The organism is Mycobacterium deserti, from assembly GCF_025345615.1.
In the GTDB taxonomy this organism is placed as follows: domain Bacteria; phylum Actinomycetota; class Actinomycetes; order Mycobacteriales; family Mycobacteriaceae; genus Mycobacterium; species Mycobacterium deserti.
The window spans coordinates 1-114,829 of sequence record NZ_JAODWD010000002.1; the positions used below are offsets into that span (position 1 = coordinate 1).

Here is a 114,829-nt window from a genome sequence, read left to right on the forward strand (position 1 = left end):
CCTCGGCGGCGCCGGATGGATGCTCGACCTCATCGCCGGACTGCACCCCGACGGCATGCGCGTCATCGGACCACCTGACCGCTACCGAGTGAAGGCCAACTGGAAGACGGCATCGGAAAACTTCACCGGCGACGTGTACCACGTTCCGAACCTTCACGGCAGCGTGCAGGAAATCGGGTTGGCGGCCGGTCTGGACTACGTGTGTGAGTTCGGCCGCAAGTACGAGTTCGAAAACGGGCACGGGTTCCTTGGTTTGGCGTGGACTTCAATGATCGACCCGAGTTTCGATTTCTGGGGCTATCCACCCGAATTCAAAGAGAAGTTCGACCTCTCCTGGCTCGACGAAACCCAACTACACGTCGTCGCCAATGACGGTCCCATCGTCGGGACCATCTTCCCCAACCTCAGCTTCATCCGATTCCCTACCCCCGATCCCACCGGCAAGATGTCGGTCTTCACTTCGTTTCGGCAGTGGCAGCCCATCGGGCCCACCGAGATGGAGGTGTGGAGTTGGCAGTTCGCCTGGAAATTCCAGAGCGACGAATCTGCGATGCAGGACTTGGTGATCGGTCAGAGTCAGTTCGGCTCCGCGGGAATCGTGGAGGAGGACGACACCGTGGCATGGGAGGGGGCCGCGCGGGCCGGGGCCAGCCCGTGGGCACGTCAGGCGGGGATGCGGTTTCACCTCCAGCAGGCCAACAACTCCTCGGTCGACCAATCCCCCGACCCCACCTGGGAGGGACCCGGTCTGCGACGTCTCACCGGGTACGGCGAGAAGGTCCAGCTGAACTATTACCGGCACTACCTGCGCGTCATGCAGGCCAACGCAGGTCCTGAGTAGGAGCGTGCACATGTCTGAAAAACTGCGTGTCGCCGTCGACATGTCCAAGTGCCAGACCTACGGCCTGTGTGTTGCGATCCACCCCGGGATCTTCGACATCCCCGAGGGCAATGGGCGCGTTGTCGTTTCCCGCGAAATCGTCGATTCAGACGACCGCGCCAGTATCGAGGAAGCGATGTGGGCGTGCCCTGCGCAGGCGATCACGCTGCAACCCGTGGTCGACGAATGACACGGCGACAGTGATCCGAACCTGTGTTCTACCAACGGCTCTCAACTAGTAAGGACAGACGTGCAAATGCTCGACGGCGACGTGGTCCTCATCACTGGTGGCGGTTCGGGTTTGGGACTCGGCATTGCACGTCATTTCATCAGCGAAGGCGCCCAGGTCGCGATACTCGAAATCGACGAACAGAAGCTGGTCACCCTCCAAGCGGAGTTCGGTGACAACGTGTTGCTGGTTCGCGGGGACGTCACCAACACCGACGACTTGCTCGCATGCCGTGCAGCCACAGTCGAACGCTGGGGCCGGCTCAACGCTCTCATCGGCTCCCAAGGCATCTTCGATGGCAACATACCGCTGCGGGAGATCGCGATTGATCGGGTCTCTTCGTTGTTCGATGAACTGTTTCACGTCAACGTGCTCGGCTACATCCTGGCATGCAGAGTGTTTCTGGATCTGCTCGAAGAGTCGGCGGGCTCGATCGTGCTGACGTCGTCGGTGGCCGCCTACGCCGCCGATGGCGGTGGCCTTATGTACACCGCAACCAAGGGAGCTGTGGTCAGCGCGGTGCGCCAACTCGCGATGGAATTCGCCCCGCGGGTTCGCGTGAACGGGGTGGCTCCTGGCGCCTTCACCGACAGCGAACTGCGTGGTCCACAGTCACTGGGACTGGAGAACCACAAGCAGTCCGACATTCCCAAGGAAGCGTTTGCCGCGACGTTCCAGAACCTGACCCTCATGGATTCCGTGCCCACACCGATGGAGTACGCGCCGATCTACGCGTACCTCGCCTCGCGACACAACACCGTCACGACCGGTCAGACGATGCTGCTGGAACAGGGCGCGCTGAACCGGCCCACCCTCAGCAGTCCCCAAGGGGGCGGTGGAATCGGCGTCTGACCGCAGCGCAACCGTACATGTAGTCGCCGAACAACACTCACCACATTGCTTGTGCGCCAACACAATAAAGTCCGATCACATAGCCCGAACTGAGAAAGCGAAAGCAGGTACCCATGACCGCCACCGAGACATCGACAGGGCCGGAGAGCCAGACCCTTGAGGGCGCAAAGGATTGGCTGCGTCGCCACCTGCAGATGCGTCGTTACCCCATGAACTTCGAAGACGAGCAGGCCGCCGCACAAACCATCGAAGATCTAGCAGGTATCGACCCGGACAGTTGGAGCCAAGCCTGGCTCGCGACAGCGTCGAGATTCGCCGCCAGAGCCGAGGCCGCCGAGGCCGGCGGCGATCTGAAGGGGGCGCGCGACGCTTGGTGGCAGGCATACCAATTCGCCTTTCTAGGCCGCTATCCAGTGCCCGATCACCCAGCGAAGCAGGTTGCCTACGAGAAGACCCGCGAGTACTTCCAAAAAGCGGGAGCGCTGGCCGAGCCGCCCGTTGAGCGCGTCGAGGTGCCCTTCTCCGCACGCACCGGTGAAGGCGACAAGGTGGCCTTCTATGTGGTTCGTCCTGCCGGTGTGGAGAACCCGCCGGTGCTCGTGTATTGGGCGGGTATCGACGGGTGGAAGGAAGAGTCGCTAATCGGGTCAGAGCGCTACTGGCGACGCGGTATCGCCACCATTCACACTGACATGCCTGGCGTTGGTGAGGCCCCCGTGCTGGCCGGCACCGATGCGGAGCGGATGTGGGATCCGGTCTTCGACTGGATTGCCGACAGCGACCTCGACGAGCAACGAGTCGCGGTCATGGGTGGATCTTTCGGCGGCTACTGGGCCACCAAGCTCGCGCACACCCATCGTGACCGTCTAAAGGCGGCAGTGAACTGGGGCGGCGGTATCCATCTCACGTTCCAGCCTTCATGGCAGGAGCAGTCGCGCAACGCATCGTCGTATCTGATGGATTTGATGGGAGCGCGGGCACGGATTTTCGGTGGCTCGACCTTCGAGGACTATGTTGCACACTGCCCCCAGCTGTCATTGCTGGATCAGGGAGTGTTGGACATGCCGTGCTGTCCGCTACTGATGGTGAACGGGAAGGACGATCTCCAAAACGCGTCCGCAGACATCACTTTGGCGTTGGAGTACGGCGACCCCAAAACTGCGCGACTCTACCCCGGCGGCCATATGGGAGGCGACATGAAGACGATCCGCGATGTGATCGCGGTGTGGCTGCGTGAGCACCTATTGGGTTCGTCGGCCGGAAGGGATTAAAATGTCAAGTCATCTCATCACCCATCTCCGCCACGTCGACATCGCGATGCCGGATTTGACGCAGCAGCTCGTGTTCTATCGAGATCTGTGGGGGCTGACAGAGGTCGCCAACGATTCCGGCGTTCACTTTCTTGCCGCGGAGGGGTCACCGGAGCAGTACATCGTGCGTTTGCGTCGTGATGACCTCAAGCGACTGGACCTGGTCGCATTCGGTGCCGCATCGATGGCCGACGTTGATGAACTTGCGGCTCAACTGGTCAAGGCCGACGTCGCGCTTGTACACGCGCCACGCGCGCTGGACACTCCCGGCGGTGGCTACGGGCTGCGCTTCTTCGACATCGACGGCCGGGTTGTGGAGGTGTCCTCGGATGTGGCGGTGCGCAAACACCGCAAAATCGAAGAGCGCGAATCGATCCCGGTGCGCCTATCTCATTTTGTGGTGAACTCCCCTAACCCGGAGGCCACCGTGGCTTGGTACGAGCAGCACTTGGGCTTTCGGCTGACCGATACAATGGCGCTGCCCCACATGGGCGGGTTCATGTGGTTCTTGCGCTGCAACAACTTCCATCACAGCCTGGCGATCGCGCGGGGTCCTCACGTGGCCAACCATCACGTGTCTTTCGAAATGAGGGGCATCGATGAGTACATGCGGGGCACGGGCCGCCTACTGCGAGCTGGGGTGGAAAAGCTGTGGGGCCCCGGTCGGCACAAGGCCGGTGACAACACCTTCAGTTACTTCCTCGATCGCGCTGGCAACACCGTAGAGTACACCACCGAACTCGAAATGATCGATGAGGACACTTGGCATCCGACTGTGTTCGATGCCACAGAGCCCGACGTTTCCGACCAGTGGGGCACGGCGAACGCGATGAACGAATACGTCGCGTCCAAGTCGCATAACGATCCCGATAAGGGTGTCTTCGTCGCACCGCCCATTTAGGCCCTGGAAGTCTGCAAACCGAACTGATCCAAGTGCGCGCAGAAATGTTGGCCCATGCGACAGGTGACTGACGCGGAGCGCCGGGTTCGTCTGGGGGTGCGGCATAGCCTTGCCCCATCCGCCCGCGTCGACTCCGCCGACGCCGCAGCGGCAGCGGTGGTTGCCCTGCACGCCACCGAGGCTGCCAGCGTCTATCTCTCATGTTGGGCACGGATGAAATCGGTGTGTGTCGCTGACATCGATCGGGCGCTGTACGAAGACCGCAGCCTCATCAAGCAATTGGCGATGCGTCGTACACTGTTCGCGTTTCCGCGAGACCTGCTGCCTGCAGTCTGGTCAAGCGCGTCTGCTCGGGTCGCCGACATCGAGCGCACTCGAATCATCAGAGGTGTCGAGAGGGCCGGCCTCGCCGCCGACGGGCAGGCTTGGCTGCAGCGCGCTCGAACCGATGTGCTCGCGGCGCTGGCCGACATCCCCTCCGGTCGAACCGCTCAGGAGATACGTCAAGCGGTGCCGCGCATCGATGTGCCCGTTGCGCTCGTCGCCGGTTCGACACGGGCTGCGACCGCGGTACTGACCCAGCTGGGAGCGGCCGGTGAGATCGTCAGAGGCGCCAACGTGGGTCATTGGCGTACCTCGCGGCCCCTACTGACACTGATGCACCATTGGATCGTCGACCTCGGGGAGCCGACTTCAGCCGAAGAAGGCTATCGCGAACTCGTGCGCCGCTGGTTGTACCGCTTCGGTCCGGGGACCGTGGAAGACATGGTCTGGTGGTTGGGCTCAACCAAAGCGACCGTGCGCAAGGCTCTAATAGCTTTGGAGGCGGTCGAAGTCGCCCTGTGCGGTGGCTCAATTGGATGGCTGCTGCCCGACGATCTAGACAAGCTCGATGATCCCGGTACTTGGGTGGCATTGCTGCCGGTTCTCGATCCCACCGTGATGGGCTGGCGTCACCGCGAATTCTATCTGGGGCCACACCGGAGCCAATTGTTCGACACTCGCGGTAATGCGGGAGCGACCGCCTGGGTCGATGGTCGTGTGGTCGGCGGATGGGTGCAGGATGAGTCCGGCGAAGTGCACGTGCGACTGCTGGAGCCGGTTGCTCGCCGCGCGCAACGTGCGCTCGGCGCCGAGGCGGCCCGGCTGACCAGCTGGCTTGCCGGCGTGCGAATCGGGGCGAACGTCCAGGCACCGGTAGCCACCGAACCTTCGATCAGACAACAACACCCGGGGAAGCAGTGATGCCCACTCGCACACAGGGTCAGTGCGGCAGATTACTGCGATCGATCTGGCTGCATGGCTATATCACGAAGCTACGGTCCCCTCAGTAGCGCTACCGGCTTGGTGCCGGGCTCGTCCATCGCAGACGAAACGCTTGCATCGCATCGCGAGAATTGAGTCATCAAGGTCGCGGACGCACCGTGTCCGCCTCGGTCCCCTGCCGTCGGTCTGGCGTCCAAACAGGCTGACATGTACCGACGGGAAACTGGAACGTCGAGCACTTCGCATGCAAATGGTGCGCGACACTCGATTCGAATCTCGTGCTAGATCCGGGAATACCACGAAATCGGCCGCACTGCCGATAGCTGGGCCCCGGAGGGTCCTCGCGCCATCGGTTCCAACTCACCGCTCTGTGGTCACCCACTCAAAGAGGCTGTAGCCATCGTTCGCCGTTTAGCGGTCTAAAGACGATTCTGCCTCGAGCAAAACGCGCCGCGAATGGCGGGGTTGATGACCACAGTAACCATGGGGGCCCAGAACGCCTGATCAGGCCCCTCTCACTTTCGGAGCTCGGACACGGCCGACGGTGTACACCGAATCGCTGAGGGTAATCGTCGAGGTGTTGTAAACCGCCCTGCTCGCTACAAGTTGCCGCACGCCACGGTGGTTAATGCAGCAGCTGCTGCGTAACGCCTGCGCTCAGCTGCTCAAGCGTCAACTTCGTTGATCGCGTTGATAAGCCGACACATGTCTTCGAACGCGAGACGACTTCTCACATTGCACGGGCCACAGACGATAGAGGGTCGCGCCTCTGGTGGATAACAGTTAGTACCCCGGTACTCGATCCTGTTACTCAGGTCGAGCTTTGTGCGTTACAGGAAGACCAGCTAGCGTGCAAAATAGGCTGGCACCCGCCACGCCGTAACTGAAGCGATGGAGAGTCGATTGGCAACTATCAACCGCGGGCGGCAAGCGGTGACTCTGGTGGTCATCTTGCTTGTCGACCCAGACCTAATCGACGAGAAGATCGCCCATGTCATCGAGCTCGGGCGCCAACACTCCAAGGAGCCCGGGTTCGTGTCGTGCGCCATCCATCGGAGTGCAGACAACAGCAAGATCCTGGAATACATCCAGTGGGAGACAATGGAGCACCTCAATGCGATGCGGAAAACGTTCGTCAACGAGAGTCCACAACCACCCGACTTCGCTTTCAGCATCGAGGGAACGTTTTATGAGGTCGCCGCGGTCATCCATCCGGCGCCTGAAGAATCCTGACGCATGCCATGAGATCGAATAAACGACGACACTTCTGGGCAAGTATATCGGCGGGCGGACTAGGCTCGTGGCAGCGATGAGCCCGAAGTTGCTCGCCGACAACACTACTGAGGCGTTGACCAACTTGTCCTAGATTCGCTCCGGCCGTTCGGTATGGATATGGGCACGAAACGGATCCGCGTTAGGACGCCTAGACCCCTGTCGCGGTTGTTAGCGAGATAGTGATCGGAAGCCACATCGGCTGAAGGGTTGATCCTTGCTACAACACGGCTTTTCAGTAACATAGATCGTGCATATGCCTTAGCCGGCGCGCTACCGCCCGCGGCTACGCCAGGTGTACCGGTCGCTAGATTCCTGTCGGCAGTCGACGCGCGGAATGGCTTTGTTAATGCCGTGTCGATCGCCGCGCACCACGGTTCGCGGCGACCTTCCGCCTAGTTCTCAAGATGAGCGCTTCGCAAGAAGATCGAGGTGCACCGCGCACCGAAGTCACCAACTACCAGCGACCGCAAATGCCAGCACTCGCATGCGGAACGCCGTGTAGTCATCCCCTAGAGCGCATCATCAAATACCGATGTCTTGAGCGTCTGCAGTAAAGCGTCCAGATCACTTCAGCGGCAACCTTCTCAACGAGATGTGGATAATGCCACCCTGCCTTCCGGATTCAGTCATCATGGCGAGAGATACTTCACTCGACAAGGTCCTATGCAGATAATCGGCCGTCTCCCAGACGGCCACGTTGGTCATTACTCGACTCGAATCGGCGCCGCGATAGGGGCCGGGGCCGAAGTAAACCAGTGCCGCACGCCGAAGGTTACGACATACTTTCATTCCCCGACTCGGAATCGGATTCGGAGTCGCTCGTTTCGGGCTAGCTGCCGTGTATGGGAATACGCCGCTGATGCCTCAGAGGCGCTGCGCCGTTACATGAACGACTCGTATTCGTCTGGATGAGTCAGGCGGCATGGTGGACACTCACAGAGGGTTACGTGCCGTGGCATACGGCCTGAGCTCGGCGACGTGACGGCCATCGGGGGTGAACGTCACCAGTCGGCGCCACAGCTGCCGCACGCGGTTGTCATTCCAGAGAGCTTCGACAGGGTCGATGCGGAAGAAGTCCTGGTGATGTGCGGTGCCTTTCAAGAAGTTGTCAAACATCGAGGTGCCCTGAGCCCAAAGGAATTGCTCTCTACTGACCTCGACTGCCCGATGGATCTCTTCCGGATCGGTCACCTTGGTGGCGATGCCGTCGACTTGAATCGATCGGGCTTGTAGGCGCTCGGAGAAACCACCGGGCGGCAGGTACGCAATGGTGTAGCTGACACGGGGGTCGCGCGCCATGGCGGCGTACTTGCGGGTATAGCCGAATGTCGCTGTGTATACGGTGAGGCCGTCAGCGGCGAAGTGCATCATTGAAACGCTGGGTGCTCCTTTTGAGTCCAGCACGGCAAGGGCACCGATTTCTTCTGTCCGGAGTAATTCAGCAATCGCTTCTTCGACATCATGGAGCGTTGGTTCCGGTTGCGGCATGTGTCCCTCCTGAATTACGGGTCGTAATGGACGTTGAGGCGGCGGGCTCGTACGTCGGCTCGCGGCGCTTGCCTTCGAGGGCTGAGCCCGACGTTGCCGAGACTCTATGACAGTTGGTGGATACCGCGACGATAAAATCCAATGACCTGATGGTCAACAAGATAGTCCTGTCTAACAGGACTGCTCTCTGCGCTTCATTGACGCAAACTCACGAATATGAGCAGAGTCGGACCGCACGGGCTCGAAAGAATCGGCGCAGCGGTCCCCCGTATTACCGTCGGATCGAGAGACCGTGTCCCGTACGTGGGAGACGCGTGGTGGCATCGGTGTCCCGCACCACGCACGGGCCAAGGGACCTATAACGCGGCAGCGCTGATGTTGTCGTTCGCCGACTCGAGGCGCATCTCAGCCTGGGCGCCGATCGATGCACGTAGGTCCAAATGCAAAGCCATCTATGCACAAGCGTTTTCACTCCCCCTGAATCGTCGCGCAACGGCGCGTTGAAGGTTGCGGGTGTACTTGGCTGTGAGATGCCGGCCTAAAACTGTCGTCGGCCGAGCCCTTCTGTCGAGCGGTCGGCGTAAGTATCGTCACATCCCTGCAGAAGCGGATTGTGGCCCACCACAATTCCTGATATACAGGTATAGATTCCTGCTAAACAGTTATCTATGCTGACGTGAACAACGCTGTCCATCACCGTAGGCAAACTGTGCATTTCGGACGCACATCGATGACAGCCAGTCTCGGCGGCGTTCGGTGCCAACGATTGGCAGCGAAGGCGGAAGACTTCAGGTGGGGCTTCATACGGTGTCCAATTGCCCTCGCCGGCCTGGTGATCGACTCATCCATCTATGACAACATCCCCGATTGAAAGGTAGTCAGTGGTAGAAATCATCAATGTCGACTCGGACACCGACTTCTTCGCGCAACTTGACGATGACGGCGGTCCGGTCACACTCGTCAACACGTTTGTCGTGCCTGAAGGTAAGTACGACCAAATGGTCGAGGCATGGCGACTCGACTCAGAGGTAATGAAGGCCGCAAAGGGCTTCATATCAGCCCAGCTATATCGGGGTATCCATGGTAGCCGGGTCGTGACCAATGTTGCTGTTTGGGAATCCGCCGAAGACCTACGTAACGCCATCAATAGCGAAGGCTTTATCGCGGTGCTATCGAAATATCCCGAAGGCACCGTAGCTTACCCGCACTTACTGCGGAGGGTGGCCGTCCCAGGCGTCTGTACCAGTACCTCATAAGCACAAGGCCATGAGTCAGGCAACGATGACGTCGCGTTGCGTCCGGCGGTCCCGGTAACCCCAGGCGTTCCAACGTCTGACATCGACGTCGGCGGCCGAGGCAACGAATACGGGCGCTTTCGTCGCGGAGCTGGGATAGCCGTTCTCGGTCGCGGCCGGCGGCGAGCCGCGCTGCACCAGCATCTTGCCGATTCTGACGGCCATCGAGGCGGCGCTACCCGATGCGCCGATCACCAAGAAAGACTGTCCCCGTGAAAGACTCACCCGTGCATGCAGTGCCGCCCGAGCGGGCCGACGACGCCGGGTTCATGGTGGCCGCGGCGCCCGCGGGGTCCGCCCCGGGCGCCGGGATCGCGGTTCGGGGATCGATGGCGATCGGTTTGGCGAACGTGCCGCTCGGCAAGGCGACGACCACGAGGCGGTGGTCTGGACAGCGCACCACGGTGTCAGTGCCCGCGCCCAATTGGGGGCTACTTGGCACTCATGTAGACCATGAGGGCAGCAACCCCGCGCGTCACGGGCGGCTCACCGACGCCGAGCACGTCAAACGATTTCCCGCCCGTCTTCGGTGACCGGAGCATGAAAGGTGGCGCAGCGGGGCGGTTCGCCGAAACGACTCGACGACCGCAGCAGGCATACCGGACACGAAACCCACTAACGAACGGTTGTATCCAAAAAAGCAACACCTATGCGGCCGTAGAGCAGATTCTGTCCTATAGGCGCTGCGGCTTGCAAAAGGGATTATCTGCTATGGGCCACACCGCGGCGATGGGTTGCCCGCTAGCACTGCGGCGAGGATTATTCGCGGCTCGCCTGCCGCCGGTCCACTGCTAGCCGCGATAGGCGGAACGCTGCCGACAGACTATGGTGCAGAAAAATTGAGAGTTGACGACAATGGCGCTCTCGGCTGGTCGCGTCGTCATGAGAGGCGCTTACCGCAGTCATCGAAATGCGGCTCGAGCTGCGAGCCCGTACCCGCGACGTAGTTGTTCCCGCCATGATGGACAGTGTCCGAATCGAGGGGATGACATCGACGAGGACTGCCCCACAATACGCCTCTGCGGCCAGGGCGCATCGACACGTTGCGTAGCGGTGGTTGTCCAGGTGGCTTTTCTTGGAAGTCAGCACTCATCAAACGCGACATCACATCAGCAGCACAGGAACCGCAAGCACCCGCCGGGTGATGGAGCTGTCGAACTTCTGCCAACGTGCGCCAGGGGCCAGTCGCATGTCGGGGAAGCGGTCCATCAAGGCGCCGATGGCGCACTCCGCTTCCAAACGCGCTATCGGAGCACCGAGACAGCTGTGAATCCCCCGACCGAAAGCCAAGTGTCGCATGTTGTCTGGTCGGCCTAGGCGGAAACGCTGCGAGTCAGCAGTCCAGATCTTTTCGTCGTGGTTTGCCGACTGGATGTTGAGATACACCTTCATGCCGGCGCCGATGGGACAGCCAGCAACGGTCGTGTCTTGCGTAACAGTCCGAATCATAAATTGAGCCGGCGAATCCAGGCGCAGCGATTCCTCAATCGCCCCGGGCAGTAAGCGCCGATCAGCGACGACGGCCTGCCATTGATCGCGATTCGCCAGCAAGCGATACAAGCAATTGGCGATGAGGCTTCGCGTGGTGTCGGTGGCGGCGAGGGTGAGCTGCAATACGTGGGCGGCCACTTCGAAGACCGACAATTCCGGTTCGTCGTCCTCGTGAAAGCACAGATTGTCCAGTACGTCAGACCGCCGATGATCTGGAGCCGCGCGCCGCTGTTCCACCAAGTGAGTCACGTACCCCATCAGCTGACCAAACTCAGGCAGGTCGATGGGGTTGTTGGGAACGTGGGCGACCAGTGCGTCGGACCACTCCTGCACACGAGCCCAGTCGGACTCGGGGATGCCGATAAACGCCAAAAGAACCGCGGCCGGGACCAAATGAGCATATTGGGAGTACAACTCGGCGCTGCCGTGGCCCGGTAGGAGATTTACGTAGCGGGCAACGATTTGTTCGACTTGCGGCCGCAGCTGGCGTAGCCGTCGTGGAGCGAAGTTCTTCATAAGTCGTCGCCGGAGGACCGTGTGTTCCGGCGGATCGATGGTGTTGATGACCCCGAGCTGGGCCTCTGGCGGAACGTCACCGATGAGGAAGTTACCGCGACTGGAGAACCTCGCGTGATCTAGGAGAATGGCACGGACGTACTCGTCGGTGTTAACCGTGTAGAGCGTATCGCTCGCCTTGCCCACCGGACACCCCGCCCGGGACGCGTGCATGTGCTTATCCGGGTGGGCCACATGCAACGGGTTCAACGGGTTGAAGTAGCTGACTTCGGTCACATCCGCAGCCTAACCATTATTTCAATAATTGGAACACATGTCCTGCAATGCAGGACGCAGACTCCGCTGGGCGGACCTCGGAGTGCATCTAAACACGTCCGGCGGGAACCGGGCAGAGCGTAGCCACTACCGTCTCGAAAGCCCAGCAGTTCGACCTCGGTCGCCAACTCCCGCGTCAACGGTTGGCGGGTCCATACCCCCAATCGGCCTGCGGCAGGCTCGCCCGCCGCGCCGCACCCATTGGTGTTGGGAAGTCGCCGTGAACGTCTCAATTTACAGGCAATGACATGCGGGAAAGACAAAATTCCTGGATATCAGGACATGCAAGTCGTGGTGGCGCCTGCCCGGAAGCGCTGCGTTACATGAGCTTCATCCAGCGTGCGCACTATGGTGGCGAGATTGGATGCGTCATCTTCCTGACAAGCACGCCGCCTGTCCTATATCGTAGGACACAGCACCTACGCTGGCGATTGCCGCCGGCATTCGTTTTGGAGAGTGAATCGTGGATCTGCACGTCAAGGACGCATCTCGCATGCCGAGCCCCACGCGGCCATCGGCTTCGGGGTATAGGGACCGCAACGCAACCGCCGACCGCGCACTCGACATCTTGCTTCTATTCACGCCGGACAAGTTGTTGTGGACCGGTGCCGAGATCGCCGACCACATCGGTGTCGCTCGCTCGACCGGCTATCGGTATCTACAAAGCCTCACCAACGCGGGCTTCGTCGAAGAGGCCTCCGGAAAATTTCAGTTGGGCCCGCGCATTTTCCAGTTGGCCCGACTCGCCAGGACCGGAACCCACCTCTCTGACATCGCTCTGCCGACAATGCGCGGTCTGGCGGCGCGGGTCAATGAGTCCGTGCTACTAACCCGGCGTTCGGGTCGCTTCGTGGTGTGCCTCGATCTAGTGGAGGCTGTTCCTACGGTGCGACTGTCCTACGAGCGTGGCCATGTTCTCCCCATCAACGCCGGTGCCGCCGCGGAGGTTTTGCTGGCGTGGGCGGGGCCCGACGATGCAGCGGCCATTCTCAACGCCGCCCCGTTGGAACGCTTCACCCACAAGACGCTGGTTGATCCGGCTCGCCTCCAAGCACGATTCGCCCGCATTCGCAGTCAGGGTGTCGCGATTTCCCAAGGAGAACTCGATGAGCAGGTTCTCGGAGTGGCAGCACCGATTCGCGACATCAAGGGCAGCGTCGTGGCCGCGGTCAGCATCGCCGCGCTGGCATCGCGCGTGCAGCCCGGTCAACTCAAATCGGTGGCAGCGGCAGTCAAATCCGCAGCGGCCAATATCTCCGACCGGCTCTCCGTCGCAGCCAAACCGTGAAAATCCGATACGTACGGTGGTGCGGGTCAACGCGGCTTGCCATCGCGGACGGGATCTCGTGTGGGTCAAGCTCGGTGTAGACCGCGACCGATTTGCCGATTGCTCATGTGATCGGGGGGACCAGTCGGTCTGGACAAGGCATTTCTGCTTGCCTACCCGGCATCCTCATCCTCAGCGTCGTACTCGAACAACGAACCCGCCGAATGGACCTGCCGCGCGCGCAGGTCATCAATCCTCGGTCCCTCGAGATCTACCGTGTGATGGGCTTGGCATCGAGGAAAAGCAGCAACGTTTCCTTCGACAAGGTCCTCGCCGTATGCGCACACCCGTTGCTATTCGTCGTCGCAGTCGCAACGCGCAGCTCGTCGAGATACCCGTGGGTGAAGGCGCCGGTGAGTGCACCGCGGGTCGCTTCGATCGCCTGCTGGCGTCTATCGCCGGCGGCGTCGAACACGTGCCGTCCGGTCAGGATCAGTTGTTGAAGCAGTGCGTCGGGACGGTCGGCCAGATGCGGCCCGGCTCGCCTAGCGTTGTCAAGTGCCTGCTTGATCTCGGCTGTCTCGGTGATCGCGTGACTCGGGCGAGCGCACGTTCAACTTGACGTCTAACTCTTCTTCGGTCGCACGCCTTACTGCGCATTGATGGGTACGTCAGCCACTGCAAGTGTTTTGAGCAGCCGCGGATATCACGCTAATCGGTTCGCGCAAAACGTTTTCGGGATCATAGGATCATCGCTGAAGTTGCCCCGCCATCTACCAGCATGTCGGCGCCGGTCATAAATGCCGACAGGTCGCTTGCGAGGAATAGAATCGCGTTTGCGATATGGTCCGGCGCGCCGACCATCCTCAGAGGCGTGCGGGCGATGATTTGGTTGCGGAAGGCATCCTCGGAAAGGAAGTCGCGCGTCATGCCGGTCAGGATCATTCCGGGACTCACCGAGTTGACGCGAATGCCGAGAGGTCCCAGCTCGCCGGCGAGCTGACGTGTCAGGGCGAGCACGGCTCCCTTCGCGGCGGTGTAGGCTGGGAACCCGGCCCCAACGTGTCCCATCATCGACGATATCTGAATCACACTGCCAGGAGCGGTCATTCGAGGCGCTGCAGTTTTCAGCACGTTGAAGTATCCGGTCAGGTTGACATCAACCAAGCGATCCCAGTCGTCGAAACTGGTAGCCGACAGAGACTCTGCCGCCATCTTTCCGGCCGCGTTGACGACGATGTTGAACGTACTCGTGGCCAAGACCTGGTCGACGGCACTGCGGTCGCACACGTCGAGGGCCGCAGTAGTGACCTCCGCGCCCACTTCATTGCGAGCCAACTCTTGCGTCGCCGATAGCCCATCAGTATTGATATCGAGCGCGAGAACCGACGCACCCGCACGTGCGAGGGTTAAGGCCGCTGCCTGCCCGATACCAGACCCGGCGCCGGTTACCAACGCATGCCGCCCTTCAAGGTTGATCAGCTTAATGAGGGAATCATGCATTGCCTAAACCTTCCTAAGTTCGACTGCGTACTTAACGTCTTCGCTCATAGATCAAATGTCTGTGTTTTCACGGCTGCTCGTCTTCTGCAGATGTTCGTCGCGATTCGCCTCTGCCAACAGCGACCCTTGTCCTGCTTGCAAGCCCCGGTCATCCGCCGGATTGCAGGCAGACGTTGCGTACACGGAAGTCACGCTCGGCGTACGATTCTCGACTCACGAGGGTTGCCGTTGTGTCGATGCCTGCGGTGTATGGGACCGTTGCAAGTGATTGTCAAAGGATCGGAGTCAAGATCGGCGTATGTAGCGGCGATTCCGCCGACCGCTTCTACGAGCACCCGAAGGTGCGCTCCTTAACGTCGGAAAGCCCGCCCGTTTCGATCTCATCTTCGACTGTCGCATGACCGAGCTCGGTCGGTTTCGTTGGAGCCGCGCCGAAAAGTTCAGTGCCACTGGAGACCACTGCATCATTCTTGGTCTAATCATCTTTCGTCGCGCCGCGCCAACCGTGAACTCACAACCCAAACTCTGACCATCCTCGTTGTGCCTGTCGACCATCGTCACCCTTCCATAGACGCTAGCTACAAATCCACACACGGCACAACCTCCAGTTGTCGATGGAGTGCATCGATAACATCAATGGACACACTGAATTACGGCCCCGTACTGGTTGTTGAGCGCACCGGCCCACGTGAACTACTCGCGGTCGACCATGACGTGTGGTGCGAGCGATCCTCCAGGTTCAGCATGCGGCCCCCCGGCAAGCGTCGGACTTCGGCGAAGCGGTTGAGTGCCAGCGCCCGCATGATCGAAAACCCCGCACGGTATGAGCGAACGCAGGCTGAGGCGCCCGCGCCCGAGGCGGCGACGACCGCCGAAATCTCGCCCAGCGCGGAATAGCACTACCCGATGGCCTGGTTGTCGCGGACATGACCAAACCAGATCTTGGCTATTACGGCGTGTTCGGGCGCGGGGCGACACCGCAGCAAGCTAAGGAGATCGAGGCGCTGGGCTACGGCGCGCTGTGGGTGGGCGGTTCACCGCCGGCCGACCTGGCCTGGGTGGAACCGATCTTGGAGGCGACCACGACGCTGCAGGTCGCCACCGGCATCGTCAACATCTGGACCGCGGCGGCGGGTCGGGTCGCCGATTCGTTCCACCGCATCGAGGCGGCCTACCCGGGGCGGTTCCTCCTAGGCATTGGAGTCGGGCACCCGGAAGTGCACCAGGAGTACCTCAAACCGCTCGACGGGCTGACCGAGTACCTCGACGCCCTAGACGTCCAGGGGGTCCCTGTTGATCGTCGGGTGGTGGCCGCGCTGGGCCCGAAGATTCTAACGCTCTCCGCACAGCGTGCGGCCGGTGCGCATCCCTATCTCACGACGCCGGAGCACACGGCGCGCGCTCGAGAGATCATTGGCCCGGGCGCCTTCTTGGCACCTGAGCACAAGGTGGTCCTCACCACCGACGCGCAGCACGCCCGTGAGGTCGGCCGAAAGGCGCTCGAGCTCTTAATGAACGGGGTGAATTACGTCAACAACTGGAAACGTTCAGGCTTCAGCGATGAAGACGTTGCCAAACCCGGTAGTGACCCGTCTGGTAGATGCGGTGGTGGCCTACGGCACGCCCGATGCGATCGCCGCACGGTTTGCCCAGCACTTGGCGGCCGGCGCCGATCACGTGCCGGCGCAGGTACTGACCAAACCCGACGAGCTCGTGCCCGCGCTGGCCGAACTGGCCGGACCGTTAGGCCTGCAGTAGCTATACTGGAACGAGGCATGCCCCATTAATATAAAGGTCTCGACAGGTGACGTGAATTCGGCGAGGTGAACACGGTGCGCCGCCGCGGCCCGGATCTGTTGGTGTCCTTAGCCACCCTCATGGTCAAAGCGCCATAGTTTGCCGCAGCGCTGGACGCGAAGAGTTGGGCGCGAAGTCAGTCATGTCCAGCGTCCGCAGCTAGCGGCGCATCAGCCCATAGGCGTATCCGGTTTGGAACACGGTCGAGTCGCGCAGAGCCGTCAGCCAGCGCTTGGGTCCTGTCCGGCGCGCCCCATCGACGAAGTCGTCTATGGTAACGACCTTTCGCTACACCTCGCCTTGGTGAATGGCGTCGCCGCTGGGGACGGCGTCGTCGGTGATGTGTTGCGGGTTTACTCGAAGCAATTTTGTAGACGCACTTCGCTGAATTGCTTCTTACAGAACGTAACTCAGTGATATCAGGTGTCACTGACATAGCCACCGAACATTGAGATCGCGTTGCTGGACCGTAACGTCGACAACGGATCGGCGTCTCGTCCGATCTAAGGACGGCCATGAAATCGATCAAGATCTACTGGACGCCAGCGCCACGGCTGATCGTTGGTGAACTCATCGAATCGAGACACGAGCCCGCACCGTGCCTTGACAGTGTCCGCCGCGAGGCCTCGAGCCAGCATCTAAGCCTGCCAGCCGCCCACCATCGCAGCGAAGACCATCTCATCGGCGCGCAGCAGCGAAACATCCTCGAGACGCGGAACCCGCGCAGGTGGTGCTCCCGCAAACCACACGCCGCCTACTTGGGCGTGGCCGTCGTCGCTGATGGTCCCTGGCGCTCCGGAATCTCCGACGCCGCGCAAGGGTTATGTGTCGCAATGGAAGACCACTGTTATCCGGCTCAGGATTGAGGTCCCGGCCAACACGTGTCTGATCGTCCATTGGCGGCACGGCATCGGTGCGTTGATGTCGTATAAACGTGGTGAGCAGAGCCAGCTCGGTGGTCAGCATCTTCCTCATGGCGGCCGGCGCCTGGTTGGTGTGCTCAATCTCCACGACTCACTCCTTGTCCGCTGCAATCACTCCGACGGTGTGACGCGTGACCGGCGGCGGCTGTGCTGACCCATAAGCATGTCGGCCCATCTTGGCGGTGCTGTTACCGTTGCCGACTGTGGTGGGAGATCACCGCGTGGCATTCTCGCGCCCTCATACCTTGCCGGCCGGGGCAATCACGCCAACCTCGTCAACTCCATTCGCCGCGAAGGCGACACCTCGGTCCCACGGTCGACCTTCTGCGGGCGCCGGAGTGAGCACCGCGATGTGTTTCTCAGTGGTATCGCCGGCGTTGTACTGACGATGTGGGACGCCGGCGGGGAGTACAACGAGCGTATCGGGGCCAACGACGTGAGTCTCAAGCGCCACCTCTACGGTCAGTTGACCTTCCAAAACCAGATAGTACTGGTCGAACTCATGGATGTGGCAATCCGGCCCACCATTGCCGGGATCCACCTCGGCGTAGTACACGACGGCGTTGGTCGAGCCGGTGCTGCGGTCCGCGAGCGCTTGCGTCCGGAACCCCGGCATCGGCTCGGTGGTCGCCGACTGGTCCACCGGGCGAACGTATCCGGCGCATTTCGCCCGATCTTCTGCCGGCACACTGTCCATCGAGTCAACGAAGAACACAATCTGATCGGTCGGAAGAGGCGCGGGAACGATCATCTCGAAATGAGTTTCTAAGTCGGTAGTGGCGTTCCAATTGCAGTGCGGCAAGCCAGCCGGGATGAAGACCAGCGTTGGGGCGTCGATCACGTGCACCTCGTTGCCAAGTCGAACGGTCATGCCGCCACGCATCAGGCAGTAGACCTGGTCGGAGCGGTGGTAATGCAGGTGCGGCCCGCAGCCGCCCGCCTTGATGTGGCTGGCGATCATGACCGCGTCCTCGAGGTGGGCCAGAAACTGCGCCTCGTAGCCGGGGAAGCCGGTATCGAAGTTCTTGGTCGGGTCGAACGGACGGATGAATTCCATGTTGATCTGTTCCTTCCTGCGCTAGGGTGTATTTCCTGTAGGTCTCAGAATGAGTCGGCCTGAAGTCACAAAGGATTTAGCTTTTGCGCCACATTCAGACCGAGTTAGCGACATCGTGGTCTCGTTGCCTCATATGCACCAGCAGCGCGTCTGTCGTCCGATCAATATGGTCCTGCAATGACTTGGCGGCGATATCGACGTCGCGTCCACGGCCTGCTCTGCGAGCTGGCGATGCTCGCAGGCGACGTCGAGGGTCGGGTCGTTGGTGAACGAGTGCCACCATGGTCTGCGAATTCGGGAGCGCTCCCGCATTGCGGCCGCGGCGGCTTGGAGGCGCTGTTCTCGCTTCCTGCCAGCTGAGTGGCGTTGAAGTGGCGAGCACTTCGGCGCATTCTCTTGTGTCACCGTGTTCGTCGAACGCCGATATGGCGGGTCAGGCGGTGGGGGCAACGACGTCGGTTCCCCAGCACGGGTCCCCATTTTCGATCGATTCGCGCACTGCGGCCGTTTCCACGAACCCGCGCTCGTGCCAACGCGGTTAAGTCTTCGATCGATGGCGGCAATATGTTGAACCCTTGCTGTGGATTGGCCTTCAGCAACCGGTGCTCGGAGAGCCTTCCTGCGACCTTGCGCATCACAGGCTGGCTGACATTGAACTTTTTGCTGTATGGCTCCAGATTGAGCTTGGATGCGGCTGGCGGACGGCCCGACACGATCTCCTCGCGGATCGCATCTAACACAGTTTCGGTGCACGTCCGTTGAGACGAGTCAGCACCGCGCATCTGCGGAGAATAGCCGCGTATCTCGCAATCGACCGACATTGTCCTGAATATCGAAATGTTCTTGCTCTGGCGTCGGCGACGAGCTAGAACTCTATGATCTGGCGCGCCTCATGCAAAGCACCCCCGATCTGCCTTTATGCGCAAACCCACTCTCGCGCAATAGATGTCAAGTTCGCCGGGTGCACAACGACACCACGTTCCGACGGCGGCAGTATGTTGGATCCCCATGATCCTGGGGGCTTCGCCTGAATCCAGGCCGAGTAGCCCGACAGAAGCCCGGTACATGCGACGGGTGAAAGATCTAGGGTCCAACAACTGTTGTAGTGAGCCGGGCGCGTGCGAAATCGACGTACCAGTCGATGAGCTCGGGGTTATCAGTGGCGCCAGGGTCGAGCGCCGACATCGGATCGGCACCCTGCATGAGGCGTTTCATCGGCACCTCCAGCTTCTTGCCGGTACGGGTGTGTGGAATTCCCGGCGCTTGGATCACCGTATCGGGCACGTGACGCGGCGAGGCGTAGGTCCGGATCGCTTCGGCGATGCGCCCACGGAGCGCGTCGTCAAGGTGGGCTTCGGCATCCAAGACCACAAACAGGGGCATCCAGTAATCCCCGTTAGCCCCTTCGACCCCCAGAACCAGCGCTTCCCGAACTTCGGGCAGCTGTTCGACGATGTCGTAGATGTCTGCGCTGCCCATTCGCACGCCGTTCCGGTTCAAGGTCGAGTCGGATCTGCCGTGCATGATCACGCCACCGTGGTCGGTAATGGTGATCCAATCCCCTTGACGCCAGACGCCAGGAAACATCGAGAAGTACGTCTCGCGATATCGGGATCCATCGCTGTCGCCCCACAAACCAACTGGCATAGACGGCATCGGCCGTGTGACCACCAACTCGCCGACCTCGCCGACAAGCGGGCGGCCGCTGTCATCGTAGGCGTCGACGGCAACCCCCAGACAGGGCGCCGAGATCTCACCGGCCCGAGTCGGCAGCGTCGGTGCGCTGCCGACGAATCCAGTTACGACGTCGGTGCCGCCGCTCACCGCCGCCAGCCGCACCGTCGGCCCGACTTCCGAGGCCGCCCACCTCGCGACGTCAGCTGCCAGCGTCGAGCCGGTAACCCCGACGCACTTAAGGCCCTCGAGAGAACGGCCATTTCGCAATGCGATTCGTTGTCGTTGGCATAGCTGAAGGTAACCGGGGCTGACCCCGAGTACCGTGACAGCCAGCCGGTCGGCTATATCCCATAGCGCCGCGGTATGGGGAAAAACAGGACTTCCGTCATAGCAGACGATCTGCGCGCCGACCAGCAAGCCGCTGACCACTGTATTCCACAACATCCAGCTGGGCGTGGTGAACCAGAAGAACGTGTCGGCGGCCCCGAGGTCGAAGTGCAGCCCTTGCGACTTGAGCTGCTCGAGCAGTACACCGCCATGTCCATGAACGATGCCCTTGGGCACTCCGGTGCTCCCGGACGAAAAGACCACCCACAGTGGGTGATCGAACGCGACCGGAAGCGGCTCCATCGGCGGGTCACCATCGGTGGCATGCGCCCATGTCATCGCGTCCGTCACTTCACTGCCGATATGGTTGACAGCGATGGTCAAACGCACACTAGGCATCGATGCTGCCAGCTGTGTCACCGCAGACGCCCTGTCCTGCACAGCACCGTTGAAGCGATACCCGTCGGCACCGATTAATGCCGCGGGCTCCAATTGTCCCAGGCGCGCCAGCGCGGCCGGCACTGCGTAATCCTGACCACAACACGCCCAGATGGCCCCGATGCTTGCGGCAGCCAGGAATGCGACGGCGGCTTCAGGAATGTTGGGCAAATAGCCAACGACCACATCTCCTTGACCAACGCCGTTGTTGCGCAGAGTGTTCGCGAGTGCAGCGACCTGCCTGCGTAGTTCACGTCTGGTGAGAATGACAGCCTGTCCGCCGTCTTCGGCGGCACCCACAATCGCGACGTCGTTACTGTGACCGTGGCGCAGCGCATATTCCGCATAGTTGAGGAGCGCCCCGGGATACCATGTCGCCCCAGGCATTTTAGCGGCGGCCAATACCGGTATGGGCTCGCTGACACTGCCGACCGCGAAGAAATCCCACACCGCTTGCCAGAACGCTTCAATATTGTCGACCGACCAGCGATGGAGATCGCCGTAGCTACGGAGCTGCAACCGGTGGCGAGTCTCCACGAACTGCGTGAACCGCCAGATTCGCGAACGCTCAACTGAATTGAGATCTGGCTCCCAGATGATGTCTGTCATTGATTGAAGTCCTGCCTTGCGAGTCCTGACCGAGGCGACGACCGGTGGTGGACCGCGTCGAAGATAATTGCTGCGGGTAGGTGCGAGCCTCATCGACGTGCCGGCGCGCAGTATCGGTGACACTTACCGCGCGGGAATGGTCGCTATCGAAGTGCTAGGGGTTGGCCACGGCCAGTGCCCATCATTGCTGGAGCGAGCCCGGCGGACTGCACCCTGATCAAAGCCTCATCGGTATGCAATTGGGGAACCACAATCTTCCGCACCACCATCACCGCGGCGCCCTTGCGTGCGCGAGCGGCGAGAAGCTCAGTCATCAGCGCCTCTCTCCGGGGTGACACGAGGTCGACAATCGTTGCGCAGCCGCTCGATCTCCAACGGCGAGATGACTTGCCCCTTCTTGCATCCCGGTGCGACCTGCGGGAGCGGACGGCGTGATGCTAAGCGGATATGCGCGCTCGGCTCGGCATGGATACTGGCGAACGCCACGCCAACCGGAATCCGGACAAAGTCGCCGGGTTCGAGTGTGAGCGCTCCGCGTTGCGTGACCAACGTGCGTTGCCCGCTGATCTGATACTGCACTTCATCGGCATCCAGGTGTCTGATGTAATGCCGGCCGTCGTCGTCCGGCTGGTGGCAGTGGCCCAGCACCACGTCATCACCGCGGTAGAGCCAAGTGGTGCCCGTTGATTGGCGATCACCCCGCACAACCTCCAGACGCGCGGTCTCGTTATCCACCTGTTCGAGCAGCTGTCTTTCATCGACCGGGCTGATCGACACCGGTGGATGGCCAGGGCCACCAAGACAGTCAGTCGTGAACTCCAGCTTGGGAGCCTGCTCCCAGCCAGGAAAGGGAGGAATGCGGGGTTCTGATGTTCTCAGCACAGGAGGAAGTAGCTGCACCGGGGCAGGAATGTAGAACAGAAGATGGCTTTCCTGACGGCCGTAATTGTCATGCGCGACGCCGCGCGGGATCAGCGAGTAGTCACCGGGTTCCAGTTCTACTGTGCCCAACTCCGTCATCAGAGTGCGGAAGCCGGCGATCTGGTAAGACAATTCGTCGACGTCGGCGTTGCGATGGTAGAACGGCTGCCGAAAGTCCATCTGCTGCCACTCCAGTCGCAGATACTCTCCTTCATAGACGCCCACGGGCGGAGCGAACTCCTTAGGTTGGAAGGCTATATCGAAGTGGACGACGTCCAGTGGCTGACCGGCCCCACCGTACGGTGGGGCGTCGTCGGTGAGGCCCAGCAGCAGCTCTTCGGTCCGCGTTAACACGTGGCTCGCCGTGCCGAACGGGAAAACATCTTGCGCCTCAAGCACAGTCGTCAGGACAGATCACCTCCGGGATCAATAGGCTCATGTGACGAATGCGGCGCGGATGCCGTCGAGTAGGAGCGCCGCCGCCGAATCTTGAATCGGGCGCACCTGCAGGGCCGCCACTGGGCAGGCCTCGGCACCGGCTCGCGCGTCGCCGACCATTTGATGCTCGACGGGTTTGGCGAGCACCCGCGCGAAGCCCTCGGCGTCTACCTCGTAGATGTCGGTTGCCACCTGCGCGCACAGTCCGTGACCTCCAGGTGCGAACAGGTCGACGCCGGACTCGAACCACCGTTGGCTCGATGTCGTCGTTGTCACTTGGCTCCCAAGACGGGTTGTGGTGCTCGATTCCGACGTGACGGCGATCACCGCTCCGTCAATCAGAACGGTACATCAGAGTCCTGATTAATACAATGGGACGCCTACTTTTCAGGACTATGTGAGCGATCCTCGCACAGGGCTTGCGCATGCGTCAACGCGCAAAGCAGACATCACCCATGGCATCCGCGGCGACACAGTGCCAATCGTGGCCAATAGGGTGTCAGCTAACCCGCAATTGGCCGCTGTGATTCGGGCGCTCTCGCGCAGACGCGGGGGCACCTACGCAAGCGCCGATGTCGAAGGTGAAGCGTGAAGCGTGCGTGGCTCGTAGACCTCGGAGCCTGAGGCTAGCCCGCTTCGCGTGGCGGTCAGAGGCCGGCTTGCCCGATGTGCTCAGAGATTTCGTCGGCCGCCGCTTTAACGGCTAGTTTTATCCGCTTGTGCTGTGTGCGCGGGATACGTGAGTCCAGTGCAGCGACACTCACGGCGGCTATCACGTCGTCCTTCGCGTTGCGGATAGGAGCGGCGATTCCGAGGACTTGCTCGTCAAGTTCGCCCTGGGAGACGGCGATGCCGTCCTTCCGAATCTGCGCCAGTCGCTCCTGCAGCTGCCGGGGGTTAGTCAATGTCTTAGCCGTGAAACGCTCCAGCGGTGCGCTGGCCAGCACGGCTTCTACCTCCGCGGTCGGTGCCCAGGCCAACAAAACTTCGGCGGCCGCGCCCGCATTGATCGGCAGCACGTGACCGCGCTCATACGACAGGCGCACGGTGTGGGTTACCTCGACCAGATCCAGACAGACCACATGGCGGCCCGAGCGCCGGGTTAACAAAACAGTTTCGTTAACCGATGCCGCGAGCGAGTTCATAGCCGGCAGGGCGATGTCCGACAGGCTTGTGCCTGCGCGCGCCAAACGGGCGAGTTCGAAAAGACGCGGCCCCAAGCGAAATCCGCCCGTGGTCTCCTCGATGAACCCAGTTGAGGCGAGGCTCTGCAGATAGCGGTATCCGGTCGAGCGTGCCACGCCAATGTGGTCAGCGATCTCCGCACCAGTCCAAACGAGCTTGTCGTCGCTGAACAGCAGTAGAATGTCTAATGCCCGGTCTGCGGTCGAATTGCGCTCTCGGTACCCCGAGCGCGGCGGTGCTTTGCGTCCTGGCATGCAGGACATCCTAACTGCCCCGAGAATTGGCGACATCTTGGGCTGGCCGACCTGTTGGGCTCAATCTGACCTGACGCGCAGCAGACCCACTTACAGGTAGATGAGCTCGGCGAGTTTGGTGGCGGTTTCGGTGTTGGGTGCGGCGTGGTAGAGCTGCACGTGTTGGCCATCTGAGTCCGGGATGGGGAACCTGGTTCGGTGTAGGAGGAGTTCACCGACTCTTGGGTGTTGCATGTGGCTGGTGCCTGCTCGACGGTAGCCGACATCGCCCTGCGCCCAGAGTGCTTGGAATTTCTCGCTTGCGGCGCAGAGTTCCTTGACGAGGCTGTCGAGTCGCGGGTCCGGAGTGTGCCCGCCCGCTATCTGGCGAAGTCCGGCGACGACACCAGCGGCGGCGGCGGCGTAGTCGATGTGTAGTCGGCGTTCAGCGGGGTCGAGAAACAGTTGTTTCAGCAGATTTCGGCCGGGAGTGAAGTTTGGTGAGAGCGCGCGAGCGGACTGATTAGATGCAAGGCAGTCGAGGCATCGTCCGGCGACGAATGCCGGGACGTTTAGCTCGTCGATAAGAGTGGCGATGTGATCGCTGACGCGCTCCACACCCGAGTACACGCGGCGATCGTCGCGGGCGAGTTCGTGCAGGTGGGCGGCGGCGAGGACGTCCATACGTAGCACACGCGCTAGGGCGTCGAGGACTTGTGGAGACGGGTGCGTGGTGCGTCCCTGTTCGATGCGCAAGTAGTAATCGGCGCTAATGCCCGCCAGCGCCGCCAGCTCCTCTCGGCGTAGCCCCTCGACTCGTCGGCGTCGCCCCGCCACCAGGCCGACATCTTCGGGCCGGACTTGTCCGCGGCGCAGCCGAAGATACTCACCGAGCGCGTTTTCGCTGGTCACCGTGCAAGGATAGCGAAAGGTGGGTTTGCTAATACCCAGGGTTACTTAAGCCTACCCAGATCATCACGCGCACTTGAACACTCGATGGTGTACGCGCACCGCACTGAGTTGCGCACCGATCAAGGAGGTTCAACGATGAGTGTTTCGGTGGCGATATTGTGCAGGTCGTAACGCATGAGCGCCCGGGGCGTGACCGCCCCAGGTGGGAAAAGATCGCTCGCTGCTATTACCCCCAGTCGCCGGTGCGGTCGATGTGGTTCACCGGCACTGTTCGCGCCGTGGCGGAGGCGACGCAAGGGATGGCTGCCGTGGACACGATCCCGCTGATCGCGACCGCTCGGCGAGGATGGCGACAAGTTAACGAATGCTCGCCTGCTACGTCGATACTCGTCGGTACGACGTCAACGCGAACGTGTCGGGTGATCATCTTCCGGAGACGGCCGATGAGGTGGTCACCGAAGCGATTGACTGGCTAAAGAGTTGAGCAAGATCATGCGCACCATCACCCGTGAAGAGCGCCTCATCTCCCAAGCCTTCCTGGAACTGGCTGGCGTCAATCTGGGACCGCAGGTCGCAGTTCTCCTGTCCGCAGCGGCGGTCACCGACTTGGGCGAGCAACGCCCGCCCAACATTGACCCCGCGGGAATCGACGTACACGTTCCTAAGCCGCGTACTGCCGGCTACCTACACCCTGATCACCAGACGGTAATCGAATCGCGATTACGTCGCGGGCCAACGACCAAGCCGCCGATGCGTCCGCTGCCCGCCCCGCTCGGTTCGGCGCATTCGCGGCGCTGCCGCTGAGTGATGCAGCTGCAGTACATGAACTCCGCTGTGCCGTCGCGGGCCTCGGGTGCAAGGGTGCGCGGGCTAACGGCCGGGAAAACGGACGCTTCCTCGACGATCCGGCGTTGTTCCCCACCTGGCGTCCGCAACGACGCGTGGGTCACCGCCGGCGGAGTGTTCACCTGCGGGCCGCTCGCCCCGCCGACGGCGTTCTCGATATCGACCGCCTGTTCTCCGTCGACAGCCGCGCTGAGAGCCCCGACGAGCTGGCAACTCAGCCACCACAACGCCGAGACGCTGTGCATCTGACTCCCGTCCCAAACTGCACCGTCACCACCCGTGAAAAGGAAATCGACTCATGACAACAACTTTAATCACCGGCGCCAACAAAGGACTGGGCTACGAGACCGCCCGCCAACTGATCGCCGCAGGCCACACCGTCTACATCGGCTGCCGAAACCAGCAACGAGGACAGGACGCCGCCCAGCGACTTGGCGCCCGACTTGTGATGCTCGACGTGACCGACGACAACTCAGTGGCCGCCGCCGCGCAAAGCATTGCCGACGACGGCGGACTGGACGTTTTGGTCAACAATGCCGGTGTGGAGGGGCGCCGTGAAAACAACTCGATTGTCGATGCCGCAACAGTCACTGCCGACATGATGCGAGAAGTGTTCAATACCAATGTCTTCGGCCTTGTATGCGTCACACACGCTTTCCTGCCAATGCTGCAGAAGTCGAGCGCGCCGGTGATCGTGAACGTCAGTAGCAGCCTCGGCTCAGTGAGCCTCGCTAATTCACCGGGCAGCCCCACATATCACTATGCCGGCGTCGCCTACCCCGCCTCGAAGTCGGCGGTCAACATGATCACCGTCCAATTCTCGAAGCAGTTCCCCGCCATGCGGATCAATGCCGTAGAACCCGGATACACCAACACCGACCTCAACGGTCGCACCGGCACCCAAACCGTCGAAGAAGGCGCCCGCATCATTGTCGACATGGCCCAGGTGTCACCAGACGGCCCCACCGGTGGCTACTACTCCGCGCACGGAACCATCCCCTGGTGACGCGGGATCGGCGACAGCGAGCACAACATGGAAGCCGTGGTCATTAGATCGGGAACAGTGGGTAGCGCTGTTGCGCGAGCCCTCACCGAACACGGACACCAGGTCGTCACGGTCGGCCGCGACACTGGCAACCACCGCGCGGCCTGCGCGATGTCCAATCCTTTCAACGACCTCGACAGTGACGAGGAAGCTCGCTAGTGACGGCGACACTAAATCATCGTCGCAAAGACTGGCTTGGGTATGAACCGCCCGCGAGCTGGTCTCGGACGGCCACGATGTCGACGTCGGTGCGCGTGACATAGTTCGAGTCCGACGCGCCTCGGACCAACTCGCGACACGTATCAGCCACCTCGACGCTGCCAACCTTGGATCCGTGGCTGCGGCCGCCGCGGTAATGGCCGCTGTCGGAGCTCTCGACGTGCATCGCGGAGTCGTCAGCTGACGGTCGATTCCTGACGGTAGCCGGAGGTCACCGCCGATTCAGGGCGAGCAGCTTCTGAGACGAACCTGATTGGTGCGTCCGCGTCACGCATGCCCTTCATCCGCTGCATTGGAATCGGCCGCGCTTGTAACCGTCAACGTAAGCCTTCCAATTCGCGGTCTGGGACTGCTCCCCCGTATTTTTGATCGGCGGCGGACGACGAGATGAACGCGCCCGCCTCCGAGAAGACCAGGGCAACGGGCACACTCGCAGATCCCCATCTTCGACGGTGGCTCGTACTTGACGCTTGTCCCGCACCCCGGCGGGGTGACCGCCGTGATTGACGAGGACATCGCCTCGGTGCACCGACGCCCGATCCTGACCACGACACCATGGGGCTCGTGGCGAACCGCGAGAAGAGGACGCCCCGCAGCTCGGTAGCGCGAGCACACCGGGGAAAGTCATCGATCCGTTGGTGACGGTCGGCTGATCGGTGGTGGACCTCCGATGGCTGAGTAACGTCGTTGATTGTTGTAGTTCTCAGCCAGGAGGCAAGGTCAGCGCATCGTGCTTCGTTGGGGGTGAGAGACCGCCGGTAGGCCACTCGGTTTGCAGGGGTGCGGTTGTAGCGCAACACGTTTCCGTTCTACGAGGGGCAGTTCGGCGATGACGGCGGCAACGTCAGCCGAACGTCTATAGCTCCAGTGGTTGTCGGTGATGACCCGCTCGGTGGTGATGCCGCGTGCGGTGAAGTAGTCCACGGCGCGGGCCAGAAACGCCCCGCGGGTGGGTCCTTTCTGGTCGGGCAAGTTCTCTGGGAGGCTAGCCGCGAGTGGTCATCGACGAGCGAATGCACGTATTCAAAGTCGAAGCGGGTCTTCTTGCGTTCAGCCGTGTCACCCACTCTGGTGATCGCCGCGCAGGCTGCTGCGGTGCGGCTGCCGCCCGCCGGTCGCGACGCCCTAGTCCGTGGCGCTCGCGATGCACGTGTGATCGAGGACGCCGCCTGTGCCGTCGCTATGTTGCAAGCGGCGACCTCAGCGTAGGTTCGGCGCTAGTCCCCAGCGGTTGGTCCGATGGCGACGCGCGAAACCATGGTGCGAACTCGACTTCGGAGACGGCGTCGATACCGATAGCGTTGAGCGTTCTCTTCGAAGACAAAGTCACGGCCAATAATGTGCAGCACTCAGCGCATTTCGCGCCTAGACCGGACTGCAGTGGCAGACGCGATAACGAGTCCAGAAAGGCTTACCCAGATGAGAACGTCACCGAGCCGGTTGTAGATCGTCCGACTGCCCGTTGCCGGCACGTCGGCGAACATCACGTGACTCTGGGTACCCGACGTATCCTGAGTCGCAAGAACCTGGCCCAAACGATCGAAAGCCGCCGCTTGGCTGTTGTAAGCCGCACGGATGAGCGAATAACCGTTCTCGATTGCCCGAAGCTTCACCCATTTGAGGGTGTGCGATCGACCAAGCTCCGGCCACTCAAGGCCCGGCACCATCATGATGTCCGCATCCACGCGGGCCTGAGTGGGAAAGTCCGCGTCATAGCAAATGACATTGGTGAGGCGGCCAAACGGCGCCTGCGCAACCGGGGCGGGACCATCCGCCGGCGGTACGGGCTCAAGCATGGGCACCGGGTGCCGCTTGTCGTAGGACCAGATCTGACTCCCATCGGGTCCGATGAGGAACGTCGCATTGCGTGCGAAAGGCTCGCCCATCGCGGCGTTGATGTAGATCTTCTCCTGCTGCGCAACGTCGCCGACCTTGGCTACGAATCCCGATGTGTCCGCATCACTCAGGACCGGCGCGGCCGTTTCAGACCAAACCACAACTTTGGCGCCGGCGCGAGCCGCCTCGCGGGTGCTCCGAAGAAGATCATCGACGACCATCGCATAGGCGGCGTGCGCGACGGCGGGAGCGACATGCGCCACCTCGTCTTTGTTAGCGAAGAGCCCCGTCTCGGCGTGCAGGCCGCTCGTCGGATTGACGTACTCACCGGAAGCAGTTAGCCGGCCTTCGATCATCGCGCGGGCGGCACGTTGCACATCGACACTGGGAGTCACCGTCGCCATGCGGACATAGTTGGTAGCCGACGGAGTGAAGGCCAGCCGTAGGCCACCTCCGACCAGCGCCAGCGCTAATACGGTGGCGTAAACCATTGTGACTCTGCGGGTTCCGGGCGTCCTGGGGTTGTCCCAAACCCAGTTCACAGTGGTGGCGAACCATCCGATCAGAAATCCGATGCTGTAAGGCCCTAAGAACGCGACCAACTGTAGAAGCGACAGATGTTCGGTCTGCGTGTTGGCGCGCAAGCCGTAGATCACGCCGAGCGGGCTCAGTTCACCCATTAGAAACTCCGTGCACGCCCATGCGGCCGGGAACACCATCAGTTTGCCGACCATGCCGAGACGGGGCGTCAGCAGCCGGTCGACCGCATAGGGCAAGACGAAGACCAGTCCAAACGCAACGGCAATCGCAAACTTTCCTGCCGTCAGGCCGCCGCCCAGTTCGAACGCCCAGAACATCGCGTTCGCGACCGTCGCCAACCAGAGGACAGGGACGGCAATCCAGAAGCGGCTGATACGCGAAAATCGCAGCAGGAACACCGGAGCGATCCAGGCCGCCAACGGAATGTCCCACCGGCCGCCGACAGCAAACAGCGACGCGGTGAACCCGATGGCTAACAGGGTCAGCGGCCCGCCGAAGAGCTGACCGCGGCGGGGCAGTTGTGCCGCGGCCGTGTCCATTTCCATCGTCGACATGGTCTCCTACTTCGATCGATTCGGTTGAGGTGGTGTCGAGTAACACCGGTGTGGACATCCAGAGAGACGGGAAATCGCAGACTTCAGTGATTCAGTAGTCCGCGCTATATCAAGCTGTGGCATGTCGATTGGCGCGTCCGCGGTGAAGCGCGACTGCCAGCCCACCACGTTTCATGCATGTACGTTGCTGTTTCGGATGGCTGTCCGTACTTGATGGCCGGCTCTCCTGAGCCCCGAAAGCCCTATGCGGCTGGGATTACCGTCTGTGAGCAGTACGTGTTGTCGCGCATGTAATCCCGCCTTTCGCCGTTCCCCTGGCTGCAACGCTAACACAAGAAGTGACCGCGAAGTCATTTTTTTATGACCTCTAGGTCATATATGCTGGTAGCATGACACCGGCGCGTTCAAACGAGGTCCCCGTCACGCCCAAGGGGCGAGAAACCAAGGAGGCGCTCCTTGACGCTGGCGAGGCCGTGGCAGCACGCGAGGGACTATCCGGACTCAGCGTTACCGCGGTGACCACCCGGGCAGGAGTGGCGAAGGGCACATTCTACGTGTACTTCGCCGATCGCGCCGCGTTCATCGAGGCGCTTGATCGCCGATTCTATGAGCGCGTCAGAGAAACCGTGCTCGACGTCGTCGCGCCCCTCGCTCCCGGCAGAGATCTGCTCATCGCCGCCGCAACAGCGTATCTAGATGTGTGCCTTGCCCATCGTTCAATCAAGGCGTTGATCCTGGAGGCGCGGGTACATTCGACGCGGGGCGCGACGTTCGCCGAACTTGTCGACCAATTCACGGCGATCATGGCCCCCAGTCTCGAAGCCATCGGCATGACGCCGGTGGACGTGTACGCGCGCCTGGTTATCGCCCTCGCTTCCGAGGTGGCCATCATTGAGCTCGAACGCGAAAGCAGCGTCGACGACGCTCGCGCCGGCATCCGCAAGATGCTGAGGGGTTGCTGAAATTACACCGCAATCTGCGATAGCGCCGACTCAAGAAGGTCGTCCGCGCTCACGCTCGCGTATGAGGTAGTGGCGCGCTCCCCGTGTAGGTAACGCACATTCGCGCGTACATAGAGCGCGCTTATGCAGTAACTGAGAGCCGGTCCAGCCATTCGCTCAACAGCGCGGCCTCGGCATCGGTGAGGACCCTGGAACCCCGGAGCGACGCCTTGAGTGCGACCGCTCTGGTGGCCACCCTGTCCGACTCGTCGACACTCGCCGCGTCAGTCGTGATGACCGACAGAATCGCCTCGCGCGTCGCGGCAGATAGACCCGTGTCCCGCTGTTCCGGCGGCATCGCGATCAGTGTCAAAACCACACCGCGGCAGGCGGAATGCATCATCTGGGCGGCACGGTCGACACTGACCCGCAAACGGCCCGCCTCGGCGATCCGCGCCACGATTTCGCGCAGTACCGCTTCGGCCTCCTCGACGGCCACCGGGCTAGCGTGCGGTCGAGGATCCCCGTAGAGAACCGTGTAGACCGCAGGGTGGGTCAGCCCGAACTCGACGCTCAGATCCCAGCCGCGGCGAAGGTCGTCGACGCAGTCTTTCGCGCGCGGCCGCGTCTTCTTCCGCGCCAGGTACTCGGCGAAGCCATGGCTGGCGGCGGCATCGAGCAACCCTCGCATATCTCCGAAGTGCCGATAGATGGTAGGCGACTGAACGCCTGCCGCTGCACAGACTGCCCGAGTGGTCACCGCGTCACGGCCCTCGCTGTCGAGAAGTTCGGCCGCGGCGCGGACGATGCGTTCGCGGGCGCCGCCATCGTCTCCCCCTGACATACATCATTGATAACAGACGCACGTTTGCGCTGCCAACGTATCGGTGATATCACTTCATTAGTACTAGCGCTAACAGATCGGAAAACTTTCATGACCGAGAACACCGACCAAGAACCTGTCCGATACACCATGATGTCTCGCCGCTCGATGCTTGCGGCGGCCGCAGCGGTGTCCGCGGGCGCCGCAGGCGTCGCTGGATTCGCCGCCGCACAAGGCGGGGGCCCGTCGTCCAACTCGATGTCAGCCGTGGTGACCGGTTCGTCGCGCGGGATCGGTGCGGCGACCGCCCGCCGGTTGGCTCGCGACGGCTACGCGGTGACCGTCAACTGTGTGGTCAGGCGCGACCTCGCCGCTGGCGTGGTGCGGGAGATCGAGGCGGCCGGAGGCCGAGCGGTGTGGGTGCAGGCCGACGTCAGCGACCCGTCGGCGGTGCGGAAGTTGTTCGACGAGCACGAGCGGGCGTTCGGCCGCCCGGATGTCGTGATCGCCAACGCGGGGATCATGCGGTTGGCGCCCTTCGCCGCCATGACTGACGACGATTTCGATCACATGTTCGCGGTCAACGCCAAAGGCAGCTTCAACACGCTGCGCGAAGCGGCGCGCCGTGTCCGCGACGGCGGACGCATCGTGACGCTCTCATCAAGCATCACGCAATTGCGCAGTCCGACCTACGGGCCATACGCCGCGACCAAAATGGCACAGGACATGTACGCCTCCATCCTGGCCAAAGAGCTCGGGGACCGCCGCATCTCGGTCAACGCCATGGCGCCCGGCGTCGTCAACACTCCCCTGTTCACCGACGGCAAGAGCCCCGAGCAGATCGCGGGATTCGTTGAACGGACCCCGCACGGGCGCCTCGGTGAGCCCACGGACATCGCCGATGCCATAGCGGGACTCTGCAGCAGCGACGGCGCGTGGGTGAACGGCCAGACGGTGTTCGCCAACGGCGGCATCGTCTGAGCGGCCGACGCAGTGCACGACCATGGTCATTAAGTTTGGCATCCTGATGATTTTGGCCTCCATGGCAGGACTCATCTCCGGATGCGCCCACCCCATGCCCGCCGGCGAGAAATCGGCCACCGTGTCGGTGCAGGCGCAAAGGCCCGTCGGACCGCAAACACACTCCGCGCCAGGTGAAGTCACCGAAGTTGCCGCTGGTTTACGAATGCCCTGGGGACTCAGTTTTCTGCCCGACAGCTCGGCGCTGATATCCAGCCGCGACACCGGGGAGATACATCGGGTTCTGGCGGACGGCACTATGACACTGCTGGGTCACGTCGACGGCGTATCCGACACTGCGGAAGGTGGCCTGCTCGGCCTCGCGGTGTCGCCGGATTTCCAGACACACCGAACAGTATTCGCATACGTATCCGGCCAGCCTAGCAACCGCGTCGTCGCCCTACGAATCGACGACGACCTCACGTCGTTCACGGTCGAGCGCACCCTCGTGGCGGGTATCACCACCGACAACCGCCACCATGGTGGCCGGCTGGCCTTCGACCGGGATGGAAACCTATGGATCGGTACCGGCGACGCGTTCGACGGAACCCTCGCACAGGATCCGTCGTCGCTCAACGGCAAGGTCCTCAGGATCCGCCCCGACGGGTCGGTGCCCGACGGTAATCCGACTGGCACTCCGGTATTTTCCATGGGACACCGCAACGTGCAGGGCATTGCGTTCGGCCCCGACGGCACCGTCTACGCCTCCGAATTCGGTCATCGGACGTGGGACGAGGTCAACGTCCTTCGGCCGGGCCTCAATTACGGCTGGCCGCTGGCCGAAGGGCACCAGGGCGACTTCGGACAACGGCCAATTGTCACGTTTCACCCCGACGTTGCCTCACCCTCCGGAATCGCCCACGCCGGTGGTTCATTATGGATGGCCAGTCTGCGGGGCCAACGACTCTGGCAGATACCGGTGCACAACGGGGAGGTGACCGGAGAACCCGTGGCGCACTTCCAAGGCCGCTGGGGTCGCATCCGAACCGTCGAAGTCGCACCCGATGGTTCGCTGTGGCTACTCACATCCAATACCGATGAAGCCACCTGGGGTGGCAACCCGCCGCGCGAAGGCGACGACCGCCTCCTTCGACTGGAACTCCGCGCGACCGGCGGATGACATGGATCTCATCTACCGAGCTGCAGGCGCCGGGCGAGAGTTCGAAAGGCCGCCGTGGAGATGTGCGGTCATCGGAGGCGCGGAACCCGATACCGGCATGGTTGGCACCGACATCGAAGTGCGTGTTGAGGCCTCGGTAGGTGGCCACCGCAGACCCGTGCGCGGCGACAACCCCGCGGGAGTGCACCATGGCCCGACACGTATCGACGGCGACGCCGGTGAATCCGTGGTGCTCAGGCTGCTGTGTGATGAGTTACGGGGACGCAGGTCCGGCATCGCGATAGGAGCTCCGGAGCCAGGGACGCCTCGCCACCAACATCGCCTGCCTAGCGGGTGCGGTCGGCACGATAAGTAAGGGCGTGGCGCCCAGCGTGTCCTCGTAGGACAGTTTCAGCGCCTTGACGCCCAGCGTCGCGACGACGGCAGCGCACGAGGACACATCGTTGCCCAAGCGTGTGCAGGGAGCCCACCACACGCGCGTAGCGATTCTCGTAGCTCGCGCGAGCCGCGAATCGCAGAACTTATGGAAGCGCAATCAAACTTCAAAGAACTGCCATCGCGCACCGAAAGGCCCAATCTCCTGGCCGCGAGGCGATCCAGCAGTCATCCTGCATTACAGGACCAAATTTTTGCAAAACAGGAGACTGAGTCTACGCTAGCGTCCAGTCGCGTCCCAGCTTTTCTTAGGAGGTCGGGTGGGATCCATCGCCGCGGTACGAACGCCAGATGTGGCGGTTTGCGGCGCAGGACCGGTGGGACTCACCTCGGCCGCCTTACTCTCACAACGGGGTCTCAATGTCGTTGTTCTGGAGAAAAACTCCACGACGAGCAACGAACCCAAGGCGATCAGTGTTGACGACGAAACACTGCGTGTGTTTCAACACGCCGGCGTCGCCGATGCTGTAATGGACGTGGTCGTTCCGGGCACCGGTACCCGCTACTACGACCGATACGGCGCCGCGCTCTTCCAGGCCCGCGGAGCAAGTCCGTTCCGCTTAGGTCACCCCTTCAAAAACCCCTTCGCACAACCCGATCTGGAACGCGTCCTCGTCGAGGCGTTACGCGCCAGAGCCCAAGTCGACCTGCGGTTCGATACCGAGGTAGTGGATTTCGAGCAGGCTCCCGACAAGGTGACTGTTCATACCCGGGGAAAAAGCGGCGATCAAAGCTTCGACGTGCCTTATGTATTCGGCTGTGATGGTGGCCGATCAGCCACGCGGCTTTTACAGGGCGGCACCATGACCGGTCGAAGCCACAAGGATGTCTGGTTGGTTGTCGACACGATCGGCGATAGCCACACCGAGCGATTTGCGATGCACCATGGAAACCCGGTACGCCCGCACGTGATCGTACCGGGACTAGCCGGAAGATGCCGGTATGAATTCCGATTGTTTGATGGCGAGGGTCGGCCGGAGGACACGCCGGCGTTCGAGCTAATCGATGCCCTCGTGTCGCCCTTCCGTCCTATCCGGCCCGATCAAGTCGTGCGGGCGGTCAACTACCGATTCAATGCCGTCGTCGCTGACCAATGGCAGATCGGTCGGTCATTTCTGCTCGGCGATGCCGCACACATGATGCCGCCCTTCGCTGGGCAAGGCTTGAACACCGGAATCCGCGACGCGGCGAACCTCACTTGGAAGATCGCCGACGTCCTGGACAACAAGCTCGACCCGTCCGTGCTCGCGAGCTACCAACCCGAACGTGCGCCGCACGCCTGGGCAACGGTCCGGCTCTCCGAGCAACTGGGTCGCATCGTCATGACCACCTCGGCACGCATTGCCAAGCGCCGTGACGACATCATTCGAAGCGCGGTAGCGACGTCGGACGGACGCAAGTTCCTCGAAGAGATGCGCTATCGGCCCACGCAGCACTACACCGACGGACTGGTGCTCGCCAGCGACGATGCCGACATCGTCGGCGTCAGCATCGGCCAGCCGTTGGCATTCGACTCGCGCACACACCGCGTCGATTGGCTTGACGACATCGTCGGAACACGCTGGACGCTGTTCGGAGTCAACGTCCACGAGGAAGATTGGTCGCAGACCGAAGAGCTCCGCAGGTGCCTTGAGGCGTCCACCGCCGTGATCTCCACGCGGGAGGACCTGCCCTGCACCGACCACCAAGTGCTCATCGACGTCGACAACGGGCTCAACACCGAGTTCTCCCCCTATGCCGGACGTTTCGTGCTGATGCGTCCCGACAAGTTCGTCGCAGCAGCATGGCGGCCGCGTAGTTCGGCAGAGGTCATCCCGAGCTTGTTGCGATGGACCACCGCATACGCACCGGCGACGCCGGAGCTCCAAGACGGTCAGCGCACAAGTTGAATCAGAAAGGCCAGCCTCGTGACTAAACCGCTTCGCAATATCCTGCCTGAACGCGACGCAGCAGAAGCGCTCTCGCACACCGCGGTCTCCCACATCGGCTTGTCCGTTCCCGATGTAGAGGTGACCGCCGATTTCTACGGCCGCGTTCTGGGACTCCGGATCCAACACGATCTGCCCGGAGGTGGCTTGCGATTGGGATGGGGAGCCGGCCACCACGTCATCGACCTGACCCCCGGCGAAACCGGACTGAGCCACTACGGATTCGAGGTGCGTGACGACGACGGCATCACCAAAATCACCGAACGTGTGAAGGCCGCCGGTTACGCGTGCACCGAGCTGCCGCAATCCTTCATCGACTATCCCATCGGATCGCCCCACGGCATCGCTGTTGTCGATCCCGACGGGACAACGGTGCACTTCCACGGCGCCGTTGAACGACAAGGGGAAAATGCGGCAGATCCCGGGCGGCGGCCGATCAAATTCCAGCACATCACAGTCGGGACGGTCAACGTCGAACCGATGGCCAAATTCTTTGTCAACGTGGTGGGCTTCCGTATCTCCGACCAACTCGAAGACGGCCGGTTCGCTTGGCTACGCAGCAACCGCGACCATCACACGCTTGCCGTCGTTAACGTCGGTCGCGCCGGCATCCTGGACCACTACTCCTACGATCTCGCCGAATGGGAAAACTTCAAGACATGGTGTGATCGCCTCACAGACGCCGGCGTCACTGTGAGTTGGGGTCCGGGCCGGCACGGTCCCGGCAACAACCTATTCATCTTCTTCGAGGACCCGGCCGGAAATCACGTCGAGCTGTCCGCTGAGATGGAGAAGTTTCACGACGATCGTGTGACTTATGTTGCCCGGCAATGGAAACCGATCCCAAGTTCAGTCAATCTCTGGGGTGGACAGCTGCCGCATTGGCGAAAGACAAGTCAGGAGGACTAACCATGGCCTATGCAACATATCTGCAGGACGGCACTACGCAAGTCGGCGAGGTTCACGGTGACCAGTTGATCCCGCTAAGCGGCATCGCCGAGCTCGGAACCGGCACCGTACCGGAAACGCTGGCCGCGGCTGTTCGGGATGAGTCGGCTGCGGTGCCGGTGGCCGACGTCACGATGTGCCCTGTCGTACCCAATCCGTCGAAAGTGATTTGCGTTGGGCTCAATTATCGCGATCACATCCATGAGACGAGACGCGAAACACCCAAGTATCCGGTGCTTTTCCCGAAGTACGCATCGAACCTGATTGGCGCCTACGACGACATCGTCTTACCACCGGAAGTCGCCCAGCCCGACTACGAGGGCGAATTGGCCGTAGTTATCGGTCGCGCCGGACGGCGGATCTCCGAGGACGATGCGCCCGACTACGTGTTGGGGTACACAGTGGCAAACGATGTCACAATGCGTGACTTCCAATACAAGACACATCAGTGGATGCAGGGAAAGGCGTGGGACGCCAGTACGCCGGTGGGTCCGATACTGGTCAGGCCCGAAGAGATTGACCTTGATGCGGCCGGGATCCGCACCCTACTCAACGGCGAGAAGGTTCAGGAATCCGAAATCAACCAATTGCTCTTCACCGTACCCAATTTGATCGCCACGATCTCAGTGTTCACCGAACTTCGGCCCGGCGACCTGATACTGACTGGCACGCCCGGGGGCGTGGGTTACCGCCGCGACCCGCAGCTATTGTTGTCCGACGGAGACTCCGTTATCGTCGAAATCGACGGGATCGGCGCCACGAAGAACACGGTTCGGACATCGACTTAGACATCTCGTGCATCCATGTCGCCTTTCGTCGGGCGAAGAGTTGGCGGCTTGAGCGCGTGCGCAAGCACTCGTCGGTGAGGATGATCTGGGCGTGGCGCACAGCCGGTCGATCATGGCTGCGGCGACGCCAAAGTGGGTGTCACCCAACGTGAATATGATCCCCGTGAATAATGCTGGCTACCGCCCGGACGGTCGGCACATTGCTTCCGCGGTCAATCCCCGGGGCATCTTGCCGTTCCGCCGTCATGCGCCTGCTGGCGGTTCCGGATCTCGTGCACAATATCAATAAGGGGCCGCAGTAGTGGGTCGTCGTCCTGTTCAGGCCGCCATAACGCCACTTCGCAGACCTGCACATCGAGATCACCCACAGGCCGCCAGACGGCCTCTCCCAACATCAAGACGCGCACCTGGTTCTCGGGCATAAACGTCATCGCATCACCGCTGGCGACTAGGGTGAGGAGGGCTTCCAGATCAACGACTTCGGCCATCACTTGCAAGGTAATGGCGCGCATGCCAACCGCGACGATGATGTCATCATGCAGTCGCGGATACAGTGAACGCGGTTGCATCAGCACCGATTCACCTCGCAAGTCGGCCATCATGAGGTTCGGCCGTGCCGCGAGGGGGTGGTCATGCGCCAGCACGACTCCGAGTCGCTCGCAGGTCACCTCGGTATGGCGTAACGACCGATCTGTGGGTGGGTAGTTGCCGTACCCGAAGTCGATCTTCCCAGAGTGAAGTGCTTCCCACTGTTCGGCGCTGCTCATGGGCGTGAGCCGCACCGTAATTCGGGGGTGCCGACGACGAAAAGCCACCACGATTGAGCCCAACGTGCCGAAATATGCACTGCCAGTTTCGAACCGATAGCGAGGGTCCCTATTTTGCCCTGCGCCATCAGCTGGGTCTCCTGGACTGCGTCCTCGACGGTGGCGATGACCCCGCGCGCTTTCGTCGCGAAGTGTTGTCCGGCGGGTGTGAGGCGCACACCGCGTCCCGCGGGCTCGAGGAGTTCGACCCCTATCTCTGCCTGCAGGTCACGCATCTGGCGACTCAGTGGTGACTGGGAGACGTGGAGCCGCTCGGCGGCACGCCGGAAATTCTCTTCCTCAGCAACGACGATGAAGTAGCGCAGGTGTCGAAGTTCCATTAGTACCTAAACCGGAATTGAGACGTATCAACTCAAGAATACTTTAACAAGGTCTTGGACAGTGAAATGATGCCGCGCCGGAATTGACCTAATAGATGCACGAACAGACGGGTTCAAGCACCATTGACCGTGTTAACCGTAAGCGGGCAGGGTTAACGTCGAAGTTCATGGTGACGAGTTCCTTCTTGCCACCATCCAGATTGTTGCCGTCATCGAGCCGTGCATCGGCGGCTTCCCGATCCGACGCGTGCTGCGGGCAGTTCCCGGGATCACCAACTTGTACCGGCGACTTGATGCGCCGCAGCGGTGCGCCAGGTGTGGGCACCGGAAACACCTCGAATGGTAGCACTGCCGAAGTAATTCAGGATCCACCAAGACTGATGGGTAGGCACCACGCATTCGATATAGTTGCGACGCAGGTGACTCACTTGAGAATTGACTCGCTTTTTGCGACCCATATCTTGATCGCGCGCGTTCCGCAATGTGTCGATATAGTGGACGAATTCGGTCCAATCGATCAGCCGCACCCATGCGCCCGGGAGAGTGCCGCGTGCAAGTAGACGGGCGAAATCAGTATTGGGTGGCATAAGTTCCTCGGGCTCCAAGGCGTTACCGAAGGCGGCTCGTCGACGTCGAATCCAGACTGTGGTCATAGGCCAGTTGGCTACGTGTCGTTTTGCCAGCCCAAATTCCGCCGACTCCACCAGATCCTTCTCGTGAGAGCGTGTCCTAACTCGGTGGAGCCCGTGCGCTACGGTGGCAATCCACGACGTAAACCTCGCAACAGAGTCGCAGCGAGAAGATCGAACTGTGGTCGACGATGCAGGTCGCGCGGACTTCGCCGCCGGAAAGATCGCCGGGCCCCCTCGCTCCACGGAATCGACTCGCCCCAACGGGGTGCCAACCGGGCCCGACATCAACGCGCCAGAAAGTTTCGACGTCGACAGGTACGCGACGATGATCTATCAGGCCAATCTCAGGCTGGGATTGACCTACGCGCAGATCGGGTACAACACGACACCGAAATTGCGGCATGTCCTCACACAGGCCTCTGCGGCGTCGACGGTTCGGCGCCGCCGTTCTCGTCCGACATAACCAGTACCTGCCGGAGTAGTTCCGTTGTCCCTGATACCACGGGAACGTCCGCCATGGGCGGCCCCCAGCGACAACCTCGGCGTCTACCGCGCCCCAGGTCGTTGAGACCTTATTGCCGTCAGCGTCTTTGAACCATGCCTCGGCGAAGTCACTTTCTATGGTTACGGCTGTCTTCATGGCCGCTGCCCTTCGGTTGTCCCCTCCCAGCCGATGTCGACGTTCGGTCGCGATCAATTTTCAGCGCCAGAAACGACGCTATACCTCGCCAATCTCGTTGGCAACGTTGGTCTTAACGTAGGGTCTTAAGGTGTCGTCTTAGTCTGTGGTCTTAACCTAGAAGAACACCACAATTCCTCGGATAGGTGCGCAGCCGGCGGCGCTTGTTGGTTCTTCCTTTGGTTCCGAAAACATCCCGACAGCCGACAGTACGGCGCCGAAGACGGCGTGACTACGTGCGGCGAGTCCTTCGAGGCAGGAGTCCAGCGCTTCGCCTTCGACTGCGGTGCGGCGATCGGCAAGCGTCGGAGAGGATTCACCTCGCACCCATTCGCGCCGCTTAGCCTTACTTAGGCGGAATGACGCAGCGCCTCATACAAACTCGTGAAGGCCGAAACCTCGGCGTTTAGGAGGGCGTCGAAGCCTCTCGGCAAGGGCGAGCTCGCTCGATGCAGTTTCGCCCGGCGGATGTCAAGGACTGCCGGCCTGCCGATGCTAGAAGGAATCGCCAACTCAACGATGCGGTTGGCTATCCGTGCCGCATCACTGGTGAGTTCAGGCTCCTTGTAGTACAGCCACACGAGGTCTCGTTGATTCCTCGATCGAACGATGATGGGCGGCGAGACTCTGACCACTAAGTCCTGTCGACGCCAATCCTCGCCACGAGGATTCACTACGACGTCCTTGCCTCTGCGCCAGCGCTGCCAACCGCTGGTCAACGCTTGGTAGTGCTCTTTCTTCCTCACGCTGCAAGACTCGCATACCTGGTTAGTTCGGCTCACGTCGTCCCGATTTGCGATGCCGTCGAGCACAGCTTTTCTCATGGGACCGTAGAAATCGCGTTCAAACGGATAGGGTTCGGCGTACATGCTGACGGTGTCTGCGACAGCTGCAATCCTCCCTGTGCTGCGAGCGCACACGAAGTCGACGAAGCCGCCAAGACGGATCTCTATGGCAGATGCATCAGCCACAGTCGTCTCCAATCCAGTAGCGTAGAGTTGGCGCGCCACGGCTGCGTCGCCCAGATCTACCGGGTGCCAAGATAATCATCAGTCTCACTTCCTTGTCATATATGGCCTCGGGATGACATCCGAGATGAGAATGTGACATTTCGAATGAGAACCGACAGCAATTGATGTAGGTTCTCAGATTCGGTGTCATATGAAGACGTCTTGACATGGCATAACACAACCCGTCTCATGTTGTGTCATCTGCGATTTGTCTCAGATTCGTGTCATTTTTTTTCAGTCATACCGAAGATGCCCGGCGGCGACGGTGGGTGCCCGCGCACAGCCCGTGAAGCCGATGCGTTTCTTGTTTCGTCACGTGGCCGCCAATCCATCCGCCGATAAGCGCATCCAATGGATGCGAGCCGACTGGCCGATCAGCTATCCGATGACGTTGTTCGCTATGCCTGTAGGACTGCAATCGCTTAATGCGAAAGACCCTCGGACAAAATCCGTGAATTGTACTCTCTAACAAACTTTTAAAGAGCCTTCACGGATAATCGTCATTATCCATGGCGCTTGCTAGCGGTCTAAGCAACAGCGGTCGGTTTGATCGAGTTGGAGAGTAGTTCGTCGAGGGCTTCGGCGCGTGTTTTCCAGTCCAGTGTCTGGCGGGGTCGGCGGTTGAGCTTGCTGGCGACGTAGTCGAGGTAGTCGTCGAGAAACACCGACAGGTCAGTGCCTTGGGCTTCGAGCGAAGCTCGAGCCGCCGCCTGAAAGGCTGTGGCTGTCTGCGTCAGGTACCTGTTGGACGACCGTCATGCGGGTAATCATCGCTATTGTTCCCCCTTTGCACCATACTGGGGCCAGGCAGTCAACATGAGGGGTTCGTACATTGGGCCATTACCAGCAACGTCAACTCGAAGCGTTCGCGGCTCGCGTGGCGGCAACAACCGTTGATCCAACTCGACACAAATGTTTTATTTCGTACCACGCAGCCGATGTGGACGAGGTCGCAGCGTTCATTGATAGTTTTGGGACGGAGTTTATTGCTAAGACTGTCGGTGTTACCGATGAAGATGACTTCATCGACAGCGAGGACTCAGACTACATAATGGATCAAATACGTACAAAGTATCTGGGGAATTCGACGGTAACTATTGCGTTGATGGGAAAGTGCACCTGGGCTCGACGGTATGTCGATTGGGAAATCTATTCATCGCTGCGGGACAGCAAGTTGAGTAAAGTCAACGGATTGTTGGCTATTCAGCTACCTAGTGGCGGCGATCTGCAGGCCCGTATCAATGATAACGTCAAGCGCACGGAGAGCGGCGTGGATAAAGGGTACGCCCGCTCGAAAACCTACCCAACTTCAAAAAGTTCGCTGCGAAGCTGGATCAGCGATGCTTTTACCGCACGGACCAGTCGCGACCATCTAATCGATAATTCGCGAGCGCGGCGGCTTAGTAGCGCTTCGTGCTTCTGAGATAGGTGTTGTCGCTTTCGAGTCGTTGCCTCGCCACCGTGCGGCTATATCGCGCTACGCCGAAACGCCAATCTCTGAATCTATGGGCATCACACCGTGCCTGATCAGTCCGACTGATGGTGCACAAGTTCGTTCGCGGCACTCCTGAGCGCAGGCATGTCGATGCCCATCGCGTGTAGCGCGACGCTAGCGTCATGGTCGGCGGCAAGGAGCGCGACTAGCACGTGTTCCGCCTTTACTCCGGTGTTGGCTCCGTCGGCCAGTTCGATGGCGTGCGTGACCACTTGCCGCGCGGCGTCGCTCATGTTGTCCAGCGCGAGGGGGTCCACTCTCCGGGAGGCAACTGGTGTCAGCGCCGAATCACGAACTTCGAGCCCGATGAACTCGGCAATCGAACCGTGCTCCCGAGGCAGCATGCTACCGCGGACGATCTCCTGGGACATAAGGATCGTGGCGCCGAACGACACCCAGTCTCGCCGATCTGAGACATAGAAGCATGGTTGACCTTCGTCGTCGACGCCGATCGCGGTGACCGTCCGCAGTAGCACGCCCAGCCAGGCGCCGGTCTCCTTTTCCTGCTGCACTTGGTCGAAGTCGATCCCGAGTTGGCCCAGTACGCGGTGCAGGCGATTCCAGGCCTGCGACTCATCGACCGGCGGTAGCAGCACGGTCGCTTTCTGTGCAAGCCCCCACTTGCGCAGATGCGTAAGCTCCCAACGCAATCCATCGGTCACTCCGGCCACTAGGATGATGCTGTCGACCCGCTTCGCGGTTTCCTCGACCTCTGACTGCCAGCCCTCATCGGAGACGTAGGTGCGTACAGCCCCGAGCTCGGGCAGCGGCTCGCCGGGCTTGCCTATGGCGACAAGTGGCGACTCGGACGACACGAGGAACGCCATGAGTTCCTCGAACCTCACCGTTAGGCCGTCGAACACACCGAGCAGGCCCACATTCGGGTTCGGTGCACGGAACCGCATCGCGTCGTCGTTGAACGAGCGGAGGAACAGGGTGTCCTCGTTGGTGGCGTCCCGGCCGAACCGGCCCGGCATGCCTGTCGCTAGGGTGCGTTTTGCGGTGCTCGTGGCAAGTCCGGCCGCCGCGAGCAGCGCCAGAGCTGACAACATCTGTATCGCCCAATGCCACACGCTGGCACCAGCGTCGGCGAACCGTGCGGCTGACCAGATCCCCACTACTCCGGCCAACAATATGGCCCAACTGATCACCGCGTAAATACCACCGCGCAGGGCGGCACTTGTGTTGCCGAACCGTCTCGCATTCGCGATCTGTTCGATCACACTTTGGGGACTGAGTTGCGGCAACAGGATCAACCACAGCAACAGCGAACTCAGCCACCATGGCATTCCACGGCTCAACAACGCCACAGCAACCGCAACCAGCAGGGCGGGCCAAGCCATCGACCGGACCATCGCCAGGCGACGAAGCTTTCCCATCGCCGGATGGTCGACCGGGCGGATCCGAACACCCGCCGCCTCGGCGTGGGCGAACGCGGCGTAGTGCTGGACTCCCCACTTGTGCGTCCATCGTCTCAGCCTGAAGTCGGGCGACCGCAAGTAGGATAGCGTGTTGACCAACACCGCGAGTGCGGCGAGCGTCACGATCACCGGCACAGCGTCACCTTCACATCGATCCCCGAGTGTGTCGTCTTAAGAACGATATTGTGCAACGCTCCCTCTTGCGGTGGTTCGATGTAGCTGATAATCGTCGCGCATGAAACTCTCCGAATCGTTCGGGCTGCTGGGCATCTCAACGCTCGGGGATTCCGACAGCAAGTATGACCGGTACCTCCCCCGGCTGGACCGCGACGTTCCATCGCCTTTTCCGAAATCGACGGCAGACGCATCGAATCAGCGAGGGTCCGTGAGGTCGCGCAGTGGGTGAGCACCCTTGAGGACAACGATGACCTCGCCCACGCCGTCCTCTCCTCTGGCAAGCGGAACCTGCGCACGATCGGCGCGAAGTCGACCATGTACGTCACCGACGCGCGAGTCGCGTTCGTCCAGGACAAGGTGACGTCAGCCAATGAGCGGGTTGTCGGCCACATCCGGTACCCGTGGGTCGATGCGATCATCTGGCGTCCACGGCAAGGCAGATTCAAGCTGCCGAAGCTTCAAATCTGGATGCACGAGGACTTCCCGGTCAAGCACCTCGGATCGTGGGACCACTACATCGACTTGAATTCGACGACTCCGTAAATACCGCTGCGGTCGCACTCGACCTCGCGCGGCGAGTGTCCGCACACAACCTCGCACACGGGGCTCCCGCCTGGACTCACGACCGGCTACGCGAGCAATCCCAGATCACACAATTGCCTGAACCGGACGAGACCGGTGCCGGGCTGTGGGAATGTCCGGCGAGTGTTGCATGCCCATACGGCGCCGAGTACATCAACGACTCCGCGACCCGGGCGGAGTGGATCGGCCGTGGCGGGCAGGCGCCTGAGGCTGAGCCGGTGGCCGAATCGGAGGAGCCGGAACAACGTGCGCCCTCACTGATCATCCTCAAACGCATGCTTGCCCGCGGAAAGTCGATCGCACGGGAGCGAGGTCACTCCGTGGTCGGAACCGACGATCTACTCCTTGCATTGCTCATCGATGTCGATACCCCCGTCGGCCAGCTCATGGAACAGCATGGCGCCGACTATGATTCGGTGAAACTCCAACTCGCCGCCAGCCAGCCGCGGTACGGGCCGCAGCCACAATCCCGCCGGCCGCATAGCATAAGGGTGGGGAATCGAAAGTTGGGCTTCACCGTCGCGCTCGGACTTCTGAAGTCGATGCGCGGAATCGCGAGCAGGGAAGCCGCCGACGATCACGAAGGCGCATTGGCGCACGGACAGCAACTCGATGCGCTGGCCGAACGCTCCGGCATCTCGACCCTGCGAGCCTTCGCGCACGTCCAGGTCGGCAGCTCAAACTTGGCACTTGGACGACTTAACCCGGCGCACAACGCATTTGCGGCTGCGGCGGCGCTACACTCTGCGCCGACAGTCACCTGGTCGGTGTTTGCGCCGAAGATAGATCCCATCGAAGTCGTCGACGACGCGCTCTACGGACTCTGCGAAGTTGCCGATCAGCGGAACGACGCGGACAAGTCGGCCGAGATTGCTGCGCTAGAACACCTCCGCGAGTTCCGAACGCAGTACGGCTCCGACGAGACTGCCGCGTGGACGGCTGAGAGGCTTGCGCGCATCCATGCGGTAAACGAGGATTTCGCCACTGCGGCCCGGTGGGGCGAAATCGCAGTCGAAGAGTATCGGCGGGCGGGCGCCGCCGAGGGTGCTGCCAATGCGGCCAGGAGTGTCGCAGAGTCCTATAGGCGATCGGGGAATCCCGAGCGCGGGCTCGCAGCGGCCGAACAGGCTATCGAAGGGGCGGTTGTTGCGTGTAACAAGGCGCCCGAAGTGTCCGCGCGGTTCGAGCGGGCGCGGGCGAACAGGGCGCTGGGTAAACCGACGGAGGCTTGGCAGGAGTTTAGTTCTGCTCCTGCCCGATGAGCGCCGACGGAATCCGTCGATGGCCCGCGCGATCGTCATCGAAATGGCAGAGATCGACGTCGTTGCAGGCGCTGCTCACGCGGTCGCGCTCGCCGACACGAACGTGGTATTCAATGGACCGCGATCTGCAGAGATCACCCTCTCTGCGGCTCGCTCAGTACTCACGGACATCGACGAAGCTCGGCGGTTCCTGATGCATTCTGTCCGATTCGCCGTCGGTGTGTTGACGCATCCCGACACGGTCGACGGAAACGTCGACCGCGCGTTTAGCACTCTCAGTGGTGCGCTCACCGCGTCGGATGACCCGCAATTCACGCACCAAGCAGTGCAAATGCTCGTGGGCCCGCTGCGGCTCCTTGCCCCGGAGCGCCTGCGGCGACAGGAATGCCTCGACTGCCTGAAGGTTCTTGACAACGCAGAACGGTATGGCGTGCTGGCGGCGCTTGCCACGCCGATTGTCGACCGGCTCGCCGAACCGCCGCGGACGACGCGCATCCGACCAGCGGTGACTTGGTGGCTCTGGTACGCCGGCAATGGGAGCTGAGCCGCGGGATGAAGTTCTCAGGTCTGGAGGAAGCGGCCCTCGCAGTGCATGAAGACTTGATCAGTTGGATGAGGAAGGCAGCCGACATTTCATCCTCGGAGCGGGCACGTCTCGGGTTTTACCTCACGAGCTACGGCGTCGACCTGATGGGGGCGAAGCGGTACGACGATGCCTACGACACGCAGACCGAAGGCATCACCCTGCTGCGAGCGCTGATGTCCGCGGGCGAGGATTGCGCGAGTGTCCTCGTCAGCGCGCTGCAACTTCACGCTCAACTCGCCGCCCTGAGCGGAGACCGCCCCGCGCAACGATCGCGACTGGAAGAGGCCCTCACCGTGATCGACAGCGCCGGCGCCGCGGACTGGGTAGACGAGGCGCGGACAGAGATCCAGGCCAAACTCGACGCGGCGGACAATGCGTGACGCCGTGGCCGGCGGTCATTCCTTTCATATTGCGAGCGCCCGTATCTCGCCTCGACCAGCGCCGCGTCTACGTTGCGGCCTGGCGCGCAGCGGTCACGAAGGCTTCCCAGCGGGGACGTTTCGACTCGTCGTCGAGTGATCTCTCCACGTTGACGACGGTCGACGTCTCATCAGTAAATGCGATCTTGATGACGGTCGGATAGAACTCCGACGTACCGCGGCCGAATTCTCGATTCCGCGAGATGTAGCGAACCGCGACGATCTCAAACGCCGTGACCGTACTCACCGGCCGCGACCAAGCAGTTGTTAATGCTGGCTCAACCGGATTGCCGAGCCCCCTGCCTTGTCGCCGCTGATCGTCCTCGCCGTAGTCGTAGTTGTCTGTCTCATATTTGGCCTCCACGAATGCGATGGAATCGACAGAGAAAGCCCAGAGCTTCCAGACCGTGTCAGGCTCCGGGCTGAGCAACGTATGGGAAGCAACTATGTTGTCGGCGGTCCCGACGAGCGTCCGCAGTGTGAGAATGAGGCTGTAGGGCGGCAGGCGTACAGCCCCACCAGGCGCATTGGCTGCGTAGGTGTGTCGGTCGATTTGCGCCCATTCTTGCTCGCTGGGTGGGATCATCGCGGGGCTCTCCTCTCAGAATGAGAGGGAGGCTAGTCGCGGATCCCGACATGTTCGGCGCGAGCGTCGCACAGCGATTAGCGAATGGAGCCAAGCCTGAGGGCCAACTTCGCGGTCAGCTCGCTTGCAATCTCGGAAGCTCTGGCGCCGAGCGTCGACGCTGGAACTGAGTCGTTGGGCTCTATGCGAAGCGATGAACTCGATGCCATTGTGTAGAGAAATTGTGCCGACGTGCGCCTCTCGATGTCCCCAGCCTGGCCTACCATCAGCATCGTGATGGGTTCGACTGAAACTGCGAGCGCCACTTCGCCTACGCCATGAAGCCCGGTGTTAGCGTGCAGTGACAGCGACGCAATTAGGCGATTTTTGACGTCCTCCTCGTCAAAGACCGATCCGAGATTGCCGTACGGCAACGGCAGCCACGTGACTACGCGCCGGTCACGATACGCCGCGATTCCTTTAGCGCCGTGTCGGGTCTCGTTGCCCGGCGAGGACGCTTCGGCGCGGTCTTCGAAAGCACCGGATTGGACGGCTTCGTTCTGGTCGAACAGTCCGCCCTGGCGGCCGAGAATCGACAACGCGTCAGGTAGATCGCGTAGCACGCGTGCCTCTAAGTTCTGCTGATCCATCGGGATGCTGTGCAATTCGAGCGTCGAGCGCGAGTACTCAGAACGCGTACTGTCGGCCCGCCACTGCACAGCGATCGACTGATCGAGCGGCGTCCATAGCGGTCGCGACGCAGACGCCCGGGCCAGTTGCGAGGTAGGGAAGGCTGGTTCCACGGTACTTCCCGGAAATGACGGAGCGACCGCGGGTTTCGTGCGGCCGGGACTCAGCTGCGAGAGCAGACGCTTTCGCGCCGCCTCCTCATCAAGACCGACGAGATCACAGTAAATGATTTGGCCCAGTAAACCCTCGATGTCGCAAGGTGCCACTCGTACCGGAACGAGTTTGCGGCCCAGACCTTTCGGGTCTTGCGCGAACTTTGCCGCCCATTCCGGCACCGTAAATTCGGCATCTAGCTAGTCCTGCGACAACACCGCCAGGGTCCGTTCGCATTGCTTCGCCGCATTGTCCATCTCCACGACGAAGTTGCCGCCTGGCTTGAAGTCCCAATCTTGAACGACAGTCGTGTACCCCTCTGATTCGAGCACCCACGCGATCCACTCAGCCCACGGCCGGTCTGCCTTGTTGTAGCTGATGAAGAAGTCCTTCGGGTACGCCATATCCCGATTTTATTCAGCTGTGTAGGCAGATCGGTCGTCAGCGGTCCACAAACGGCCCCGACGGATCACCGGCCCAAGACGCATCGTTGAATGCCTTCAAGCGCGGTCCGAAAGAAAGAGGTCGGCATATAGCACCAGATGAAGCGGTCTCCTCCTCCCCGATCCGGCTGGTAGGTCGCACGTCATTGTGCGAAATCTTATGCTGAGTAGCGGCTGTCGTCCTGCCTATGTCTTGACGATGTGGACTCACCGCAGATGCTTACGCGCCTAGCAGAGTTCCGGAGCGAGGCCGCGTCCGCCGAAACTCACCCCCAGCCCGATCGAATGCCCCGGGATTGAGTATGCCGCTCGGCCCGTGTGTTATCGCTTTGGAACACAGTGTGATTCATCCGCGTGCGTAGGCAGAGTGTGTGACCGGTAGAACTGTCTTCAGCTGATCAATCATCAGCTTCCTCATCATGCGGCTTGAGACGCTCGAGGCAGTCCTTGGCGCGACGGATCCATCCTGATTCTTCAGTCTTTAGTACACACTTGGAAAATAACTCAATTGAGATTTCGCGTAGTTCGTCCGTACGGCAAGCATTTTCATTCTCGGCCAAGAGTCCGGATAGTCGGCGTCGGGCTCCAATTTCAGACAGGTCGAGGCCCGCGGCGGCACGGATAGCGGAAGCAACATCCAGTTCGAACAGCGAGGGAATCAGGCGTCGCGCCAGGCCCACATCGTCTGACTCGTTCGCCGAGCGAACGCAATCGTCGAGGAAAGCCGGATCAGGCGGCCGCTGACGATATAAGCCAGCGAGGTTGTCAACAGTCAGTCGCTGGATGCCCTGTTCGCGGCTGCTCAGCAGGGCCAGAACTGTGTCCACACTGGTTGTTTCGCGGTGAGCAAGCGCCTGGATGGCAAGCTTTCGCCACGCCTTTTCCTCAAACTCGTCGACTGCGAGCTCTTCGGCGGCAACCAGATCTTGAGTCGTCAACTGCGCATGATCTTGCATCAGCATCGCCAAGGACTCCTTCCTGGCGCGGGCCGCCAGAGCGTCCAGTCCAAGAGCGAAGAGTTTCGCCGCTTCGCGCCGATATACCTCGACGAATGAATCCATGTTGAATGGCACGATGGTCAGCTGGCGAGACATAGAGTCAATTTCCGATAGCGTCTGAACGAGGTTTCGTTTCCCGAGGTCCGAGATGGCGGCGTCAACGTCCACGTATCGTTTCAAGGTCAGGTATTCCTGATATGTGTCGTCCAAGCATAAGATTATGAACGGAATGCCAGAGCCCAGCGCTTGCTGAAGCTCGACCGTCCAAGTAATTTCGCCGTAATCGGCAAGAATCGCAAATACGCATAGATCAGCACTATTAACCGTACTCTTCGAATTAGTGACCCAGCTTGCTGTCGCCTTGTTCTGATAGCTGATCTGACCTGAGAGGTAATGCCACGGTTCGCCGCCGAGTTCGTTCGTCACACGCGCGAACTGCTTCTGTATGGATCGGGTGTCAGAGGCTCCGCAAAGCATTATCCGCAGCATTAACATAGCGTCTCACGATCGGGCGCCGATACCGCTCCGATTCTTCATCCACTCTTAGGGATAGGTCTGGGGTCTGGACAGCTGATCACCCAGTCACCCGGTAGATTCGTCTAGGGCCAAGCGTGCGCGGCGGCCAGGATTCAGGGTCGACCGGCGGTGTGCTGACCGCTGATTCATGCGGCGAAGCCAACTCGCGAATTGACGAATTACCAAAGAGTACAACAGGACTCAGACAGATGTCGTAGCTGCACAAATGCTCCGAGCCGCGAATACGCGACCTACCGATCCGATCCGAAGACCCTCCCCCCGGGTTGAGCGCAGATAGGCGGGGACCAGCGATTGAGTCTGTGGACTCGAGCCATCGAGTGGTGAGGACGGTCGGCGGGCACATGGGCGCTGGTCTTGCGCAATGAACTCGGCTCGTCTGCTCGTCTGCTGGTCTTGAGGCTTCTCATGTTCGTGACCGCCGACTGTGATGAGTCGCGCTACCGTTGATCCATGACAGCAGCGAGGTCCCAGCCCGACGGACACGTATTTCTGTCCTATCCGCAGCAGATGCGGGCGCAAGCGGAGGTGCTTCGGGATCGACTCGACGCACATGGCGTCACCGCACTGTCATCGGCCTGGATTCAGCCCGGGGCCGATTGGCAAAAGGCGATGGCGGAGTCCATCCGCGACGCAAGTCTGTGCGTGGTGCTCATCTCTGTTCACGATCCCGAGAATCGGGAGCAGCAGTTCGAGACCAGTCAGATTCTCGAGGCGGCATGGAGCGACCCGGAGCTGCGTGTGGCGGTCGTAGCACCAGCGGTGCGCGCCATTCCCTCAGCGCTGCGACACCAGCGCTTCGTGCAGTACTTCGCCAACGACGAGGTGGGCCTGGATTCCTGGACGTCGAACCCTCTGGTCGTCGAGCAATTCGTCGACAAGGTCCTTCTCTCCGCAGCAGATGCTGCCGACGACCGGGGACAGCCGCCTCCCGACGACGAAACGATCGATCAATGGCGAAACCGCCTCGTCCATGTCGGACGCGGCGACATACCCAAGGAACAGCGCACACAGGTGCTCGAGCAGTTGCGAAATGATCTGGAAGCAGCAAGTATCGGGCTCGGCGTCGCTGCCGCACAAGACCCACAACCCGTGCTAAATAGGGGTCTGCTAGCGGAGTCTCTCGGCGACCCTGACCTGGCCAGGTCGTTCTATACCCTGTTGAAGCCGACCGACTTCAGCGAAGCCCGCCCTCCTGCGGTCGAATCCGCAGATATCGAATACTCGCGGGCCTTGGCTTCCCTGGAAGTCAGCGAGTACGACGAAGCGCTCGCTGGCTTCACTCGAGCAGCCGATTTGAACGCATCGCTTCGCGGGCCTGCGGATCCGCGGACGGTGGCGGCGGAGTACAACGCTGGGGTCGCTGCGGCACGGTCGGGAAAACAGGACGCTGCGGCTTCCCACTATGAACGCGCCCTCGATCGTGCACGCGAAGGGCTGGGCGATCACCACACGCAGACCGCCGCCATCGCCAAGGACCTGGCACAGATCTACACAGCGAAAGGGCGAACCGCCGATGCCGTCTCGCTGCTTCAGCTGGCAGCCGAGGCATATCGACTGGTTGCTCCCGAAGACAGCCCGGAGTTCGCAGGCGTCATTGACCAGCTGCATCGATTGGGCGCATGACAACACCGGAAGGTGTCTTCATCAACTGCCCGTTCGACGACGAACATCGCCTTGTCCACCATGCCATCGTCACTGCGGTCGTTGCCTGCGGATTCGAACCGCGCAGCGCGCTGGAGACAGGTTCCACGGCGCTGCCCCGAATGCAGCGCATCAGTCATGCATTGAGGTCGAGCCGGTACTCCGTTCACGACCTCAGCAGGGCGTTCGGCGACCCTAAGCGAAGCAATCTCGCGCGGTTGAACATGCCGTTCGAGCTCGGCATGGCGTTCTTCCATGCCGAGTCCGTTGGCGTCAGACATGATTGGCTTGGGTTGGTGCCCAGCAGTCACCCTCACAGCGAGTTCATCAGCGACCTGTCCGGGTATGACTTAAAGAATTTCGACGGCACAGCCGAAGGCGTGATACCTCCTCTGTTGTCGTGGCTCGCCTCACGCGTCCCACCCCTGCCAACGGGACTTGACCCCACCGTGCTTGGTGATCTGTTGCCCGACGTGGACGCTGTCATCGCAGCCGAAAATCTCAAATGGGGCGGGCATCTACCGTGGATCAAGTTGGTCGGTGTCGTACGAGACCTGTTGGCGGCGAAGCTCATTTAGTGTGCGACCGCGGGCGTGGTGCGATGAGTCCGTGAATGTGCCCGAAGCGCGTCGGCCGGCCAGGAACCGCGCTCGGGTAGCAGCGACGAGACAATCGTTGGGTCCCTGCGGTGGCTATTCCATCTTGAGATGGTCACACCCGAGCTATCTTGACCACACGCGCGACGGCTGAACTGCGGCACACTGCTTGCACGGGGCTCAGAATGGGGGAACACATGGAACCGGGCGATATGCCGACCAATCAAACAGATGGCCGGATCGTCATCAGTTACCGACGCGACGACGCCGCGGGTTACGCAGGCCGTCTCGATGACGACTTGGGCGACTACTTCGGGGACAACCAAGTTTTCCGTGATCTCGACCAGATTGACGCCGGTACCCAGTGGTTTGAGGTGATCAGTCGGGCCATCGAACGCGCCAGCGCCGTGATCGTTGTGATCGGTCCGCAGTGGGCCGGGAACCCTCGTCTGAAACACGCCGACGACGTAGTCCGTCATGAAGTCGCGCAAGCACTCAGCAGGGGCAAGCCGGTGTTTCCGGTGTTGGTGGGAAACGCTCAGATGCCGAATACCGCGGTCTCCCACCGGAACTCGCCGAATTGACACGCAGAACGCGATCCAACTCAGCGGGGACCGCTGGCGCTTCGACGTCACTCGCCTGATCGACGCCCTGGCGCGGATCGGCATCATCCCGTCATCCCCAGAAGCGTTCGCAGACGTACCGACAGCTAGCAGACTCGAACGGCGCGGTACGTGGCTGTCCAACAACCCCTATGACGTCGTCTGCCAGCAGCTCCTCGACGCGCTGAACAGCAACAACATCCGCAGCTCAAACTGGCAGAACGGCGAGGCGGTGTTGGAGGGCGGAAACAGGACAAGAACGCGAATCATGGGCGGCCTCTGGGTCAAAGCTCCGATACTGCCCAGCACAGGACAGGTGCGCGTCATCAACGGTCCGAAGACCCGGATCGACGTGCTGCTACGGGAGAACCTGGGTGGAGTCTTTACGGGGATGGCGAACATTTATACGACATGGTTCGACCGATGCCTTGCCGACCTTCAGCGCGCAACACAGGGAAACTGATCGTCATCGCCGTTGCCGGGCACCGTCCGCACGGCTGGCTCATCGGCCGGAGGCGGCCAGACTGTTGCAACTGATTTGGACTCTTGTTGACCTATCGCGAGTGTCGGCGAACTCAACCGGAGCACTGCGAATCGTTGACGGAGCCCGCTGCCCCGATCGATGAGATGGCGTCGCAGCGTTCTGCCGCTGTATGCGGTGTCGATCCAGTTGCGTAGCTCCGCTGGTGACGAGGGGGCGCGTAGTAGTGAGCGTAGCTGCACACCGCGCCGCTGAACAGGTTGTCCAGAAAGCGCTTCGGCAACCCTGGTGTGGTGCCGGCGACCGACGGAAGCTCAATGGCCAGCTGGCCGTTGGAGTCGGGTCGGAACGACGGCTGGAGTAGATCTCCCAATCGACGAATTCCTCGCCGAGATGCACGTGTCGATCGCGACGGTGTGGCGGTCGAATCACGCAGGTACTGGTGCGTGATGGTCTGCCGAAGGTATTGGACGTTCGTCGAATCGATGATGCCAGAGCCGTCTTCCTCGAGGCCGATTCCTCGGGAATGAACACATCGGTGTGCGATTCGACGTAATCGACCACTTCCACCACGTCTCCGGCGTGATAGCTCACGAAAACTTTGTGCCCCATCGGATCGGTCCAGGTCGGACGACGCAACGCCTCGCAGGCCTACTCGTGACCGATGCCGGTCGGTGGATCGCCGCCTGTGTTCGCGAACCGCAGTTCGTCACCGGGGCGGTCCTCCCGCGGCTTGCTTCAGCGCCGCGACCGCTCGGTCGATCACTTCATCGCGATCCCCGCAGGCCCTCAGGAACTCCAGCTGATAGACCGCGCTGCCGATTTCGTCGGGCCGGCCGTTGCGGCCGGCATCGGCATACAGCCGGATGGCGTCAGATTCGGAGGCAGTCCCGAGCTCCAACGCTTCGTGCAGTGTCAACTCGGCCAAAGTCGCTGCTGCATAGAAGTTTCGGTCGTCTTCGGCGAGCGCCAGCCGCGCCAGGAATCGGCTGACAGTGAGAGCCTCATTGAACTCTCGAGCAAAGACGTCGTCTCGCGGCCGGCCGCTCCAGCGCAGGGCCATCACGACATTCACCCCGGTGTAGTACTCCGGATCAAGTTCGAAGCCCATCTGGTATCTCTGCGCCATCTCGGCGAACAAACTCTGTGTCACCATCTCGTCGACCGTGCCGCGTTGCTCTTCTATCTGCCGTTTGAGTAGACCGCCCCAGATACCGTAGGTCTCGGAGTCGCGGTAGCCGGCCGCCTCGGCATCGCGGAGGAACTGTTTGGCGGCTTCGTTCAGACTCTGCTTCTCGGCGGCGTCTTCGGTGCCCTCAGCGACTCGGCGGTAGGCCATGAGCGTCTTGTGCAGCCAGGTGCGGTGCAGCGGGTCCTGCGACTCGGGCTTGGCGAGTTCGAGCAGATTCATGGCGTCGAGGTAAGCGGCTTCGTTCATCAAGCCGGCCGCCAATTCGATCCGGCATGCCCGACGCGCCGACTCAGTCATACCCTCCGCAGCGGCGACGTCGTCGGCAGCACGCAGCATCTTGGCCTCGTCTGCAGACTGTGTGGCCGTGGCTACCCGTTCGCGGATCGACTTCTGGTCGAGCCTGGCTTGCGGCAGAGCCGATCTCGCCTGGAAGGGCCGTTCGAACATGCCGAGATCGAACCACTCATGGCACGGACTGTCGTTCTCCCCCGCGTCCAAGGCGGTTTGGATGACTCTGCGAAGATCCCGAATCGCATTCTCGGCATCGGAGTCTGTAACGCTCTCGGTGCCGCGCGAGAACTTATGTGTGCGAATCAGATTGATGTCGAACGGAGGTGCGGCGCGTTTGAACGCGGCGTACTCCGGGTCGATCAGCACCGTGGACCGCGCGGCGAACACGTGACGAATACCGAGTTCGTAGGCGACGTTGAAGTTGATCGCCGACAGATCGCCGATGACCAGATCGGAGTTCGCGAGGTCCGAGAGCATCGCCGCGTGGATGATTCCGCTGTCGGTTTGCAGATCTGCTCTGGTCCAGTCGAGATCAAAATCTTCCAGCAGCGGACGGTACACCCGGTGGAACGACGGGTCGCATTCGACGAATTTGTTGGCGCGTGGATCCTTCTTCTTCCCGTAGGGCATCACCACGAAGGCTCGTTTGGCCGCGCTGGGGACGGGATCGAGGTCGATGGCGAGCAGTCCGCGCTCGGTGGCGCGCTGCATCAGGTCGTCAGTCGCCGTCGGTGAGGTCGGAATCGCCTTGGGTCGAACGGTGAGGATCCAGATCCGCTCGTCGGCTTGACGTGCCAAGGCTTCCGCCCTATCAAGCAGAGCGATGTTGTACTGCTTGTCAGCATCGGCGTCGGCGGGCTCAAGGTCCGCGTGGCCGACGTCGACTCCGGGGGTAGAGAGTATCCGATCGTAATGGTCGACCCACGGCTCACCGGCGGGTTCGACTCGCGCGCCTTTGAAAGTCTGCGTCTCGAACGGAAGCAACCACTCGACGACGTCGTCTGTCCCACGCTCTTCCAGAGCAGCCCGAGCGAACAGGATGTCCGCACCGGCGCTGAGGGAGCCGAGGAAAGCCTTGGGTTTCAGTGACTGAAACAGTCCACGGATGCGGTCGAGGAGATGATCGGCGGCCTGCTCATCCAACTCCGCATCCACTTCGCAGCCGCGGTAAACGATGATCATCCCTGGGTCCTCCTGTGTCGCTTCATTATTGCGTCACGCGTGGGCGACGTCTCATCGGGTATCACTCGCGTCGGCGACGATGGCGCGCCGCGCCGCGTTGCGCCCCGACAGGATCCGTCAAAGAAATCCGTTGAAGTGGGCGGCGTCGACGTCGCGTTCGGCAACCCGTTGACCGATCTGCGCGAGCTCGTTGATGTGAGTGACAGAGTCCATCTTCTGGACGTCCTGCGGCCGAATCCGCGGAAGGCCGAGTTCGGTGAGACCGTCGGCGCTGAGATCGGCGTTGTAGCGCACGTAGGTGAATAGGCGTTCGTCGAGTACGCCCGGAGAGTACTCGTCGTCGGCGCGGTCGATGAGGTCGCCGATCTCCCTGTCGATTCCGCCGCCGTGGCGACACCGACCGAACGCCCGGCACAACAGGTCCTGTTCGATGAGGGCAGCCGACATCAAAGCCGCCGGAATTGACGCCGCGTTGTAGAGCAGATTCATATCGCCCGGCTGCAGAGTGTCGTCTTCCTTGGCCGCGGTACCGGTACCCACCGATACCAGCAGCATCTTGTCTTCACCGGTCTGCCACCTGAGCCGGTATGCGCCCAGGGTCGCCATCAGAAACAACTGGAAGGCGGGGTTGTTGTACATCGTAACGCCGCCGTCGACGAAGACACGCTCCTTCTCGCCTAGCTTGATCTTCTCTGGCGGGAAGTAGGTCGGGGCGGCCGTGCTGGCGCGGACCAGCTGCCACAGCGGCAGATTGAGGTTACAGTCCGCGCGTGTGGGATCGTTGTATTTGGCGCGGGGATTGTTGCTCAGCGGCCACGGCGAGTCGGTTGTCGCGTTGCGAAGTACGACCATCAGCAGTGTCTTGAGGGTCTCGTCACCGAAGGTCGTCTGCTTATCGTAGGTGGTCTGCATCAGCTGCTGTAGGCGGTCGCTGTCGAACTTGTAGCGGTAACGCTTCAAGATGGAAGCCTTGTCGAACATCTCTTCGCCGTGATCGTGATAGATGGTGCGAATCTCCGAGACCGACATGCCGCGCGCCAGTCCGGCGGCGATGATCGCGCCGGTGCTGGTGCCGCCGATGTAATCGAAGTAATCGCCCAGAACCATGTCGCCGTTGTGGCACTCGGTGCGCACGATGTCTTCAACGGCGGCAAGGATTTCCAGTGTGAGCACCCCGCGGATGCCGCCGCCGTCTAGCGCAAGCATTTTTCGCGGAGCGACGCCGTCGAGTCGGTCGCGGTACCCCATGGAAGTCCCCCTTTTGGAACGGGCGCCGGACAGATGCTATCCGCGGCCGATGGTGGCTGCGTCGTGTTTGCTCGAACAGGCGCACGCGACCGAAGATGGCTGCCCAGCGCGTCGGCATTTTCTGCCCTATCGTCGTCGCCGCATCGGAGGCGCCGGCAGAGTAGTGCACTACGCAATTGGTGACGCTTGCCGCTGATCGACGGATTCGCGCACCCGCTGCTGACGCACGCCTTGCCCTGCGCAGGCGTGGCAGTCATGCTGTCGTCGGCGCGCCCAGGATTGCGTCGAGTGCTGCGGCCAGTGCAGCGGGGTCATTCAGCGGCACGGCAGTCACGAGACCCGACGCCGCCAGGGCCGACCCACGTCGGTCTGACTTCTCACCGTGCACGGCGTCGGCGAGCCTATCGGCAGTCCGGCCGGAATCCTCGATGACGATGACGCGCCGACCGGCGTCCACGCTGCGTTTCACGTCGTCATAGGCAATTTCACCGCCGTTGATCAGCACCGTGGCCGAGGAGCTGCTCGCGGCAAGCACCGACGCCGTCTGCGCGATCCACGGCGCTTCGGCGCCCCACGTGGTACCCGGGACGATCACGAAATGTGAGTGCCGTGGTTCGAGAGGAGCGGCATCGGGTGGCGGTGGTCGGCCCGGCAACAGGACAGTCCCCACAGCGACGACACCGACGAGCGGAAACGGCGCGGGCAGCGACGCGCGTATTTCACCGCACAACCGCATCACTCCGGACAACGTCCCGCCATCGACCACCGCCGCTTTGTGTCGTTGCACCGCCGGGGCCAGACCCGCGACGAAAATCGGGCGCAAGGCCTCGATGTCGGATTCGTCGAGTCCGCCAGCGCCGCCAACCACCACGACCGTTGGCAAGGGGGGCTGCAGCCCCAAAGCTGTGACGGCGCCCCTTAGGTCGTCGACTTCGGAAATCTCCACTGCCACGGCGGAAGCGCCGTCGGGGAAGTCGATATGTTGCGGGGATATCACCGAGCACCGCAGCAGAGCGAAAATGACCGATCCCACTCGGCGACCAGGCCGTGGGAAGCCCTGTTGGCGGGCGGCATGACGGCGTGCGGTGTCGCATGCCGGCAGGCGGAAACGGCCCGATCCGTCGATGGCATGTCGCCCATATTGCCCGATCGGGTGGTGGGTGGCGAAGTTCGGGCGATGAAGTCGTCTCGACGCGGGGAACGGTGGGGGCGAACGCGACACCTATATGCCCTACGTCGGTCGGCACGCAGCCCGACGCGAATTGGTGGTGTCAACTCCGGTTGAGGCGCGGTAAATCGACCTCGCAAGGAGTGCTCGTGGCCGCAGTGTCACTCCCGCCCTCGTTGCTCACGTCATCAGGCACGCCCGAAGGAGTGGATCTCCCTCGCTCGGATCGACGGCAATCTACTGGGGTGCCTTCGCTAGCTACAGTTGCGGTTGTTGAGCATAAGGCCGGTGGTCGACCCCGTAGCGGGATCCAACTCGTCACGGCGAGCCACGGCATCATCAACCCAGGCAGCGATTGTGCCGTCGCTGGGAGCCGGACCGTAGAACCGAGCGTATCCCGTGTCCACCCCGTTGTCCTGAGTGATGTTCAAGGCCAGCCGCGATGGAAGCGTGGCCCAGCCGTGGTCCTCGGCCGAGGGCAGCTGCACTCCGATCAGGCCGCCGCGTTTGCTGTTGTCGAAGTTGCGTAGCGTCGCCGCGATCTCCCAGTCCACATACCGTCGGGCCCACGTGCACTTGCCGATTAATACGACCGTGCACGATGTTCCAGCGATCTCCTCCTCGCGGATACGGCGCATCACGTAGTCGTCGTCACCACTTTCGATGTGCTCTGCGAAATCATCACCCAATTCGTCCAAGCCCAAGGTGCGGATCTCGTTGAAGTAGCCTTCGAACCGGCGACACCAGATGTTCGCCTCAAGCTCGTCGTCCTGGTGGAACGACAAGAAGATGTTGCGCACTCGACTTCCTCTTCCCTGCGTCCTACAGAGCGCTGCGCTCGGAGAGACCGACCTCGCGCAGATCCTGCATCGGCAGCGAGTGGATGGTCGGACTCTTCGCCCAGTCGGGCACGCTACTTGCGTAGGACACGCCTACCAAGGGGCACAGGCGCTGATGACGGGCGGGGTCGGCGCGGATAGCCGAGGTGAAGAGCACCCAGTAGTACGGCGCAAGGGTCTCGCGGTCAGCTACGCCTGCGAAGCGCCGCCCCAAGATTAGGGCTTCGGGAGAGCCCTTCCCCTCCCACCCGGGGAGGTCCGTGGAGAACTCCAGTTCGGCCATCTCGAGGTGGGCCGACCACTTGATCCGTGCTTCAACCTCGTACACCCGACCACCGTTGCGCTCGAGGTACAGCCCCACGGAGTCGAGCCACCGCTCCCGCACACCGTGGCACACCTTGGCGGTAGCGCTCTCGCTGATTCCGGCCTCGCTGAACAGCACCGAAACCTGATCGACCAACGCCTGGGCACGCGTGTAGGCATACGTATAGGTGTAGGTGCTCAAGATTTCCCTCCGTTACTTGCCCAAGTGTGACCGGGTCGCAATGCCCCTGTCACTCCAAATCCCCGCCGCCAGGTCCCCAATCTCAGCAGGGCTCAACGGGTTCTTGCTCATCTGCAGCGCCGGGGCATCCTGATCTCGGGACCCGGCCCTTACCAGACCCGGCAAATCCTGCGCGAGCCGTCGTACCTCCGCCTCCGACGACCGAGCGAGAATCTCTGAAAGGAGGTCGGAGAAGAACGCGATCGGTGCATCCGGAACCCGGGCTAGCAGTGCAGGCACCTCGTCCGCCGCCAACACGCCAGCGAGGATGCCAGCGACGATCGTCTCCCGTTCGGGCTGAGTGAGCAGCCACGGAAACGCGCGCATCCGGCCCGGACGCCGCAACGGCGGGTAAATTTTCGACAAGTCATTGCCCGTGATGAACACGGGCACCCGACGCAGCTTCTTGCCCGCCGCTTCGGTCGGGCTGTCAGCCAGGTGCATCAACTGAGCAAGCACCTGCTGGTGATTGACCGTAGTGGTGCTGTTCTCCCATTCGCCGACCGTGGTGTCGAAGTCGTCCACGAGCACCGCAGCAGGGCGGCCCTCCTCGATCCGGTGCCCGGCGTCCTCATAGACGCTGAGCACGAGCTTGCCGGGTGTCCCGGCACGGTCGCTCTCGAGATCCGCAGCGTTGATACTGACTGTCAGCACACTGCGTCGCTCCAAATGGGTGCGGATCTGGAAGCTCTTGCCGTCACCTGGTCGACCGAACACACCGAGAACCAACGGCCATCCACCGGAGGCGGACAGATTGAAGACCAAATGCTGGTCCACAGCATGCGCAAAGCGCTCAGGGATATGCGGCCCAGCAGACAAATGAGACCTCCAATGTCCTAATACGTCGAGATAACTCCAAGTCTGGCACGAAGGTCCGACAAGACCGGCGCATCGTCCTCGTTTCCGCTGGTAATGGGCGACTCCGCGGGAGAATCCATCGGCCCGCCCCACGCCACCGATCTTCGGCACGTCAGCCAGGCCCGGATGTTGGCCGTCAACGCAGGATCAGGTGGTCGTCGTGACCGTCGATCTCGTTCCGATGTTGAGATACCGTGCGCTTCTCTCTGAAGCTCGACATCTCGCCTGGCGACTCGCCAATCATGGATAACCGCTGTTATCCATAAGTTGTTGGCTACTCTCCACCAGACCCCCGCCGCGCACCCCGTCGGGATGCGGGTTCACGGGAACGCCGTGGTGGAGCGCCTACTCTTCGTAACTGTGCTTGCGTTCCATCCTTAGCGGGCCACGGCAGCCCCAACCTGCCCACTACCACTACAATCACGTCCAGAGTCGGCCACCTACTGATGCGCTCATACATCAGGCAATTCGCACGGGTCGATCTCACAGTGACCAATGGACTACAGCAGAATTCCAGAAGCGATACTGTCATCTGCGGGGTTCCCTTGCAGCGAATCGTGGCGGTCGCGGATCATCCGTAGTTAGCGGCAGAGGGCGGCGGGTGGTCACGATGCGATCGGCTGACCGCCGTCGAGGTCTGACGTTCGCGGAGAGCCGGGCGTGGGTCATCGCCGCAGCGGATGGCGGCTGGGATACCAGGGCCGCTGAGCGGATGCGCACGTTCGCCACCACCAGCGGCGCGGCAGATCTCGAGCTTCCGGCGTCCTGGACTGCGCTATACGCGCGACGGTTCATGTAGAAGGCAGGCAAGCGCCCGCAGACCCGCGAAGCTGTGAGGTGCACGATTAGGGACTTTGCTCCCTTGAGATGCGATCAGCTTCGGCTCAGCTACCCCTAACACCGTATTGCGGGTGACAGCTCCGGTTTTACGTGGGTGATGTCCGGGTAACAATCAGCGTCACAGATTGATTGGGAATTCTATTCTCGTCTTCGCTCGATGGATCTGGGCGGTGCAGTCGCGGCGACGCCCGCGCCAAGCCCCCTCGCAATCAGGGCCCAGCTCGCCATCCGTGGCGACGTATCCGTTGTCGGTTGAAATACACAGCGAAGCAGTACATCTCACAATCTGCAGCGCACCGAATAGCCCCGGTTTATAGCCGCACGGTCGCTTTGGTTAACAAGTCGCCCTCAGACCTTGGCTAGCTCTGCAGCGGCGCGCAGGCGTCAGATTCGGTCCAATCCGCTGCGTCACCAGCCTTCGTTACGGCACCAAACGCCGCGGCGACGGCATGCCCAGCACCGGTAGAGGGCGAGTGACGGCTAGCTGGCCCCAGGAAACGGCACGGACGCCGGCTTGGCCCGCCCAGGCCGGACTGCGGCCAACAGCGCCTCACGCGCGTCGTCTTCGGACTTGCCGACGAGATCGGCGTAGACACGTGGACCGAGCAGACCCGAAACGTCGCAGTCACGCACCCGCACCGGGATGAGAATCCGACCGGCGCCGTCGGCGTCTTCGACGAATTTCGCCGACCATTCGGCCTTCACCATCGCGCGGTCACCAAGGTAGACCGGCGACAGCACCATGATGAGGCGCTTGGAGTCGCGGCCCAATACTACTCGGTCGGTACAGCGACTCTTTGTCTTGGCAGCGTGCCCGAATCATTTGGCAATGTTCACGTGGAATCGCTCATGTCAGGCACACCGGCGGTTATCGCTCGCGTCGGTGCGCAGCGCTTATCAATACCCGACAGCTTGGTGCGAAAAATAGACCCCGGCCGGACTGAAGATGCCGCCCAACATGTCGCGCAGATCGTTCACTCATCCGAGCGCACGTCGACGGATCTGCGACATTTTCTGATCAACGAGTACTCGCTAAAGCGAATGCTGAAAGGATATGAAGAAGCCGTTCTTCAATGCGATTTACAGGCGCCAGCGACGTTCTCACCACGGCGCACGCTACGACTCGACGGCGAGATTCGCATTCCGCCCTGGGCCGCGGTTCTCGATAGCGGGTACTACCACGACTACTCGGGCTACTGTGCCGATACACATTTTCTCAGCATCCTACCTAGGATTTCCGACGGTGTATCGGTGCGCGACCTGATAGAAGGAGACGGCGTTCACCTTGATAAGATCCAACGCTGGGTCGATTCTGGACTAATCGCGGTCGGACTGGTGTGAGGGGATTTGGCGGAAACTCGTCGCTCAGTCCGCTCATATTGGCCCAGTACTCAGTTCCGTTTGACCGCAAGGCGAGCTGTTGGACGACCGTCATAAGCAACTAATCCGAGTGGGAAGCGAGCTAGGGCCCAAATCCTGTGTCACGATCACTCGAACTTTCGCAGGAGCCTATCGCTGAATGGCGTCGTCGCAACTAGCGGCTTGAGAAGACTGCGGTTCCTCCCAACGCCAATCTTTTCGACCTTACGGACTTGGCCCGCGCCTGCCATTCCAGGTATGCCCTGCGCCGATGCTCAGACGACCTAGATGAACGGTCAAGCACTGAACTGACCGGCGGCGCAAGGTGTTGACGCTGAGTCGGCCGACCCACACTATGTGCAGAGCGAGCGGGGAGTCCGCGCGGATTTCCGTGTGGCACTGGTGCTTCCGCGACGAGGCCCTGCGGGCATGTTCGCGTTGGAGTGTCACGCCGCCGCGGAGATGGCCGCCGCCGAGATCGACGCCGCCGGCGGGGTCGCCGGTCGATCAGTGCAGTTCTTCCACGTCGACGCGGGTGGCGATCCGGTGGACGTGGCGGCAGCGGTCAGGACTCTGGTGGATTCGGAGTCGAAAGACGCCGTGACCGGATGGCATCTCTCGAACGCCCGACAGGAGATCGCCAAGGTAACCGAGGGACGCATCCCTTACGTCTACGCCGCGGCGTACGAGGGTGGTGAACGCAGCGACGGCGTGCTGTGCAACGGCGAGGTGCCCGGCGACCAGATCATCTCGTCGATGCGTTGGCTGCGAACCGAGTTGCGCTTGCGGCGGTGGTTCATCGTCGGCAACGACTACGTGTGGCCGCGCGGTCCGGCGCGCGCGATACGGACGGGTCTGCAGGGTTCCGACATCTCGATCCTCGGTGCGAGGTTCCTGCCGCTCGGCGTCGACGATCCCGGCGCATGGAGTGAGGTGCTCGACGATATCGTGCGGAACAGTCCAGACGGCGTCATCACGCTCTTGGTCGGCTCGGACGCGGTTCGGTTCAACAGGGCATCGCGTCGCTTGGGCTGGACGCCGTGGTTACCCGGTTCAGTCCATTCACCGACGAGACCGTAGTGCTCGCCACCGGCAGCAATGCGACGAGAAACCTGTTCATCTCCGCCGGCTGGTTCGCAGGCCTGGCTTCCGCGTCGGCATCGGAGTTCCGCGCGGGTTTTCGCGCGCCTTCGATCTGGTGAACGGCACCGGCCCAATCGGCGCTTCGGTCGCTCCGCCGCCAGGGACCATGGCCGAGACCACGTACGCCGGTCTGCACCTGCTCTCCAGCATTGCCAATGCGTCGGTGCCGACCGTCGCCGACACGAGGCGGGCCTTCGACGAGTGGGGCTGGGACTCGCCGCACGGACCGGTGGACTTCCGCAAGGGCGCGGCGCGTCATCCCGTGCATCTCGCCGTGGCCAGGGGTATCGAACTCGAGGTCATCGCACGGGTCAGCTGAGCCGAAAGCGGGCCCCTGCGAGGGCACGCAGTGACCCGCTGGAGCTGCTTCACATCTGCGAGGTGTGCGGCGTCGAGCAGGTCCTCACACCGGAGGCCGCTTTCGAAGTCGGCTGGGACTACCCACCGCGGATGGGTTCTTTCGGCGTCGTCGGCCCGCGGACATGTCCCAGCTGCCCGCTCGTCACCACGCTCTACTTGGGTGGTCACCATGGACGGCTACACCCCGGACAGCGACCCCTGAACAGCACACGGTGCTGCGGCGAATCCTGGGCGAGCCCGGCTCCATCACGCCACCATCGCCGACCCAAAATGGCGAGTGACGGGGGGCTGGCGGACCCTCGGGTGGCTTCAGACCCCCGTATTCGGGTCGTATCCCAGGGCCTCTTCGCGCTCGATCTTCGTGAAGGGCCTGCGATCACCGAGCAGCGGCCGCACCTCCCTACTCAGCACATCGAGCAGCGGGTTTCCATCCCGCTCGGTGTCGTGGTGGTCAGCGGCCGCGATCTGTTCGACGAGACCGACGATGCCGCGCATCGCCTCGTCCTCGGTGGGCGCCAGCCAGGACAGCGACGGGAACTCGGCGACCAGCCCGACGAACTCGCCGTCCGCCGGCGACCATTCGACCCGGTAGGTGTAGTCCATCGCCGAGCCCGCCTAGCTGAGACGCTGATTGAGCTGCGTCGAGCGCTCGGCGACCGTCCTGGCGGCCTCGGCGACCTGCTGGCGCCGCAGATGGTCCCGGATGGTGGTGACGATGAACACCACCCGCTCCCGAGGGCCCTCCCCGTAACCCTCGGCCGCGATCGTGCCGGTGGCGACGATGTCTCCCCTGGTGATGCCGGGCCTCTGTTCCTGCAGGTCCAGCTCGATGTCCCAGTCCCCGCCGCGTTCGCGGAAGTAGAAGCTGTGCCCGTCGACCTCGCCCTCCCACTGCTCGGGAACCCACCCGCCGTGGCGGCCCACGACGACGCCCGGCTGATCGGCCAGCCACGCCTGCAGGTCAGCCTCGGCGGCCTGTTCCTCGGCCTGGAGCCGCTGGCCCTGCGGTGAGCGCCGGAACTCGTCCATGTGGTCGAGAATCCCCTGGCACGTCTCTGCCGAGCGCCACCGCCGAGGGGTCGTGTCCTCCCCCGGTTCGTCCGTGTCGGGCATCGATCACCTCCGCGGGTCGAGCAGGGCGCGGGCGTCTTTAATCAACAGCAGCAGATGCAGCGGGTCGGTCGGTGAGGGCTCGAAGCCGAAGTGCGCGTAGAACTCGCGGGCCTGCTCGTGCAGCGCGTGCACAGGCACGGTCGTCCTCCTCGATGTTGATGTTGATGCCGTTGGCCCAGCAGTGCCCGCACGCCGATGATCTCGGCGGCGGCCACCGCGCGGGTGATCGCATCCCGCAACAGCTGCGCCCCCAGACCCTTGCCCTGTTCATTGCGATCGATCGCCGGCCGCGACAGCAGGATCACCGGCACCGGGTCGGGCATGTTGCGCCGCACCCGCCCCGGTGTTCGTCCAGAGCAAGTCCGCGATGTTCCCGAAAGCGGGTGATGCGCGAGCCGACGTAACGACGCCGCCGCGCCGAAAGTGTCGTTCCATCGGCTCGCGTTGAGGGATCCGCATTGTCGCCATCAACTTCGTCCACTCACGATCGTAGCCCTACTAGTAGGGCATTCGACCTTATCCACCAAGCGATTTCGCATTAGGCCCTGCGGATTGCCCGTCTCAGGTTCGTGTCATATATGACATCGAGGTGACGCTCATCGCGAGAATATGACACCGGTTCCGAGAATCTACAGTTGACCTTCGTGCGGCGACGGACGAGCATGGCCGCATGCGTTATGTCGTTACCGGCGGTACCGGGTTTATCGGTCGGCGGGTGGTGTCGAAACTGCTGGCCCGCGACGACGCCGCCGAGGTGTGGATATTGGTCAGGCGTAGCTCCCTCGGCGAATTCGAGCGGCTGGCCCAGGCATGGGGTCCCCGAGCAAAACTGCTGGTCGGCGACCTGACCGCGCCCGGACTCGGCCTCACCGACAACACGGTCGAGGAGATCGGCGCGGTGGACCATGTCGTGCACTGCGCGGCGATCTACGACGTCACCGCCCCAGAGGACGAGCAGCGGGCGGCCAACGTCGAGGGCACGCGAGCCGTGATCGACCTCGCCCGGCGGTGCGACGCGACACTGCACCACGTCTCGTCGATCGCCGTCGCGGGCACCTATCGCGGCGAGTACACCGAGGATGACTTCGACGTCGCTCAGGAGCTGCCGACGCCGTACCACCAGACGAAATTCGAGGCCGAACAACTGGTCCGGTCGGCGCCGGGCCTGCGGTTCCGCGTGTACCGGCCCGCCGTCGTCGTGGGAGACTCCCGCACCGGCGAGATGGACAAGGTCGACGGTCCGTACTACTTCTTCGGCATCTTGGCCACGCTCGCCCGCCTGCCCAGGGTCACACCCATGATGCTGCCGGACTCCGGTCGCACCAACATCGTTCCGGTCGACTTCGTTGTTGAAGCGGTGGTCCACATCATGCACCTCGACGGCCGCGACGGCCAGACCTTCCACCTGACATCGCCGAAAACCATTGGACTGCGCGGCATTTACCGTGGTGTCGCCCCCGCTGCGGGGCTACCGCCGCTGGTCGGCTCGCTGCCGAAGGCCACGGCGGCGTCGTTGCTGCGAGCCACCGGCCGCACCAAGATCCTACGCAACATGGCGGCCACCCAGCTCGGCATTCCGGCCGAGATCCTGGACGTCGTCGAGCTGAGGCCGACCTTTTCGGCCGATAACACCGCAGAAGCGTTGCGCGACACCGGAATTACGCTGCCGGAATTCAAGTCCTACGCCCCCAGGCTCTGGACGTACTGGGCCGAGCATCTGGACCCCGACCGCGCCCGCCGCGACGACCCGGCAGGCCCACTGGTGGGCAAGCACGTGATCATCACCGGCGCCTCGAGCGGCATAGGCCGCGCGTCGGCGATCGCAGTGGCCGAACGCGGTGCAACGGTATTCGCGTTGGCGCGCAACGCCGCGGCGCTCGACGATCTGATCGCCGAGATCCGACGCGCAGGCGGCGACGCGCACGCCTTCACCTGTGACGTCACCGACTCGACGTCGGTGGAGCACACGGTCAAGGACATCCTCGGCAGGTTCGACCACGTCGACTATCTGGTCAACAACGCCAGCCGCTCGATCCGCCGCTCGGTGATTTCGTCGACCGACCGGCTGCACGACTACGAGCGGGTGATGGCAGTCAACTACTTCGGCGCGGTCCGGATGGTGCTGGCGTTGTTGCCGCACTGGCACGAACGCCGCTTCGGCCATGTGGTCAACGTGTCGAGCGCCGGCGTTCAGGCCAGCAGCCCGAAGTACAGCGCCTACATCCCGAGCAAGGCCGCGCTCGACGCCTTCGCCGACGTCGTCGGCACCGAGACACTGTCCGACCACATCACGTTCACGACCATCCACATGCCGCTGGTGAAGACGCCGATGATCGCGCCGTCCAAGCGGCTCAATCCCATCCCGCCGATCAGCGCGGAACAGGCCGCGGCCATGGTGGTCCGCGGCCTCGTCGAGAAACCCGCCCGCATCGACACGCCGGTCGGCACGCTCGCCGACTTCGGCACCTACGTGACGCCGAAGCTGTCGCGGCGGGTGTTGCACCAGTTGTATCTCGGCTATCCGGACTCGGCGGCGGCCCGCGGTGTGACACCGCCGCCTGCGACGCCGTCGCGGCGGCCCAGGCGTCCGGCCCGTGCCGTTCCCTCGCTGCGGGTTCCCCGTCCGGTCAAGCGCGCGGCGCGCTTGGTGCCGGGTGTGCACTGGTAAGCGGCGTTCCCTATCGTTGGCGGGGTGACGCTGCCTGTGTTCGTCGACGTCGACACCGGCGTGGACGATGCGATGGCCCTTGTCTACCTGTTCGCGAGCCGGGAGGCCGAAGTGGTAGGGATCGCGTCGACCGCCGGAAACGTTGGAGTGCAACAGGTCTGTGAGAACAACCTGGGGCTGCTCGAGCTGTGCAAGGTCGGTGACGTCCCGGTGTCGAAGGGCTCCGAGCAACCAATCAGCACGCCGCTGCGCACCGCCGAGGACACGCACGGCCCCGAAGGGATGGGTTATGCGCGGCTACCGCGGACGGATCGTCAACTGACCCCCTACGACGCGGCCGAGGCGTGGGTGCGCGCGGCGCGCGCCCATCCGGGTGAGCTCGTGGCGGTGGCCGCCGGCCCGCTGACCAACCTGGCGCTGGCACTGCGCGAGGAGCCTGCGCTGCCGAAGCTCTTGCGGCGCTTGGTGATCATGGGCGGCGCGTTCGACTACCGCGGCAACACCACACCGGTCGCCGAATGGAACATCAGCGTCGACCCCGAGGCCGCGGCGGAGGTGTTCGCGGTGTGGGGTTCAGCGTGGGGTTTGGCTCCGCCCAAGCACGTCCCGATCGTGCTGGGGCTGAACCTGACCGAGAACATCGCAATGACACCGGCGCTGCTGAGCAGGCTCGCCGCCGAAGCCGAGTCATCGTCGCTGCCGATGAGCGTGCTCGATGACCGCGGCACCAGGTCGGTGGCGTCGAACCCGTTGATCGCAGTGCTCGAAGACGCGATGCGGTTCTACTTCGAGTTCCACTTCGACCAGAACGAAGGGTATCTCGCGCATCTGCATGACCCGCTGGCTGCGGCGGTGGCGCTCGACCCCGATCTGGTCGCATGCCGGGCCACCACCGTCGACGTCGAGTTGACCGGAACGCTGACCAAGGGCATGACGATCGCCGATTGGAGCAACCGCTGGGGCCGGGAAGCCAACGCGCTCATCGGTGTCGGCGTCAACCCGGAGTTGTTCTTCGACCGGTTCGTCACCCGCGTCGGCGCGTTCGCGAAGCGCCTCTACTCATAGATCCCCTCGAGGTACCACCGCCGCTGCCGGTAACACAGCAGGAGCGCCTTTCCGGGATCTCCGTCGAGCAGCACCTGGGCGCGCGCAGTTCGTCCGGCCTTGGCTTGTTCGGGGTCCCACCACCGCTCGTCGACGGGCCATGGTCCCGCCCACCAGGACAACCGACCGTCACGCCCCGGCGCGGCCAGTCGCGACGGGTCTGCGGAGAACAATCCCCTGCCGGTGACCCGGACGGGACGATCCTCGGCGTCGAACAGTTCGACGGGGTCGTCGAGCAGGACGGTGGGCGACGGCTCGGGCAGTTGACCCGGCCACGGCTGCCCGGGATCGGCCCGCGGCGCCGGCTCGTCACCGAGCGGCGTGAACGTGATGCGCTCGGCGGGTCCACGACCACCGCTGAGCACCGGCACCTGCACCGCCTCCGGCCCGAGTAACCCCTGGACCCGTACCAGCGCGCGCCGGGCCCGCAGCCGGTCCTCCTCTCCTACGCCACCCCACAGCGGCAGTTGCAGCGCCTCGGCCGAGATCACCTCCACCGGGCGCAGCCGGAGCACGGTGATCGGCGCGCTGGGCCGGTCGTGGGGATTGCGCTTGTTCAACCAGCCGTCCAGCTGCCAGCGCACCCGGTCGGCGGTGGCGTCCTCGGTCAGCGGCTCGGCACATCGCCAAACCCGTTCCAGCTCTTGGCCGGTGGCTGTCACTGCGTGGATGGCCAGCCTGGTGCATCCGACACCGGCCGACTCCAGGCCACGGTGCAGGGCGCCGGCCAGCGTGCGCCCGGCGAACGCCGCCGCGTCCACCCGGTCGACCGGTGGATCGCAGTTCATGACGGCGTCGAGTTCGGCAGGCGGCTCACGTCCTGACGGACCACGCGCGGGCTCACCGCGGGCGAAGCGGTGCGCGGCCACCGCGTCGGCCCCGAACCGAGAGGCCACATCACTACGGGAGAGCGTGGCGAACTGTCCGATGTTTCGTATTCCCATGCGCCACAACAAGTCCGCGAGATCCTCGCGGCCAGGTTCGGCGAGGCTCGGCTCGGTGGCCAGCTGCCGGATCGACAGTGCCGACAGGAACAGGGCGTCCTTGCCGGGTTCGACGATTCGGCCCACCCTTGCGGCGAAGACCGCAGTGGCCAGTTGGTCGGCTACGCCGACCTGGCACTCAGCTCCCGCCGAGGCCACCGCGTCGACCAGTTTCTCAGCGGCCGCCTGTTCGGATTTGAAGTAGCGGGCCGCCCCGCGCACCGGAAGCACCAGCAGACCCGGCCGCAACACCTCGGCCCGCGGCACCAGGTCGTCCACCGCGGCCGTCACCCCTTCGAAATGGCGGGCGTCGCGCGCCGGGTCGGCGGTCACCACATGCAGGTCCGGACATCGCGCCTGCGACTCCCTGCGGCGCAGTCCCCGCCGCACCCCGGCCGCGCGCGCCGCCGCCGAACAGGCGATGACCCGGTTGGCCAGCGTCACCGCCACCGGAGTCGTCGGGGGGAGTCGGGCTGCCGCCGCGGCGGCGACCGCCGGCCAGTCCATGCACCAGATGGCCAGAACCCGTGACTGTGCGACAGCCCCGCCGATCGACCTGGCCACGGCTCATCCGCCAACCGCACGCACGGAAGCTGATGTCGTCGACCTGGCGGCTCCGGGGACACCGAGAGACCGACCCCGCGCCCGCATGGCCAACCGCACCCGGCTGATCCGCCCGAAACCGGGCCGACCGGGACCGGTGACGTCATAGCCGCATACCCTGGCCTCCAGCCGAGCCGAAGCGCCCTGCCAGTCGCCGCCGGTGACCAGCAGGGTGCAGCCCTTCTGACGGGCGCGGGCCACGATCGCGCGCGCCCGCGACGCAGGCACCGAACGACCACCGAGGCCGAGCACCACCAGGTCCATGCCGTCCATCAGCACCGCGGCCACCTCGACCGGATCGGCCCCCGGTTCGGGGACGACCGCGATCCGGCTCAGATCCGCACCCATCTCCACCGCCGCCAGCAGACCGACATCGGGCTGACCGACGATCGCGGCGTGGCCACCCTCCGCCGTCACCGCCGCCACCATGCTCAACGGCAGGGACCGGGCACCCGAGAGCACCGCCACCGTCCCGCGCGGCAACGACTTCGGAAGCAGTTCGGCCAGGGTTTCGGGCATCGGCAGCAAAGTTTCCGAGTCCGGAAGCTGATCGGTGGACGGGGCCGCTCCACGACGGCTGCCGCCCACCTTGTCGGACACTGCCGCTATCTTGCGACGCAGGTGTTCTACCTGCTCAGCGCGGCTAACCCGGCGCTGATCCAGGTCCATTGCCGCTGTCACAGCAGCACCTCCTGCATCATCAGAATCATCCGTGTTCGAATGTATGTTCGATACCCCGAGTAAACACCCACCCCCCGACACCGTCAAGACGAACAAGTCTGCCAATGAGCGATGTTGACATTGACAAATGTCAACATTTGAGGTTGTGTTCTCGCCATGCTCAATGCCGAGCGCGGTTCGCTTCGATCCCGTAGCGCCGCGACGATCAGCGGCCTGACTCTGCGACAGATTGCCTCCGTACTTCCGCCGGAGCAGCCATGGGGACTGTGGCTGTCCCGTCAGATCATCGCCCGCATCATGGACACCTTCGGCCCGTCGCTCGCGGGCACTCGGGTCGACCGGATCGACGTCACGACGTCCGCTGGTCGGCGCGTGGTCGGTGAATGGGTCTACGGCGCAGGAGTACGGCGGCCGCCCACCGATGGCGCCGTCTATTTCATCCACGGCAGCGGTTTCGCGCTCTGCTCGCCACGGACCCACCGTCGGCTCACCTCGTGGTTGTCCCGACTGACCGGGCTCCCGGTGTTCAGCGTGGACTACCGGTTGGCACCGCGCCACCGATTCCCCACTGCCGCAGATGATGTGCGGGCCGGCTGGCATTGGTTGACCGATGACCTCCGCGTGGCGCCGGAGAAGACCGTGATCGCAGGCGACTCCGCGGGCGGGCATCTCGCCGTCGACCTTCTCCTGCAGCCCGACGTGGCCCACCCGGCAGGAGCTGTGCTGCTCTCTCCAGTCAAAGATCTGACGTTCGAGCTCGCCAAGCAACGGGAACAGCTCCGCCGGGATCCGGCCATCCGATCTCGCGACGCGGCTCGTCTCCTCGGGTTGTACTGCGCCGGAGTCGAACCCGTTCATCCGCGACTCAGACACGATGTCGCGGGCGGGCGGGCGCTGCCACCCACTCTCATCCACGCCGGTGGAGCCGAGATGCTCGCCGCAGACGCCATCGCACTCGCGCAGGACATTCGGACCGCAGGCGCACCATGTGAGCTGAAGATCTGGCCCGATCAGGTGCACGTCTTCCAGGCCCTGCCGCGGCTGGCTCCGGAGGCGGCGCCCGCCATGCGCGAGATCGCGGCCTTCATCGCCGAAGCACTGCGGGTCGACGCCGTCGGCCAGGCAGCGGGCTGACCGGCATGGGAGTGTTCGGGTCTTCTGTCAAACGCAGCCGCAACGCCGCAGCGGTGATCACCGGAGCGGGCAGCGGGATCGGCGCCGCATTCGCCACCGAGCTCGCCGAGCGCGACGGACGGGTGGTGTGCAGCGACATCGACGAAATCTCGGCTCGCGCAACAGCTGACGCCATCAACGCCGTCGGCGGTGAAGCGGTCGCGGTTCGCTGCGACGTCACGCGGCTCGACGATGTCCACGTGCTGGCCGAGGAGGCACAGTCCTGGTTCGGCGGGCCACCCACACTGGTGATCAACAACGCCGGAGTCGGCGCGGGCGGACTACCCATCGGTGAGTCGAGTCTCGACGACTGGCAGTGGGTGCTGGACGTCAACCTGTGGGGTCCGATCCATGGCTGCCAGGTGTTCACACCGGTTCTGCGCCAGGCAGGTCACGGCGGCATCATCAACGTCGCATCGGCCGCCGCATTCGGTGCGGCACCCGGGATGGCCGCCTACAACGTCAGCAAAGCAGGGGTGCTGTCGCTGTCGGAGACACTGGCCGCCGAACTGAGCGGCACCGGGGTGAACGTGACGGTTCTCTGCCCGACATTCGTCAAGACCAACATCGTCTCCTCAGGCCGGATCTCGGACAAGTCAACGCAACTGGCCGACATGCTGATGCGCTGGACCGGATTCTCCCCGCAACGCGTCGCCCGGATGTGTTTGGACACCCTGGACCGAGGCGCCCTCTACTGCATGCCGCAACCCGATGCCCGGATCGGCTGGGGCATCAAGCGTTTCACCCCGACGGTGTACACCCGCGCCGTCGGACTTACCACACGCATCACCGGATGAGCCGAATGCGACTTCCGTCCCCCACCAGGAGGCACCAATGACGATCGACATGGACACGATGCTCGCGAAGATCAAGGACCGCCAGTGGGCGCTGGCCGACATCGACTGGGATGCACCCGGTGCCGAGCTGATCACCGACGAGCAACGCCCGAAGCTGAAGGCCTTCATGGCTGACCTGTGCTGGATCGAGAACATCGGAGCACGCGGCTTCGCAGCACTGGCCAAGAAGGCGCCGACACCGACCATCGCCGAGATCTACCGCTACTTCCACGCCGAGGAGCAGCGCCACGCCAACGCCGAACTGGCGCTGATGAAGCGGTGGGGCATGCTCGACGGTGATGAGATGCCCGAGCCCAACGTCAACATCAGGCTCGCGATCGACTGGCTCGACAAGTACGCCGACGGTATGTCGCTGTCGATACTGGGCACCGTCATCCCGATGCTGGAGGTGGCCCTCGACGGCGCGCTTCTGAAATTCCTTCTCGACGAGGTCGACGATCCCGTCTGCCACCAGGTGTTCGAGAAGATCAACAATGACGAATCCCGGCACATCGTGGTCGATTTCGCCGTGTTGGACATGATCGGCCACGCTAAGGCCCGCAAGCTGGCCGTCGAATTCGTCGGCAACATCGCCTCTCCCGGGCTGATCCTCGGCGCCATCATGTACGCCCCGCTGCTCAACCGCATCCGCAACGAGATCGTCGGCATGGGAATGGAACCCGAGCGTTTGTACGACGCGGTCAAACGCTTCCGCCAGCTCGGCGAACGCGGTGAGCAGACATGGCGGGTGCCGACGTACCAGGTGCTCAAGCGGCATGCGAGCGTCGTCGTGAAACCCCGGCACCCCTACCACCTGCTGGCCAATTCGATGGTGTGGGCATCGGACCGCTATCCGAAGGCACTGCTGCGGCCCATCCCGTCGTGGTTCAAGGAACTCACCCACGAGCCGGCGGCCTGACCATGCCTAACCACACCTACGACACGCTCATCGTCGGCGCGGGCTTCACCGGCATCGGCGCGGCGATCAAGCTGGCCGAAGCAGGCGTCGACGACTTCGTCATCCTCGATCGCAGCGACCGCATCGGCGGAACCTGGCGCGACAACACATATCCCGGCGCGGCCTGCGATATCCCGTCGCTGCTGTACTCGTTCTCGTTCGTCAAGAACCCGACATGGTCACGCGCGTACTCTCCCGCGGGCGAGATTCGCCAGCACATCGAGGACATGGCGGACGCATTCGACGTGCGGCGCCGCATCCGGTTCGGCGTCGAGGTCAACGGCCTGGAGTTCGGCGAGGCCGACGGGGTGTGGATAGTGAAGACCACTGGCAGCAAGCGTTTCCGCGCGAAAACCGTCGTCTTGGCGTCCGGGCCACTCCCGGACCACAAGTGGCCTGACATCCGCGGTCTCGAGACCTATGAGGGCCACAAGATCCACAGTGCGCGTTGGGATCACGGCTACGATTTCGCCGGCAAGCGCGTCGCGGTCATCGGCACCGGTGCCAGCGCCGTGCAGATCATTCCCGAACTGGTCAAGCACGCCGAATTCGTCAAGGTCTTCCAGCGCACGCCAGGCTGGGTGACTCCGCGTCTCGACGTGGCCATGCCGGCTACCGCTCAGACGTTATTCACCAAAGTTCCTGCGGTGCAACAACTCGCCCGTCAGATTCTGTTCTGGGGTCATGAGGCCAGCGCCACCGCTCTGGTTTGGGACTCGCCGCTGACCGGGCTGGTCGCGCGGCTGGGCAAAGCACATCTACGCAGGCAGGTCAAAGACCCGTGGATGCGCAGGCAGCTCACGCCCGACTTCACGCCGGGCTGCAAGCGGATGCTGGTCTCCAGCGACTACTATCCGGCGCTGCAGCAGGACAATTGCAAGCTCATCGACTGGCCGATCGCCACGATGAGTCCGGTCGGCATCCGAACCAGCGACGGCGTCGAACACCACCTCGACGCTGTCGTGTTCGCCACCGGCTACGACGTGCACCTGACCGGACCGCCCTATCCGATCACCGGCATCGGCGGCCGATCGCTTGCAGACGAATGGGCAGACGGGGCCCGGGCGTACAAGAGCATCCAGGCCAGCGGCTACCCCAACCTGTTCTTCATGACCGGGCCGAACTCGGGTCCCGGGCACAACTCGCTGCTGGTCTACGTCGAAGGCCAGATCGACTACGCCGTGCGCGCGATCACCACGGTCCTCGACGAGAACCTGCGCTATCTCGACGTCCGCGAAGAGGTTCAGCAGCGCTACAACGAGCGCATCCAGAAGCGCTTGACCAAGACCACATGGATGACCGGCTGCAACAGTTGGTACCTGACGAAGGACGGATTCAACGCCTCGATGTTCCCCGGCTTCGCGACGCAGTATCTTCGACAGATGCGGGACTTCCGATTCGGCGACTATCAGGCGATCGCGCGCGACACCCCGCAATCGAAGCGCCGCTCACGCGCGGTCACGACCTCGGCGTGACATGACAGCGCGACAGCCGCGTCCAGAAGCGGGACCGGTCTCGGCCATCCTCAACGGGCTTCGGCGCGCACCGAGGCGCGTGCGGCGGGGGTCCCGAGATGTCATCGAGTCGGCCGTGTCGCAGCTGTTCAACGCCGCCGTCCAGCCCCATGACGTGGAGCAGTCGGGCGAATACCGCATCGAGGAGCTGGCCCGCCTGGCCGGCACCACCACCCGCAACATTCGGGTGTACCGCGATCGTGATCTCCTGCATCCGCCCCTGCGGGTCGGCCGGATCGCCCTGTTCAACGACACCCACCTGACCCGGCTGCGGCTGATCACGTCGCTGCTCGACCGCGGCTACAACATCTCCCACGTCCACGAGATGCTGTCGGCCTGGGAGCAGGGCAAGGGCGTGGGTGACATGCTCGGTCTCGAATCGGCGATCGCGGGCAGTTGGGCGACCGAGAAGCCCGAACGCATGAGCGTCGCGGATGCGAAGCGTCTGATCGACGATGACCCCGGCTTCGAGCGGATGGTCGGACTGGGGGTCATCCGCCTCGAGGACGGCGAGGCGATCGTCGTGCGGCCCAAGCTCGTCGAGGCGTTCAACGAGATCCGCCAGTACGGCGTGGCCACCGGCAAGCTCATCGACCTGCATGAGCAGATCGCGCCCCTGGTCGATCAGATCAGCGGGATGCTGGTGCAGGCGGGGGTCGAGGAGGTGCTGCACCGCATCAATCCGGGTGCGGCGCTGCCGCCGGACACCGAGGTGGCCGAATTGATCACCATGCTCGTGCGGTTCCGCACTCAGGCCGTGTCCGCGGTATCGGCCACGCTGGCATTCTCGATCGAATCGACCATCGAGTCGGTCGTCGGTGAGATCCTCGGGGACTTCATCGACAAAGAGCCAGACGCCTGACTACTCCCACTCGATGGTGCCGGGGGGCTTGCTGGTGACGTCCAGCACGACCCGGTTCACCTCGGGCACTTCGTTGGTGATGCGCGTGGAGATCCGTTCGAGCACCTCGTAGGGCACCCGCGTCCAGTCGGCGGTCATGGCATCCTCGCTGGACACCGGCCGCAGCACGATCGGATGGCCGTAGGTCCGGCCGTCGCCCTGCACGCCCACCGAGCGGACGTCGGCGAGCAGCACCACCGGGCACTGCCAGATCTGGTTGTCCAGCCCGGCGGCGGTCAGTTCCTCGCGGGCGATCGCGTCGGCGCGCCGCAGCGTGTCCAACCGCTGCGCCGTGACTTCGCCGACGATGCGGATACCAAGGCCAGGGCCCGGGAACGGCTGGCGCGCGACGATCTCCTCGGGCAAGCCGAGCTCGCGGCCCACCGCCCGAACCTCGTCCTTGAACAGCAGCCGAAGCGGCTCAACGAGTTTGAACTTCAAGTCGCCGGGCAGGCCGCCGACATTGTGGTGGCTCTTGATGTTGGCGGTGCCCGAACCGCCGCCGGACTCGACGACGTCGGGATACAGCGTGCCCTGAACCAGGAATTCGATCTCGGAGTCCGCCGCGCCCAGCGTGTCTCGCACGGCGCCCTCGAAGGCCCGGATGAACTCGCGGCCGATGATCTTGCGTTTGCCCTCGGGGTTGGTGACCCCCGACAGCGCCTCGAGGAACCGGTCGGCGACGTCGACGGTCACCAGGTTCGCGCCGGTGGCGGCGACGAAGTCGCGCTGCACCTGCCCCCGCTCGCCCGCGCGCAGCAGCCCGTGGTCGACGAACACACACGTCAGCCGGTCCCCGATCGCGCGCTGCACGAGCGCGGCGGCCACCGCCGAATCCACCCCACCGGAGAGGCCGCAGATCGCACGCCCGTCACCGATCTGCTCGCGCACCTGCTCGACCAGCGCGTCGGCGATGTTCGCCGGGGTCCACGTGGAGTCGATCCCGGCGAACTCGTGCAGGAACCGGCTGAGCACCTGCTGACCGTGCGGGGTGTGCATGACCTCGGGGTGATACTGCACACCCGCGAGCAGGCGCCCGCGATCCTCGAACGCGGCGACGGGCGCACCGGAACTGGTGGCCACCACTTCGAACCCGTCGGGAGCCGCCGTGACGGCGTCGCCGTGGCTCATCCACACCGGCTGGATCGTCGGTAGATCCGAATGAAGTTGTCCCCCGGTCACATTGAGCTCGGTGCGGCCGTACTCGCTGGTGCCGGTCTTGGCCACCGTCCCGCCGAGCGACTGAGCCATCGCCTGGAATCCATAGCAGATCCCGAACACCGGCACCCCGAGATCGAAAACCGCGGGATCGAGCCGCGGCGCCCCGTCGGTGTAGACGCTGGCCGGTCCGCCCGACAGCACGATGGCCTGCGGATCGCGGGCCTTGATCTCTTCGACGCTCGCGGTGTGGGGGATGACCTCGGAAAACACCCGCGCCTCGCGGACCCGTCGCGCGATCAGCTGCGCATACTGCGCACCGAAGTCGACCACCAGCACGGGCCGGGGAGAAGCTGAATTCACCCGATCAGTCTAGTTGGCGCGGCGCAGGTCAGACGTGCAAGGCGACGAAGGGCTCAAACCCCAAGTTGCGCACGACAAACCACGCCAGCGTCAGCACCAGCGCCACCGGCGCCGACCATCGCAGATGCTGCCAGCTGCGCACCTGCGTGCCCGTCGATCTGCCGTAGGTCCATGCACCGAACGACCAGACCAGCAACAGCACCGCGACCAGGCCCAGCGCGTTGTACCGGGCGGCCGCTGCCACGTCCAGATGCAGCAGCGAGTAGATCATCCGCAGGCTGCCACAGCCGGGGCAGGCGATCCCCAGAAGCGTCTGGGTGGGGCACACCGGCAGGATGCCACCGGGCACTGTCGGGTTGGCGAGCCATACGACCGCGCAACCGCCCGCCGCGACTGCGGCGACTCCCATCGGAGCGGCGAGCCGGTGCGCGACGTGCATCACTAGTACGACGACATGGACAAGCCACCGGCGACCGCGATGATGGCGTAGATGATGCCGACGACGACACCGGCCACCGCGCCCCAGATGGCGTATTTCTTGGCGTTGTCGGCGGCCGCTTGAGCCTCGGCGTATTGACCCGCGGTCCACAGGCCCGACACCTTGGCGGCATAGACGATGGACACGATGCCCAGCGGCAGACAGCACAGAACGGCGCACAGGATGCCCCACACCAGGTTGCTGTCCGGCTGCTGTGTCGGGTAACTGCCTTGCGGCGCACCGTATCCCGGCGGCGGAGGCGGCGGGCCCGGTGGCGGAGGAGTTCCAGGAGGCGGTGGCTGATACGTCATCGGGTCCCATTTTCTCTTGTAGCGACGGCAAGCCCGCTCAATATAGAGCACCGGTTTGCTGAACGCGTGACATTGCGGTCAACGCCGCCACAACAATCGAGAAGGCACTCCTGGCTGATTCCCATTGCCCAGATGAAGGTCTCGTGGTCGAAGGTCAAGCCAACTCAGGCAGTCCCCGGGGCTGCGTGTTCGACGAAGAACCGGGCGGCCTGACGAATCGAGTCCTCCACTGGTTCGGGTTTCCAGCCGAGCTCACGTTCGGCCTTGCTGTGATCGAGCGGCGACATCAGTTCGGCCATCTTGACTCCCGCGACGGCGAACGGCAGGTCACGACGCAGCAAGCGCGCCGCGGCATCGTTGGCGTGCGCGGCGGCGTACAGAAGGCGCAACGGCAGCTTGATGCGCGGCGCCCGCACCCCGGCAGCCTTGGCAGCGATCTCGTGCACCTCGCGGGTGCTCATGTATTTGTCCGAGATGATGTAGCGCTCACCGACCGTCCCGCGCTCGGCGGCGAGAAGCATTGCCCCCGCGGCGTCCTCGATGCCGACAACCTCAGAGGAGAAGTCCAGATAAAAGGGGAAACCACCAGTCGCAACCCTCGCTATCAACCCGCCGTGCGGGGTCGGCTGCCAGTCTCCGGGACCATAGGTCGTCGAGATGCACAGGGCCACAGCGGGTAAGCCCTTGTCGCGGACGTAGTCCATCACGAGATTTTCTGCGGCCACGCGCGATTCGATGTAGGCACCACCTTCGTTCCAGTTGTGCGGGTCGTCCTCGGTGACGGGTCGGGTGTCGCTGATCGCGAGTGTGCCTGTGGTGCTGGTGAACACGAATCGCTTCAGGCTGGCGGCCGCCGCGGCGTCGAGCACATGCCGTAGCCCGTCGACGTTGGTGCGGAACAGTGCGGCCGGATCCCGCAACCACATCCGGGCGTCGACCACGCAGTAGTACACGACGTCGCAATCTGCCATCGCGCGCCGCAGCGCTTCGTCGTCGAACAGGTCGCCGTAGTGGCGTTCGACGTCGAGGCCGTCGATGCCCCGCGTGGAACTGGTACGGCGCAGTAGAACGCGTACGTCGTCGCCGCGCTCGACGAGTTGCCGGGTCACATGTGAACCCAGGAAGCCGCTCGCCCCCATGACCAGTTTCATGGGTCAGACGATAACGGCACAGATGGCGCGACTAAGCCATCTGTTTGGTCAGTGGTAGCCCTCCGGTCGCCTCGAACACCACTCGCCTGCCGATTTCGACCGCGTGGTCGGCGAACCGTTCGTAATAGCGGCCGAGCAGCGCGACGTCGACGGCCGAACAGACCCCGTCCTGCCACTTGTGGTCGATCAGCAGCGTGAACAGGTGCCGGTGTTCGGCGTCCACCGCGTCGTCCTCGTCGCGCAGTCGTCCGGCCTTGTCAGGATCGCGGGACTGCAGCACCTCACGTGCAGTCCGGGCCAGTGCGACGGCCCGCGAACCCATCTCGGCGAAGCTCGCCCGGACGTCGCCGGGCAGGGCGCAGTCGGGATGCCGCAGCCGCGAGATGCTCGCGACGTGCACGGCGAGCGCGCTCATCCGGTCGATGTCGGCGCCGATGTGAATCGAGCCGACGACCATTCGCAGGTCGCTGGCCACCGGCTGTTGCAGGGCCAGAAGTCGCAGCGCGATCTCCTCGACGCGCCTGCTGAGGTCGGTCACGTGCTCGTGGTCGGCAATCACCTGCTCGGCGAGCGTCAGGTCGGCCTCGAGTAGCGCCTGGGTGGCGCGTTCCATCGACGTTGCGGCCAGGCCGCACATCTCCGCCAGATGGTCTCCCAGCCCGGCCAATTGTTCGTAATACGCGGTCCGCATCGTTGCGAGCCTCCTTACCCCCGGGCCCCTACGGCCAAGCTGACCGAAAGTACCCGAAATTGACGCCGATCTAACCTGCCGAACTGACCGGCTCGATCGGCAGCCGTCGCAACGCCGCGGGCGCGTCAGCCGGTACGACGGGGTTCTTCGGCTGAATCGGCGCGATCCGCTTGTACGGCTGCCCCTGGGCCGGGCGTTCGTCGGCTTGTCCCTCGTTGGGCCACAGCGACGCCGCCCGCTCGGCCTGTGCGGTGATCGACAGCGACGGGTTGACGCCGAGGTTCGCAGAGATCGCCGCGCCGTCGTGTACCGAAAGCGTGGGATACCCGTAGACCCGGTGATACGGGTCGATGACGCCGTGCTCGGGGCTGTCGCCGATCGCCGCCCCGCCGAGGAAGTGCGCGGTGAGCGGGATGTTGAACAGTTCGCCCCAGGTGCCGCCCGCAACGCCGTCGATCTTCTTGGCGATGCGCCGAGTGACCTCGTTGCCGACCGGGATCCACGACGGGTTCGGCGCGCCGTGGCCCTGCTTGCTCAGGTAGCGGTGGACGCCGAAGCGATTGCGCTTGGTGTAGGTCGTGATCGAGTTGTCCAGGTGCTGCATCACCAGGGCGATCATCGTGCGTTCACTCCATCGGCGGGCGTTGAGCAAGCGCATCGTCCCGCGCGGGTCCGCGGCCGCCTGCCGCATCAGCTGCCTCCACCGCGGCACGTCGGAACCCTCGGGCCCGTCGCCATCGGTCATCAACGTCTGCAACAACCCCATCGCGTTGGAGCCCTTGCCGTAGCGCACCGGTTCGACATGGGTGTCCGAGGTCGGATGAATGGACGACGTGATCGCGACGCCGTGGGTCAGGTTGAGATCCGGTGTGACCTTGAATCGTCCTGCGCCGACGATGGATTCGGAGTTCGTTCGGGTCAGCATTCCCAGCTTGGCCGAGAGCTTCGGCAGCTTGCCCTTGTCACGCATGCTGAACAGCAGGCGTTGCGTGCCGTAGGTGCCCGCGGCGAGAACGACGTGCGACGCGGTCAGGGTCCGACGGTTGCGGCGCACCCACCGCCCGGTCCGCATCGTGCTGACCTCCCACAGCCCGTCGGAGCGCTGCTCGAAATCGGTCACGGTGGTCATCGGAAGCACTTCGGCGCCGGCCTTTTCGGCCAGGTAAAGGTAGTTCTTCACCAACGTGTTCTTGGCGTTGTGGCGGCAGCCGGTCATGCACTCGCCGACCTCGATGCACCCGGTGCGCGCCGGACCGGCGCCACCGAAGTACGGGTCGGGAACCGTTTCGCCCGGCGCCTTCTTTCCGTTGGGCCCGAAGAACACTCCGACAGGTGTCGCCACGAACGTGTCACCGACGCCCATCTCCTCCGCCACCTCCTTCATGACGCGGTCGGCGTCGGTGAAGGTCGGGTTCTTGACGACGCCCAGCATCCGCTTCGCCTGGTCGTAGTGCGGCATCAGCTCGTCGCGCCAGTCGGTGATGTGCGACCACTGCGGATCGCCGAAGAACGGCTCCGGCGGCACGTACAGCGTGTTGGCGTAGTTCAGGGACCCGCCGCCCACTCCGGCGCCCGCCAGGATCATCACGTTGCGCAGCAGATGGATCCGCTGGATGCCGTACATCCCGAGCTTCGGCATCCACAAGAACTTGCGCAGGTTCCACGAGGTCTTGGCGAAATCCTCGTCGTTGAACCGCCGACCCGCCTCGAGCACCCCGACGCGGTAGCCCTTTTCGGTGAGCCGCAGGGCGGTGACACTGCCCCCGAACCCCGAGCCGATGATCAGCACGTCATAGTCAGGCTTCATCGCCCCAGTATGAACTTACCGAGTGGTAACTTGCGAGAAAGGGTCGACTAAGAAGCGCGAGCAGACGGAAGAAGGGCTAGCTCCCTACCGTCAGGCCGACCTTCTGGAACTCCTTGAGATCGCAATATCCGGCCTTGGCCATCGACCGGCGCAGGCCGCCGACCAGGTTCAACGAGCCGAACGGGTCGTCGGAGGGGCCGTTGAGGACCTGCTCCAGCGGCGGCCGTTCACCCATCGCCACCTGCAGCAGGGCCCCGCGCGGCAGCGACGGGTGGGCCGCCGCAGCCGGCCAGAACCAGCCGTCGCCCAGCGCCTCGGCGGCGGTGGCCAGTGGTGTGCCGAGCACCACGGCGTCGGCGCCGCAGGCGATCGCCTTGGCCAAGTCGCCGGAGGTGTGCATGTCGCCGTCGGCCAGCACGTGGACGTAGCGCCCGCCGGTCTCGTCGAGGTACTCGCGGCGCGCGGCCGCAGCGTCGGCGATCGCAGTCGCCATCGGCACGCTGATGCCCAGCACCTCATCGCTGGTGGTCACGTCCGAAGTCGAGCCGTAACCGACGATGACGCCCGCGGCGCCGGTGCGCATCAGGTGCAGCGCCGTGCGGTGGTCGAGCACCCCGCCCGCGACGACCGGCACGTCGAGTTCGGAGATGAAGGTCTTCAGGTTCAAGGGTTCGCCGACGCCATGGTCCTCGGCGACGCGTTCGGCCGAGATGATCGTGCCCTGGATGACCAGCAGATCGATGCCCGCGGTCACCAGCACCGGGGTCAGCGCCCGCGCGTTCTGCGGGCTGACGCGCACGGCCGTCGTCACCCCGGCCTCCCGGATCCGCGACACCGCCGCGCCCAGCAGCTCGGGGTCGATCGGGGCGGCATGCAGTTGCTGCAGCAGCCGGATCGCGGCGGCGGGCTCGGGTTCCTTCTCGGCCGCCTCGATGACCTGGACGATCTTGGCCTCGACGTCGGCGTGCCTACCGATCAGGCCCTCGCCGTTGAGGACGCCGAGCCCACCCAGCCGACCCAACTCGATTGCGAATGACGGCGACACCAGTGCATCGGTGGGATGCGCCAGCACGGGGATCTCGAAGCGGTAGGCGTCGAGCTGCCATGCCGTCGAGACGTCCTGCGAGGAGCGGGTGCGTCGCGACGGCACGATGTTGATGTCGTCGAGTTCGTAGGTTCGCCGGGCGGTGCGGCCCATGCCGATTTCGACCATGTCGCGCATCGGGTTCCCCTAACGGGCGTAGTAGTTGGGAGCCTCGACGGTCATGGCGACGTCGTGCGGATGGCTCTCCTTCAGGCCCGCGGCGGTGATCTGCACGAACTGCGCCTGCTGCAACTGCTCGATGGTGGCCGCTCCCGTGTAACCCATCGCAGCGCGCAATCCGCCGGTGAGCTGGTGAATGACCGTCGACAGCGGGCCGCGGAACGGCACCCGGCCCTCGATGCCTTCCGGCACCAGCTTGTCCTCGCTCAACACGTCGTCCTGGAAGTACCGGTCCTTGGAGAAGCTCTTCTGCGCGCCGCGGTTCTGCATCGCCCCCAGCGAACCCATCCCTCGGTAGCTCTTGAACTGCTTGCCGTTGACGAAGATGAGGTCACCGGGCGACTCGGCCGTGCCCGCGAGAAGCGAACCCAGCATGGCGGTCGAGGCGCCTGCCGCCAGCGCCTTGGCGATGTCGCCGGAGTACTGCAGTCCGCCGTCGGCGATCACCGGCACGCCTGCGGGTGCGCACGCCGCGACCGCCTCGAGGATCGCGGTGATCTGCGGGGCGCCCACACCGGCGACGACGCGCGTCGTGCAGATGGAACCGGGGCCGACGCCGACCTTCACCGCGTCGGCGCCTGCGTCGACGAGCGCCGCAGCAGCCGCGCGGGTGGCCACGTTGCCGCCGACCACTTCGACGCGGTCTCCGACGACGGTCTTGAGCCGGTGCACCATGTCGAGCACGAGCCGGTTGTGCGCGTGCGCGGTGTCCACGATCACGACGTCGACGCCGGCGTCGACCAGCGTCATGGCCCGCGTCCAGGCGTCGTCGCCGACGCCGACCGCGGCGCCCACCAGCAGTCGGCCGTCGCTGTCCTTGGTCGACAGCGGGAACTGTTCGGTTTTGACGAAGTCTTTGACGGTGATCAGCCCGGTCAGCTTGCCGTGCCCGTCCACGATCGGCAGCTTCTCAATCTTGTTGCGCCGCAACAGACCTAGTGCCGCCTCGGCCGAGACTCCCTCCTGCGCGGTAATCAGCGGTGCCTTCGTCATCACCTCTGATACCGGCTTGGACTGGTCGACCTCGAACCGCATGTCGCGGTTGGTGATGATGCCGACGAGTTCGCCGGTGTCGTCGACGACGGGCAGCCCCGAGATCCGGAAGCGGGCGCACATCGCGTCGACTTCGGCCAGCGTGTTGTGCGGCGAGCACGTCACGGGATCGGTGACCATGCCCGCCTCGGAGCGCTTGACCGTCTCGACCTGGCCGGCCTGCTCGGCCACCGGCAGATTGCGGTGCAGCACACCCATGCCGCCCGCGCGCGCCATGGCAATGGCCATCCGGGCTTCGGTCACGGTGTCCATCGCCGAACTCACCAGCGGCACCTTCAGCCGGATCTTCCTGGTCAGCTGGCTGGAGGTGTCTGCGGTGGCGGGTACGACGTCCGATGCGGCAGGCAGCAGCAGGACATCGTCGAACGTGAGGCCGAGCATCGCGATCTTCGTCGGATCGTCGCCACCGGTCGGCACCGGTAAGGCGAGGGGGATGCTGCTTTCGGCGATCGACATGGGTGGGGCCTCCAGTGACACATACAGCCAGGTGCGAAGACGCCAGGCTAAAGAACCATCTTATCGGCTCCGACGGTCCCTTCACGGCCCCACGCGGGTGAGCGCCGTTACAGGCGCCGCTGCGGCAGCACCTCGCCGGACGAGTTGGTGCGCACCCGCGGAAATGGCTCTGCGGCACCAGCGGATTCGCGCATCAATTGAACAGTCCTTCGCGCGATGTGCCCGTCATCGATGGCTGTCGTGTATGGACTTAGCCGCCACCCGGCGGCTAGCGCGACATGAGGGGTGCTGCGTAATGTGGAGTCGTGCGCGATCACCTACCTCCAGGTTTGCCACCCGATCCGTTCGCCGACGACCCATGCGACCCCTCGGCCGCGCTCGATGCGCTCGAGCCGGGCCAGCCGCTGGACCCCCAGGAACGGACCGCGGTCGAGGCCGACTTGGCCGACCTGGCGGTGTATGAGGCATTGCTTGCGCACAAGGGAATTCGTGGCCTCGTGGTGTGCTGCGACGAATGCCAGCAGGACCACTATCACGACTGGGACATGCTGCGGGCGAACCTGCTGCAGCTGCTCGTCGACGGCACGGTTCGTCCGCACGAGCCCGCCTACGATCCCGAGCCTGATGCCTACGTGACCTGGGACTACTGCCGAGGCTATGCCGACGCTTCACTCAACGAGGCCACGTCGGAGACCGACGGCTACCGCTGAGTTCTACCCGTCGTTGCGACCCTGGCCACGCGGCTCGTTGTCGGGCTCCGGCACCACCACCGTGGTCGTGATCGCCGTCTGCGGCGCAGGCGCCTGAATCACCGGCGGAGCCTCAGGCGTCGGCTCCTCCTCCTGCACCGGTGCCGGCTCCACAATCGTCGGTATCACCACCGGCTCCCTGGTCGGAACGACTGTCGCGGTGGCGGTGGGTAGCGGCGGTGCGACCGTCGGGGTCGGCAGCGGCGTCGGTCGCGGAGCAGGCTGCGTCGGGGTCGGCAGTGGTGTCGGTCGCGGAGCAGGCTGCGTCGGGGTCGGCAGTGGTGTCGACGGTGACGGCAACGGGGTCGACGGTGACGGCAGCGGCGTCGACGGTGTCGGCAACGGGCCTGAGGGCGTCGGCAACGGGGTCGACGGCGTCGGGGTCGGCAGAGGTGTCGACGGCGACAAGGTCGGGTCCGACGACGGCGCAGTGGTGGTCGGCGTGTCGAGCACGATGACCGGCACGTCGGGAAACTCCGGCGCGGACGCGTTCGGCGGAATGGTGGCGGCGGCGTCCTTGGCCTCCACCTTCACCGTCAGCTCCTGCCATTGGGTGACAAGTTCCTGCTTCTGCTCGACGTCGTTGACCGTCGCGACCGTCGTAGTCAGCGTCTGCAATTTGTTCTGAGCGGCGTCCCACTGACCTTCGTCGATCAGCTGCTGCACCTCAGCGAGCTGCTGGCTGGCCAGCATCACCGAATCGTTGCGCGGAGAATCCTCGCCGAACAACATCGTGTGCAGACCATAGAGCGTGTCGCCAGGACCGGCGCCTGCGACCACGGACACGAATCCACCGAGGCACAGCACCGCCGCGGCGGTCGACCCGACGAGGGCCAAGGACCGCGTGCGTCGACGCGTCGCGGTTGCGCGGTCGAGCGCGACGACCGCGTCGCGCGGTGTTATCGGGGTCTTCAGCGGAGGCGTGCGGACCTCGTCACGCCACCCCGCCATCAGGTTGGCGAGTTCGGCTTCGCCGGAATCGGTCGAATACACCGGCTGCGCGAACGCCAGCGAGTCGAGGAACCGGTCGGTGCGGTTGATGTCGTTGAGGGACGGATCTCCCCCGTTGCCAGTCCAGCGTCCGAAGTCAGGCATGGTCGTGCCCCGTCGAGATGATTTCCTGCTTGAGTCGAGCGAGCGCGCGGTGCTGGGCGACGCGGACCGCGCCGGCAGTGCTGCCGACCGCCTCAGCGGTCTCCTCCGCGCTCATTCCGACAACCACGCGCAGGATCAGGATTTCGCGCTGCTTGTCGGGCAGGGTGGCCAGCAGCTTGTTCATCCGAGCCGACGACTCGGAGTCCAGCGCCATCTGCTCCGGACCTGCATCCAGAGAGAACCGCTCCGGCACGACGTCGGTGGGGTCGGATCGATTCCGGCCCGCCGCGCGATGCGCGTCGGCGACTTTGTGTGCAGCAATGCCGTACACGAAGGCCAGGAACGGTCGTCCCTGATCCTTGTAGCGCGGCAGCGCCGTGATGGCGGCCAAGCACACCTCCTGCGCGATGTCATCTGCTGACAGACCGCTTCGTTCCGCTGTTCCGACCCTTGCCCGGCAGTACCGAACAACGATCGGACGGATGGTCTCCAGCACCTCCCTGAGCGCGTCCCGGTTGCCTGCCACAGCCTCAGCAACGACAGAATCGAGACGTTCTCCCGAAATTGTCATCGTGGGCGATCTCTCCAGCGTTACGAACGGGCCTCAACCCGGTGGGGTGGCTGAGCTAAACAATAACGATCTAGATGGGGCGGACCGGGTCACCGCACCGACCACATGCCGCCCCGGCGACGCACTGTATCTGCCGACTCGTCGCGAATCGCCGCTATCTGCGCCGCCGAGTACGCCGCACTGCCGATGTCGGCGAGCAGGCTGGCCAACGCCCAGCGCAGCGGAATCATCCCCAAACGTTCGGACGCCGGCAGCGCGGCGTCGGCCACCTGACGCGATGCGTCGGTGCGCCCAGCGCTGCACAGTGCCGCCGCGTTGACCACCTCGGACTTGACGGCGTGGCGCGCGGATCCGTAGGTCGCGGCCAGCTCGACGGCGCATTGGGCATGTGTCACCGACGCGGCACCGCGCCCGCCGGCCATCTCGAGTTCGGCACGCACCCACGCGAGGCGCACCTGCAGCCGCACCGAGTCCCGCACCAGCGGGGCCGCGCGCCTCAGCGCACTCGCCGAGGTCGCGAATCGCCCCACGCCGAGCGCGTCGGCCGCCAACCCGATCAGCGCATCGGCGCCCGCTTCGGGATCAGCGCCTGCGAGCGCCAGCGCTCGGCCGTCGAACATGCGGGCGCGGTCGTGCCCGCCCAGCTGGCGGAGGAACGACGCGCGCGTGCTGTGCGCCAGGGACGCGAGGCTTCCTGCCCGACGCCGACGGCACAGGTCCGCCAGATCTGCGAGGGCGCTGCCGTAGCGGCCCTGTCCGCCGGCGGCGACGGCCCGCAACCACAGCGCGTACGGCGTGGTCGCCGACGGCAGTGGCCATCGGCCGGGGTCCTCACCGAAGGCGACGGCGGACAGCTCAGATTCCTCGGACATCGGGTTGCGACGCTATCAACGAGCCGTCAGGAACCCGGTACCGCTGGGCACACGCGGGTGATTAATTCACTGAAATCGCATTAGTTAACAGTTCATGGTGGCCGTGTTACGCGCGTGTCAACGGCGTACCGAGCGGAAAATGCCGCTGCAGCACGCGCATATCGCGCGATCAGCAAAAACGTTGAGCCCGACCGCGATTAATGACCAATTGCCGTGTTGCCCAAACATCGAGCAGATGAACGCAACGTTAATTCTCGGTCAGCGCCTATGCGATTGAGCACATGTGCGGGCTATTGACGGATTTTCATAAGCCCCCCTAGTTTGTGTTCACGAGTAGTCATTGGCGACATGTGCTCGGACCTGTTCCACAACTCACGCACTGACGCGTTCACGAAAAGGGTGCGTAGAGAGGGGTTTCCAAATGCCACAGCCGCAAGAGCTACCCGGGCCGAATGCAGACATTTGGGATTGGCAGATGCAGGGCCTGTGTCGGGGCGTCGACTCGTCGGTGTTCTTCCATCCCGACGGCGAGCGCGGCCGCGCGAGAGCGCAGCGGGAACTCCGCGCCAAAGAGATGTGCCGTAGCTGCCCGGTGATCACTCAGTGCCGCGCGCACGCACTCGCCGTCGGCGAACCCTACGGAATATGGGGCGGCCTGTCGGAGGCCGAGCGTGAACTTCTGCTCAAGCGGGGCATCCGCCGCGCGTCGTAGAGGTTCAGACGGGCGTGAACTCGATGTGCAGCTCGGTGAGTCCTCGGAGCAAAAAGGTCGGCTCGTAGCGGTACCGCCGGTCAGGTGCCGAACCGTGCGCGGCATCGCTGATGGCGATGTCGCGCATGCGGTCGAGAAGGCGCTTGACGGTGATCTGCCCTTCGACCCGCGCCAGGGGCGCCCCGGCGCACGTGTGAATGCCGCGCCCGAAGGCGATGTGTTCGCGCACGTTTTTTCGGTCCAAGCGAAACGTGTGCGGATCGTCGAACTTGTGGGGGTCACGATTCGCCGCACCGAGGCACAGCATGAGGACAGTTCCGGCCGGGATGTGCACGCCGCCAAGCGATGCCGTCTTGCGGGCCAGCCGGAAGTCGACTTTCGTCGGGCTCTGCATCCTCAGGGACTCCTCGATGAATGCGGAGATCAGCGTGGGGTCGTCACGAAGCTGTTGCTGGAATTGCGGTCGATCACCCAGTGTCTGCACGGCCGCACTGAGTAGCTTTGTGACGGTCTCCTGACCCGCGGCGAACAGAAACGTCGCCGGGCGAACCACATCGAGAAGCTCGGGTGTGGAGCCGTCCGGATACACGGCGGAGGCCATACCGCCGAGGACGTCGTTGCGCGGGTTGCGCCGTCGCTCCGCGATGTAGGCGCTGAATATGTCGTCGAGGTATTTCAACGGATTGCGGCCCACGGGGTCACCGTTGAGTGCGCCGACCGTGGCGCCGGGCGCCCTACCCGCGCCCAGCGCATGCCGGATTTCTTGGCGGTCGTCTTCCGGGACGCCCAGCAGATCGGTTATTGCCAGTGTCGCAAAGGGTTTGGCGTACTCGGATAGAAACTCGCACCGGCCGTTGGTGATGAACTCGTCGAGTTGCCGGTCGGCGAGTCGCCATATGTAGTCTTCGTTCTCCTTGAGCCTGCGAGGCGTCAGGAGCTTGCTCAGAAGTGACCGCGCCCGATCGTGCTCGGGCGGGTCCATCACCACCATGTGCTCGAAGATCGGGAATCGGTGACGATGCGCATCGATCTGCGCGGAGATGTCATCGCCCTCCGGTTCGAACGGAAGCGGTGGGAAGGGCCCGCCGATCGCGTTGACCGCCGAGAACGACTCGACGTCCTTGAACGCGGACATCACCTCGGCGTAGCCGGTGACCGCCACGACACCGTGGTGCGGTTCGCGGAAGACGGGCCCCTGGGCGCGCAGGTACTCGTAATAGTCGTAGGGATCCTGCGCAACGGCTTGGTCGGTGAAGTAGTCGACTGACGCCAGATCGCTCACGATCGCGCTCCCATCCCGATGCGAATGTTTTTCACCTGCAGGAACTCCTGTAATCCCTCGGCGCCGCCGGTGCGGCCGAAGCCGCTCTGCTTGTAACCGCCGTACGGTCCCTGCGGCGCGATGTCGCTGAACGTGTTGATCCAGACCGAGCCGGCTTCGAGACGCCGGGCGACGCTGTGGGCCCGGTTGAGGTCACGGGTGTGCACGAAGGCGTTCAGCCCGTAGGACGTGTCGTTGGCCAGGCGCACGGCGTCCGCCGCGTCGCCGAATCTGATGACGGACACGACCGGTCCGAACGTCTCCGTGCGAGCCAGCTCGGAGGTGTTGTCGACGTCGCCAAAAACTGTCGGTTCGATGTAGTAACCGGCGGCGAGGTCACCGCTGATGCGCCGTCCTCCCGTCAGCAGGCTGCCGGCTCGCGCGCGGACGGCCGCATCGACCGTGCTGAGGATGCGGTGCGCAGCGGCATCGCTGACGACAGGACCGAAAACCACTGCGGGATCGAACGGGTCGCCAATCTCGGCCGAGGTGACGACGGCGAGGAACTTCTCGACGAAGGCGTCGTACACCCTGTCCTGCACCAGGATGCGGCTGGCACACGCGCAGCTTTGCCCGGACTGCATGAGCGGCCCTTGATGGGCCGACAGCATCGCTGCGGCATCGAGGTCGGCGTCGGCGAAGATGACGCTGGCCGACTTGCCGCCCAACTCGGCGACAACAGGAGTCAGATTACTCGCGGCCGCCTGCAGCACCCTGCGCGCGGTGTCGCCGCCCCCGGTGAAATGGATCTTGCGGACGCCCGGGTGCCGCACCAGTGCGTCGCCGCCCTCTGGGCCGGCGGGCACGACGTTGACAAGCCCGCGCGGAAGACCCGCTTGCAGACACAGTTCGCCGAACCGCAGCGAGGCCAGCGGCGCAAGCTCAGAAGGCTTGAAGACAACGGCGTTTCCCGCGGCGAGCGCCGGAGCGATGCACGATCCTGCGACGGCCAGCGCACCGTTCCACGGTGCGATGACGCCGACGACACCGTACGGATCACGTTCGACGAGGTTGATGTCGAAGGAACCGTCGACTGGTGTGCTCGAACCCAGCGGCTTGTCGACGTATCCCGCGAAATGGCGCAGAAACCGTTCCAGCAGAAGGGCAGTGCCTGCGAACGAGACCGGTACCGCGTAGTCGTGGACGTTCAGCGCGGCGAGTTCGTCGAGATGCGCACCGACGACATCGGCCAGATTGATGAGCAGATCACGCCGCCGATCGACCGTCAGCGCCGTCCACTCCCGGTGGGCATCCCAGGCGGAGGCGACAGCAAGGTCGATCTCCGGCTTGCCTGCCAGCGTGACGGCCGCGTTGGGCCGGCCGGTCGCGGGGAAGATGTGGGTGTGGTGCGGCAGCGAGGAGGCGGTGATGCGGTCACCGCCAACCAGCAGGCCGTGCACCTGGTCCGGCGTGACGGGCTGGGCAACGGATGCGCCGATCACGAGACCGCCTCCGCCTCGGCTGCCCATTCCCCGGTGACGCGACGCTTCTGCTCGTCGATGACCTGGTTCAGATGAGCAGCCTTCGGCCAGCCATAGTAGGCGGCGAAATGCAATGCCAATTCATCCATTTCGTCGAACGACACATCGCGACTCTTGAGGGCCGCGTAAACGTGGCTCAGGATCGGGATCGGCGCGTCCTGAAAGGCGACGCACGCCACGGTCACCAGTCGCCGTTCCTTCATCCCGAGCCCCGGGCGCAGCCACATCTCGCCGAAGACGAAGTTGAGGATGCCCGCGCCGGAATACGGGTTGTCCCGGATCGGCGCGAACGGGATGCAGTTGATCTCCCGGAACGCCTGCTCGCCGACCGACAGCCGCGCCTCGGGGTCGCTGGGCGTGGTCAGCGGAAGAAGTGGCTCCGGCACCGGGACCTCCTGTCCCCGCTCGCGATGGATGCGTTCCCACTGTTCATCGACGGCGATGTTGAAGCGCGACGCCTTGGGCCATCCGCCGTAGACCGCGAAATGTAGTACTGTCTCGCGCATTTCGACGATCGTCAGATCACCGCTATTGAGTGCGGCATACACATGGTCGCGCAGAGGCCCTTCGGCGTCGGCGGCCGCGACACAGGGCAACGTCACGAAGCGTCGGTCCCGCCGGCTCAGTCCGGGGCGCCGCCACACCTCGGCGAAAACGAAGTCGAGCATCGTCGTTGCGGCGGTGACGTCGTCGGGGGCCGAGAACGTCATCACTTCGGCGAAACTGCGCCGACTCAACTCGTGCCGTTCGGTATCTGAGGTCATCACATCGTTTCTTTCGTCGACTGCGCACTAGCGCAGGGTGACGCCGGCATCGACCTTGAACTCGAGTCCGGTCACGTACCGCGATTCGTCGGACGCCAGGAAGAGCACGGCGTTGCTGACGTCGATGGCGTCGGCCATCACGATGGGCAGCGCGTTGAGGAAGATCGGCACGAGGTCGGGCCGCGAGTCGCCGAGCAGACCATGCAGCGACTCCGGTTGCATGCCCGTCGGCACACCGGTGGGGTGCACGGTGTTCACCCGCACGTTCTGTGCCGCCAGCTCATTGGCCAGGGCTCGGCTGAGTCCGACGACTCCGTGCTTCGACGCGGTGTAAGGCAGATGCAACGGCGTGCCCTTCAGGCCCGCCGCGGAGCTGATCAGGATCAGACTGCCGCCGTGATCGACCAGATGTGGCAAAGCGGCCGCGCACGTGTTCCAGCTGCCGATCAGGTTCACGTCGACGACGGTTCGCCACTGTGCGGAAGTCGTTGTGTCCCAGGTTCCGACGGTCAGCACACCGGCATTGGCAACCGCCGCGTCCAGACCCCCCAGCTCTGTCACACCGGCGTCAACGGCGGCGGCCAAGGCGGACGCATCGCGCACATCCACCACGTGGGTCGTTACACGGCGGTTGTGTTTCTCGACCAGCCGAGCGGTTTCCTCCAGGTCTTCTCGCGACGCCAACGGATACTCCACCTCGGGCAGCGACTCACAGATGTCGACGAGGATGAGGTCGGCGCCTTCTTCGGCGAGGCGGACGGCATGGCTGCGGCCCATTCCCCGTGCGGCCCCCGTGACCAGCACGCGTTTACCGGCGACCCTCATAGCTTGTTGCAGAAACCTGCGTCGACGGGGAACGTCACGCCGGTGACGTACTTGGCCTCGTCGGAGACCAGGTAGGCGATCGCGGCACTGATGTCTTCTGGCTCGAGCAGGTTGACGGGCATGGGGTTCTGCAGGTGTGGGCCGTCGCCGGGGTAGTTCTCGAGGAACTCGGTCATGGCCGGGTTGACGGCCATCATGGTGTTCACCGCGGTGGGGTGGACCGTGTTGACGCGAATGTTGGCGGGGGCAAGAGCATTGGCCAATGTGCGCATGAGCCCGACGATTCCGTGCTTGGAGGCCGCATAGCCCAAACCCCCACCCTGCATGCCGCCGAACCCCTTCAGCCCGGCAGTAGAGCTGGTGAAGATGATCACGCCGCCGCGGTTGCCCGCGAGCAGGTGTGGGATCGCCGCCCACGCAGTGTGGTACGCGCCGTCGAGATTGACACCGATGGCCGCCTTCCACTGCTCGAGCTCTTCGTCGACGGTCAGCTCGCGAAACGCGACGGGCGCGATGCCCGCGTTCGCCAAGACGATGTCGAGGCGACCGAACTGCTCCACGCCGGCGTCGAGGGCGGACTTCACCTGGCGGAAGTCGCGCACATCGGCGACCGACGCGGCGATCTTGCCGCCCTGGGCTTCGACCAGTGCCACCGTCTCGTCGAGGTCGTCACGCGTCGCCATCGCGTAGTGGTTCGCCGGGATGTCGACGCCGATGTCGACGCCGATGATGCTCGCCCCTTCGCGGGCGAGGCGTAACGCGTGGCTTCGTCCCTGACCTCGTGCGACACCGGTGATGAAGGCGACTCTGCCGTCGAGCTGACCCACGAAACTCCTGCTTTCCTCGATGCTCGGCCCGGTTAGTCCGCCGGTAACCGCGTTACTGAGGCGGTACAGTAACATGGTTACTGTGCCGGCGAAAGCAGCTTCACCCGATGGAACGAGGGCCAACGCGGCGGCCGGTCAGGCAGCCGATCCCATCCTCGAGACCGTCGTCGAGTTGCTCGACACCCAAGGCGACGAGGCCGTTGCGCTGCGTGAGGTGGCGCGGCGGGCTCGGGTTTCACTGGCGACGATCTACAAGCGGTACGCAACGCGCGACGAACTGATCGTCGCCGCCCTCGAGTGGTGGATGGAAACCAACAGGTACGCGGGCCTGTCGGTGCCCGCCGACGGTGACGGTTCGCTGTACGCCCGCCTGATGCAGGTGCTGCGGACCATCTTCGAACCCTGGGAGCAGCACCCTCTGATGCTTCGGTGCTACTTTCGCGCACGAACAGGCCCCGGGGGCGAAAGACTGATACAGCGAGGCATCGACGCCGTCGTCCCGATCGTCAGAGCCATTCTCACCGAGGTGGATTCGGCCTTCGCCGAAGATCTCGAGCTGATCTTGACCGGAGTGATCTACGGATTTCTCGGCCGCTTCGCCGACGGCGAGATCGAGGTGACCGAGATCGTCCCGGCGATCGAGCGCGCAGTGTTTCGGCTGACGGCGGCCTACGAGCGAGAGCACCGCCACAACGAGCCGAAGGGCCGAAAGTGAATCCGCACAACAATTTTGGCGGCTACCGCCCGGACCGCCCGTGCCGGGGCTGACGTCGCGATGCGAGCCCGGCTGTCCTGGCCTAGCGAAAACGAAACACCCCCGGCGGTTTCGCCGGGGGTGTTCGTTTTCAATTCACTCAGTGGTGGTGATGACCGTGGCCGTGGCCGTGGTCTTCGGCCTCCTCGGCCGGCTTCTCCACCACCGCTGTCTCGGTGGTCAGCAACATCCGGGCGACGGACGCGGCGTTGAGCACCGCAGAGCGAGTGACCTTGACCGGGTCGACGACCCCGTCGGCGGCCAGGTCGCCGTACTCGAGTGTGGCGGCGTTGAAGCCCTGCCCGGCGGGCAGCTCCGAGACCTTGTTCACCACGACCGAGCCGTCGAGCCCGGCGTTCGTGGCGATCCAGTACAGCGGCGCCGACAGCGCGGAGGCGAACACGTCGACCCCGAGCCGCTCGTCGCCGGAGACGCTCTCACGCAACGAGTCGAGCGCGGCGCGCGCCTTGACCAGCGCCGAACCGCCGCCGGCGATGATGCCCTCCTCGACAGCGGCCTTGGCCGCCGCCACCGCATCCTCGACCGCTTCCTTGCGCTTCTTCAGATCGGTTTCGGTGGCAGCGCCGACCTTGATGACGGCGACGCCGCCGGCCAGCTTCGCCAACCGCTCCTCGAGCTTCTCGCGGTCCCAGTCCGAATCGCTGGTCTCGATCTCCGCCCGCAGCTGTGCCTTGCGCCCCTCGATGGCGTCCTTGGTGCCGCCACCGTCGACGATCGTGGTGCTGTCCTTGTCGACGACCACGCGCCGTGCCGAGCCCAGCACATCGAGGCCGACCTCGCGCAGCAGCAGCCCGACGTCGGGGTTGACGACCTGACCGCCGGTGACGATCGCGAGGTCTTCGAGGAACGCCTTGCGACGATCACCGAAAAACGGCGCCTTCACGGCGACGGCCTTGAGCGTCTTGCGAATCGAGTTGACCACCAGCGTCGAAAGCGCTTCGCCCTCAACGTCTTCGGCAATGATCAGCAACGGCTTGCCCGCTTCGGCGACCTTCTCCAGAAGCGGCAGCAGGTCGGGCAGCGAGCTGACCTTCTCGCGGTGCAACAGAATCACCGCATCCTCGAGAACCGCTTCCTGGGCGTCGAAGTCGGTAATGAAGTACGCCGAGATGTAACCCTTGTCGAAGCCGACGCCGTCGGTGATGTCCAGCTCGGTGTTCAGCGTCGAGGACTCCTCGACCGACACGACTCCGTCGGTGCCGACCTTGGTCATCGCCTCGCCGACCAGCTCGCCGATCAGCTCGTCGCGCGACGAGACCGTGGCGACCTGGGCGATGCCGTTCTTGTCCGACACCGGCGTCGCCGAGGCCAGCAGCGCCTCGGAGACCGCGTCGGCGGCCTTCGAGATGCCGGCACCGAGGGCGATCGGGTTGGCACCGGCCGCGACGTTGCGCAGCCCCGCCTTGACGATCGCCTGAGCGAGCACGGTCGCGGTGGTGGTGCCGTCGCCTGCGACGTCGTTGGTCTTGGTGGCCACCGACTTGACGAGTTGGGCACCGAGGTTCTCGAACGGGTCTTCCAGCTCGATCTCGCGGGCGATGGTCACGCCGTCGTTGGTGACGGTCGGCCCGCCCCACGACTTGGCCAGCACCACGTTCCTGCCGCGTGGGCCGAGCGTCACGCGCACCGCGTCGGCGAGCTTGTCTACGCCGGCTTCCATTGCGCGGCGCGCAGTTTCGTTGAACTCAATCTGCTTGCTCATAGTTGACTTTCCGCTATACGCATGCCGCCCCGGAAATCTCCCGTGTGACGGGGATTCCCGGGGCGGAACACGGGTGCTTACTTGTTGACGACTGCCAGCACGTCGCGGGCAGACAGGATCAGGTACTCCTCGCCGTTGTACTTGATCTCGGTGCCGCCGTACTTGCTGTAGATGACGGTGTCGCCCTCGGAGACGTCAAGCGGAATGCGCTTCTCGCCGTCCTCGTCCCAGCGACCGGGACCGACTGCGACGACGGTGCCTTCCTGTGGCTTCTCCTTGGCGGTGTCGGGGATGACCAGACCGGAAGCGGTCGTGGTCTCGGCCTCGTTGGCCTGTACGAGGATCTTGTCCTCGAGTGGCTTAATGTTCACGCTCGCCACGATGGAGCCCTCCACTAGTTCGGGTGTCGATCCGGGGGTTTCCGGATGTCTCAATTACCAGGTGTTCGGCATACCGTCCGTGCCCTCGCGTCGTCGTCGCGGGTGCCGGCGCAGGGGGTTGGGCGTCTGCCACCTAGCACTCTATACATGAGAGTGCTAGCACTCAAGGTCGCCCCTCGACAAGATCACGTGACCTGTCCCTGCACCACCGGCAGCCCGGGATCGCTCGCGGCATCCAGCGGCGACGGCGCCGCGCCCGCAGCGATCAGGTGGGCCGCGAACGACGCGATCATCGCGCCGTTGTCCGTGCACAGCCGCGGCCGCGGGATCCGCAGGGTCAGCCCGTTGGCCGCGCACCGCTCGTCGGCCAGCTCGCGGAGCCGGGAGTTGGCGGCCACCCCACCTGCGATCAACAGGGTCGACACCTCCAACTGCTGACAGGCGGCCACGGCCTTCTTGGTCAACACGTCGGCGACCGCCTCCTGAAAGCCGGCCGCGACGTCGGCCTGTCGCGAATCAGGGTGGCTCTCGACATAACGTGCAACCGCCGTCTTGAGCCCGGAGAAGCTGAACGCATACGGGTCGTCGCGCGGGCCGGACATGCCGCGCGGAAAGACAATCGCGTCGCGATCCCCCTCGCGGGCCAGGTCGTCGAGCACCTTCCCGCCCGGATAGCCGAGACCCAGCAGCCGCGCGACCTTGTCGTAGGCCTCCCCCGCGGCATCGTCGACGGTGCTGCCGAGTTCGACGATCGGTTCGCCCAGCGACCGCACGTGCAGCAGGTTGGTGTGCCCGCCGGACACCAGCAGCCCGACACTCTCGGGCAGCGGGCCATGGTCGTAGACGTCGGCGGCCAGATGACCACCGAGGTGGTTGACGCCGTAGAACGGCACCTGCCAAGCAGCCGAATACGCTTTGGCCGCAGCGACTCCCACCAGCAACGCCCCCGCGAGTCCCGGTCCGATCGTGGCGGCGACCACGTCGGGCTTGTCGACACCGGCCGCTTCGAGAGCCCGGCGCATCGTCGGCCCCAACGCCTCGAGGTGCGCGCGTGATGCGATCTCGGGGACGACGCCGCCGAACCGCGCGTGCTCGTCGACGCTGGAGGCCACCTCGTCGGCCAACAGGCGCACGGCGCCGTCGGCGCTCAGTTCGGCGATGCCGACGCCGGTTTCGTCGCAGGAGCTCTCGATGGCCAGAATGATCATGACGGGTCCCGCCGCATCGTATACGCGTCCGCGCCGCTGGCGCGGTAGTAGCGTTTCCGCAGTCCGACGTTGACGAAGCCGAAGCTCTCGTACAGCGCGATCGCCGCCTCGTTGTCGGTGCGGACCTCGAGGAAAACCGCTCCGCCCGAGGCGTATTCGAGCAGGCTGGCGACCATGCGTCTGCCGATCCCCCGGCCCTGGTAGGCCGGGTCGACGCCGACGGTGTGGATCTCGTATTCGTAGGGACGCGTGCGTCCGAGCCGGGCGATTCCCGCGTACCCGACGAGTTTGTCGACCGCCGGCTGAGCCGGCGATTCGATTCTGGCGCGCGCGGCCACGTAGTGGATGTGCTTGGCGGCGAGCTCGGCCAGAAACGCCCGCTCCGGCCACGGGTCGTCGCCCTCGAACAGCTGGGCCTCCAGCTCGGCGCACCGAGCCGCGTCGTGACGCGTCAGCTTGCCGTAAACCACCTCCGCCGAGCCGGTCATCGCGTCGGCACCGACGGCTTGGCATCGGGACGGCGCAGATACAGCGGGACCAGCGGCGCCGGGTTCGCGGACCAATCGTCAACGGCGCGCACCAGTCCGGCGACGGTCGGATACACGGGCGGCCGTGTGAGTGCATCCACCGCCCCGGGCACATCGGCCGGTGCGTTGACGGCCGGGCCGTCGATCCGGACACCGTCGCGGTAGCGCGCCCAGTAGACCTCGCGGCGACGGGCATCGGTCACCACCAGCGCGTCGCCGTCGGTGTCGATGCCGATCCCGTCGAGGCTGCACACTCCGTGCACAGGGACGCCGAGCGCGTGCCCGAACGCCGCCGCGCTGGCCATGCCCACCCGCAACCCGGTGAACGGGCCGGGGCCGCATCCGACGACGACAGCGCCGAGGTCGCCGACTGCGATCGAGGCGTCGGCCAAGGCGCCGACCACGTTGGGCGTGAGCTGTTCGGCGTGCGCGCGGGCGTCGACGGTGACCCGCTCGGCGAGCACCTCGAAACCTTCGACGCGCACGACGCCGGCGGTGACAGCGGGTGTCGCCGTGTCGATGGCCAGCACGAGGGTTCCGTGTCCTCCTGCCGTGCGCGACCCGCTCACGGCCCGCTCCATTCCCATACGGCGGTGCGCACGTCGGTGTCGCGGGCGCGTTCGAGCCGCACGTCGAGGTGGCTGTCGGAGAGCCGCTCGGCCAGGCCCTCGCCCCACTCGACGACCACGACCGCGTCTTCGAGGTCGGTGTCGAGATCGAGTGAGTCCAGTTCGGCGAGGAGGTCGACCGACGCGCTGTCGAGTAGGCGATACAGGTCGACGTGAATCATCGTCGGCGCGGCCGGGCGTCGCGGACGATGCACGCGGGCCAGCACGAACGTCGGAGAGATCACCGGGCCCTCGACATCCATCGCCTGCGCGATTCCCTTGGCCAACACCGTCTTTCCTGCGCCCAGCGGACCGGACAGCACCACCACGTCCCCGGCTCGGAGGTCTTTGCCGAGCCGGGCGCCGAGCGCGATCGTGTCATCGGCGGTCACCAGTTCCGCCGTACCGCCGCGGCGGTCAACCACGGCGGACCCGTTCGCGCACGCGCCGGGTGAGCGCGACGAGTTTGGACGGGGTGGCGCGCTCGACGAACTGCACAAGGGCGTCGTCGACGACTTCGGGTTGCTCGAGCTGCACGAGATGTCCTGCGCCGGGAACGATCACCAACTCCGCCTTGGGCAGCGCGGCAGCCATGGCTTGCGAGTACTCCTTGGACGTCAGCAGGTCTCGGTCGCGACAGACGATAAGCGTCGGCACCTTCTTGAGTGTCTCGAGACCCGCCGTCTCGTCATGCACCTCGAGCGCGTGCAGGAACTCCACCAGAGTCGCGATGGGCGTGCCGTGCATCATCTCCTCCGAGAACGCGACCACGCTCGGGCTGATCTTCTCGTCGCCGTAGGACGCCGCGCGCAGGATCGGCGCGATGACCGACTTCGCCGCGCCGCGGGTGCGGTGCACGGTTTTGGGTGCGTACCGCACGGCGAAGCGCGCCGCCTCCAGCGCCGGGTTCCGCAGGACCTCGCCCAGCGGGGACCGCGAAATCCCCTCGGCCGCAGACGCGATGAGCGCTGCGCCGACGATCCGCGTCGGATATTGCTGCGGATACTGCCGGGCGTGCGACAGCACGGTCATGCCGCCCATCGAGTGCCCCACCAACACCACTGGGCCTTTCGGCGCCATCACGGCGAGTACCGACTCGAGATCCTGGCCCAACTGGGTCACGGTGTACGTCGCCGCCGGCGCCTCGCCCGACTGACCGTGCCCACGCTGGTCGTAGAACACCATGCGGACCTGGTCGCCCCACTGATCGGTGAGCCTCGCCCTCTGAAAGTGAAAGGCGCCCATGCGAAGACAGAAGCCGTGGGCGAACACGACGGTCAGGGGTGCGTCCTGGGGGCCGACTTCGCGGACGGCCAGTGGCACTCCGTCCGCCGTGGTGACGACGTAACTGCGGTCGGCGTCGAGAAGTTCGAAGTCCTCGTCCCGGTAGGGGTCGTCGATCGTCACGCGACGGCGCATCGACCGCGCGACGGAGACGCCTGCCGCGGCGCCGACCGCGGTCAGGCCCGCAAGTCCTGCGAGCCAGCCTGCCCTCGACCCGCGCCCGCGCGCGGCGACGATATCGTTGTCACTCAAGGTCGGCTCTGCTTCGATCGGTAACTTCTGGCAACCCGGCCGCGCGGACTGGTGACCACCTCGTAGTTGATGGTGCCAAGCAGCTCGGCCCAGTCCTGTGCCGTGGTCTCGCCATGGTCACCCGGCCCGAACAGGATGGCCTCGTCGCCCTCGGCGACATCACCGTCGGTGCCCACGTCGACGACGAACTGGTCCATGCAGACGCGCCCCACGCTCGGCCGCAACCGACCGTTGATGAGCACGTCGATGCGGCCGCTCAGGTTGCGGAAGACCCCGTCGGCGTAGCCGACCGGCAGCAGCGCCAGGGTGGCGTCGCGATCGGCGACCCACGTGTGACCGTAGGACACGCCGTCGCCCGCACGCACGGAACGAACGAGCGCCACTGTGCATTTCAGCGTCATCGCCGGCCGCAGATCCATATCGCCACGCGACGGGATGGGCGTCTGGCCGTACACCGCAATGCCGGGGCGGACCATGTCGAAGGCCAGGTCCCGGCGGGTCATCGCCGCGGGCGAATTGCTGAGGTGGACGATCTCGAATGCGACGCCCTGTTCGCGGGCGGCTTTCACCATGTCGGTCAGGCGCTGCGCCTGCCGGTCGTTGAACGGGTTATCCGGGTCGTCCCCGTGGGCCAGGTGCGACATGATGCCGCGCAATCGGACCGCGCCGTCGGCCTCGGCGCGTTTCAGCGCCTGCAACATCTCCGAGTACTCGGCCGGGCTTGCGCCGTTGCGGCTCAGTCCCGTGTCCACCTTGACGGTGACGGCAGCGGTGCGGCCGGTGCGCTGCGCGGCGTCGAGCACCTCACCGAGCTGACGCAGTGAGGAGACACCGATCTGGATGTCGGCCCGCAGTGCGGGTGCGAAGTCGGTGCCCGGCGGATGCAGCCATGCCAAGACCGGGGCGGTGACGCCGTCTCGACGCAGTGCCAGTCCCTCGTCGGTCGTCGCGACGCCGAGTTCGGCCGCGCCCGCGGCCAGGGCGGCGCGGCCGACCTCCGTCGCACCGTGGCCGTACCCGTCGGCCTTGACGACAGCCATCACCTGCGCCGCGCCCGCACGGTCGCGCAGCAGGCCGACGTTGTGCGCAACGGCGTCGAGATCGACGACGGCCTGCGCTGCGGGGGCGGTCAGGTCGGTCGAATGCGTGGTCATGACACCTCGATTGTCCCAGACCTGCCCGGGAGCGCGGCCCGCACTAGTGCGCGAAGGGCTGCACCTGGTCGAAATGGCCCTGCGGCTTGAGCTCGTCGAGGTGCCCGAGCGCGGTGACGATGTCGTCGTACAGTGCTCTGCCCAAATCCGCGGAGAAACCCTCGCGCACCACGACGCGCAGCATCGTGACGTCGGTGGCGCCCTCGGGCATGGTGTAGGCGGGCACCTGCCACCCGTAGCCCCGCAGCATCTGCGAAACGTCGAATTCGGTGTAGCCGAAATCGCCCTTCAGCCGGAAGCTGACCACCGGAATCGCCGACCCGTCCGCAACCACCTCGAAGTGCTCACTGTCGCGAAGCTGCTCGCCGAGCCACCGCGCGGTCTGCGACAAACACCGCATCACTTCCGCATAGCCGGCGCGGCCGAGGCGCAAGAAGTTGTAGTACTGGCCGACCACCTGATTGCCCGGCCGCGAGAAGTTCAACGTGAACGTCGGCATGTCGCCGCCGAGGTAATTGACCCGAAACACCAGATCTTCGGGCAGGTACTGCGCACTACGCCAGACGACGAACCCGATGCCCGGATAGGTCAGGCCGTATTTGTGGCCGCTGACGTTGATGGACACGACCCGAGGCAGCCGGAAGTCCCACTTCAGGTCGGGATGTAGGAACGGCACGACGAAGCCGCCGCTGGCCGCGTCGACGTGCACCGGAACGTCGACTCCCCCGCCGGCCGCCAGTTCGTCCAGTGCCGCGCAGATCTCGCGGATCGGCTCGAGCTCGCCGGTGAACGTCGTCCCGAGAATCGCCACGACGCCGATGGTGTCCTCGTCGACGTGGTCGAGCACCTGCTCGGGCGTGATCACGTAACGGTCTTCGGCCATCGGCAGGTACCGCGGTTCGACGTCGAAATAGCGGCAGAACTTCTCCCAGACCACCTGGACGTTGGCGCCCATCACCAGATTCGGCGTGCGCCCCTTCCAGTTCTCACCGACCTTCTCTCGCCAACGCCACTTCATCGCCAACCCCGCGAGCATCACCGCCTCGCTCGACCCGATGGTCGAGACGCCAGTAGCGGTGGACGGGTCGTCGTCACGCAGGCCCTCCGCGTGGAAGAGGTCAGCCACCATGCACACGCAGCGCTGCTCGATCGCTGCGGTCGCGGGATACTCGTCCTTGTCGATCATGTTCTTGTCGAACGTCTCGGCCATCAGCCGCTCAGCCTGCGGGTCCATCCACGTCGTGACGAACGTCGCCAGGTTCAGCCGCGAGCTGCCATCGAGCATCAATTCGTCGTGGATGAACCGGTAGACGGCGTCGGGATCCATCTGCTCCTCTGGCAACCGCAGCGACGGCACAGGTGCCATCTCCAACCGTCCGGTATAGGCCGGGGCGACCTGCGGAGCGTGACTTCTGTTGCGCGGCATGAGGAACCTTTCTAGCTACAGACTGGCGATCGCGGAGCGGACATGGGCGAGGATGCGCGACGCGGACGTCGGCGCGGGGTTCGGACCGGGGTCGAGCGCCGACAGGTTGGCGGCGCGAGCGTGAACGAACGCCGCAGCGGCCGCAGCCTCTCCCGCGGGCAGTCCGGCGGCCAGCAGCGCGCCGATCATGCCCGACAGCACATCACCGGATCCTGCTGTGGCGGCCCATGATTGACCGGCCGGGTTGAGGTATACCGGTCCGCCGGGCTCAGCGACGACGGTCACGTTGCCCTTCAACAGAACGGTGACGCCCATGCGGTCGGCCAGCTTGCGGGCGGCAGCGACACGGTCTTCGCCGGGCTCCGAGCCGGCGAGGCGCTTGTATTCGCCCGCATGTGGAGTCAGCACCGTCGGGGCCGCGCGTTTCACGACGAGGTCGGGGTGTGCGGCCAGGATGGTCAGGGCATCGGCGTCCACGATGACCGGAAGGTCACTGCTCAACGCGAACATCAGCGCCGACGCCCCGGTGTCATCGGTGCCGATGCCGGGGCCGACGACCCACGCCTGCACTCGGCCGGACGCTTGCGCGGTGGGCGCGGCGATCACCTCCGGCCACTGGGAAAGCACTTGCTGCCCTGCACTTCCCGCGTAGCGGACCATACCGGACGTAGCGGCGACCGCGGCGCCGCCACACAGCACGGCGGCGCCGGGGTACGTCGCGGAGCCCGCTAGCACGCCGGTGACGCCCTGGCTGTACTTGTCGTCTTTGGGGCCCGGTACCGGCCAGCGGGCCCTGACGTCAGCGGCCTCGAATTCGAGCACGTCGGCCGACGGCAGCTCGAGCCCGATGTCAACGAGTTCCACGCGCCCGCAATCACCCAGTGCGTGAACTGGTTTCAGGCCGCCGAATGTCACGGTCAGCGCCGCGTCGACGTGCGGTCCATCGGTGGCCCCGGTCCAGACGTCGATGCCGCTGGGAATATCGACAGCCACGACGGGCGCGGCGACGTCAGCGAAGATTCTCGCGGCGTCGGGCCGCAGCGGACCCGAGCCGGAGATTCCCACCACGCCGTCGATCACCAGATCGGTTGCCGCAGGGATGGTTTCCACGATGCGGCCACCCGCGCGGGTGAATGCATTCAGTGCCATGGGGTGAGTGCGGTCGCGGTTGAGCAGCACCGCCGAGGCGGCCGCACCCCGTCTGCGCAGAAACGTCGCGGCCCACAACGCGTCGCCCCCGTTGTCACCGGAGCCGACGATCGCGCAGATGCGTCGCCCGGCGATGGCGCCGGTGAGCACGATGAGTTCGCGCGCGATCACGCTTGCCAAACCGTAGGCGGCGCGCCGCATAAGGGCACCGCCGGGCAACGTCGCCAGCAGCGGCGCTTCGGCTTCGCGGATCTGGTCTGCGGTGTAGTAGTGCCGCATCTGCCCCCGTTCCGCTCGCCAAGTCCCGCGCCCCAATACGTTACGTGACTAGGCTGAGCCGATGCGGCGAATGCGGGTTGCTCCTTCGGCGATCGCGCTCATCCTGTCGGTGGCTGTCGCGTTGAGCGGCTGCAGTGGCCTGCAGGATCGCGAGGCTCCGACCGCGGCACAGGCGCCCGATCCGGCGCTGGCTCAGGACCAGGTGGTCGGGCTGGTGCGGCCCAGCGTGTTGAAGATCCGCGCAGAAGCCAAGAGCTGCAACAAGTTGCTCTCGGGCACCGGTTTCGTGGTGGGCAAGAACCGGGTGCTCACCAATGCGCACGTGGTCGCGGGCGGTGACGCGGTCACCGTCGAGAACGGCGACAAGGATTCCGCGGCCCGCGTGGTGTCATTCGACCCCGATGCCGACATCGCCGTCCTCGATGTGCCCGATCTGGCCGCGCCGCCGCTCGTGCTCGCCGGCTACGAGGCGAAATCCGGTGCCGAAGCGCTGGTGCTGGGGTTCCCCGGCGCGGGCGAATTCGCCGCGATGCCGGCACGCATTCGCGAAGTGAACAACCTCGACGGCCCGAACATCTATCAGACGACCAATGTCATTCGACCGGTGTACATCTACACGGTCGCGGGTGAGCGGGAGTTTCACGGTGGCAGCGGCAGTCCGCTCATCGACATGACGGGTCGCGTTCTGGGCGTGGTGTTCGGTAACGACGTGCAGAACGCGACCACCGGTTTCGCCCTCACCTCGGCGAAGACCGCGACACTGCTGCCCGCCGACGACGCCTACGAACCGGTGGCGACGGGCGCCTGCCTCAGCTGAGCCGCGAGGTCACCACCTGTCCGATCGTCGCGGCGGCCGCGCGGAGACTGTCCGGAGAGTGCGCGGCATACCCGAGCACGAGCCCCGGCGGGCCGGGCAGCCGGCGGTGCCAGGACAGCGGGTGCACCAGTACCGAGGCTTCTTGCAACTCCTCGGCGAGCGCGACGTCGTCGACGGAGCCGTCGGGCAGCGTGATCAGCAGATGCAGGCCCGCCGCGACACCCTTGACGGTCACCGCAGGCAGCGCCTCGCTCAGCCCACTGAGCAGCGCGTCGCGCCGGGCGCGGTGCCGGGTTCGGACAAGTCGGACGTGCCGGTCGTATTCGCCGCTTTCCAGCAGACGGGCGAGCACGAGCTGCGGCACGGTCGGGCTGCCGAGATCACTGGCGTGTTTGGCGGCCACCAGGTCCTCATAGCGTTGAGGCGGTGCGACCAGCCAGCCGAGCCGCAGCGCGGGGGCCAGGCTCTTGGACGTGCTTCCGGCATAGGCGATCCGCTCGGGGGCCGCGGCATGCAGTGCGGGGACCGGCGCGCGGTCGTACCGGTATTCCGCGTCGTAGTCGTCCTCGATGACCAGTTCGGCGTCCATCATCGCCCACGCCAGCAGTTCACGACGCCGATGTGGCGCGAGCACGACCCCGGTCGGGAACTGGTGGGCTGGGGTGAGGAACGCGGCGCGCGCACCACTGGCCGCCAGCGCGTCGACGCGGATGCCGTCGTCGTCGACCGGCACTGGTACCGGCCGCAGCCCCCAGAACCCCAATTCGTTTACGGCACCTCGTGATCCGGGATCCTCGACAGCGATCGAGTCCACGCCGTCGCGGCACAGTTGTTGCGCCAGCAGGGCCATGGCCTGTGCGACGCCGGATACGACGATGATGTCGTCGGGTCCGGCGCGCAGGCCCCGCGTGCGCGCGAGCCACGGCGCCAGGGCCGTGCGCAGTCGCGGGTGTCCGCGTGGATCGCCGTATCCGAGTTGCTCGGGCGGCGTCTCGGTCAGCACGGCACGCTCGGTGCGCAGCCACAAGCCGCGGGGAAACGCCGAAAGGTCAGGCACCCCGGGCGACAGGTCGATGCCCGTTCCGAGCCGCGGTCTCGGCAGGCGGGGCGGGCCCTGGCGGGCAGGTTGGGGGCGCGGTCCCTCGGCGCGGGCCGGCTGGATCAGCACCGTCGTCCCGCCGCCTGTGCGGCCGCCAACCAGACCTTCACCGGAGAGCCGCCGGTACGCCTCGACGACGACACCGCGCGATACCCCGAGTTCGGTGGCCAACACCCGCGTGGCGGGTATCCGGCTACCGGGTGCCAGCAAGCCGTCGTCGATGGCGCTGCGCAGGGCGGTCGCCAGCCAGTCGGTGAGTCCGCGCGCCGGTGCGGTTGCCGGGTCGAGCAGCAGGAAGTCCGCACCCCTCGGGGTCGGGCCGGCTTGGTCCACTTGAGGCGCCCATCTTTGGTGCTGTTTATCGGGCCATGCTGTCGCGAGCATGGACGTATGTCCAGCACTCTGCGCGCCGGTCTCGCAGGCGCCCTCGGCATGACGTTCGTCGGGGGCAGCGTCGCGGTGTCCGCGGTCCTCGCGGACGCGCCCCTGTTCACCGCACAAGCGCTGCGGTATGCGATCGCGTGCGCGTTGCTCATCGGATGGGCGCGCATGACGCGCCGCCGGTTGCAGCGGCCACGCGGCGCGGAGTGGTTGTGGTTGATCGGCATCGCGGTCAGCGGACTGGTCGTGTTCAACCTCGCGCTCGTCGAGGGCTCGAAGCACGCCGAACCGGCGGTGCTCGCCGTCGCGGTGGCGTGCGTCCCTATCGCGCTGGCGACGCTCGGACCCCTCCTGGAAGGCCGCGGGCCACGGGCCAGAGTGCTGGCGGCGGCCGTCGTCGTAAGCGCGGGCGCGGTGGTGGTCGAGGGCATCGGCCGCGCCGATGCGGTGGGCCTGCTGTGGGCGCTCACGGTGTTCGTGTGCGAGGCGGGGTTCACGCTGCTGGCCGTGCCCGTGCTGAGCAGACACGGGCCTGCGGGTGTCTCCGTGCACACCACATGGATCGCGGCCCTGATGTTCGCAGTGCTGGGTCTTGCCTCCGAAGGTGTCTGGGCCATAGCCGATTTGGACGGCGACGACGCCTTGGCGATCGCTTACCTGGCCATCGGTGTGACGGCGGTGGCGTTCGTCCTGTGGTACTCGTGCGTGCGTTCGTTGGGCGCTGGGCGCGCGGGCTTGCTGACGGGCGTGGCCCCGATCGCGGCCGCCGCGATCGGTGTGCCCGTCACAGGCGCGACGCCTGCGGCGGGCGTGTGGGCGGGTATCGCACTGATCGTCGCGGGGCTGATCATCGGCGTGGGCGCACGGGAGCATCAACGTTCCGGTGATTCGCTTCGTTGTCATCGCAACGTCAATTTCCCTGTCGGATAACCCCTTTGCGGGAAGCACGTATATCGGTCGATTCGCGTGTTACGGTCGCGCCGTGACCGCGCCGAGCGACATGGGCGGCCGAAGCGAGTTCTTCGGCCCCGTCGTTCGCGAGCCCAACGAGCCGGTGTTCCACCATCGTTGGGAGGGCCGTGTCTTCGGCTTCTCCCTCTTCCTGCAGCCGCTTCTGGGCCGCAACACCGATATCCTGCGCTTCGCCATGGAAAGGCTCCCACGCGAGGTCTACCTGTCGAGCTACTACGAACGCTGGCTTGGAGCCTTCGAGGACCTGCTGGTGCAGGCCGGCTATCTCGCACCCGGTGAGGTCGATGCCCGGATCGACGGCCGAGCCGCGCAGGCTGGTCCGCGCTGGCTGTCGCGAGTGCGGCTGGTGGCCCTGACGAAGGGGGTGCGTTCCCTGTTGCGGCCGACGCTCCCGCGATGGTTCGCCGGACAGGTGCTTCCCCGGCTACTGGGTACCGCACGGCCCGCGCTTCGCCGCCAACGCTTCTCGGTGGGCGACCGCGTCCGCGTTCGCGGCACCCGCGCGGTCCCGTACACGCGACAGCCGGGCTATGTGACCGGAAAGCCCGGCGTGGTCGTCGCCCACCTCGGCGCAACGCTGTTACCCGACGCGGCCGCCGTGCGCAGGCACGCCCCGCCGCACCATCTCTACACGGTCGCCTTCACCGCCGCTGACCTGTGGGGCGCCGCGGCCGAGCCCGGCACCGAGGTGCGCGTGGATCTCTACGAGTCATACCTGGAGGCGGCGTGAACGACGCGACGGCAGCCCGGGTGGATGCGCTCGAATCGCTGTTGGTGGAGAAGGGCATCGTCGACCCCAGCGTCGTCGACGCGGTGATCGAACACTACGAAAACAACGTGGGGCCGCTCAACGGCGCCAAGGTGATCGCTCGCGCTTGGACCGATCCGGAGTATCGCGAGCTCCTGCTCACCGACGGGACCCGTGCCGTCGCCGAGTCCGGTTTCGGCGGCCCCGAAGGCCACATGATCGTCGCGGTGGCGAACACACCCACGGTTCACAACGTGGTCGTCTGCACGCTGTGTTCGTGCTATCCCTGGCCGGTGCTGGGCTTGCCGCCGTCGTGGTACAAGTCCGCGGCGTACCGCTCGCGGATGGTCGCGCAGCCGCGGACCCTGCTCGCAGAGATGGGACTCGATCTGGCTCCCGAGATCCTCATCAGGGTGTGGGACAGCTCGGCGGAGGCGCGTTACCTCGTGGTGCCCGAGCGGCCCGTGGGGACCGAGAACATGAGCGAACAACAGCTTGCTGAACTCGTGACGCGCGACTCGATGATCGGGGTCGGGCGGCCGTTGACGCCCACCGCAGACCGGTGAACGCTGACTCGAAGACCATTGACGCCGACCTGGTGGGATCGGCGTCGCCGCCCCGCGACAACGGAGAGATCGTCTTCGGGGCGCCGTGGGAACGCCGGGTGTTCGGGCTGACCGTGGCGGCGTGTCGATCCGGGGCATGCGACTGGGACGACTTCCGTCGGCGGTTGATCGCCCGCATCGCCGAGGACGAGACTCGGCCGTATTGGCAGAACTGGGCGGCGGCGCTGGAGGAGGTTCTCGAGCACACCGCCGTAGTGGAGCAGCGCGAACTCGACCACCGGCACGACGAGTTCATGCGTCGCTCAGCCGGTTTCGATCACCACTCATAACCCGTCGACGGGGTTGCCACGTCGAAAACCTCGCGTGCGGCGGCAGCGTAGCCATCTGGGCTCGTGCCCGCTCGGTCTTGAAGTGCCCGACCCTGCCATTGGGCTTCTCGCGTGCGCGGGCCTGGGCAGCTACTCGACGGTGACGGACTTGGCCAGATTGCGCGGCTTGTCGACGTCGTAGCCGCGGGCCTGGGCGACGCCCGCCGCGAACACCTGCAGCGGGATCGTCGACAGCAGCGGTTGGTACAGCGTCGACACAGCGGGTATTTCGATCAGGTGGTCGGCGTGCGGGCGCACGGTGTCGTCGCCCTCCTCGGCGATGACGATGGTGATCGCACCGCGGGCCTGAATCTCGCGGATGTTGCTCAGCAGCTTGGCGTGCAGCATCGGCGAGTTCTTCGGCGACGGCATCACGACGATCACCGGCAGGTTGTCTTCGATCAGCGCGATCGGGCCGTGCTTGAGCTCACCGGCGGCGAAGCCCTCGGCGTGCATGTACGCCAGTTCCTTGAGTTTCAGCGCACCTTCGAGAGCAACGGGGTACCCGACGTGGCGACCGAGGAACAGCACGGTCTGCGACTTCGCAAACCGGCGGGCCAGCTCGAATACCGGGTCGACGGTGTCGAGAACGCGCGCCACCAGATCGGGCATGGCTTCGAGTTCGGCGAACTCGCGGGCCACCTCTTCGGGGTATTTGGTGCCGCGCGCTTGCGCAAGCGCCAGCCCGACAAGGTAATTCGCGGTGATCTGCGCGAGGAACGTCTTGGTCGAGGCGACGCCGATCTCCGGCCCGGCGCGGGTGTAGAGCACGGCATCACACTCACGAGGGATCTGGCTACCGTTGGTGTTGCAGATCGCCAGCACCCTGGCCTTCTGCTCCTTGGCGTGCCGCACCGCCTCGAGCGTGTCGGCCGTCTCGCCGGACTGAGAAATCGCGACGACGAGCGTGTGGCGGTCGAGAACCGAGTCGCGATAACGGAATTCGCTAGCCAGCTCGACCTCGACGGGCAGCCGGGTCCAGTGCTCGATCGCGTACTTGGCGAGCAACCCGGAGTGGTACGCGGTGCCGCAGGCGACGATGAACACCTTGTCGATCTCGCGCAGGTCCTGGTCGGACAGCCGCTGCTCGTCAAGCACGATGCGGTTGTCGGCGAAATGGCCGAGCAGCGTGTCGGAGACCGCGGCGGGTTGTTCGGCGATCTCCTTGAGCATGAAGTACTCGTAGCCACCCTTTTCGGCGGCGGAGATGTCCCAGTCGATGTGGAACTCGCGGTAGTCGTCGACGTCGGTGCCGTCGAAATCGGTGATCCGATACCCGTCGGCGGTGACGGTCACCGCTTGGTCCTGGCCGAGTTCCACAGCGTCGCGGGTGTGTTCGATGAAGGCGGCGACGTCGGAGCCGACGAACATCTCACCGTCGCCGATACCGAGCACGAGCGGGGTAGAGCGCCGCGCGGCGACGATCGTGCCCGGATCGTCGGCGTTGGCGAAGACCAGGGTGAAGTGGCCCTCCAGCCTGCGCAGCACGGCGAACACGGAGGTCGCGAAGTCACCGGCGGTGTCGCCGTGGTGGTACTGCCGGGCGACCAGGTGCACTGCGACCTCGGTGTCGGTGTCGCTGGCGAATTCCGCGCCCGTGGCCTCGAGCTCCGCGCGCAGAACCGCGTAGTTCTCGATGATCCCGTTGTGGATCACGGCGATCTTGCCTGCGGCGTCGCGGTGCGGGTGGGCGTTCTTGTCGGTCGGCCTGCCATGGGTGGCCCAGCGGGTGTGGCCGATACCCGTACTGCCGGCCAGGCTGGCCGTGTCGGACTCGGCGAGGGCCGACTCCAGGTTGGCCAGCCGACCGGCCCGGCGGCGGACGGTCAGCCCGCCGCTGCCGTCGAGCAGCGCGACTCCGGCGGAGTCATAGCCTCGGTATTCCATCCGGCGCAGCGCGTCGACCACGATGTCGCAGGCAGGGCGCTGCCCGACGTAGCCGACGATTCCGCACATAGCCCTACAGGGTAGTGCAAGCGCCGGGTTTCGCCGGGTGGGCTACGGTCGTCTGGTGGCCCGCACGAGCAAACTGTTCAAAGCGTTGACCCGCCGAGGCCCCCATCGCGTTCTGCGCGGTGACCTGGCCTTTGCCGGACTGCCGGGCGTCGTCTACACCCCCGCGGAGGGGATGAATCTGGCCGGTGTGGCCTTCGGTCACGATTGGTTGGCGGGCGCCTACCGGTACGACGGGACTCTCGAGCATCTGGCGTCCTGGGGCATCGTCGCGGCGGCTCCGCGCACCGAGACGGGCCTGGCGCCGTCCGTCCTCAACATGGCATTCGACCTGGGTACAACGCTCGACATCATCGCCGGTGTGCGGTTGGGGCCGGGGAAGATCAGTGTCCACCCGACGAAGCTGGGCCTGGTCGGCCACGGTTTCGGCGGATCGGCGGCGGTGTTCGCGGCGGCGGGCATGCCCGTCAAGCCCAAGGGCGTCGTCGCGGCGTTCCCGACGGTGTCGTCGCCTCCCGCGGTCGAGCCTGCGAGGTCGTTGCAGGTGCCGGGGCTGATCCTGGCCGACCCCGGCGATCCGATGTCGCTGCGGTCGAATGCGGTCGAACTGGCCAGGGTGTGGCGGCCTGCGACGCTGCGCGCTTTGAAAAGCGTCAAAGCCGGTGGCCTGATCGAGGGCCGGCGCCTGGCCCGGGTGGTGGGGCTACCCGGGGCCGATCGCGGGACGCAGAAGATCGTGCGGGCGCTGATGACCGGCTACCTGCTGCACATGCTGACCGGCGACAAGGCCTATCGAGACTTCGCTGACCCGGAAGTGGAGTTGCCGAAGGCTCCAGTGATGGATCCGTTCTCCGACGATCCAGCGGATCTGGAGAACAAAGTCGTCGCACTGCTGAAGCCCTGACATGCGCACCGGAATCTTCCTCAATTACGCCGGGGGCTTTCTCGAGGCCGTCGACCAGGTGGTCGAGCTGGAGAAGATCGGCGTCGACATCGCGCTGGTGGCCGAGGCCTATTCCTACGACGCGATCAGCCAGCTGGGTTTTTTGGCCGCCAGGACCTCCCGGATCGAGCTAGGCACAGGTGTCGTGCCGATTTACATCCGGACCCCGACACTGCTCGCGATGACCGCGGCGGGGCTCGACTACGTGTCCGACGGTCGGTTCCGGCTGGGCATCGGAACCTCGGGTCCGCAGGTGATGGAGGGCTTCCACGGCGTCCCGTTCGACGCGCCACTGGGCCGAACGCGCGAGGTCGTCGATATCTGCAGGCAGGTGTGGCGCCGCGAGCGGGTTGCCTATGACGGCAAGCACTATCAGATTCCGTTGCCCGCGGATCAGGGCACCGGCCTGGGCAAGTCCCTCCACCTGATCAATCATCCAGTGCGCGAACGAATTCCGATCGCGATCG

Annotated in this window: 113 protein-coding genes and 3 pseudogenes (1 of these 116 cut by a window edge); 51 read left to right on the forward strand and 65 right to left on the reverse strand. The window is 64.2% G+C overall.

Translation table 11 applies throughout. From position 1 onward, the window contains the following. The 7 genes from N4S67_RS06105 to N4S67_RS06135 all read left to right on the forward strand — a co-directional run. The coding region (locus N4S67_RS06105) for an SRPBCC family protein (protein ID WP_313959929.1) at nt 1–841 on the forward strand (841 nt) is incomplete at its 5' end. A 10-nt stretch (nt 842–851) separates the two neighbouring features. Beyond that, a complete protein-coding gene (locus tag N4S67_RS06110) occupies nt 852–1,070 on the forward strand; it encodes a ferredoxin (RefSeq protein ID WP_260992085.1) in 219 nt (72 codons plus the stop codon). Between the two features lie 66 nt (nt 1,071–1,136). Then, entirely contained in the window at nt 1,137–1,961 is an 825-nt protein-coding gene (locus N4S67_RS06115; protein ID WP_260993023.1) for an SDR family NAD(P)-dependent oxidoreductase, read from the forward strand. Nucleotides 1,962–2,074: 113 nt separating this feature from the next. Beyond that, entirely contained in the window at nt 2,075–3,232 is a 1,158-nt protein-coding gene (locus N4S67_RS06120; RefSeq protein ID WP_260992086.1) for an alpha/beta hydrolase family protein, read from the forward strand. Next, nucleotides 3,195–4,172 carry a VOC family protein gene (locus tag N4S67_RS06125; RefSeq protein WP_260992087.1) on the forward strand — a complete coding sequence of 326 codons (978 nt, stop codon included), beginning with the start codon at nt 3,195–3,197 and terminating at the stop codon, nt 4,170–4,172. The genes N4S67_RS06120 and N4S67_RS06125 overlap by 38 nt, the downstream gene beginning before the upstream one ends. A 54-nt stretch (nt 4,173–4,226) precedes the next feature. Continuing rightward, a complete protein-coding gene (locus N4S67_RS06130) occupies nt 4,227–5,417 on the forward strand; it encodes a winged helix DNA-binding domain-containing protein (protein ID WP_260992088.1) in 1,191 nt (396 codons plus the stop codon). A gap of 924 nt (nt 5,418–6,341) precedes the next feature. Next, a complete protein-coding gene (locus N4S67_RS06135) occupies nt 6,342–6,671 on the forward strand; it encodes a putative quinol monooxygenase (protein WP_260992089.1) in 330 nt (109 codons plus the stop codon). Between the two features lie 975 nt (nt 6,672–7,646). Here the strand turns inward: N4S67_RS06135 and N4S67_RS06140 are convergent. Further along, nucleotides 7,647–8,201 carry a pyridoxamine 5'-phosphate oxidase family protein gene (locus N4S67_RS06140; protein ID WP_260992090.1) on the reverse strand — a complete coding sequence of 185 codons (555 nt, stop codon included), beginning with the start codon at nt 8,199–8,201 and terminating at the stop codon, nt 7,647–7,649. A gap of 881 nt (nt 8,202–9,082) precedes the next feature. Here N4S67_RS06140 and N4S67_RS06145 point away from each other — a divergent pair. Then, complete coding sequence (locus N4S67_RS06145; RefSeq protein WP_260992091.1) at nt 9,083–9,457, forward strand: antibiotic biosynthesis monooxygenase family protein; 375 nt, start codon at nt 9,083–9,085, stop codon at nt 9,455–9,457. A 15-nt stretch (nt 9,458–9,472) separates the two neighbouring features. On the opposite strand, the gene N4S67_RS06150 is transcribed toward N4S67_RS06145, so the two are convergent. Continuing rightward, nucleotides 9,473–9,661 (reverse strand): hypothetical protein, encoded by a 189-nt coding sequence (locus N4S67_RS06150; protein WP_260992092.1) that lies wholly within the window; start codon nt 9,659–9,661, stop codon nt 9,473–9,475. Between the two features lie 47 nt (nt 9,662–9,708). On the opposite strand from N4S67_RS06150, the gene N4S67_RS06155 reads away from it, so the two are divergent. Further along, nucleotides 9,709–10,029, forward strand: a complete 321-nt coding sequence (locus N4S67_RS06155) for a hypothetical protein (protein WP_260992093.1) — start codon at nt 9,709–9,711, stop codon at nt 10,027–10,029. 571 nt (nt 10,030–10,600) lie between these two features. On the opposite strand, the gene N4S67_RS06160 is transcribed toward N4S67_RS06155, so the two are convergent. Continuing rightward, complete coding sequence (locus tag N4S67_RS06160; protein WP_260992094.1) at nt 10,601–11,779, reverse strand: cytochrome P450; 1,179 nt, start codon at nt 11,777–11,779, stop codon at nt 10,601–10,603. A 532-nt stretch (nt 11,780–12,311) separates the two neighbouring features. On the opposite strand from N4S67_RS06160, the gene N4S67_RS06165 reads away from it, so the two are divergent. Continuing rightward, nucleotides 12,312–13,106 carry an IclR family transcriptional regulator gene (locus tag N4S67_RS06165; protein ID WP_260992095.1) on the forward strand — a complete coding sequence of 265 codons (795 nt, stop codon included), beginning with the start codon at nt 12,312–12,314 and terminating at the stop codon, nt 13,104–13,106. Nucleotides 13,107–13,356: 250 nt separating this feature from the next. On the opposite strand, the gene N4S67_RS06170 is transcribed toward N4S67_RS06165, so the two are convergent. Beyond that, nucleotides 13,357–13,560 carry a hypothetical protein gene (locus N4S67_RS06170; RefSeq protein WP_260992096.1) on the reverse strand — a complete coding sequence of 68 codons (204 nt, stop codon included), beginning with the start codon at nt 13,558–13,560 and terminating at the stop codon, nt 13,357–13,359. Between the two features lie 266 nt (nt 13,561–13,826). Continuing rightward, on the reverse strand, nt 13,827–14,588 hold the full coding sequence (locus tag N4S67_RS06175) for an SDR family NAD(P)-dependent oxidoreductase (protein WP_260992097.1): 762 nt from the start codon (nt 14,586–14,588) through the stop codon (nt 13,827–13,829). Between the two features lie 926 nt (nt 14,589–15,514). On the opposite strand from N4S67_RS06175, the pseudogene N4S67_RS06180 reads away from it, so the two are divergent. Both N4S67_RS06180 and N4S67_RS06185 read left to right on the forward strand, forming a co-directional pair. Next, nucleotides 15,515–16,346: pseudogene (locus N4S67_RS06180) on the forward strand (LLM class F420-dependent oxidoreductase). 554 nt (nt 16,347–16,900) lie between these two features. After that, nucleotides 16,901–17,251 carry a hypothetical protein gene (locus tag N4S67_RS06185; protein WP_260992098.1) on the forward strand — a complete coding sequence of 117 codons (351 nt, stop codon included), beginning with the start codon at nt 16,901–16,903 and terminating at the stop codon, nt 17,249–17,251. 295 nt (nt 17,252–17,546) lie between these two features. Here N4S67_RS06185 and N4S67_RS06190 read toward each other — a convergent pair whose 3' ends face one another. The 7 genes from N4S67_RS06190 to N4S67_RS06220 all read right to left on the reverse strand — a co-directional run bounded on the left by N4S67_RS06190 (nt 17,547) and on the right by N4S67_RS06220 (nt 25,105). Then, nucleotides 17,547–18,365, reverse strand: a complete 819-nt coding sequence (locus N4S67_RS06190; protein ID WP_260992099.1) for a cupin domain-containing protein — start codon at nt 18,363–18,365, stop codon at nt 17,547–17,549. Between the two features lie 401 nt (nt 18,366–18,766). After that, on the reverse strand, nt 18,767–19,147 hold the full coding sequence (locus N4S67_RS06195) for a GntR family transcriptional regulator (protein WP_260992100.1): 381 nt from the start codon (nt 19,145–19,147) through the stop codon (nt 18,767–18,769). Between the two features lie 301 nt (nt 19,148–19,448). Then, entirely contained in the window at nt 19,449–21,416 is a 1,968-nt protein-coding gene (locus tag N4S67_RS06200) for an acetoacetate--CoA ligase (RefSeq protein WP_260992101.1), read from the reverse strand. Between the two features lie 306 nt (nt 21,417–21,722). Then, the gene (locus N4S67_RS06205; RefSeq protein ID WP_260992102.1) at nt 21,723–22,736 is read right to left on the reverse strand and encodes a hypothetical protein; all 1,014 of its coding nucleotides are present in this window, start codon (nt 22,734–22,736) and stop codon (nt 21,723–21,725) included. A 36-nt stretch (nt 22,737–22,772) separates the two neighbouring features. Continuing rightward, entirely contained in the window at nt 22,773–23,051 is a 279-nt protein-coding gene (locus tag N4S67_RS06210) for a ferredoxin (RefSeq protein WP_260992103.1), read from the reverse strand. Nucleotides 23,052–23,422: 371 nt separating this feature from the next. Then, nucleotides 23,423–24,214: an IclR family transcriptional regulator gene (locus N4S67_RS06215; RefSeq protein ID WP_260992104.1), complete on the reverse strand. Its 792-nt coding sequence runs from the start codon at nt 24,212–24,214 to the stop codon at nt 23,423–23,425. Nucleotides 24,215–24,304: 90 nt separating this feature from the next. After that, nucleotides 24,305–25,105 carry a helix-turn-helix transcriptional regulator gene (locus N4S67_RS06220; protein WP_260992105.1) on the reverse strand — a complete coding sequence of 267 codons (801 nt, stop codon included), beginning with the start codon at nt 25,103–25,105 and terminating at the stop codon, nt 24,305–24,307. 719 nt (nt 25,106–25,824) lie between these two features. Here N4S67_RS06220 and N4S67_RS27975 point away from each other — a divergent pair. After that, nucleotides 25,825–26,253, forward strand: coding sequence for an amidohydrolase family protein (locus tag N4S67_RS27975; RefSeq protein ID WP_313959937.1), 429 nt, complete (start codon nt 25,825–25,827; stop codon nt 26,251–26,253). Next, nucleotides 26,250–26,957, forward strand: a complete 708-nt coding sequence (locus N4S67_RS06230) for an SDR family NAD(P)-dependent oxidoreductase (RefSeq protein ID WP_260992106.1) — start codon at nt 26,250–26,252, stop codon at nt 26,955–26,957. The genes N4S67_RS27975 and N4S67_RS06230 overlap by 4 nt, the downstream gene beginning before the upstream one ends. 978 nt (nt 26,958–27,935) lie before the next feature. Here N4S67_RS06230 and N4S67_RS06235 read toward each other — a convergent pair. Next, nucleotides 27,936–28,187 carry a hypothetical protein gene (locus N4S67_RS06235; protein ID WP_260992107.1) on the reverse strand — a complete coding sequence of 84 codons (252 nt, stop codon included), beginning with the start codon at nt 28,185–28,187 and terminating at the stop codon, nt 27,936–27,938. 377 nt (nt 28,188–28,564) lie between these two features. Beyond that, entirely contained in the window at nt 28,565–30,145 is a 1,581-nt protein-coding gene (locus N4S67_RS06240; RefSeq protein ID WP_260992108.1) for a nitrilase-related carbon-nitrogen hydrolase, read from the reverse strand. Between the two features lie 389 nt (nt 30,146–30,534). Here N4S67_RS06240 and N4S67_RS06245 point away from each other — a divergent pair, with 389 nt between their 5' ends. After that, the gene (locus N4S67_RS06245) at nt 30,535–31,107 is read left to right on the forward strand and encodes a TetR/AcrR family transcriptional regulator (RefSeq protein ID WP_260992109.1); all 573 of its coding nucleotides are present in this window, start codon (nt 30,535–30,537) and stop codon (nt 31,105–31,107) included. 121 nt (nt 31,108–31,228) lie between these two features. On the opposite strand, the gene N4S67_RS06250 is transcribed toward N4S67_RS06245, so the two are convergent. After that, on the reverse strand, nt 31,229–31,930 hold the full coding sequence (locus tag N4S67_RS06250; RefSeq protein WP_260992110.1) for a TetR/AcrR family transcriptional regulator: 702 nt from the start codon (nt 31,928–31,930) through the stop codon (nt 31,229–31,231). Nucleotides 31,931–32,020: 90 nt separating this feature from the next. On the opposite strand from N4S67_RS06250, the gene N4S67_RS06255 reads away from it, so the two are divergent. The 5 genes from N4S67_RS06255 (at nt 32,021) to N4S67_RS06275 (ending at nt 38,148) form a co-directional block, all read left to right on the forward strand. Next, nucleotides 32,021–32,890 (forward strand): SDR family oxidoreductase, encoded by an 870-nt coding sequence (locus N4S67_RS06255; RefSeq protein ID WP_260992111.1) that lies wholly within the window; start codon nt 32,021–32,023, stop codon nt 32,888–32,890. A gap of 205 nt (nt 32,891–33,095) precedes the next feature. Further along, nucleotides 33,096–34,049 (forward strand): PQQ-dependent sugar dehydrogenase, encoded by a 954-nt coding sequence (locus tag N4S67_RS06260; protein WP_260992112.1) that lies wholly within the window; start codon nt 33,096–33,098, stop codon nt 34,047–34,049. Between the two features lie 695 nt (nt 34,050–34,744). After that, the gene (locus N4S67_RS06265) at nt 34,745–36,373 is read left to right on the forward strand and encodes an FAD-dependent monooxygenase (protein ID WP_260992113.1); all 1,629 of its coding nucleotides are present in this window, start codon (nt 34,745–34,747) and stop codon (nt 36,371–36,373) included. A gap of 93 nt (nt 36,374–36,466) precedes the next feature. Further along, complete coding sequence (locus tag N4S67_RS06270) at nt 36,467–37,321, forward strand: VOC family protein (protein ID WP_390893317.1); 855 nt, start codon at nt 36,467–36,469, stop codon at nt 37,319–37,321. Then, nucleotides 37,243–38,148, forward strand: coding sequence for a fumarylacetoacetate hydrolase family protein (locus N4S67_RS06275; RefSeq protein WP_260992114.1), 906 nt, complete (start codon nt 37,243–37,245; stop codon nt 38,146–38,148). Before N4S67_RS06270 ends, N4S67_RS06275 begins: the two co-directional genes overlap by 79 nt. A gap of 212 nt (nt 38,149–38,360) precedes the next feature. On the opposite strand, the gene N4S67_RS06280 is transcribed toward N4S67_RS06275, so the two are convergent. The 3 genes from N4S67_RS06280 to N4S67_RS06290 all read right to left on the reverse strand — a co-directional run bounded on the left by N4S67_RS06280 (nt 38,361) and on the right by N4S67_RS06290 (nt 39,620). After that, a complete protein-coding gene (locus N4S67_RS06280; RefSeq protein ID WP_313959938.1) occupies nt 38,361–38,966 on the reverse strand; it encodes a LysR family substrate-binding domain-containing protein in 606 nt (201 codons plus the stop codon). After that, nucleotides 38,912–39,295: a LysR family transcriptional regulator gene (locus tag N4S67_RS06285; RefSeq protein WP_260992116.1), complete on the reverse strand. Its 384-nt coding sequence runs from the start codon at nt 39,293–39,295 to the stop codon at nt 38,912–38,914. Before N4S67_RS06285 ends, N4S67_RS06280 begins: the two co-directional genes overlap by 55 nt. A gap of 88 nt (nt 39,296–39,383) precedes the next feature. Further along, nucleotides 39,384–39,620 carry a hypothetical protein gene (locus N4S67_RS06290; protein WP_260992117.1) on the reverse strand — a complete coding sequence of 79 codons (237 nt, stop codon included), beginning with the start codon at nt 39,618–39,620 and terminating at the stop codon, nt 39,384–39,386. 485 nt (nt 39,621–40,105) lie between these two features. Between N4S67_RS06290 and N4S67_RS06295 the strand changes: the two genes are divergently transcribed. Further along, on the forward strand, nt 40,106–40,390 hold the full coding sequence (locus tag N4S67_RS06295) for a hypothetical protein (RefSeq protein ID WP_260992118.1): 285 nt from the start codon (nt 40,106–40,108) through the stop codon (nt 40,388–40,390). A 566-nt stretch (nt 40,391–40,956) separates the two neighbouring features. Here the strand turns inward: N4S67_RS06295 and N4S67_RS06300 are convergent. Further along, nucleotides 40,957–41,577 (reverse strand): hypothetical protein, encoded by a 621-nt coding sequence (locus tag N4S67_RS06300; protein ID WP_260992119.1) that lies wholly within the window; start codon nt 41,575–41,577, stop codon nt 40,957–40,959. A gap of 566 nt (nt 41,578–42,143) precedes the next feature. Then, nucleotides 42,144–42,302, reverse strand: a pseudogene (locus tag N4S67_RS06305) (IS30 family transposase); the annotation flags it as partial. Between the two features lie 191 nt (nt 42,303–42,493). Between N4S67_RS06305 and N4S67_RS06310 the strand changes: the two are divergent. Further along, nucleotides 42,494–43,039: a TIR domain-containing protein gene (locus N4S67_RS06310; RefSeq protein WP_260993025.1), complete on the forward strand. Its 546-nt coding sequence runs from the start codon at nt 42,494–42,496 to the stop codon at nt 43,037–43,039. Between the two features lie 104 nt (nt 43,040–43,143). Here N4S67_RS06310 and N4S67_RS06315 read toward each other — a convergent pair whose 3' ends face one another. Next, nucleotides 43,144–44,667 carry a Clp protease N-terminal domain-containing protein gene (locus N4S67_RS06315; RefSeq protein WP_260992121.1) on the reverse strand — a complete coding sequence of 508 codons (1,524 nt, stop codon included), beginning with the start codon at nt 44,665–44,667 and terminating at the stop codon, nt 43,144–43,146. A gap of 267 nt (nt 44,668–44,934) precedes the next feature. On the opposite strand from N4S67_RS06315, the gene N4S67_RS06320 reads away from it, so the two are divergent. The 4 genes from N4S67_RS06320 (at nt 44,935) to N4S67_RS06335 (ending at nt 47,519) form a co-directional block, all read left to right on the forward strand. Then, entirely contained in the window at nt 44,935–45,252 is a 318-nt protein-coding gene (locus tag N4S67_RS06320; protein ID WP_260992122.1) for a hypothetical protein, read from the forward strand. Nucleotides 45,253–45,509: 257 nt separating this feature from the next. After that, nucleotides 45,510–46,553 (forward strand): Clp protease N-terminal domain-containing protein, encoded by a 1,044-nt coding sequence (locus N4S67_RS06325; protein ID WP_260992123.1) that lies wholly within the window; start codon nt 45,510–45,512, stop codon nt 46,551–46,553. A gap of 19 nt (nt 46,554–46,572) precedes the next feature. Next, nucleotides 46,573–47,097: a hypothetical protein gene (locus tag N4S67_RS06330; protein WP_260992124.1), complete on the forward strand. Its 525-nt coding sequence runs from the start codon at nt 46,573–46,575 to the stop codon at nt 47,095–47,097. After that, nucleotides 47,067–47,519 (forward strand): hypothetical protein, encoded by a 453-nt coding sequence (locus N4S67_RS06335; RefSeq protein WP_260992125.1) that lies wholly within the window; start codon nt 47,067–47,069, stop codon nt 47,517–47,519. The genes N4S67_RS06330 and N4S67_RS06335 overlap by 31 nt, the downstream gene beginning before the upstream one ends. Before the next feature lie 67 nt (nt 47,520–47,586). Here the strand turns inward: N4S67_RS06335 and N4S67_RS06340 are convergent, their stop codons facing one another. The 4 genes from N4S67_RS06340 to N4S67_RS06355 all read right to left on the reverse strand — a co-directional run bounded on the left by N4S67_RS06340 (nt 47,587) and on the right by N4S67_RS06355 (nt 50,833). Further along, a complete protein-coding gene (locus N4S67_RS06340) occupies nt 47,587–48,144 on the reverse strand; it encodes a hypothetical protein (protein WP_260992126.1) in 558 nt (185 codons plus the stop codon). Nucleotides 48,145–48,221: 77 nt separating this feature from the next. Continuing rightward, nucleotides 48,222–49,148 (reverse strand): toll/interleukin-1 receptor domain-containing protein, encoded by a 927-nt coding sequence (locus tag N4S67_RS06345; RefSeq protein WP_260992127.1) that lies wholly within the window; start codon nt 49,146–49,148, stop codon nt 48,222–48,224. Between the two features lie 18 nt (nt 49,149–49,166). Further along, nucleotides 49,167–49,370, reverse strand: coding sequence for a toll/interleukin-1 receptor domain-containing protein (locus tag N4S67_RS06350; protein ID WP_260992128.1), 204 nt, complete (start codon nt 49,368–49,370; stop codon nt 49,167–49,169). A gap of 437 nt (nt 49,371–49,807) precedes the next feature. Then, nucleotides 49,808–50,833 (reverse strand): hypothetical protein, encoded by a 1,026-nt coding sequence (locus tag N4S67_RS06355; protein WP_260992129.1) that lies wholly within the window; start codon nt 50,831–50,833, stop codon nt 49,808–49,810. Nucleotides 50,834–51,394: 561 nt separating this feature from the next. Here N4S67_RS06355 and N4S67_RS06360 point away from each other — a divergent pair. The 4 genes from N4S67_RS06360 (at nt 51,395) to N4S67_RS06375 (ending at nt 54,246) form a co-directional block, all read left to right on the forward strand. Then, nucleotides 51,395–52,567, forward strand: a complete 1,173-nt coding sequence (locus N4S67_RS06360) for a toll/interleukin-1 receptor domain-containing protein (RefSeq protein ID WP_260992130.1) — start codon at nt 51,395–51,397, stop codon at nt 52,565–52,567. Further along, on the forward strand, nt 52,564–53,163 hold the full coding sequence (locus tag N4S67_RS06365; protein WP_260992131.1) for a hypothetical protein: 600 nt from the start codon (nt 52,564–52,566) through the stop codon (nt 53,161–53,163). Before N4S67_RS06360 ends, N4S67_RS06365 begins: the two co-directional genes overlap by 4 nt. 149 nt (nt 53,164–53,312) lie before the next feature. Next, the gene (locus N4S67_RS06370; RefSeq protein WP_260992132.1) at nt 53,313–53,765 is read left to right on the forward strand and encodes a toll/interleukin-1 receptor domain-containing protein; all 453 of its coding nucleotides are present in this window, start codon (nt 53,313–53,315) and stop codon (nt 53,763–53,765) included. Beyond that, a complete protein-coding gene (locus tag N4S67_RS06375; RefSeq protein WP_260992133.1) occupies nt 53,659–54,246 on the forward strand; it encodes a hypothetical protein in 588 nt (195 codons plus the stop codon). Before N4S67_RS06370 ends, N4S67_RS06375 begins: the two co-directional genes overlap by 107 nt. A gap of 727 nt (nt 54,247–54,973) precedes the next feature. Here N4S67_RS06375 and N4S67_RS06380 read toward each other — a convergent pair. The 6 genes from N4S67_RS06380 to N4S67_RS06405 all read right to left on the reverse strand — a co-directional run bounded on the left by N4S67_RS06380 (nt 54,974) and on the right by N4S67_RS06405 (nt 61,445). Continuing rightward, nucleotides 54,974–56,929, reverse strand: a complete 1,956-nt coding sequence (locus tag N4S67_RS06380; RefSeq protein WP_260992134.1) for a tetratricopeptide repeat-containing protein — start codon at nt 56,927–56,929, stop codon at nt 54,974–54,976. A gap of 117 nt (nt 56,930–57,046) precedes the next feature. Further along, nucleotides 57,047–58,177 carry a patatin-like phospholipase family protein gene (locus N4S67_RS06385; protein ID WP_260992135.1) on the reverse strand — a complete coding sequence of 377 codons (1,131 nt, stop codon included), beginning with the start codon at nt 58,175–58,177 and terminating at the stop codon, nt 57,047–57,049. Between the two features lie 253 nt (nt 58,178–58,430). Then, a complete protein-coding gene (locus tag N4S67_RS06390) occupies nt 58,431–59,129 on the reverse strand; it encodes a hypothetical protein (protein ID WP_260992136.1) in 699 nt (232 codons plus the stop codon). Nucleotides 59,130–59,599: 470 nt separating this feature from the next. Beyond that, nucleotides 59,600–60,145, reverse strand: coding sequence for a TIR domain-containing protein (locus N4S67_RS06395; RefSeq protein WP_260992137.1), 546 nt, complete (start codon nt 60,143–60,145; stop codon nt 59,600–59,602). Nucleotides 60,146–60,167: 22 nt separating this feature from the next. Continuing rightward, complete coding sequence (locus N4S67_RS06400; protein WP_260992138.1) at nt 60,168–60,689, reverse strand: hypothetical protein; 522 nt, start codon at nt 60,687–60,689, stop codon at nt 60,168–60,170. A gap of 12 nt (nt 60,690–60,701) precedes the next feature. Then, entirely contained in the window at nt 60,702–61,445 is a 744-nt protein-coding gene (locus tag N4S67_RS06405; RefSeq protein ID WP_260992139.1) for an AAA family ATPase, read from the reverse strand. A gap of 751 nt (nt 61,446–62,196) precedes the next feature. On the opposite strand from N4S67_RS06405, the gene N4S67_RS06410 reads away from it, so the two are divergent. Next, nucleotides 62,197–62,385, forward strand: coding sequence for a hypothetical protein (locus tag N4S67_RS06410; protein ID WP_260992140.1), 189 nt, complete (start codon nt 62,197–62,199; stop codon nt 62,383–62,385). A 521-nt stretch (nt 62,386–62,906) separates the two neighbouring features. On the opposite strand, the gene N4S67_RS06415 is transcribed toward N4S67_RS06410, so the two are convergent. Next, nucleotides 62,907–63,197, reverse strand: a complete 291-nt coding sequence (locus N4S67_RS06415; RefSeq protein WP_260992141.1) for a toll/interleukin-1 receptor domain-containing protein — start codon at nt 63,195–63,197, stop codon at nt 62,907–62,909. A 39-nt stretch (nt 63,198–63,236) separates the two neighbouring features. On the opposite strand from N4S67_RS06415, the gene N4S67_RS06420 reads away from it, so the two are divergent. The 3 genes from N4S67_RS06420 to N4S67_RS06430 all read left to right on the forward strand — a co-directional run bounded on the left by N4S67_RS06420 (nt 63,237) and on the right by N4S67_RS06430 (nt 65,247). Further along, a complete protein-coding gene (locus N4S67_RS06420; RefSeq protein WP_260992142.1) occupies nt 63,237–63,767 on the forward strand; it encodes a hypothetical protein in 531 nt (176 codons plus the stop codon). Between the two features lie 411 nt (nt 63,768–64,178). Beyond that, entirely contained in the window at nt 64,179–64,865 is a 687-nt protein-coding gene (locus N4S67_RS06425; RefSeq protein WP_260992143.1) for an ABC transporter substrate-binding protein, read from the forward strand. A gap of 169 nt (nt 64,866–65,034) precedes the next feature. Next, nucleotides 65,035–65,247 (forward strand): hypothetical protein, encoded by a 213-nt coding sequence (locus tag N4S67_RS06430; RefSeq protein ID WP_260992144.1) that lies wholly within the window; start codon nt 65,035–65,037, stop codon nt 65,245–65,247. Nucleotides 65,248–65,597: 350 nt separating this feature from the next. Here N4S67_RS06430 and N4S67_RS06435 read toward each other — a convergent pair whose 3' ends face one another. The 3 genes and pseudogenes from N4S67_RS06435 to N4S67_RS06445 all read right to left on the reverse strand — a co-directional run. Further along, entirely contained in the window at nt 65,598–65,891 is a 294-nt protein-coding gene (locus tag N4S67_RS06435) for a hypothetical protein (protein WP_260992145.1), read from the reverse strand. 12 nt (nt 65,892–65,903) lie between these two features. After that, the gene (locus N4S67_RS06440; RefSeq protein ID WP_260992146.1) at nt 65,904–66,401 is read right to left on the reverse strand and encodes a hypothetical protein; all 498 of its coding nucleotides are present in this window, start codon (nt 66,399–66,401) and stop codon (nt 65,904–65,906) included. A gap of 3 nt (nt 66,402–66,404) precedes the next feature. Then, a pseudogene (locus tag N4S67_RS06445) lies at nt 66,405–66,745 on the reverse strand (hypothetical protein); the annotation flags it as partial. A gap of 326 nt (nt 66,746–67,071) precedes the next feature. Here N4S67_RS06445 and N4S67_RS06450 point away from each other — a divergent pair. Both N4S67_RS06450 and N4S67_RS06455 read left to right on the forward strand, forming a co-directional pair. Next, nucleotides 67,072–69,069, forward strand: a complete 1,998-nt coding sequence (locus N4S67_RS06450) for an SDR family oxidoreductase (RefSeq protein ID WP_260992147.1) — start codon at nt 67,072–67,074, stop codon at nt 69,067–69,069. Nucleotides 69,070–69,093: 24 nt separating this feature from the next. Beyond that, complete coding sequence (locus tag N4S67_RS06455) at nt 69,094–70,134, forward strand: nucleoside hydrolase (protein ID WP_260992148.1); 1,041 nt, start codon at nt 69,094–69,096, stop codon at nt 70,132–70,134. Here N4S67_RS06455 and N4S67_RS06460 read toward each other — a convergent pair. Further along, nucleotides 70,125–71,663, reverse strand: a complete 1,539-nt coding sequence (locus tag N4S67_RS06460; RefSeq protein ID WP_260993026.1) for a DNA polymerase Y family protein — start codon at nt 71,661–71,663, stop codon at nt 70,125–70,127. The two genes, N4S67_RS06455 and N4S67_RS06460, sit on opposite strands and share 10 nt — an antisense overlap. A 60-nt stretch (nt 71,664–71,723) precedes the next feature. Next, nucleotides 71,724–72,440 carry a hypothetical protein gene (locus N4S67_RS06465; RefSeq protein ID WP_390893258.1) on the reverse strand — a complete coding sequence of 239 codons (717 nt, stop codon included), beginning with the start codon at nt 72,438–72,440 and terminating at the stop codon, nt 71,724–71,726. Nucleotides 72,441–72,596: 156 nt separating this feature from the next. Here N4S67_RS06465 and N4S67_RS06470 point away from each other — a divergent pair, with 156 nt between their 5' ends. The 5 genes from N4S67_RS06470 to N4S67_RS06490 are packed head-to-tail and all read left to right on the forward strand — an operon-like array spanning nt 72,597 to nt 77,783. Then, on the forward strand, nt 72,597–73,574 hold the full coding sequence (locus tag N4S67_RS06470) for an alpha/beta hydrolase (RefSeq protein ID WP_260992149.1): 978 nt from the start codon (nt 72,597–72,599) through the stop codon (nt 73,572–73,574). Between the two features lie 5 nt (nt 73,575–73,579). Further along, nucleotides 73,580–74,410: an SDR family NAD(P)-dependent oxidoreductase gene (locus N4S67_RS06475; protein WP_260992150.1), complete on the forward strand. Its 831-nt coding sequence runs from the start codon at nt 73,580–73,582 to the stop codon at nt 74,408–74,410. Nucleotides 74,411–74,447: 37 nt separating this feature from the next. Beyond that, complete coding sequence (locus N4S67_RS06480; RefSeq protein WP_260992151.1) at nt 74,448–75,368, forward strand: ferritin-like domain-containing protein; 921 nt, start codon at nt 74,448–74,450, stop codon at nt 75,366–75,368. 2 nt (nt 75,369–75,370) lie between these two features. Continuing rightward, the gene (locus N4S67_RS06485) at nt 75,371–76,882 is read left to right on the forward strand and encodes a flavin-containing monooxygenase (RefSeq protein ID WP_390893259.1); all 1,512 of its coding nucleotides are present in this window, start codon (nt 75,371–75,373) and stop codon (nt 76,880–76,882) included. Nucleotide 76,883: 1 nt separating this feature from the next. Further along, nucleotides 76,884–77,783: a MerR family transcriptional regulator gene (locus N4S67_RS06490; protein ID WP_260992152.1), complete on the forward strand. Its 900-nt coding sequence runs from the start codon at nt 76,884–76,886 to the stop codon at nt 77,781–77,783. On the opposite strand, the gene guaA is transcribed toward N4S67_RS06490, so the two are convergent. The 8 genes from guaA to guaB form a co-directional block, all read right to left on the reverse strand. Continuing rightward, nucleotides 77,784–79,343, reverse strand: coding sequence for a glutamine-hydrolyzing GMP synthase (guaA, locus tag N4S67_RS06495; protein WP_260992153.1), 1,560 nt, complete (start codon nt 79,341–79,343; stop codon nt 77,784–77,786). Nucleotides 79,344–79,371: 28 nt separating this feature from the next. Then, complete coding sequence (locus N4S67_RS06500) at nt 79,372–79,782, reverse strand: DUF2752 domain-containing protein (RefSeq protein WP_260992154.1); 411 nt, start codon at nt 79,780–79,782, stop codon at nt 79,372–79,374. Between the two features lie 2 nt (nt 79,783–79,784). Further along, nucleotides 79,785–80,132 (reverse strand): CD225/dispanin family protein, encoded by a 348-nt coding sequence (locus N4S67_RS06505; protein ID WP_260992155.1) that lies wholly within the window; start codon nt 80,130–80,132, stop codon nt 79,785–79,787. Nucleotides 80,133–80,296: 164 nt separating this feature from the next. Beyond that, nucleotides 80,297–81,283 (reverse strand): NAD-dependent epimerase/dehydratase family protein, encoded by a 987-nt coding sequence (locus N4S67_RS06510; RefSeq protein ID WP_260992156.1) that lies wholly within the window; start codon nt 81,281–81,283, stop codon nt 80,297–80,299. Nucleotides 81,284–81,314: 31 nt separating this feature from the next. Further along, entirely contained in the window at nt 81,315–81,974 is a 660-nt protein-coding gene (gene phoU, locus N4S67_RS06515; RefSeq protein ID WP_260992157.1) for a phosphate signaling complex protein PhoU, read from the reverse strand. Between the two features lie 70 nt (nt 81,975–82,044). Next, on the reverse strand, nt 82,045–83,781 hold the full coding sequence (locus N4S67_RS06520) for a GMC family oxidoreductase (protein WP_260992158.1): 1,737 nt from the start codon (nt 83,779–83,781) through the stop codon (nt 82,045–82,047). A gap of 76 nt (nt 83,782–83,857) precedes the next feature. Then, nucleotides 83,858–84,994: a GuaB3 family IMP dehydrogenase-related protein gene (locus N4S67_RS06525; RefSeq protein WP_260993029.1), complete on the reverse strand. Its 1,137-nt coding sequence runs from the start codon at nt 84,992–84,994 to the stop codon at nt 83,858–83,860. Nucleotides 84,995–85,012: 18 nt separating this feature from the next. Further along, nucleotides 85,013–86,554, reverse strand: a complete 1,542-nt coding sequence (gene guaB, locus N4S67_RS06530; protein WP_260992159.1) for an IMP dehydrogenase — start codon at nt 86,552–86,554, stop codon at nt 85,013–85,015. A gap of 305 nt (nt 86,555–86,859) precedes the next feature. Between guaB and N4S67_RS06535 the strand changes: the two genes are divergently transcribed. Next, entirely contained in the window at nt 86,860–87,264 is a 405-nt protein-coding gene (locus N4S67_RS06535) for a DUF5319 domain-containing protein (protein ID WP_067226169.1), read from the forward strand. A gap of 3 nt (nt 87,265–87,267) precedes the next feature. Here the strand turns inward: N4S67_RS06535 and N4S67_RS06540 are convergent, their stop codons facing one another. From N4S67_RS06540 to N4S67_RS06550, 3 genes are all read right to left on the reverse strand, one after another. After that, nucleotides 87,268–88,398: an anti-sigma-D factor RsdA gene (locus N4S67_RS06540; protein WP_260992160.1), complete on the reverse strand. Its 1,131-nt coding sequence runs from the start codon at nt 88,396–88,398 to the stop codon at nt 87,268–87,270. Next, entirely contained in the window at nt 88,391–88,969 is a 579-nt protein-coding gene (locus tag N4S67_RS06545) for a sigma-70 family RNA polymerase sigma factor (RefSeq protein WP_260992161.1), read from the reverse strand. Before N4S67_RS06545 ends, N4S67_RS06540 begins: the two co-directional genes overlap by 8 nt. A gap of 89 nt (nt 88,970–89,058) precedes the next feature. Next, nucleotides 89,059–89,841 (reverse strand): hypothetical protein, encoded by a 783-nt coding sequence (locus tag N4S67_RS06550; protein WP_260992162.1) that lies wholly within the window; start codon nt 89,839–89,841, stop codon nt 89,059–89,061. Between the two features lie 421 nt (nt 89,842–90,262). Here N4S67_RS06550 and N4S67_RS06555 point away from each other — a divergent pair, with 421 nt between their 5' ends. Beyond that, nucleotides 90,263–90,553 carry a WhiB family transcriptional regulator gene (locus N4S67_RS06555; RefSeq protein ID WP_260992163.1) on the forward strand — a complete coding sequence of 97 codons (291 nt, stop codon included), beginning with the start codon at nt 90,263–90,265 and terminating at the stop codon, nt 90,551–90,553. A 4-nt stretch (nt 90,554–90,557) separates the two neighbouring features. Here the strand turns inward: N4S67_RS06555 and N4S67_RS06560 are convergent, their stop codons facing one another. From N4S67_RS06560 to N4S67_RS06580, 5 genes are read right to left on the reverse strand one after another with little or no spacing between them, the layout of a single operon-like run. Continuing rightward, nucleotides 90,558–91,835 (reverse strand): cytochrome P450, encoded by a 1,278-nt coding sequence (locus tag N4S67_RS06560; protein WP_260992164.1) that lies wholly within the window; start codon nt 91,833–91,835, stop codon nt 90,558–90,560. Further along, entirely contained in the window at nt 91,832–93,343 is a 1,512-nt protein-coding gene (locus N4S67_RS06565) for an aldehyde dehydrogenase family protein (RefSeq protein ID WP_260992165.1), read from the reverse strand. The genes N4S67_RS06560 and N4S67_RS06565 overlap by 4 nt, the downstream gene beginning before the upstream one ends. After that, on the reverse strand, nt 93,313–94,119 hold the full coding sequence (locus N4S67_RS06570) for a carboxymuconolactone decarboxylase family protein (protein WP_260992166.1): 807 nt from the start codon (nt 94,117–94,119) through the stop codon (nt 93,313–93,315). Before N4S67_RS06570 ends, N4S67_RS06565 begins: the two co-directional genes overlap by 31 nt. A gap of 27 nt (nt 94,120–94,146) precedes the next feature. Next, nucleotides 94,147–94,944 carry a mycofactocin-coupled SDR family oxidoreductase gene (locus N4S67_RS06575; RefSeq protein WP_260992167.1) on the reverse strand — a complete coding sequence of 266 codons (798 nt, stop codon included), beginning with the start codon at nt 94,942–94,944 and terminating at the stop codon, nt 94,147–94,149. Further along, nucleotides 94,941–95,771, reverse strand: coding sequence for a mycofactocin-coupled SDR family oxidoreductase (locus tag N4S67_RS06580; protein ID WP_260992168.1), 831 nt, complete (start codon nt 95,769–95,771; stop codon nt 94,941–94,943). Before N4S67_RS06580 ends, N4S67_RS06575 begins: the two co-directional genes overlap by 4 nt. 73 nt (nt 95,772–95,844) lie before the next feature. Between N4S67_RS06580 and N4S67_RS06585 the strand changes: the two genes are divergently transcribed. Then, on the forward strand, nt 95,845–96,486 hold the full coding sequence (locus N4S67_RS06585) for a TetR family transcriptional regulator (protein ID WP_390893260.1): 642 nt from the start codon (nt 95,845–95,847) through the stop codon (nt 96,484–96,486). Nucleotides 96,487–96,625: 139 nt separating this feature from the next. Here the strand turns inward: N4S67_RS06585 and groL are convergent, their stop codons facing one another. The 10 genes from groL to N4S67_RS06635 all read right to left on the reverse strand — a co-directional run bounded on the left by groL (nt 96,626) and on the right by N4S67_RS06635 (nt 106,515). Further along, nucleotides 96,626–98,248, reverse strand: a complete 1,623-nt coding sequence (groL, locus tag N4S67_RS06590; RefSeq protein WP_260992169.1) for a chaperonin GroEL — start codon at nt 98,246–98,248, stop codon at nt 96,626–96,628. Nucleotides 98,249–98,325: 77 nt separating this feature from the next. Continuing rightward, on the reverse strand, nt 98,326–98,628 hold the full coding sequence (groES, locus tag N4S67_RS06595; RefSeq protein ID WP_046754122.1) for a co-chaperone GroES: 303 nt from the start codon (nt 98,626–98,628) through the stop codon (nt 98,326–98,328). Nucleotides 98,629–98,813: 185 nt separating this feature from the next. After that, a complete protein-coding gene (gene tsaD / locus N4S67_RS06600; RefSeq protein WP_260992170.1) occupies nt 98,814–99,836 on the reverse strand; it encodes a tRNA (adenosine(37)-N6)-threonylcarbamoyltransferase complex transferase subunit TsaD in 1,023 nt (340 codons plus the stop codon). Beyond that, nucleotides 99,833–100,324, reverse strand: a complete 492-nt coding sequence (rimI, locus tag N4S67_RS06605) for a ribosomal protein S18-alanine N-acetyltransferase (protein ID WP_260992171.1) — start codon at nt 100,322–100,324, stop codon at nt 99,833–99,835. Before rimI ends, tsaD begins: the two co-directional genes overlap by 4 nt. After that, complete coding sequence (tsaB, locus tag N4S67_RS06610; RefSeq protein WP_390893261.1) at nt 100,321–100,944, reverse strand: tRNA (adenosine(37)-N6)-threonylcarbamoyltransferase complex dimerization subunit type 1 TsaB; 624 nt, start codon at nt 100,942–100,944, stop codon at nt 100,321–100,323. The genes rimI and tsaB overlap by 4 nt, the downstream gene beginning before the upstream one ends. Continuing rightward, nucleotides 100,929–101,396, reverse strand: coding sequence for a tRNA (adenosine(37)-N6)-threonylcarbamoyltransferase complex ATPase subunit type 1 TsaE (gene tsaE, locus N4S67_RS06615; RefSeq protein WP_260992173.1), 468 nt, complete (start codon nt 101,394–101,396; stop codon nt 100,929–100,931). The genes tsaB and tsaE overlap by 16 nt, the downstream gene beginning before the upstream one ends. Next, a complete protein-coding gene (locus N4S67_RS06620; RefSeq protein ID WP_390893318.1) occupies nt 101,389–102,492 on the reverse strand; it encodes an alpha/beta fold hydrolase in 1,104 nt (367 codons plus the stop codon). Before N4S67_RS06620 ends, tsaE begins: the two co-directional genes overlap by 8 nt. A gap of 11 nt (nt 102,493–102,503) precedes the next feature. Beyond that, complete coding sequence (alr, locus tag N4S67_RS06625; RefSeq protein ID WP_260992175.1) at nt 102,504–103,661, reverse strand: alanine racemase; 1,158 nt, start codon at nt 103,659–103,661, stop codon at nt 102,504–102,506. 43 nt (nt 103,662–103,704) lie between these two features. Then, nucleotides 103,705–105,087: a glutamate decarboxylase gene (locus tag N4S67_RS06630; RefSeq protein WP_260992176.1), complete on the reverse strand. Its 1,383-nt coding sequence runs from the start codon at nt 105,085–105,087 to the stop codon at nt 103,705–103,707. A gap of 15 nt (nt 105,088–105,102) precedes the next feature. After that, entirely contained in the window at nt 105,103–106,515 is a 1,413-nt protein-coding gene (locus N4S67_RS06635; protein WP_260992177.1) for an NAD(P)H-hydrate dehydratase, read from the reverse strand. A 61-nt stretch (nt 106,516–106,576) separates the two neighbouring features. On the opposite strand from N4S67_RS06635, the gene N4S67_RS06640 reads away from it, so the two are divergent. Beyond that, complete coding sequence (locus N4S67_RS06640) at nt 106,577–107,332, forward strand: trypsin-like peptidase domain-containing protein (RefSeq protein WP_260992178.1); 756 nt, start codon at nt 106,577–106,579, stop codon at nt 107,330–107,332. On the opposite strand, the gene pdxR is transcribed toward N4S67_RS06640, so the two are convergent. Next, nucleotides 107,325–108,764, reverse strand: a complete 1,440-nt coding sequence (pdxR, locus tag N4S67_RS06645; RefSeq protein WP_260992179.1) for a MocR-like pyridoxine biosynthesis transcription factor PdxR — start codon at nt 108,762–108,764, stop codon at nt 107,325–107,327. The two genes, N4S67_RS06640 and pdxR, sit on opposite strands and share 8 nt — an antisense overlap. 57 nt (nt 108,765–108,821) lie before the next feature. Here pdxR and N4S67_RS06650 point away from each other — a divergent pair, with 57 nt between their 5' ends. The 4 genes from N4S67_RS06650 to N4S67_RS06665 are packed head-to-tail and all read left to right on the forward strand — an operon-like array spanning nt 108,822 to nt 111,427. Further along, nucleotides 108,822–109,742 carry a DMT family transporter gene (locus tag N4S67_RS06650; protein WP_260992180.1) on the forward strand — a complete coding sequence of 307 codons (921 nt, stop codon included), beginning with the start codon at nt 108,822–108,824 and terminating at the stop codon, nt 109,740–109,742. A gap of 52 nt (nt 109,743–109,794) precedes the next feature. Beyond that, a complete protein-coding gene (gene nthB / locus N4S67_RS06655) occupies nt 109,795–110,514 on the forward strand; it encodes a nitrile hydratase subunit beta (protein WP_260992181.1) in 720 nt (239 codons plus the stop codon). Further along, nucleotides 110,511–111,098, forward strand: coding sequence for a nitrile hydratase subunit alpha (gene nthA / locus N4S67_RS06660; RefSeq protein WP_260992182.1), 588 nt, complete (start codon nt 110,511–110,513; stop codon nt 111,096–111,098). The genes nthB and nthA overlap by 4 nt, the downstream gene beginning before the upstream one ends. Beyond that, nucleotides 111,095–111,427 carry a nitrile hydratase accessory protein gene (locus N4S67_RS06665; protein ID WP_260992183.1) on the forward strand — a complete coding sequence of 111 codons (333 nt, stop codon included), beginning with the start codon at nt 111,095–111,097 and terminating at the stop codon, nt 111,425–111,427. The genes nthA and N4S67_RS06665 overlap by 4 nt, the downstream gene beginning before the upstream one ends. 129 nt (nt 111,428–111,556) lie before the next feature. Here the strand turns inward: N4S67_RS06665 and glmS are convergent, their stop codons facing one another. Beyond that, nucleotides 111,557–113,422, reverse strand: coding sequence for a glutamine--fructose-6-phosphate transaminase (isomerizing) (gene glmS / locus N4S67_RS06670; protein ID WP_260992184.1), 1,866 nt, complete (start codon nt 113,420–113,422; stop codon nt 111,557–111,559). Nucleotides 113,423–113,477: 55 nt separating this feature from the next. Between glmS and N4S67_RS06675 the strand changes: the two genes are divergently transcribed. Next, a complete protein-coding gene (locus tag N4S67_RS06675; protein WP_260992185.1) occupies nt 113,478–114,323 on the forward strand; it encodes a dienelactone hydrolase family protein in 846 nt (281 codons plus the stop codon). A gap of 1 nt (nt 114,324) precedes the next feature. After that, nucleotides 114,325–114,829, forward strand: partial view of an LLM class F420-dependent oxidoreductase gene (locus N4S67_RS06680; protein WP_260992186.1) — the start only. 536 nt of this gene lie beyond the right edge of the window; only the first 505 of its 1,041 coding nucleotides appear in the window; the start codon lies at nt 114,325–114,327; its stop codon lies off the right edge, out of view.

What these genes read in the sequence shown, in the direction of transcription:
- N4S67_RS06110 (WP_260992085.1), top strand. Translation starts at nt 852, where the DNA reads ATGTCTGAAAAACTGCGTGTCGCCGTCGACATGTCCAAGTGCCAGACC.
- N4S67_RS06115 (WP_260993023.1), top strand. Translation starts at nt 1,137, where the DNA reads ATGCTCGACGGCGACGTGGTCCTCATCACTGGTGGCGGTTCGGGTTTG.
- N4S67_RS06120 (WP_260992086.1), top strand. Translation starts at nt 2,075, where the DNA reads ATGACCGCCACCGAGACATCGACAGGGCCGGAGAGCCAGACCCTTGAG.
- N4S67_RS06130 (WP_260992088.1), top strand. Translation starts at nt 4,227, where the DNA reads ATGCGACAGGTGACTGACGCGGAGCGCCGGGTTCGTCTGGGGGTGCGG.
- N4S67_RS06140 (WP_260992090.1), bottom strand. Translation starts at nt 8,201, where the DNA reads ATGCCGCAACCGGAACCAACGCTCCATGATGTCGAAGAAGCGATTGCT.
- N4S67_RS06150 (WP_260992092.1), bottom strand. Translation starts at nt 9,661, where the DNA reads ATGGCCGTCAGAATCGGCAAGATGCTGGTGCAGCGCGGCTCGCCGCCG.
- N4S67_RS06165 (WP_260992095.1), top strand. Translation starts at nt 12,312, where the DNA reads ATGCCGAGCCCCACGCGGCCATCGGCTTCGGGGTATAGGGACCGCAAC.
- N4S67_RS06175 (WP_260992097.1), bottom strand. Translation starts at nt 14,588, where the DNA reads ATGCATGATTCCCTCATTAAGCTGATCAACCTTGAAGGGCGGCATGCG.
- N4S67_RS06185 (WP_260992098.1), top strand. Translation starts at nt 16,901, where the DNA reads ATGAAATCGATCAAGATCTACTGGACGCCAGCGCCACGGCTGATCGTT.
- N4S67_RS06190 (WP_260992099.1), bottom strand. Translation starts at nt 18,365, where the DNA reads ATGGAATTCATCCGTCCGTTCGACCCGACCAAGAACTTCGATACCGGC.
- N4S67_RS06195 (WP_260992100.1), bottom strand. Translation starts at nt 19,147, where the DNA reads ATGCGCGGTGCTGACTCGTCTCAACGGACGTGCACCGAAACTGTGTTA.
- N4S67_RS06200 (WP_260992101.1), bottom strand. Translation starts at nt 21,416, where the DNA reads ATGACAGACATCATCTGGGAGCCAGATCTCAATTCAGTTGAGCGTTCG.
- N4S67_RS06215 (WP_260992104.1), bottom strand. Translation starts at nt 24,214, where the DNA reads ATGCCAGGACGCAAAGCACCGCCGCGCTCGGGGTACCGAGAGCGCAAT.
- N4S67_RS06230 (WP_260992106.1), top strand. Translation starts at nt 26,250, where the DNA reads ATGACAACAACTTTAATCACCGGCGCCAACAAAGGACTGGGCTACGAG.
- N4S67_RS06240 (WP_260992108.1), bottom strand. Translation starts at nt 30,145, where the DNA reads ATGTCGACGATGGAAATGGACACGGCCGCGGCACAACTGCCCCGCCGC.
- N4S67_RS06245 (WP_260992109.1), top strand. Translation starts at nt 30,535, where the DNA reads ATGACACCGGCGCGTTCAAACGAGGTCCCCGTCACGCCCAAGGGGCGA.
- N4S67_RS06250 (WP_260992110.1), bottom strand. Translation starts at nt 31,930, where the DNA reads ATGTCAGGGGGAGACGATGGCGGCGCCCGCGAACGCATCGTCCGCGCC.
- N4S67_RS06255 (WP_260992111.1), top strand. Translation starts at nt 32,021, where the DNA reads ATGACCGAGAACACCGACCAAGAACCTGTCCGATACACCATGATGTCT.
- N4S67_RS06260 (WP_260992112.1), top strand. Translation starts at nt 33,096, where the DNA reads ATGCCCTGGGGACTCAGTTTTCTGCCCGACAGCTCGGCGCTGATATCC.
- N4S67_RS06275 (WP_260992114.1), top strand. Translation starts at nt 37,243, where the DNA reads ATGGAAACCGATCCCAAGTTCAGTCAATCTCTGGGGTGGACAGCTGCC.
- N4S67_RS06285 (WP_260992116.1), bottom strand. Translation starts at nt 39,295, where the DNA reads ATGGAACTTCGACACCTGCGCTACTTCATCGTCGTTGCTGAGGAAGAG.
- N4S67_RS06330 (WP_260992124.1), top strand. Translation starts at nt 46,573, where the DNA reads ATGGCCCGCGCGATCGTCATCGAAATGGCAGAGATCGACGTCGTTGCA.
- N4S67_RS06340 (WP_260992126.1), bottom strand. Translation starts at nt 48,144, where the DNA reads ATGATCCCACCCAGCGAGCAAGAATGGGCGCAAATCGACCGACACACC.
- N4S67_RS06350 (WP_260992128.1), bottom strand. Translation starts at nt 49,370, where the DNA reads ATGGCGTACCCGAAGGACTTCTTCATCAGCTACAACAAGGCAGACCGG.
- N4S67_RS06360 (WP_260992130.1), top strand. Translation starts at nt 51,395, where the DNA reads ATGACAGCAGCGAGGTCCCAGCCCGACGGACACGTATTTCTGTCCTAT.
- N4S67_RS06365 (WP_260992131.1), top strand. Translation starts at nt 52,564, where the DNA reads ATGACAACACCGGAAGGTGTCTTCATCAACTGCCCGTTCGACGACGAA.
- N4S67_RS06375 (WP_260992133.1), top strand. Translation starts at nt 53,659, where the DNA reads ATGAAGTCGCGCAAGCACTCAGCAGGGGCAAGCCGGTGTTTCCGGTGT.
- N4S67_RS06380 (WP_260992134.1), bottom strand. Translation starts at nt 56,929, where the DNA reads ATGATCATCGTTTACCGCGGCTGCGAAGTGGATGCGGAGTTGGATGAG.
- N4S67_RS06385 (WP_260992135.1), bottom strand. Translation starts at nt 58,177, where the DNA reads ATGGGGTACCGCGACCGACTCGACGGCGTCGCTCCGCGAAAAATGCTT.
- N4S67_RS06410 (WP_260992140.1), top strand. Translation starts at nt 62,197, where the DNA reads ATGCGATCGGCTGACCGCCGTCGAGGTCTGACGTTCGCGGAGAGCCGG.
- N4S67_RS06430 (WP_260992144.1), top strand. Translation starts at nt 65,035, where the DNA reads ATGGCCGAGACCACGTACGCCGGTCTGCACCTGCTCTCCAGCATTGCC.
- N4S67_RS06435 (WP_260992145.1), bottom strand. Translation starts at nt 65,891, where the DNA reads ATGGACTACACCTACCGGGTCGAATGGTCGCCGGCGGACGGCGAGTTC.
- N4S67_RS06440 (WP_260992146.1), bottom strand. Translation starts at nt 66,401, where the DNA reads ATGCCCGACACGGACGAACCGGGGGAGGACACGACCCCTCGGCGGTGG.
- N4S67_RS06450 (WP_260992147.1), top strand. Translation starts at nt 67,072, where the DNA reads ATGCGTTATGTCGTTACCGGCGGTACCGGGTTTATCGGTCGGCGGGTG.
- N4S67_RS06460 (WP_260993026.1), bottom strand. Translation starts at nt 71,663, where the DNA reads ATGGACTGGCCGGCGGTCGCCGCCGCGGCGGCAGCCCGACTCCCCCCG.
- N4S67_RS06470 (WP_260992149.1), top strand. Translation starts at nt 72,597, where the DNA reads ATGCTCAATGCCGAGCGCGGTTCGCTTCGATCCCGTAGCGCCGCGACG.
- N4S67_RS06475 (WP_260992150.1), top strand. Translation starts at nt 73,580, where the DNA reads ATGGGAGTGTTCGGGTCTTCTGTCAAACGCAGCCGCAACGCCGCAGCG.
- N4S67_RS06480 (WP_260992151.1), top strand. Translation starts at nt 74,448, where the DNA reads ATGACGATCGACATGGACACGATGCTCGCGAAGATCAAGGACCGCCAG.
- N4S67_RS06485 (WP_390893259.1), top strand. Translation starts at nt 75,371, where the DNA reads ATGCCTAACCACACCTACGACACGCTCATCGTCGGCGCGGGCTTCACC.
- N4S67_RS06490 (WP_260992152.1), top strand. Translation starts at nt 76,884, where the DNA reads ATGACAGCGCGACAGCCGCGTCCAGAAGCGGGACCGGTCTCGGCCATC.
- N4S67_RS06500 (WP_260992154.1), bottom strand. Translation starts at nt 79,782, where the DNA reads ATGCACGTCGCGCACCGGCTCGCCGCTCCGATGGGAGTCGCCGCAGTC.
- N4S67_RS06505 (WP_260992155.1), bottom strand. Translation starts at nt 80,132, where the DNA reads ATGACGTATCAGCCACCGCCTCCTGGAACTCCTCCGCCACCGGGCCCG.
- N4S67_RS06510 (WP_260992156.1), bottom strand. Translation starts at nt 81,283, where the DNA reads ATGAAACTGGTCATGGGGGCGAGCGGCTTCCTGGGTTCACATGTGACC.
- phoU (WP_260992157.1), bottom strand. Translation starts at nt 81,974, where the DNA reads ATGCGGACCGCGTATTACGAACAATTGGCCGGGCTGGGAGACCATCTG.
- N4S67_RS06520 (WP_260992158.1), bottom strand. Translation starts at nt 83,781, where the DNA reads ATGAAGCCTGACTATGACGTGCTGATCATCGGCTCGGGGTTCGGGGGC.
- N4S67_RS06525 (WP_260993029.1), bottom strand. Translation starts at nt 84,994, where the DNA reads ATGGTCGAAATCGGCATGGGCCGCACCGCCCGGCGAACCTACGAACTC.
- guaB (WP_260992159.1), bottom strand. Translation starts at nt 86,554, where the DNA reads ATGTCGATCGCCGAAAGCAGCATCCCCCTCGCCTTACCGGTGCCGACC.
- N4S67_RS06540 (WP_260992160.1), bottom strand. Translation starts at nt 88,398, where the DNA reads ATGCCTGACTTCGGACGCTGGACTGGCAACGGGGGAGATCCGTCCCTC.
- N4S67_RS06545 (WP_260992161.1), bottom strand. Translation starts at nt 88,969, where the DNA reads ATGACAATTTCGGGAGAACGTCTCGATTCTGTCGTTGCTGAGGCTGTG.
- N4S67_RS06550 (WP_260992162.1), bottom strand. Translation starts at nt 89,841, where the DNA reads ATGTCCGAGGAATCTGAGCTGTCCGCCGTCGCCTTCGGTGAGGACCCC.
- N4S67_RS06555 (WP_260992163.1), top strand. Translation starts at nt 90,263, where the DNA reads ATGCCACAGCCGCAAGAGCTACCCGGGCCGAATGCAGACATTTGGGAT.
- N4S67_RS06565 (WP_260992165.1), bottom strand. Translation starts at nt 93,343, where the DNA reads ATGGGCAGCCGAGGCGGAGGCGGTCTCGTGATCGGCGCATCCGTTGCC.
- N4S67_RS06570 (WP_260992166.1), bottom strand. Translation starts at nt 94,119, where the DNA reads ATGACCTCAGATACCGAACGGCACGAGTTGAGTCGGCGCAGTTTCGCC.
- N4S67_RS06575 (WP_260992167.1), bottom strand. Translation starts at nt 94,944, where the DNA reads ATGAGGGTCGCCGGTAAACGCGTGCTGGTCACGGGGGCCGCACGGGGA.
- N4S67_RS06585 (WP_390893260.1), top strand. Translation starts at nt 95,845, where the DNA reads ATGGTTACTGTGCCGGCGAAAGCAGCTTCACCCGATGGAACGAGGGCC.
- groL (WP_260992169.1), bottom strand. Translation starts at nt 98,248, where the DNA reads ATGAGCAAGCAGATTGAGTTCAACGAAACTGCGCGCCGCGCAATGGAA.
- tsaD (WP_260992170.1), bottom strand. Translation starts at nt 99,836, where the DNA reads ATGATCATTCTGGCCATCGAGAGCTCCTGCGACGAAACCGGCGTCGGC.
- rimI (WP_260992171.1), bottom strand. Translation starts at nt 100,324, where the DNA reads ATGACCGGCTCGGCGGAGGTGGTTTACGGCAAGCTGACGCGTCACGAC.
- tsaB (WP_390893261.1), bottom strand. Translation starts at nt 100,944, where the DNA reads ATGGAGCGGGCCGTGAGCGGGTCGCGCACGGCAGGAGGACACGGAACC.
- alr (WP_260992175.1), bottom strand. Translation starts at nt 103,661, where the DNA reads ATGACCACGCATTCGACCGACCTGACCGCCCCCGCAGCGCAGGCCGTC.
- N4S67_RS06630 (WP_260992176.1), bottom strand. Translation starts at nt 105,087, where the DNA reads ATGCCGCGCAACAGAAGTCACGCTCCGCAGGTCGCCCCGGCCTATACC.
- N4S67_RS06635 (WP_260992177.1), bottom strand. Translation starts at nt 106,515, where the DNA reads ATGCGGCACTACTACACCGCAGACCAGATCCGCGAAGCCGAAGCGCCG.
- N4S67_RS06640 (WP_260992178.1), top strand. Translation starts at nt 106,577, where the DNA reads ATGCGGCGAATGCGGGTTGCTCCTTCGGCGATCGCGCTCATCCTGTCG.
- N4S67_RS06650 (WP_260992180.1), top strand. Translation starts at nt 108,822, where the DNA reads ATGTCCAGCACTCTGCGCGCCGGTCTCGCAGGCGCCCTCGGCATGACG.
- glmS (WP_260992184.1), bottom strand. Translation starts at nt 113,422, where the DNA reads ATGTGCGGAATCGTCGGCTACGTCGGGCAGCGCCCTGCCTGCGACATC.